Origin of the sequence: Cobetia sp. BMC6, assembly GCF_029991385.1 — a bacterium.
Taxonomy (GTDB): domain Bacteria; phylum Pseudomonadota; class Gammaproteobacteria; order Pseudomonadales; family Halomonadaceae; genus Cobetia.
Genome location: NZ_JAKUMF010000001.1, coordinates 57,672 through 172,139, shown reverse-complemented (window position 1 = coordinate 172,139; position 114,468 = coordinate 57,672). Strand labels below are relative to the sequence as shown.

At 61.5% G+C, this 114,468-nt stretch carries 113 protein-coding genes and 2 tRNA genes (2 of these 115 running past the window's edge); 47 read left to right on the top strand and 68 right to left on the bottom strand.

Annotated elements, in window-relative coordinates:
• Window positions 1-131: the start of a MoxR family ATPase gene (locus MKZ40_RS00815; protein ID WP_175089205.1), read on the bottom strand. The gene continues 799 nt to the left of window position 1, outside the view; the window shows 131 of its 930 coding nt (coding positions 1-131); the start codon lies at window positions 129-131; the stop codon falls past the left edge of the window.
• A 118-nt stretch (window positions 132-249) separates the two neighbouring features.
• Window positions 250-762 carry an NUDIX domain-containing protein gene (locus tag MKZ40_RS00810; protein ID WP_282627739.1) on the bottom strand — a complete coding sequence of 171 codons (513 nt, stop codon included), beginning with the start codon at window positions 760-762 and terminating at the stop codon, window positions 250-252.
• Between the two features lie 347 nt (window positions 763-1,109).
• Between MKZ40_RS00810 and MKZ40_RS00805 the strand changes: the two genes are divergently transcribed.
• Entirely contained in the window at window positions 1,110-1,661 is a 552-nt protein-coding gene (locus MKZ40_RS00805) for a copper chaperone PCu(A)C (protein ID WP_175089204.1), read from the top strand.
• 148 nt (window positions 1,662-1,809) lie between these two features.
• On the opposite strand, the gene MKZ40_RS00800 is transcribed toward MKZ40_RS00805, so the two are convergent.
• The 6 genes from MKZ40_RS00800 to MKZ40_RS00775 form a co-directional block, all read right to left on the bottom strand.
• Window positions 1,810-2,421, bottom strand: coding sequence for a LysE family translocator (locus MKZ40_RS00800; protein ID WP_175089309.1), 612 nt, complete (start codon window positions 2,419-2,421; stop codon window positions 1,810-1,812).
• A gap of 1,774 nt (window positions 2,422-4,195) precedes the next feature.
• On the bottom strand, window positions 4,196-4,921 hold the full coding sequence (locus MKZ40_RS00795) for a hypothetical protein (RefSeq protein WP_175089203.1): 726 nt from the start codon (window positions 4,919-4,921) through the stop codon (window positions 4,196-4,198).
• A gap of 674 nt (window positions 4,922-5,595) precedes the next feature.
• The gene (locus MKZ40_RS00790; RefSeq protein ID WP_175089202.1) at window positions 5,596-6,162 is read right to left on the bottom strand and encodes a helix-turn-helix domain-containing protein; all 567 of its coding nucleotides are present in this window, start codon (window positions 6,160-6,162) and stop codon (window positions 5,596-5,598) included.
• A 3-nt stretch (window positions 6,163-6,165) separates the two neighbouring features.
• The gene (locus tag MKZ40_RS00785; RefSeq protein WP_175089201.1) at window positions 6,166-6,546 is read right to left on the bottom strand and encodes a hypothetical protein; all 381 of its coding nucleotides are present in this window, start codon (window positions 6,544-6,546) and stop codon (window positions 6,166-6,168) included.
• An 88-nt stretch (window positions 6,547-6,634) separates the two neighbouring features.
• Window positions 6,635-7,249, bottom strand: a complete 615-nt coding sequence (locus MKZ40_RS00780; RefSeq protein WP_175089200.1) for a recombinase family protein — start codon at window positions 7,247-7,249, stop codon at window positions 6,635-6,637.
• 140 nt (window positions 7,250-7,389) lie between these two features.
• Window positions 7,390-8,628, bottom strand: a complete 1,239-nt coding sequence (locus MKZ40_RS00775; protein ID WP_175089199.1) for a DNA methyltransferase — start codon at window positions 8,626-8,628, stop codon at window positions 7,390-7,392.
• 160 nt (window positions 8,629-8,788) lie between these two features.
• Here MKZ40_RS00775 and MKZ40_RS00770 point away from each other — a divergent pair, with 160 nt between their 5' ends.
• Window positions 8,789-9,046 (top strand): helix-turn-helix transcriptional regulator, encoded by a 258-nt coding sequence (locus MKZ40_RS00770; protein ID WP_175089198.1) that lies wholly within the window; start codon window positions 8,789-8,791, stop codon window positions 9,044-9,046.
• Window positions 9,030-9,926: a hypothetical protein gene (locus MKZ40_RS00765; RefSeq protein WP_175089197.1), complete on the top strand. Its 897-nt coding sequence runs from the start codon at window positions 9,030-9,032 to the stop codon at window positions 9,924-9,926. The genes MKZ40_RS00770 and MKZ40_RS00765 overlap by 17 nt, the downstream gene beginning before the upstream one ends.
• Before the next feature lie 200 nt (window positions 9,927-10,126).
• On the opposite strand, the gene MKZ40_RS00760 is transcribed toward MKZ40_RS00765, so the two are convergent.
• The 38 genes from MKZ40_RS00760 to MKZ40_RS00575 form a co-directional block, all read right to left on the bottom strand.
• Entirely contained in the window at window positions 10,127-11,665 is a 1,539-nt protein-coding gene (locus MKZ40_RS00760) for a site-specific integrase (RefSeq protein WP_175089196.1), read from the bottom strand.
• 99 nt (window positions 11,666-11,764) lie between these two features.
• Window positions 11,765-11,850 (bottom strand) — tRNA-OTHER (locus MKZ40_RS00755).
• Between the two features lie 558 nt (window positions 11,851-12,408).
• Window positions 12,409-12,984 carry a hypothetical protein gene (locus MKZ40_RS00750; RefSeq protein ID WP_175089194.1) on the bottom strand — a complete coding sequence of 192 codons (576 nt, stop codon included), beginning with the start codon at window positions 12,982-12,984 and terminating at the stop codon, window positions 12,409-12,411.
• A gap of 117 nt (window positions 12,985-13,101) precedes the next feature.
• Window positions 13,102-13,323: a hypothetical protein gene (locus MKZ40_RS00745; protein WP_043336619.1), complete on the bottom strand. Its 222-nt coding sequence runs from the start codon at window positions 13,321-13,323 to the stop codon at window positions 13,102-13,104.
• A 42-nt stretch (window positions 13,324-13,365) separates the two neighbouring features.
• Window positions 13,366-15,450, bottom strand: a complete 2,085-nt coding sequence (locus MKZ40_RS00740; RefSeq protein ID WP_175089193.1) for a hypothetical protein — start codon at window positions 15,448-15,450, stop codon at window positions 13,366-13,368.
• Window positions 15,451-15,458: 8 nt separating this feature from the next.
• Window positions 15,459-15,860 carry a hypothetical protein gene (locus MKZ40_RS00735; RefSeq protein WP_175089192.1) on the bottom strand — a complete coding sequence of 134 codons (402 nt, stop codon included), beginning with the start codon at window positions 15,858-15,860 and terminating at the stop codon, window positions 15,459-15,461.
• Window positions 15,857-17,098, bottom strand: a complete 1,242-nt coding sequence (locus tag MKZ40_RS00730; protein ID WP_175089191.1) for a carboxypeptidase-like regulatory domain-containing protein — start codon at window positions 17,096-17,098, stop codon at window positions 15,857-15,859. Before MKZ40_RS00730 ends, MKZ40_RS00735 begins: the two co-directional genes overlap by 4 nt.
• A complete protein-coding gene (locus MKZ40_RS00725; protein ID WP_175089190.1) occupies window positions 17,095-18,279 on the bottom strand; it encodes a hypothetical protein in 1,185 nt (394 codons plus the stop codon). Before MKZ40_RS00725 ends, MKZ40_RS00730 begins: the two co-directional genes overlap by 4 nt.
• Before the next feature lie 86 nt (window positions 18,280-18,365).
• Complete coding sequence (locus MKZ40_RS00720) at window positions 18,366-21,743, bottom strand: hypothetical protein (protein ID WP_175089189.1); 3,378 nt, start codon at window positions 21,741-21,743, stop codon at window positions 18,366-18,368.
• A 29-nt stretch (window positions 21,744-21,772) separates the two neighbouring features.
• Entirely contained in the window at window positions 21,773-22,171 is a 399-nt protein-coding gene (locus MKZ40_RS00715; RefSeq protein ID WP_175089188.1) for a hypothetical protein, read from the bottom strand.
• 33 nt (window positions 22,172-22,204) lie between these two features.
• Window positions 22,205-25,687 (bottom strand): hypothetical protein, encoded by a 3,483-nt coding sequence (locus MKZ40_RS00710; RefSeq protein WP_175089187.1) that lies wholly within the window; start codon window positions 25,685-25,687, stop codon window positions 22,205-22,207.
• A 126-nt stretch (window positions 25,688-25,813) separates the two neighbouring features.
• A complete protein-coding gene (locus MKZ40_RS00705; RefSeq protein WP_175089186.1) occupies window positions 25,814-26,566 on the bottom strand; it encodes a hypothetical protein in 753 nt (250 codons plus the stop codon).
• A 52-nt stretch (window positions 26,567-26,618) separates the two neighbouring features.
• Entirely contained in the window at window positions 26,619-27,113 is a 495-nt protein-coding gene (locus MKZ40_RS00700) for a hypothetical protein (RefSeq protein ID WP_175089185.1), read from the bottom strand.
• A 26-nt stretch (window positions 27,114-27,139) separates the two neighbouring features.
• Window positions 27,140-27,748: a phage tail protein gene (locus MKZ40_RS00695; RefSeq protein ID WP_175089184.1), complete on the bottom strand. Its 609-nt coding sequence runs from the start codon at window positions 27,746-27,748 to the stop codon at window positions 27,140-27,142.
• Between the two features lie 2 nt (window positions 27,749-27,750).
• On the bottom strand, window positions 27,751-28,068 hold the full coding sequence (locus MKZ40_RS00690) for a hypothetical protein (RefSeq protein WP_175089183.1): 318 nt from the start codon (window positions 28,066-28,068) through the stop codon (window positions 27,751-27,753).
• Between the two features lie 4 nt (window positions 28,069-28,072).
• Complete coding sequence (locus tag MKZ40_RS00685; protein ID WP_175089182.1) at window positions 28,073-29,068, bottom strand: major capsid protein; 996 nt, start codon at window positions 29,066-29,068, stop codon at window positions 28,073-28,075.
• A gap of 109 nt (window positions 29,069-29,177) precedes the next feature.
• Window positions 29,178-29,588, bottom strand: coding sequence for a head decoration protein (locus tag MKZ40_RS00680; protein ID WP_175089181.1), 411 nt, complete (start codon window positions 29,586-29,588; stop codon window positions 29,178-29,180).
• Between the two features lie 21 nt (window positions 29,589-29,609).
• Window positions 29,610-30,674 (bottom strand): head maturation protease, ClpP-related, encoded by a 1,065-nt coding sequence (locus MKZ40_RS00675; RefSeq protein ID WP_175089180.1) that lies wholly within the window; start codon window positions 30,672-30,674, stop codon window positions 29,610-29,612.
• Between the two features lie 9 nt (window positions 30,675-30,683).
• On the bottom strand, window positions 30,684-32,180 hold the full coding sequence (locus MKZ40_RS00670) for a phage portal protein (RefSeq protein ID WP_175089179.1): 1,497 nt from the start codon (window positions 32,178-32,180) through the stop codon (window positions 30,684-30,686).
• A gap of 1 nt (window position 32,181) precedes the next feature.
• Window positions 32,182-32,421 carry a head-tail joining protein gene (locus MKZ40_RS00665; protein WP_043336586.1) on the bottom strand — a complete coding sequence of 80 codons (240 nt, stop codon included), beginning with the start codon at window positions 32,419-32,421 and terminating at the stop codon, window positions 32,182-32,184.
• 32 nt (window positions 32,422-32,453) lie between these two features.
• Window positions 32,454-34,517, bottom strand: coding sequence for a terminase gpA endonuclease subunit (locus MKZ40_RS00660; RefSeq protein WP_175089178.1), 2,064 nt, complete (start codon window positions 34,515-34,517; stop codon window positions 32,454-32,456).
• On the bottom strand, window positions 34,510-35,010 hold the full coding sequence (locus MKZ40_RS00655; protein WP_175089177.1) for a DUF1441 family protein: 501 nt from the start codon (window positions 35,008-35,010) through the stop codon (window positions 34,510-34,512). Before MKZ40_RS00655 ends, MKZ40_RS00660 begins: the two co-directional genes overlap by 8 nt.
• A gap of 308 nt (window positions 35,011-35,318) precedes the next feature.
• On the bottom strand, window positions 35,319-35,828 hold the full coding sequence (locus MKZ40_RS00650; protein ID WP_175089176.1) for a KilA-N domain-containing protein: 510 nt from the start codon (window positions 35,826-35,828) through the stop codon (window positions 35,319-35,321).
• 230 nt (window positions 35,829-36,058) lie between these two features.
• The gene (locus tag MKZ40_RS00645) at window positions 36,059-36,286 is read right to left on the bottom strand and encodes a hypothetical protein (RefSeq protein ID WP_175089175.1); all 228 of its coding nucleotides are present in this window, start codon (window positions 36,284-36,286) and stop codon (window positions 36,059-36,061) included.
• Window positions 36,270-36,695 (bottom strand): hypothetical protein, encoded by a 426-nt coding sequence (locus tag MKZ40_RS00640; protein ID WP_175089174.1) that lies wholly within the window; start codon window positions 36,693-36,695, stop codon window positions 36,270-36,272. Before MKZ40_RS00640 ends, MKZ40_RS00645 begins: the two co-directional genes overlap by 17 nt.
• Window positions 36,683-37,036, bottom strand: coding sequence for a phage holin, lambda family (locus MKZ40_RS00635; RefSeq protein WP_131431534.1), 354 nt, complete (start codon window positions 37,034-37,036; stop codon window positions 36,683-36,685). Before MKZ40_RS00635 ends, MKZ40_RS00640 begins: the two co-directional genes overlap by 13 nt.
• Window positions 37,037-37,080: 44 nt before the next feature.
• On the bottom strand, window positions 37,081-37,611 hold the full coding sequence (locus MKZ40_RS00630; protein WP_175089173.1) for a glycoside hydrolase family 104 protein: 531 nt from the start codon (window positions 37,609-37,611) through the stop codon (window positions 37,081-37,083).
• 66 nt (window positions 37,612-37,677) lie between these two features.
• Window positions 37,678-37,920, bottom strand: coding sequence for a hypothetical protein (locus MKZ40_RS00625; protein WP_175089172.1), 243 nt, complete (start codon window positions 37,918-37,920; stop codon window positions 37,678-37,680).
• A 141-nt stretch (window positions 37,921-38,061) separates the two neighbouring features.
• Window positions 38,062-38,619, bottom strand: coding sequence for a hypothetical protein (locus MKZ40_RS00620; protein WP_175089171.1), 558 nt, complete (start codon window positions 38,617-38,619; stop codon window positions 38,062-38,064).
• A gap of 35 nt (window positions 38,620-38,654) precedes the next feature.
• Window positions 38,655-39,191, bottom strand: coding sequence for a VRR-NUC domain-containing protein (locus MKZ40_RS00615; RefSeq protein WP_175089170.1), 537 nt, complete (start codon window positions 39,189-39,191; stop codon window positions 38,655-38,657).
• Entirely contained in the window at window positions 39,188-39,490 is a 303-nt protein-coding gene (locus MKZ40_RS00610) for a hypothetical protein (RefSeq protein ID WP_248380725.1), read from the bottom strand. Before MKZ40_RS00610 ends, MKZ40_RS00615 begins: the two co-directional genes overlap by 4 nt.
• A 178-nt stretch (window positions 39,491-39,668) precedes the next feature.
• Complete coding sequence (locus MKZ40_RS00605; RefSeq protein ID WP_175089169.1) at window positions 39,669-40,457, bottom strand: BRO family protein; 789 nt, start codon at window positions 40,455-40,457, stop codon at window positions 39,669-39,671.
• Between the two features lie 3 nt (window positions 40,458-40,460).
• The gene (locus MKZ40_RS00600; RefSeq protein WP_282627735.1) at window positions 40,461-41,213 is read right to left on the bottom strand and encodes a replication protein P; all 753 of its coding nucleotides are present in this window, start codon (window positions 41,211-41,213) and stop codon (window positions 40,461-40,463) included.
• Window positions 41,155-42,162 carry a DnaT-like ssDNA-binding domain-containing protein gene (locus MKZ40_RS00595; protein WP_175089168.1) on the bottom strand — a complete coding sequence of 336 codons (1,008 nt, stop codon included), beginning with the start codon at window positions 42,160-42,162 and terminating at the stop codon, window positions 41,155-41,157. Before MKZ40_RS00595 ends, MKZ40_RS00600 begins: the two co-directional genes overlap by 59 nt.
• 28 nt (window positions 42,163-42,190) lie before the next feature.
• Window positions 42,191-42,406: a hypothetical protein gene (locus MKZ40_RS00590; RefSeq protein WP_166019402.1), complete on the bottom strand. Its 216-nt coding sequence runs from the start codon at window positions 42,404-42,406 to the stop codon at window positions 42,191-42,193.
• A gap of 41 nt (window positions 42,407-42,447) precedes the next feature.
• The gene (locus MKZ40_RS00585; protein ID WP_175089167.1) at window positions 42,448-42,768 is read right to left on the bottom strand and encodes a hypothetical protein; all 321 of its coding nucleotides are present in this window, start codon (window positions 42,766-42,768) and stop codon (window positions 42,448-42,450) included.
• Between the two features lie 81 nt (window positions 42,769-42,849).
• Window positions 42,850-43,344 carry a phage regulatory CII family protein gene (locus MKZ40_RS00580; RefSeq protein ID WP_175089166.1) on the bottom strand — a complete coding sequence of 165 codons (495 nt, stop codon included), beginning with the start codon at window positions 43,342-43,344 and terminating at the stop codon, window positions 42,850-42,852.
• Window positions 43,345-43,406: 62 nt separating this feature from the next.
• Window positions 43,407-43,637, bottom strand: coding sequence for a Cro/CI family transcriptional regulator (locus MKZ40_RS00575; protein WP_175089165.1), 231 nt, complete (start codon window positions 43,635-43,637; stop codon window positions 43,407-43,409).
• Window positions 43,638-43,724: 87 nt separating this feature from the next.
• Here MKZ40_RS00575 and MKZ40_RS00570 point away from each other — a divergent pair, with 87 nt between their 5' ends.
• The 15 genes from MKZ40_RS00570 to MKZ40_RS00500 all read left to right on the top strand — a co-directional run bounded on the left by MKZ40_RS00570 (window position 43,725) and on the right by MKZ40_RS00500 (window position 53,981).
• The gene (locus MKZ40_RS00570) at window positions 43,725-44,435 is read left to right on the top strand and encodes a helix-turn-helix transcriptional regulator (RefSeq protein WP_175089164.1); all 711 of its coding nucleotides are present in this window, start codon (window positions 43,725-43,727) and stop codon (window positions 44,433-44,435) included.
• A gap of 551 nt (window positions 44,436-44,986) precedes the next feature.
• The gene (locus MKZ40_RS00565; RefSeq protein WP_175089163.1) at window positions 44,987-45,457 is read left to right on the top strand and encodes a helix-turn-helix transcriptional regulator; all 471 of its coding nucleotides are present in this window, start codon (window positions 44,987-44,989) and stop codon (window positions 45,455-45,457) included.
• A gap of 2 nt (window positions 45,458-45,459) precedes the next feature.
• Entirely contained in the window at window positions 45,460-45,882 is a 423-nt protein-coding gene (locus MKZ40_RS00560; protein ID WP_175089162.1) for a hypothetical protein, read from the top strand.
• 60 nt (window positions 45,883-45,942) lie between these two features.
• A complete protein-coding gene (locus MKZ40_RS00555; RefSeq protein ID WP_175089161.1) occupies window positions 45,943-46,422 on the top strand; it encodes a hypothetical protein in 480 nt (159 codons plus the stop codon).
• Between the two features lie 181 nt (window positions 46,423-46,603).
• Window positions 46,604-46,879: a hypothetical protein gene (locus MKZ40_RS00550; RefSeq protein ID WP_175089160.1), complete on the top strand. Its 276-nt coding sequence runs from the start codon at window positions 46,604-46,606 to the stop codon at window positions 46,877-46,879.
• 567 nt (window positions 46,880-47,446) lie between these two features.
• On the top strand, window positions 47,447-48,367 hold the full coding sequence (locus MKZ40_RS00545) for a recombination-associated protein RdgC (RefSeq protein ID WP_175089159.1): 921 nt from the start codon (window positions 47,447-47,449) through the stop codon (window positions 48,365-48,367).
• Window positions 48,368-48,385: 18 nt separating this feature from the next.
• The gene (gene ssb, locus MKZ40_RS00540) at window positions 48,386-48,931 is read left to right on the top strand and encodes a single-stranded DNA-binding protein (protein ID WP_175089158.1); all 546 of its coding nucleotides are present in this window, start codon (window positions 48,386-48,388) and stop codon (window positions 48,929-48,931) included.
• Between the two features lie 211 nt (window positions 48,932-49,142).
• Complete coding sequence (locus MKZ40_RS00535) at window positions 49,143-49,877, top strand: dATP/dGTP diphosphohydrolase domain-containing protein (protein ID WP_175089157.1); 735 nt, start codon at window positions 49,143-49,145, stop codon at window positions 49,875-49,877.
• Window positions 49,874-50,788, top strand: coding sequence for a DNA cytosine methyltransferase (locus tag MKZ40_RS00530; RefSeq protein ID WP_175089156.1), 915 nt, complete (start codon window positions 49,874-49,876; stop codon window positions 50,786-50,788). Before MKZ40_RS00535 ends, MKZ40_RS00530 begins: the two co-directional genes overlap by 4 nt.
• A gap of 19 nt (window positions 50,789-50,807) precedes the next feature.
• Window positions 50,808-50,981 (top strand): hypothetical protein, encoded by a 174-nt coding sequence (locus tag MKZ40_RS00525; RefSeq protein ID WP_175089155.1) that lies wholly within the window; start codon window positions 50,808-50,810, stop codon window positions 50,979-50,981.
• Window positions 50,978-51,697 (top strand): helix-hairpin-helix domain-containing protein, encoded by a 720-nt coding sequence (locus MKZ40_RS00520; protein WP_175089154.1) that lies wholly within the window; start codon window positions 50,978-50,980, stop codon window positions 51,695-51,697. The genes MKZ40_RS00525 and MKZ40_RS00520 overlap by 4 nt, the downstream gene beginning before the upstream one ends.
• Complete coding sequence (locus MKZ40_RS00515; RefSeq protein ID WP_175089153.1) at window positions 51,694-51,912, top strand: hypothetical protein; 219 nt, start codon at window positions 51,694-51,696, stop codon at window positions 51,910-51,912. Before MKZ40_RS00520 ends, MKZ40_RS00515 begins: the two co-directional genes overlap by 4 nt.
• A 14-nt stretch (window positions 51,913-51,926) precedes the next feature.
• Entirely contained in the window at window positions 51,927-52,289 is a 363-nt protein-coding gene (locus MKZ40_RS00510; protein WP_175089152.1) for a hypothetical protein, read from the top strand.
• 149 nt (window positions 52,290-52,438) lie between these two features.
• Window positions 52,439-52,771: a hypothetical protein gene (locus MKZ40_RS00505; protein WP_175089151.1), complete on the top strand. Its 333-nt coding sequence runs from the start codon at window positions 52,439-52,441 to the stop codon at window positions 52,769-52,771.
• A gap of 193 nt (window positions 52,772-52,964) precedes the next feature.
• Window positions 52,965-53,981, top strand: coding sequence for a site-specific integrase (locus tag MKZ40_RS00500; protein ID WP_175089150.1), 1,017 nt, complete (start codon window positions 52,965-52,967; stop codon window positions 53,979-53,981).
• A 53-nt stretch (window positions 53,982-54,034) separates the two neighbouring features.
• On the opposite strand, the gene MKZ40_RS00495 is transcribed toward MKZ40_RS00500, so the two are convergent.
• Window positions 54,035-54,120, bottom strand: a tRNA-Leu gene (locus MKZ40_RS00495).
• Window positions 54,121-54,528: 408 nt separating this feature from the next.
• Between MKZ40_RS00495 and queA the strand changes: the two genes are divergently transcribed.
• From queA to secF, 5 genes are all read left to right on the top strand, one after another.
• Complete coding sequence (gene queA, locus MKZ40_RS00490; RefSeq protein ID WP_107336757.1) at window positions 54,529-55,560, top strand: tRNA preQ1(34) S-adenosylmethionine ribosyltransferase-isomerase QueA; 1,032 nt, start codon at window positions 54,529-54,531, stop codon at window positions 55,558-55,560.
• Window positions 55,561-55,721: 161 nt separating this feature from the next.
• Window positions 55,722-56,858, top strand: a complete 1,137-nt coding sequence (gene tgt, locus MKZ40_RS00485) for a tRNA guanosine(34) transglycosylase Tgt (RefSeq protein WP_175089149.1) — start codon at window positions 55,722-55,724, stop codon at window positions 56,856-56,858.
• Window positions 56,859-56,988: 130 nt separating this feature from the next.
• Complete coding sequence (gene yajC, locus MKZ40_RS00480; RefSeq protein ID WP_153636512.1) at window positions 56,989-57,324, top strand: preprotein translocase subunit YajC; 336 nt, start codon at window positions 56,989-56,991, stop codon at window positions 57,322-57,324.
• 70 nt (window positions 57,325-57,394) lie between these two features.
• On the top strand, window positions 57,395-59,245 hold the full coding sequence (secD, locus tag MKZ40_RS00475) for a protein translocase subunit SecD (protein WP_175089148.1): 1,851 nt from the start codon (window positions 57,395-57,397) through the stop codon (window positions 59,243-59,245).
• Between the two features lie 12 nt (window positions 59,246-59,257).
• Window positions 59,258-60,163: a protein translocase subunit SecF gene (gene secF / locus MKZ40_RS00470; RefSeq protein ID WP_175089147.1), complete on the top strand. Its 906-nt coding sequence runs from the start codon at window positions 59,258-59,260 to the stop codon at window positions 60,161-60,163.
• A 138-nt stretch (window positions 60,164-60,301) separates the two neighbouring features.
• On the opposite strand, the gene MKZ40_RS00465 is transcribed toward secF, so the two are convergent.
• The gene (locus tag MKZ40_RS00465; protein ID WP_043333816.1) at window positions 60,302-61,096 is read right to left on the bottom strand and encodes an inositol monophosphatase family protein; all 795 of its coding nucleotides are present in this window, start codon (window positions 61,094-61,096) and stop codon (window positions 60,302-60,304) included.
• Between the two features lie 505 nt (window positions 61,097-61,601).
• Here MKZ40_RS00465 and MKZ40_RS00460 point away from each other — a divergent pair.
• The 14 genes from MKZ40_RS00460 (at window position 61,602) to der (ending at window position 76,405) form a co-directional block, all read left to right on the top strand.
• A complete protein-coding gene (locus MKZ40_RS00460) occupies window positions 61,602-62,399 on the top strand; it encodes an RNA methyltransferase (RefSeq protein WP_175089146.1) in 798 nt (265 codons plus the stop codon).
• A gap of 9 nt (window positions 62,400-62,408) precedes the next feature.
• Entirely contained in the window at window positions 62,409-63,368 is a 960-nt protein-coding gene (gene cysE / locus MKZ40_RS00455; protein WP_175089145.1) for a serine O-acetyltransferase, read from the top strand.
• Window positions 63,369-63,510: 142 nt separating this feature from the next.
• A complete protein-coding gene (gene iscR, locus MKZ40_RS00450; protein ID WP_175089144.1) occupies window positions 63,511-63,984 on the top strand; it encodes a Fe-S cluster assembly transcriptional regulator IscR in 474 nt (157 codons plus the stop codon).
• Between the two features lie 115 nt (window positions 63,985-64,099).
• Complete coding sequence (locus MKZ40_RS00445; protein ID WP_175089143.1) at window positions 64,100-65,248, top strand: aminotransferase class V-fold PLP-dependent enzyme; 1,149 nt, start codon at window positions 64,100-64,102, stop codon at window positions 65,246-65,248.
• Window positions 65,249-65,263: 15 nt separating this feature from the next.
• Window positions 65,264-65,590, top strand: coding sequence for an iron-sulfur cluster assembly accessory protein (locus MKZ40_RS00440; RefSeq protein ID WP_166020123.1), 327 nt, complete (start codon window positions 65,264-65,266; stop codon window positions 65,588-65,590).
• A gap of 241 nt (window positions 65,591-65,831) precedes the next feature.
• Window positions 65,832-66,257: a nucleoside-diphosphate kinase gene (gene ndk, locus MKZ40_RS00435; RefSeq protein WP_043333812.1), complete on the top strand. Its 426-nt coding sequence runs from the start codon at window positions 65,832-65,834 to the stop codon at window positions 66,255-66,257.
• Between the two features lie 354 nt (window positions 66,258-66,611).
• A complete protein-coding gene (gene rlmN, locus MKZ40_RS00430) occupies window positions 66,612-67,769 on the top strand; it encodes a 23S rRNA (adenine(2503)-C(2))-methyltransferase RlmN (RefSeq protein WP_175089142.1) in 1,158 nt (385 codons plus the stop codon).
• A 131-nt stretch (window positions 67,770-67,900) separates the two neighbouring features.
• Entirely contained in the window at window positions 67,901-68,809 is a 909-nt protein-coding gene (gene pilW, locus MKZ40_RS00425; protein ID WP_175089141.1) for a type IV pilus biogenesis/stability protein PilW, read from the top strand.
• A gap of 335 nt (window positions 68,810-69,144) precedes the next feature.
• Window positions 69,145-70,164: a RodZ domain-containing protein gene (locus MKZ40_RS00420; RefSeq protein ID WP_175089140.1), complete on the top strand. Its 1,020-nt coding sequence runs from the start codon at window positions 69,145-69,147 to the stop codon at window positions 70,162-70,164.
• An 11-nt stretch (window positions 70,165-70,175) separates the two neighbouring features.
• Window positions 70,176-71,291 (top strand): flavodoxin-dependent (E)-4-hydroxy-3-methylbut-2-enyl-diphosphate synthase, encoded by a 1,116-nt coding sequence (gene ispG / locus MKZ40_RS00415; RefSeq protein ID WP_043333809.1) that lies wholly within the window; start codon window positions 70,176-70,178, stop codon window positions 71,289-71,291.
• A gap of 112 nt (window positions 71,292-71,403) precedes the next feature.
• Window positions 71,404-72,687, top strand: a complete 1,284-nt coding sequence (gene hisS / locus MKZ40_RS00410) for a histidine--tRNA ligase (protein ID WP_175089139.1) — start codon at window positions 71,404-71,406, stop codon at window positions 72,685-72,687.
• Between the two features lie 87 nt (window positions 72,688-72,774).
• Window positions 72,775-73,431 (top strand): tetratricopeptide repeat protein, encoded by a 657-nt coding sequence (locus tag MKZ40_RS00405; RefSeq protein WP_233593351.1) that lies wholly within the window; start codon window positions 72,775-72,777, stop codon window positions 73,429-73,431.
• Complete coding sequence (bamB, locus tag MKZ40_RS00400; protein WP_175089137.1) at window positions 73,428-74,588, top strand: outer membrane protein assembly factor BamB; 1,161 nt, start codon at window positions 73,428-73,430, stop codon at window positions 74,586-74,588. The genes MKZ40_RS00405 and bamB overlap by 4 nt, the downstream gene beginning before the upstream one ends.
• Before the next feature lie 392 nt (window positions 74,589-74,980).
• Window positions 74,981-76,405, top strand: a complete 1,425-nt coding sequence (der, locus tag MKZ40_RS00395) for a ribosome biogenesis GTPase Der (RefSeq protein ID WP_043333806.1) — start codon at window positions 74,981-74,983, stop codon at window positions 76,403-76,405.
• Window positions 76,406-76,579: 174 nt separating this feature from the next.
• Here the strand turns inward: der and MKZ40_RS00390 are convergent, their stop codons facing one another.
• Window positions 76,580-77,443 (bottom strand): ATP-binding protein, encoded by an 864-nt coding sequence (locus MKZ40_RS00390; RefSeq protein ID WP_175089136.1) that lies wholly within the window; start codon window positions 77,441-77,443, stop codon window positions 76,580-76,582.
• A 237-nt stretch (window positions 77,444-77,680) separates the two neighbouring features.
• Between MKZ40_RS00390 and MKZ40_RS00385 the strand changes: the two genes are divergently transcribed.
• Entirely contained in the window at window positions 77,681-78,520 is an 840-nt protein-coding gene (locus MKZ40_RS00385; protein ID WP_175089135.1) for a M48 family metallopeptidase, read from the top strand.
• Window positions 78,521-78,909: 389 nt separating this feature from the next.
• Window positions 78,910-80,097, top strand: a complete 1,188-nt coding sequence (locus tag MKZ40_RS00380; RefSeq protein WP_175089134.1) for an EAL domain-containing response regulator — start codon at window positions 78,910-78,912, stop codon at window positions 80,095-80,097.
• A 204-nt stretch (window positions 80,098-80,301) separates the two neighbouring features.
• Here the strand turns inward: MKZ40_RS00380 and MKZ40_RS00375 are convergent, their stop codons facing one another.
• Both MKZ40_RS00375 and MKZ40_RS00370 read right to left on the bottom strand, forming a co-directional pair.
• A complete protein-coding gene (locus MKZ40_RS00375) occupies window positions 80,302-82,683 on the bottom strand; it encodes an ATP-binding protein (RefSeq protein ID WP_175089133.1) in 2,382 nt (793 codons plus the stop codon).
• Window positions 82,684-82,731: 48 nt separating this feature from the next.
• On the bottom strand, window positions 82,732-83,238 hold the full coding sequence (locus MKZ40_RS00370; protein ID WP_254627047.1) for a hypothetical protein: 507 nt from the start codon (window positions 83,236-83,238) through the stop codon (window positions 82,732-82,734).
• A gap of 261 nt (window positions 83,239-83,499) precedes the next feature.
• Here MKZ40_RS00370 and MKZ40_RS00365 point away from each other — a divergent pair, with 261 nt between their 5' ends.
• Window positions 83,500-84,216, top strand: a complete 717-nt coding sequence (locus MKZ40_RS00365; protein WP_175089132.1) for a response regulator transcription factor — start codon at window positions 83,500-83,502, stop codon at window positions 84,214-84,216.
• Window positions 84,217-84,372: 156 nt separating this feature from the next.
• On the opposite strand, the gene aroE is transcribed toward MKZ40_RS00365, so the two are convergent.
• The 3 genes from aroE to MKZ40_RS00350 form a co-directional block, all read right to left on the bottom strand.
• Entirely contained in the window at window positions 84,373-85,206 is an 834-nt protein-coding gene (gene aroE / locus MKZ40_RS00360) for a shikimate dehydrogenase (protein ID WP_175089301.1), read from the bottom strand.
• Window positions 85,207-85,249: 43 nt separating this feature from the next.
• Window positions 85,250-86,170 carry an oxygen-dependent coproporphyrinogen oxidase gene (gene hemF / locus MKZ40_RS00355; RefSeq protein WP_175089131.1) on the bottom strand — a complete coding sequence of 307 codons (921 nt, stop codon included), beginning with the start codon at window positions 86,168-86,170 and terminating at the stop codon, window positions 85,250-85,252.
• Between the two features lie 179 nt (window positions 86,171-86,349).
• Window positions 86,350-86,931: a Sua5/YciO/YrdC/YwlC family protein gene (locus tag MKZ40_RS00350; protein WP_175089130.1), complete on the bottom strand. Its 582-nt coding sequence runs from the start codon at window positions 86,929-86,931 to the stop codon at window positions 86,350-86,352.
• 304 nt (window positions 86,932-87,235) lie between these two features.
• On the opposite strand from MKZ40_RS00350, the gene MKZ40_RS00345 reads away from it, so the two are divergent.
• Window positions 87,236-88,120, top strand: coding sequence for a 5'-nucleotidase, lipoprotein e(P4) family (locus MKZ40_RS00345; protein ID WP_175089129.1), 885 nt, complete (start codon window positions 87,236-87,238; stop codon window positions 88,118-88,120).
• 87 nt (window positions 88,121-88,207) lie between these two features.
• Here the strand turns inward: MKZ40_RS00345 and dprA are convergent, their stop codons facing one another.
• Window positions 88,208-89,488, bottom strand: a complete 1,281-nt coding sequence (dprA, locus tag MKZ40_RS00340) for a DNA-processing protein DprA (protein WP_282627729.1) — start codon at window positions 89,486-89,488, stop codon at window positions 88,208-88,210.
• 101 nt (window positions 89,489-89,589) lie between these two features.
• Window positions 89,590-90,642 (bottom strand): LysM domain-containing protein, encoded by a 1,053-nt coding sequence (locus MKZ40_RS00335; RefSeq protein WP_175089128.1) that lies wholly within the window; start codon window positions 90,640-90,642, stop codon window positions 89,590-89,592.
• A 254-nt stretch (window positions 90,643-90,896) separates the two neighbouring features.
• Between MKZ40_RS00335 and def the strand changes: the two genes are divergently transcribed.
• The 5 genes from def (at window position 90,897) to MKZ40_RS00310 (ending at window position 97,115) form a co-directional block, all read left to right on the top strand.
• Complete coding sequence (def, locus tag MKZ40_RS00330) at window positions 90,897-91,406, top strand: peptide deformylase (RefSeq protein ID WP_043333797.1); 510 nt, start codon at window positions 90,897-90,899, stop codon at window positions 91,404-91,406.
• Window positions 91,407-91,591: 185 nt separating this feature from the next.
• On the top strand, window positions 91,592-92,596 hold the full coding sequence (gene fmt, locus MKZ40_RS00325; protein ID WP_175089127.1) for a methionyl-tRNA formyltransferase: 1,005 nt from the start codon (window positions 91,592-91,594) through the stop codon (window positions 92,594-92,596).
• Window positions 92,593-94,044 carry a 16S rRNA (cytosine(967)-C(5))-methyltransferase RsmB gene (gene rsmB / locus MKZ40_RS00320; RefSeq protein ID WP_175089126.1) on the top strand — a complete coding sequence of 484 codons (1,452 nt, stop codon included), beginning with the start codon at window positions 92,593-92,595 and terminating at the stop codon, window positions 94,042-94,044. The genes fmt and rsmB overlap by 4 nt, the downstream gene beginning before the upstream one ends.
• A gap of 160 nt (window positions 94,045-94,204) precedes the next feature.
• Window positions 94,205-95,578: a Trk system potassium transporter TrkA gene (gene trkA, locus MKZ40_RS00315; RefSeq protein ID WP_175089125.1), complete on the top strand. Its 1,374-nt coding sequence runs from the start codon at window positions 94,205-94,207 to the stop codon at window positions 95,576-95,578.
• An 88-nt stretch (window positions 95,579-95,666) separates the two neighbouring features.
• Window positions 95,667-97,115: a TrkH family potassium uptake protein gene (locus MKZ40_RS00310; protein WP_043333794.1), complete on the top strand. Its 1,449-nt coding sequence runs from the start codon at window positions 95,667-95,669 to the stop codon at window positions 97,113-97,115.
• Window positions 97,116-97,204: 89 nt separating this feature from the next.
• Here the strand turns inward: MKZ40_RS00310 and MKZ40_RS00305 are convergent, their stop codons facing one another.
• The 10 genes from MKZ40_RS00305 to MKZ40_RS00260 all read right to left on the bottom strand — a co-directional run bounded on the left by MKZ40_RS00305 (window position 97,205) and on the right by MKZ40_RS00260 (window position 108,889).
• Window positions 97,205-98,116, bottom strand: coding sequence for a DTW domain-containing protein (locus MKZ40_RS00305; RefSeq protein ID WP_175089124.1), 912 nt, complete (start codon window positions 98,114-98,116; stop codon window positions 97,205-97,207).
• 99 nt (window positions 98,117-98,215) lie between these two features.
• Window positions 98,216-99,160, bottom strand: a complete 945-nt coding sequence (locus MKZ40_RS00300; RefSeq protein WP_175089123.1) for a bile acid:sodium symporter family protein — start codon at window positions 99,158-99,160, stop codon at window positions 98,216-98,218.
• Window positions 99,161-99,242: 82 nt separating this feature from the next.
• Window positions 99,243-99,992, bottom strand: a complete 750-nt coding sequence (locus MKZ40_RS00295) for a Sir2 family NAD-dependent protein deacetylase (protein ID WP_175089122.1) — start codon at window positions 99,990-99,992, stop codon at window positions 99,243-99,245.
• A 54-nt stretch (window positions 99,993-100,046) separates the two neighbouring features.
• Window positions 100,047-101,825, bottom strand: a complete 1,779-nt coding sequence (gene aceK, locus MKZ40_RS00290; protein ID WP_175089121.1) for a bifunctional isocitrate dehydrogenase kinase/phosphatase — start codon at window positions 101,823-101,825, stop codon at window positions 100,047-100,049.
• Between the two features lie 218 nt (window positions 101,826-102,043).
• Window positions 102,044-103,009 (bottom strand): tRNA 2-thiocytidine(32) synthetase TtcA, encoded by a 966-nt coding sequence (ttcA, locus tag MKZ40_RS00285; RefSeq protein WP_175089120.1) that lies wholly within the window; start codon window positions 103,007-103,009, stop codon window positions 102,044-102,046.
• A 209-nt stretch (window positions 103,010-103,218) separates the two neighbouring features.
• The gene (locus MKZ40_RS00280; RefSeq protein WP_175089119.1) at window positions 103,219-103,440 is read right to left on the bottom strand and encodes a hypothetical protein; all 222 of its coding nucleotides are present in this window, start codon (window positions 103,438-103,440) and stop codon (window positions 103,219-103,221) included.
• Between the two features lie 508 nt (window positions 103,441-103,948).
• A complete protein-coding gene (locus MKZ40_RS00275) occupies window positions 103,949-104,593 on the bottom strand; it encodes a 3'-5' exonuclease (RefSeq protein WP_175089118.1) in 645 nt (214 codons plus the stop codon).
• 28 nt (window positions 104,594-104,621) lie between these two features.
• Window positions 104,622-106,586 (bottom strand): DUF294 nucleotidyltransferase-like domain-containing protein, encoded by a 1,965-nt coding sequence (locus MKZ40_RS00270; RefSeq protein WP_254627046.1) that lies wholly within the window; start codon window positions 106,584-106,586, stop codon window positions 104,622-104,624.
• A 152-nt stretch (window positions 106,587-106,738) separates the two neighbouring features.
• A complete protein-coding gene (locus MKZ40_RS00265; RefSeq protein ID WP_175089117.1) occupies window positions 106,739-108,541 on the bottom strand; it encodes a sodium:solute symporter family protein in 1,803 nt (600 codons plus the stop codon).
• 90 nt (window positions 108,542-108,631) lie between these two features.
• Window positions 108,632-108,889 carry a DUF4212 domain-containing protein gene (locus tag MKZ40_RS00260; RefSeq protein WP_043333789.1) on the bottom strand — a complete coding sequence of 86 codons (258 nt, stop codon included), beginning with the start codon at window positions 108,887-108,889 and terminating at the stop codon, window positions 108,632-108,634.
• Between the two features lie 553 nt (window positions 108,890-109,442).
• On the opposite strand from MKZ40_RS00260, the gene MKZ40_RS00255 reads away from it, so the two are divergent.
• Complete coding sequence (locus MKZ40_RS00255) at window positions 109,443-113,441, top strand: NahK/ErcS family hybrid sensor histidine kinase/response regulator (protein ID WP_175089116.1); 3,999 nt, start codon at window positions 109,443-109,445, stop codon at window positions 113,439-113,441.
• A gap of 133 nt (window positions 113,442-113,574) precedes the next feature.
• Here the strand turns inward: MKZ40_RS00255 and MKZ40_RS00250 are convergent, their stop codons facing one another.
• Together MKZ40_RS00250 and MKZ40_RS00245 are read right to left on the bottom strand one after the other, a co-directional pair.
• Window positions 113,575-114,237, bottom strand: coding sequence for a response regulator transcription factor (locus tag MKZ40_RS00250; protein ID WP_043333788.1), 663 nt, complete (start codon window positions 114,235-114,237; stop codon window positions 113,575-113,577).
• 228 nt (window positions 114,238-114,465) lie between these two features.
• A protein-coding gene (locus MKZ40_RS00245; RefSeq protein ID WP_254627045.1) for a DMT family transporter crosses the window boundary here: on the bottom strand, window positions 114,466-114,468 show its 3' portion. 954 nt of this gene lie beyond the right edge of the window; only the last 3 of its 957 coding nucleotides appear in the window; the start codon falls outside the window, past its right edge — the gene reads right to left on this strand; its stop codon occupies window positions 114,466-114,468.

Genomic DNA, 114,468 nt, shown 5'->3' with positions numbered 1-114,468 from the left:
TCGATCAGAACATGACCACGACACAGTAGACAACAGAGCGCCAGACGGATCTGGCGCGGCTTGCCCGCCAGCACCGTCGACAATGCGGCTTCCACCTCTTCCAGCTGCTGTGGCGATACCTTGGCATTCATGCAAAGACTCCAGAACAAAGTGGGGAGGAGGAGAGGCGGCCATCAAGATGGGCAGCACACGCCAGATGACGCAGGGGCAGCGGCGTTGCTGCACAGGCTCGACAGGGAAAAGCGGAGATCATCGGCTCAGGCTCTCACTCAGAAAGCCTTCATGAATCAGGCGCTCAAGGGCCATACGGCTATCAGGCGTTGAAGGATGCAACGCAAGCGCATCGGCAGGCGTGACCCAGAAGGCATCTGCCACTTCTTCCGCCTGCAGCGTCAACGGGCCATCGTAATGCACCAGATATGTACTGCCGAAGACATGGTTAGTCGCGTCGGTGTAGCAGAAGTCGAAACAATGCTTGAGCGGCGCACCGCGCACGCCTATCTCTTCCTCCAGCTCGCGACGGGCAGCCACCTGCACGGCTTCACCAGCCCCGACAACCCCTCCACTGGCGAGGTCGAAATAGCCAGGGAACACTTCCTTGCTCAGGGTACGCTTCTGGATGCACAGTTCACCGCGGCCATTGAGCACGAAGGCATAGGTCGCACGATGCCAATAGCGGTAGCGTCGCATCAAGCGACGCGGTGCCGTGCCACAAGGGCGATTCTGTGCATCGACCAGCTGAATGATTTCGTCCTGGATCACCGTTCCCTGTTCCTTGCCTGTCCTTGAGTCACTTCGATAGCCACCCGCGACGACCAACACCGCCAGATGGCATCGACCAATGCGTCCCACGGTAGCAGAATGCGACGAAGCTGCCTTCAACTGCGGCCCGGACACCTGCCTTCACACCCGGGCAACAGGTGACGCTCGCATTCGGGCAAACCACCTAAAACAGAACCCTCTGCACCAGCCTCTGCACCAGCCTCTGCGCCAGCCTCTGCACTAGCCTCTACACTAGAGGCCATCGACGTCAGAAAACACCACGCTGGCATCATGGACCGGCCCCAGGGTCATTCTCTTTACACGCCGAAACAGGAGATGCGCACGGCATGAGGCAACCTCATAAGGGACATGGCGCGCCGCGACGCGCCGGACAGATATCGGCTGGCCTGACCGCCCTTCGCACCATCGCCACTACCGCCAGCAGATGGCTGGCGACGCTGACCCTGCTCTCCTTTGCCACCGTTCACGCCTCAGCGCAGGAGACCCCGTCCGCCGCTCCCCATGTCGAGCAAGCCTTCGCGCTACCGACGCCACCGGGTGCCACGACCGGGGCCGTCTACCTGACACTCTCGATCACAAAGGGCGATACCGTGCTGACAGGCGCGAGCACGCCGATGGCCGCCACGGTCGAATTGCACAGCATGCAAGTCACGCAAGAGCGCATGCAGATGCACAGAATCGAGCAACTGGCGATTTCCTCTGACGCGCCGCTGACGATGGCTCCCGGCAGCGGCCCCCATCTGATGCTGATCGGGCTGACGCAACCACTCACTGCAGGCGACAAGCTGCCGCTGACGCTGCATTTCCTGGCGAGACCTGACACGAGCCTTGAGGTCTCGATCAAGGACTACGCCGAGATGATGTCGCTCAGTGAGTAACGCCATCGGTGCATACGCCTCTATCGACAAACCCCTCTATCTACAAGCGCCCCAACCCGCGAAACGCGCATGCAAAACGGCCCTGACACAAGGTGCCAGGGCCGTTTTCTCAAGAAGCGCCAGATCCTCACCGGGCTGACAGGCTGTCTCAAAGCCCCCAGACCACCCGCAACGCCAGCCCCAGCAACACCACGCCCGTCAGACGATTGATCCACACCGCGCGCGCCTGCAACCAGGGCAGCACCCGCGAGTGCGACAGCACCAGTGCCACCAGCACATACCAGAGCCCGTCGATGCCCATGGCCGTCACGACGACCAGCCACTTGCCCAACTCGCTCATCTCCGGCGTGATCAACTGACTGAGCAGCGCCACGAAGAACAGAATCAACTTGGGGTTGGCCAGCGCCACCATGAAACCATCGCGAATCGCCATGGAGCGGGACGTGGTGACGGCCTGCGCCTCCAGCGCTCCGCCTCGGCCCGCCCGCAGCGCCTTGATCCCCAACCAGGCCAGATAGGCTGCCCCCAGCAGCATGATCGCCTGGAAGACGCCCGGATAATGAACGATCAAGGCGCCGAGCCCCCAGGCAGTCAGCGCGGCGTACAACCCGACTCCCAGCGCATGACTGATACCGGCGGCAACCCCCGCACTCCTGCCGCCACCCAGGGTATGGCGCAGTACCATCGCCAGACTCGGCCCGGGCGACATCGCCCCCATCGCGCATAGCGCAACCAGTGACAACCACAGATTCAGCGGCATCCAATGCATGAAGGTCATTCCATGTTCCAGACAATTGATGAAAGCGACACAACGCCGACCACGGGCAAACACCTGAAGGTATCACCTGACAGTAACCTGGCGCTCGCGGTGTGGCCCGCTCTACCCATCCTGCGTTGCTGACGGGATACGAGCATCGGACGCATACAACTCCCACCAAGTCTTCGGGTAGACGCGGTCGAGTGTATCAAGCGCCATGATGATGGGGCAGCAGGCCGTATGAACGACCTGGACATGCCCCTCACGACGGGTGTCACACGAACTGGTCAGCCCGCCCTCGAAGGCGGCCGTCGTGCATGGATTTATATGAGAACATAATAAAGTACAGAATTTTACACATCTGAAAACTTGTGCAACAGATTGGGAGTTGTACAAGTTCATGATAAAAAGTAACGTTTGTACCGCTGCTCAGGAAGAGCGGCAGGTTCAGCGTAGTGACAGGCCCTGTCAAAGGATGACGCGCAAGCTTGGGACTTCGCTCCCGGCCAGGAAGATTCGTAAGCCTGAGCGGGTAGGTTTACGAATCTTCATGACTGGCAAGCCTGCGAGCTCAGGGAAAGAGAACACTACGCTGAATGACACCGAATTCAGTCAGTTTCTGAAGGTGTACAAGATTCTTGCGGGTCAGTAGCGCCCGATCGCTGCTCAGGAAGAGCGGCAGGTTCAGCGTAGTGACGGGCCAAGTGCACAGGAAGTGCAGCCAGGGACAGGCCCTGTCAGAGGATGACGCGCAAGCATGGGAAGCTTCACTCCCCGGCCAGCAAGATCCATGAGTCTGAGCGATTGATTCCCGGGCCTTGATGGCTGGCAGGTTTGCGAACTCAAGGAAAGAGACCACTACGCTGCACCTCACCAGATTCAGTCAATTGCTGAGAAGGAGAGGAGACATGGAAGGGAAAGCTCAAGCCGCACTGTGTTGCCCGGCATGATCCAGAACACCGCATCGCACTCCTCGATCCCTCTCTCGCCCGCAACAGCATCTATCGACGCGTAAAGAGCGCTCCACATCAGGCGTGAGCCGCCGTCTGGATACACGAGACACAGGAAAGCCCCGACATTCGTTCGGGGCTTTCCTGTGTCTCGTCCCCTGCCGTCACATACAGAGCAAATACAAGCAGCTGCCATCCCCAGCGCCATGACAGGCGAAGCGTGAAGAGATAAGCAAGGACGGGCATTCGGATCAGGGAGAGACAGACAGAGAGCGAAGAACCACAAGGAAGATGAATCGGTGGGAGCCAGAAACGCAAAAAAGCCGCTCGAAAGCGACTTTTTCAATTCTGGTGCCGGTGGTCGGACTCGAACCGACACGCCATAGCCATAGGATAAAAACCCTATACAACAATGACTTATCGATAACCAACCAGCATGCCGATGAGCAGAGTGTATCACCTTAAGTGTTGGTGAGTGACAGGCTGACGCCGCGCAGAGACGATACCTTACGGGGAAGGAAATAGAGCAGGCAAGAACTTCCGAGCGACTTGGCTTGCAACGGACCTACCAGCCCTCTCATGAGGAATTCGCCCTCATAGGTGTCGACAGGTCAAGATGGGGTCAAATCCAGCTCAGAAGGCCCGTGTGAGGCTCACAAACATTGCGATGGGGCGAGCGCCACAACGGCTAGATGAATACCTTGCATGGGCCGATTTTCAAATCGGCCCGAGGAGATTATCTAGTATACCTAGAAGAGGGTTATTTTTTCTAAGACTTTACTTTTTTGAGACAAAGCAACTACAAATCATATAGAAGCTTTTCGAGTCTATTGATTAGATTTTAGCTTCTCGTCCCATTGAGTGAGCCTATAGTAGGCAGTCAAAGCGCTCTGAAGCTTCAAGTATATTAATAAAGATGGCTGATCATTACGTGACCTCAGCTCGTCGACAACAAATTGCATTGTATCTGCGAAACTATCTTGATGTTCATCTGGGACTTTCACTCCAGATGCGTAATATGCATCAAGCATATTATCCATATGTTCCTGATGAACAAATTTAAGAATGAAACTTGACTGACTAGAAAGATCATTTAGCACACCCTCACTTTCCATAGAGGAGAGGAGATTATTCAACAAATTTACTTTATGTGTAGTCCCTAAGCTAATGGACTTCTTCATTTCTGAATTCACATCTAATTGAAGCAGGAGGTTGCGATAGGAGTTCATACGTGCAGATTTTATAGAGCCTAGCATCTCCGAGGCCTCTACTTTTAATTGATTAATCTCTTCCATGAGCTCCTGGACTTCATGAAATTCTATAACGTAGCTACCTATACTGATAGCTCGAATATAAGGAAAAACAAGATACAACACAGAGCAGAAAAATCCGACAATAACTAGTGTAACTGCTGCACCACCTTCAAACTCAACAGGCGTATATAGCAGAAAACCGCTCAAAAGCATAAAGGACACGCCCATAAGAGACGCAAAAAATTGCCTGCGAAATGGAATAGCGTTTTTATGCCCACCCTTAAGACTTTCGTTAGCCACCCCGACCACTCCTTATATTCTTATGTCCCTATACCCTAACGAAAAACAGCCTTTTTGGCGCAGGAAAGTTCTTCAGCTGGCGGACATTCCGCGAGCAAGCTCCCACCACTCCATGCTCTACCCTACCTTTCAGAATCAGAAAACCCCTTGATTACCTATAGAATAATCAAGGGGTTAGAATAGATATAAGAGATGTGTTTTTAAGACACATCCGGTGGGGAGGGTAGAAAACTCCTTACCAGAGCGACCGCTTTCGCGAAATCACTCCGGCAAGGTGTTTGACCACTCCAGCCACCCATTTGCTAGTAACGGCTTTTACGCCGCATCCGTATGGGGCCACTCTACTCACTGTGCTGAACACCGTTGCGATGGTAAGTGAGATCATGGGTCTCCCATCGCCCCGCCCGTGACGCCCCGTTCAGCAACCTATGACGGCCGTATCCATCATAGGAACCTCTCAGGCGCAGCCTTGTGTCACGAACCTCTTCTAAGCTGCCGTCACCCACTGCACACTGCTCTAGGTTTTCGATACCCTGGCCGGTGCCCAGCATGGTGACTTTCCACTGCGGTCGAACGTGAGTTTCCCCGATACCTCCGCAGGGTATGTGATACGACTGTATCCACATACAGTGATTATCACACTTTACTTTTTGCCATTCAAGCCCCTACTCCCTCTAACACAGCTCTACAACGTCATTATTATCGATGCTTCCTCCCTCCTCGTCATCTTCAAAAGCATGCCGAGAAGCAGATGCACGAATAGCTACGGCTTCGTCCTCAGTGAGTGGCCTTACAACCAGCTCCGGCAGGCTGGCGGAGTCATCTCTAGACTGGCTGAGCCCAATAGCCCGATGGAGGATGTCACTAGTGTTTTTAAGGGCTGTAGAGGCCGCTGTAAGCCCTCGTAGGTGCATACCCCATGCTTGGGTATTATCTGGGGGCTTTGCGGCCTCTAGAGCCTCTAGAACGCGCTCACGAAGCTCGTGCGCCAGAGCTAACTCATCTTCAATCAGCGAGGTCAACTGATGTTTGAGACCCTCCTCATCGAGCAAGGAAGCCAGCTCGGCTCTCTGTGCATTAACAAGAGCATCTGATGCTTTACCTGGCTTTACCCCCTTACGTTTTTTGATTCTTTTGACAGTTGATATAGACATTCCTAATCGTCTAGCTACAGATGGCATGGTATGTCCGGCTTCAAGCATAACGATAGCTTTCGCTTCCAACTCAGGACAGATGCTCACCATTTACTCCCCACTAACGGCCAAAGCCGCCTTGGCAATCTTATCTATGCAAAGAAGGTTTGCCGCCACCTCAGAAGTAGATAAATCCTTCTTAGATGGATACCGGCTACATTCAGGAGCCTGGACAGATTCCAAGTATTTAGCGAGAGCCTCGAAAATGATGCATTCGACAGGCTTTTTTATAAGCCCTCCTTCGCGATAAGAAACTATCTTATCTATGGTTTGTTCAGGTAGTAAAATTGTTACTGGAGCCATTCCGAACCTCTTGGCCGTCTCAATTCGAATCTTTTCTTTCCGCCGAGCACGGCGATGAGTTCGGTTAACAGAACTACCTTTAAAGCTGGCTCGTTTAGCCAAGTTATCATTACGCTTATACTTGCTCATACAAACCTCAGTTAGTGAAAACTAACTGAATTATATGAAATACAAATCAGCTGCACAGTCATTATGCATAACTTGCATACCAAATCTGCTACACACCATTTTTCTTGACATCTTGAACAGTGCTCGTCGAGCAACCCAAATAACCTGCAACTTTCCTTACGCTGTTGCCTGCGGCAAGTAATTCAGAAATTTTCGTTCGCTTCTCATTATCTTTAGGCCTTCCCTTATACACACCTAAGGATTTCGCTTTCATAATCCCCTGTGCCTGTCGACGTCGACGATCTTCATAATCTTTTCGAGCAATCGCAGCCATCATGTCCAACATCATTGAATTGATGGCATCGAGCATACGAGCTGTGAACTCATCCCCCTCCACCACTCTTAGGCTTTGATGGCTAGTAGGAAGGTCAACAGCCACTACTCGTAGCCCTTTCGCTTCGATTTCAGCTCTAAGACGACGCCAATCACCTCCTGGAAGCCTCGATAGTCGATCTATAGCTTCCACTAGCAGAACATCACCAGCCTGGGAGTCTTTTAACAAGCGCCGGAGCTCCTGACGCTCAGCATCTGCCCCAGATACATTCTCAGTGTAATAGCTAGCGACCTTGTGACCATGCTCTTCTGCAAAGGCATCGAGCTGGCTACGGGCCCGTCCAGCATCTTGATCCTCTGTGCTAGCTCGAAGGTAAGCTCGGATAAACATTTGAGATGCTCCTGTATCGTTTAGCATGTATCGGTAACAAGCGTAGCGGTTTGAGTCCGAAAACCAAAATAACGATACAGAATAACCACCTTTGGAGGCGTGTTGCTTTAGGTATACCCTATCCGCCTAGCATTCGAGTGCTAATCGAAGAGGGTGAATTCTCTGCTCGTGTGAGCCTTTTGCTCCTTCTCTTTTTTCTTAGCTACTGACTCAGCGGTCCATAGACCGCGCGCCTCCCTTTTAACTCTCACTGTAGGAGTGAACAAATGGTTTAGATTTGATCGAATATTCTTCAAGTTTTCTGCATCCTCATGCTGGTTGCGGAACCGCTCTACAATCTCCTCACAAGGACCAATCTCACAACCCGTCCATCTCCTTCCTTTTAATTCTGCAACTATAAATGTAGTTCCTGAACCTCCAAATGGGTCTAGAACAAGGTTACCTTCATCTGTTGACATTTCGATTATTCTATCCATTAGCTTCACTGATAGCTCATTCGCACCTGTCCTCTTTTTATATTTAGCATGCCTAACCGGAGGAATATCAGTCCAAACGTCAGTGAGACTAATGCCCTTTGGATTCATTTTATGCTTATAACCACCATAATCTTTTATATCCCCAAAGCAGCTAGGACAAGTAGGTGTAGGTAGTCTATCTGCACTCAGCTTATTAGGTTTTTCACCTTTAACAAAATACAACAAAGAATAATGAGAAGGATAGAGCCTACCTTTTATTGGAAGACTATATTTCATATCAACTGCAATCCAATGTTTAAAGTTAAGTCGACCGTTTAGAAAATTTGAAAACTTACCATTCCAGGCAGGCAGATTCCAAACAAAGAATGAGCCGCCATGCTTTAAAACTCTAATACATTCATTCATCCAACTTTCGGTCCACTTAAGATATTCCTCTTCTTTCAGATTATCATTCATATCTGAAGGATACATCTTGTCCAAGTTAAAAGGTGGATCAGCGAAAATTAAATCTACGCTATCACTATCAATAGATTTTAGGTAATCAAGACAATCCTCTCGATAAAGGCTCCCTAACTCTGTCTCAAATACTGGGTCGACACTTTTATTCTCCAGCTGATTTGTATCAATATCTCCAATAAGTTTTAGGATTGAATCGGAGTATTCCTGAATCATACCTATACACTTTTGATTAAGTCGCCCCATTTTCAATGACAGCTCAAGCTCAGAAATACCCAAAACCTCTTGGATTATTGAAAGATCCTTACCAGAAGGAAGGATATTCTTACTATTGTAGTAGCCAAGCCTACTCACAGATATGCCCGTCAATTTCGAAAGATCTTTAACTTCTTTCCTAGATTCGGAACTTACCCCAAGTGCTTTAAAAAACTGATTTGAATATTCCATTAAACGCCTGCTAGGTAGTCGTAAACTTTAAAAACTATTCGAATTTTATCACACACCAAAGCCGCTCTCTTAGAAGTTCTCTTCGAAAAGGGACCTATAGGTCCCTCGAGTATAGACCATCCGCTGCTAGCTTGTAACCAGCTATCAAGGAGTGCACTCGATGGAGAAGCACAAAGCAAAATTACTAGGCCAAGTTCTTGGCTCACAGCTGCGACAAGAGAGAAACCGTGCAGGACTTACTCAAGATGACATAGCTGTAGCTATCGGTGTTGACCGAAGACATTACGCGCGAATCGAGAGTGGTCAAAAGAGAATATCAATTATTCGCCTCATTGAGGTATGTGAAGCTTTAAACATTGCCCCATCCGATGTCATCTCAAATACAAAGAGAATTTTAGACCATGAAAATCGAAATTAAGCACGATGGTAGCTTTATTCCCCATCAAGTCAGAGACAATGCAATAGATATTGTCTCTAGTTGCTTGCAGAAGATAATTACATCCAACAATGAATTCGTAGTTAATGACACTATATATTTCCGTGCACAAAGAAATCAAAAGGTAACGACATGTGTCATGAATTCGGCCACCTACCTGTCAAATAGCTTTCAAAGTAACTTGAGCATGATTGATGGATGCTACGGAGAAACTAAACGGCATGGTCAAAATATAGATGGCTTGATAACAAGAAGAATACAAGGCACTGGTTATAAAATAAAAGACCCAAACAGACTACTTGAGGTGCTACACTCATATATAGAAAAAAACGACCTGCCGGAAAGTTCTATATACACTCTATTCCCGATGTTTTATGGCATGTATGTTCAAAGCAATTTTTATGACATCGCCAACTTACCGCCTGAAACCCAACACTTATTTAAAGAGGAATACTTTGACTCTGAATTTAGACTGGGAGTTGAATTTGAGACTGGAAACATAGCGAGTTCCTTTAGAGCCTTTAATAAACTCTTTATTCTATTCCAAGAAGGATATATAGATGCTGGCGTATTCATAACCAGCACAGACAAAGCAAATTCTGCAACAAGAATATGGCCTGTATCAAATAGAAACGGTTCATTCCAAGAGTTGGAGAAGAGGCACTATTTGAATCAAGTATCTCTACCTTTAATATGTATCGGATTCTCGCCTGATAGATTCGATAATAAAGCTTCTTTTCTTGGAAAAGGAATGAGCTTATATAACCCTACACCTACAGGCAAAAGGGATACAACAGGAGCCTATGATATATTTATAGGAGAGGATGGCGAGGAAATTTTGCGCCCGATTGGCATCTCTTAAAGATCTATAACTTTCCTGAACATAGTTCAAAAGAATATCAATTACAAACTCTAACCAATTGACTTGGTGTGTAACTTATAGATTTCCACATGAATAGCAAGAACTACCCCTTTTGAGTCTTCGATATTGGTATATTAAATTTCGCTAGATGCCCCATATAAACGCTGCCCCACTATAAGGTAGGGCAGCGTTAGAAGTTATCAAGTAGTTATAGTGAAAATGTGAGACCAATCTAGCCGCTCGACTGCTTTAGACAATAAGGGAAGACGGTAGCGCTTGTCAGCATCGCTACCGTAGTGATCTGTCATAGTTTTGCCGGAATGTCCCAGTAACCACGAAATGTGCTCAGTCTGCGTATTCTTGATCCTCAACGCCTCGGCCACAGTATGGCGATAGCCATGGAATGTCGGCTCGATTCCCAGCTTTTGTCGAATATAGCCAAACGCCTTCGATGCGCTCTTACCATACTCGCCATTATAGGGGACAAGGCTAAACAAACGCTCTTCTCCTTTTCGGCTAATGACGTAATCCAAAAAGCCAAGCTTGATCAGATGAGAGTGAAGGGGCACATACCGCCATGAACTGGCGTTTTTGACGCTCCGGTTATCTCGAGCATGAATTTCGAAGAAGTGTATCCCTCCATGTTCACTAATATCTTTAGGCGCCAGCGCCGCCAGCTCTTCCAGTCGAGCACCAGAGTATATGCCAAGCAAGGGGAGCCAATACTTCCATCGCTCTGATGTGCTGTTTTTGTGCTTCAGATACAGGTCAGATGAGAACCAAAGCGCCAGCTCATCCTCAGTCCAGGTCTTCCGTCTGGGGGGCTGCTTGACTTGTTGTTTTTTCCTCTGGGTGAACGGGTTGCTATCTAATTTTCCAATCTCCACAAGCCAACCAGCAAAGTTGTGCAGGTTATTAATGATATTGATCTGCGTTCGCGGGGATATTACTTTGTGATCTCCAGCCCTTATCTCATTCAACGTCAGACTTTTTCTCTTACCCTTGGTGCGCTGAGCTGGATAACTGGCCAACTCCTTTATAAACAGACGAACAACCTGCTTATCAAGTTTATTTGCTGGGAGATCACCAACAATCTCAATGAGCACGGATAAGGCTTGGCGAATGCTCTGCTGAGACTTCTGTTTGGCTTGCGTCATGCTTTCCTCAACAAACCCATCCCACATTTCACTCAGGGGCAATGCATCCGGTTGCGTTTGGGGTAGGACCGATGTTGCGAGCCCCTCCTGCCGCCCTTGCTGGCTCCAGATGTGTGGTGCCAGCTCTTTCATGAGCTTAATGTCGCCGTCAGTCGCATCTTTCACTGTAATCTCGCCAGTAACCGGATTAATAGTTACCAACTCGACCACCAGCGTTTCACCGGAACTGACGCGATGAGCCTTCAAGGGCTCGATGTGAGAAATAGTTAGTTTGGCGCCGAAATCTCGAGGTGTTGAAACCTTCAGGGGCTGGATTGCGGTCGTGAGATCCGCCAGCGCTCCCCAATCAGTAGGAAACACAGTAGTCACGGGTTGACCTTTCCTCAAAGCATCAAAAACATCCTGATAGGCAAGCCATACCAATAGGACGCGTCGCTTGGCAGTCTTTTTACAAGAGGTATTGAGAGTCTTACGAATCTCCCGACGTTGCCGGAAGTGCTCACGAACATCATGGGGAATGATGATACGGGCATACCATTGAGAGGCATGACGGGAGCGAATCAGATAGGTTCCGTAGGGCATTTTGACTTAGAAAGTGTATCACCCGAAGTGACCCACCTACCCTTTCGGAAATACATCCAAGCTTTCGCCCCTAGTAACCACGGGACTTACAGCTAAGGATGGTGCCGGTGGTCGGACTCGAACCGACACGCCTATTAAGCGGCGGATTTTGAATCCGTTTTTGATAGATCTCGGGTCACGCTGGCAGCGGGCCTTTCGAGGAAAATCAATAACTTGCGATATTCCATGATTCACACTGCCCCCGCCTTTTAGTCGCAGTCTGCGACCAAACTGCGACCAAACTTTCTTACTAGAGAGGTTTCGATACTCCGACCTAGGCCTAGTTTTCGTCTCGAAAATTTCTTGCCAGCCTGGCTAGCTCGAGAATGGTCCTTTCTTCTTGGGCTTTCTCATGCGCATTGGGATACAGCAAAGCCAAAATGCAGTACTTTTCCTCATACAGCTCGCCCTGTACGTAGACTAGGGCTGCATCTCGCTCAGGCTCACCAACCCTACACTTCCTATCTGCAACCGGAATCCTGTCCGGAAACCCTTCTCTTGGAGGCATGCATATGTGCATATGTAATAAAGAGGCGGAACGAACAGATGGTGGTTGATTGTAGTAGCTGACTTTACCAAAGCGTCTAGGCCAGTATTCCTCGCCAGATTCTACCCACGCACGAAAGTCGTCTACCAAGTTTTGTATCAAACCAGGAAAGGACGACTCAACTTCTTCAAACAATAATTGCGTCTCAGGGTGCAGCTCAACTTCTACTTGCTTCTTCACCATGTAAATGTGCACCAATCCCTGATGTCATATGATCAGCCAGAGCACTCAGTGCAGCACTATCCGACAACATATCAACCGATTGAGGAGTGATAGTTGTCTGCTTAGCAAGCAGCTCAGCAGTAGCTGCCTTAGAGCGTGCTCGAGCAACAGCTCTGCGCAGCTGAATTAATCCATACTGCTCTGCCGTAGATTTATCCAATCCTGCAATAGCTTCATCTAATTGTGCTTCTTTATCACGAAGTACATGAGCTATAGTAGCAAAATTTTGATGATCTGCTACACCACCAGCTGGAGCATTAGAAATTTTTACACAAGCACGCTCGAAAACATCTGCACACTGCTTGGCTTTATGCAGCGCTTGATCGATATGTTCACGAAGATGCTTCGCAACAGGAGCTTCTGCATAATGAGCCTTCTCAGGCTGCTCAACAGCAGCTTGGGCAACTGGAGCGAAGAACGCTAGAGCAGATGCTACTGCAGCCACTAAATTAAACGAAGCAAAATAAGGCCTCGCAAAATTAGATGTTTGCACAAAATTGCTGGTAGCCATGTCTTTCCCCTTGCATCAATGATGCGTGTTCTACCCCCATAGTCTTGGGGGACGGCAAGGATAAATGCAAGGGGTATCTGTTGCAATATTTACAACGGGAAGATTTGTAACAGCCTATCACACCTCGACCACCACCACCGGCAGGCTTGGAGCCACGCCAGTGATCTGGTCCCCCTCCACGTAGACCATGCCACCCACCTGGGCATCGCCCTGGCAGGTGCGCACCCCACCCCCTACCAGATCCACGCGAACGCGCGAGCCGCTGACGCTGATCACCTCGCCTACCTGACGCGGCGTGGTCGGCAGCAACGCCAGCAGGCGGCGATATGGATTGGCCATGCTATCCCCCTCCTTTGCTTGAACTGATACCACACGACGCCATCACAGATGGAATCTCTGCAGCTCGATAGACTGGCGCACGCTCAGGGCACGCCCCTGCAGGCTTGCGCTGACGCTCACGCCACGCGAGACACCACGCCAGCCATCGCACTCGATCATCATGCCAGGCAGCAGCAGGCCGCCCAGAGAGGCCGCCAGGGGCATCTGCAGGCTCTCGGTGCTCTGGCGTAGGGTAGCGGCCAGCTCAGCGATCCCGCGCGACTGGGCCGGTGCCTGATCGGTGATCAGGGCATCCACCACGGTGGGTGCGAGCTGATCACCTGCAGTGCCCTGCCGGATGATCTGGGCTTGGATGCCGCCGGTGTCGCCATGCAACCAAACGGCATTGCGTGCATCACCTGGCTGCTGATCGCTGCCCAGCTGGGTGATGATGTCGCGCGGCACCGCCAGATCGACCTCGCTCTCAGCCCAGCGCCAGGGCGCTGCCTCGAAGCGTGGCGCGACGATGATGGTCTGATCCTGCTGGTGGGCCTGCACATAGCCGCCGGCCGCCTGGGCGATCCGCGAGATGGCGTCGATGGGCGCGAGGCTGTCATAACTCCACGCACCGGCGGGCACCACCCAGTCAGTCATGCGCCAATCCAGTGACCAGCCCTCTGGCAGCTCAGCGCGGGCAAGCTGCGAGGCGGTGGCCTGGCTGTCCTCGGTGTAGCTGCGCGCGGTGGCGTAGGGCGCGCCCAGGTACGCCGCGAGCGAGCGCCCGCTGATGGTCACGCTATGGCTCTGCCAGCTCTCGGAGCGTCGCCAGCCGTCCACCAGGCACCGCCACTGCTCGCCATTGATCTCGGCCATCACCTCCACCGGCTGGCCATCGGTGCCGGTCACCAGCGCCTGGGCGTCACGCCCTGCCAGGCCGGCAGAGAATGACCATGCCCAGCTGTCAGCGTCGATGCTGAGCGTCATCTGGGTGGCCGGCAGCTCCAGGCCATCGGATAGGCGCACCAGGCGCGCGGAGTTTTGCACGATATAGAGCCTTTTGACGGGAATGGTCGGGGTGGGTATCTCACACGTCAGACCGAACTGCAGCACCCACGGGGCGCTCGGCATGGCGTGGCAGAATTGCAGGGTGGTGCCACCCTCCACCGGCTCGAGCACCGGCGGCTGAGGCGGATCTGGCGGCAAGTCGAGGCCAGGCGGTGGCCGGCGGGCCTGCTCCCAGGGCACGCGCCAATCGTCGCCAGCGGTGCGCCCTTGCTGATAGGGCACATCCATCGTCACCGGCTCGAGGGTGCGGGCCTCCTCATACATCGAGCGCCGGCGGGCATCATTGCGGGGTGGGTGCTGGTAGCCGCTCGAGCGAGCAGCCGCGATGCCCTGCCCCTGCTCCCATACCGGCCGCGAGGCGCGGCGGACGCGCGGCAGCTGCAGCCACTGGCTGCCACTGAGGGTGCCCAGGATGCGCTCGGCCTGCTCCCACCGCGAGCCACTGGTGGCATCGGTGCGGGGGCGGGCAGACCACTGGCCACCCTGGCTGGCCGCAAGCGTTGCGCCCTGCTCGAAGCCTGACGCGGTGGCACCATAGGGGCGAGCAGGCTGCTCCCAGCGGGTGCTGCCCTGGACCTCGAGCGGGACCGCGTTCTCGAAGCGGGCACCGGCACTATCTGATGGCCCTCGAAAGACGTTGATCTCGCGGGTCAGCGCGACATCGACCACCGCCGGCGCACCCAGCGTGGCCACCAGCGAAAGGCTGACGCCATGCTCGACGCGGATCTCTGCCGACACCGGCGGCGTGGTGGCCTCCAGACTGAGCGACTGGATCAGCTCGAGCTGCGCTCGCACAGTGGCGGCCGGCATCACCAGGCTGGCCGCGATCTCGATGGCTCCACCCTGGGCGAGTCGAGCATCGAGGGATGGCGGCGTCAGCTGAGCATCGAGCACCAGCTCGCGCGGCAGCTCCACCGCCTCAGTGGCACCGCCGAAGCCCAGCACCACATGCCCACCCGCCGGCGGCGTATAGTAACCGGCGAACAGCAGCAACAAACCAGGATCGCCCCCCAGGCGCAGCTCGAGCGCTCGCGCATTCCAGGGCGCAAGACCCTGGACAAACTGCAGCCTGATCTCTCTCACGGTGCCCCCTAGCCCTCAGCGAATACCATGCGGCTGATCCGCGTCAGTATCCCGCGATAAATCGTTGTCGAGCTGATGGTCACGTCAGCGCCTGATCCCTCGATGCCGACATCCAGATCCATCACCCAGGCACCCTCGCCATCGACCAGGCGCGCCCAGGTGGCCTCGCCATCAGCATCGGCCATCACCTCCTCGAAGCCCGCCCCCGTCAGGACGCCGCCAGAGAGATCGGCGGCGAATGGCTGGGGCACCTCCAGCGTGGCCAGCGCCACCTGATCGGTGACGGCAGCCCCAGGCGATGGGCGGGTGCCGGAGTACACAACGAATGACGCCGGCGAATCGCCGGCATCAATCGCACCGGCGATGGCCGCCAGGCGCGCATCTTTTACGCTTGTCGAGAAGCTGATCACGGTCTGTCCTCCACCTCAGAATGCACATTGTCGGAAACGACAGCGTTTTGCTGCAGGGTGTGATCGAAGGCCATCACGTAGAACGCGATGCGCGGGTCGAGGTCTGTAAAGCGGTATTTGCCATCGGCACCACTCCACGTCTCGCGCACGATGCGGCCAGTGGCGCGCTCATGCACCCGCACCCGCCTGCTGACGGGCTGGGCCTGGATGTCCAGCACGGTGCCGGCAATGACGCCCATGCGGGCCGGATCTGAGACGCCGCCAGTCGGCGTGCCATTGGCACCGCTACCGTCGATCTGATCAATATGGCCTATCTGGTTCGTCGCCCTTGCAACGCCTAAAACATTCGAGCGACCACTGTGCTTTATAGCCGTGGGATTAGGTAGACGGGGTGCCGGCTCAGGGTAGAAGCCCAGCGGGGGCAAGGTATCAAGCATTGACACAGTATAATAAGCGATTGGCGCAGCTCCTTCTGCACCCTTCACAAATATCACATTATCAATGCGTGAATAATCCGCATTCTTAGAATTTGAAACGTCTTTCTGATATGTAATAGTCAGCAAGCCATCATCATCAGGAATGACTTTTGGGTATATCCACCCTAAATTACCTGAAAACTCTTGGCTACTAGCCCCCACAATAAAAACCTTGTCGTATTCTTCTTCGGTAGAGACAAAGATTTCTAGGTGTATGGCCGTATAGTCGGATTCACCGTATGAGAAAAGGTCCAGCGTAACGGTGGTTGATTCACTATCCGTTATGTCTTTGCTGCGAATCGAGCCATCTGCAGCGTCTGCCACCCAGTCGCCAGATACCATCGCAATATTGGCGTGGTATGGGAACTCTGAATACGCTTCATATCTAATTTGCCCGACAAATCCTGCATCCTCCCCTGCGGAATTGCTCCTATCCTTAGCATAGTTGAGTGTGAACGTCTGCCCTCGGTAGAGAAGCGCAGAATGCTCAGCCCAGTCAGTCTCTCCTGTAATCTCGACATCTATATCTGGGCCGATAATTTTTAATTTATCGTAGCCGTCTTCCGATGATACGCGATAGGAAAAGAATACCTTGGCAATATTGTTTCCTTCCGGCAGTGCCCCGAAAAGATCGAAAATCGTTTCCGAATCCCTGTTGTCGGTTAGTGCGGGATTGCTGCGAATAGCATCACCGCTCACTACCCAGTCACCTGAGATAATGGTCGCCCCGTAATCTTCCACAGGTAGAGTGGCAATTGTCATTGGATGCTCTCCCCGCGCCAATTATCCAGACGCCATGCAAAAAGAACCTCGGGACTACTCGAATGCTGAGCGGAGCAAGACAACCAAAACAAGACGGGCACCCCCTCCAGACTGGGCAAGGTATCTATAATCGCTTTTGCGTAAACGGCTGAGGTCTGGAGAGGCTGCAGCAAGCCAGGCATAAATCCTCTCAGGCCGCCGGATTCTATTACCATCAGTCGCCCAGTGGAGACATAAAAGCCATTTGTTTGTGGGTTAGGGTAGTCAAGTAATCCCCCCATACCAGAAGATATGCCCGCCAACGTCCACTGCGCAGAGCCAGGCAATTGATAATATGATCGCGCGATGCCCTGATGGTTAGTATTACCCTCGAAGTCCGCCATGTTTGAATAATAACTTTCAGCGGTTGAATCCCACTCAGCTGTACTACCGCTTATAAGCCCATTAAGCACACAATGATAAGCATCACCAGGGCGAACACTGTCAATATCGCCCAGCATAACAGTGCCGCTTTTATTTTCTCGCCCATATTTTGGCGTCCAGAAAATCAGTCGTGCATCAGCTACCAGCATCCACGTCTGATCATTTGCATAGCGATGGCTAGCCGGCCAAAACTCCTCTAACGCCTGTTCGTATGTATCAAGGTCAGTAAATGCCTCGCAAACTCGAACGCGCGCCACCATCTCACCCCCTGACGGATAATCCCCCTCATTGCCGTTGTTCTCGATAATAAAGGTCATATCGGTGGCGGTAGGGTCTGTGCGCGTTAATGCAATACGATGATTCTCGGCATCCTCTGCCACCACCTGCCAGCCGCCCACCGGTGCCGCTTTGATCTCGATAGTGGTGCCGGTGGCTGGTGACACGCTGGGCGCAGCGTCGGGCGCATAGCGCACCCAGTCGCTGCCGATACTCGTCACGCGGTGCTGGCCGTTGTAGCTCTCCTGGTCTGCGCCACTGACCTCGATCACCTGCCAGGCTTTGAAGCCGTGCCCAGTGGTCAGCGTGACCAGCACCTCGCCGCTCTCGGCCTCATAGGTGGCGCTTGCCACCGGCGTCACATTGAAGCCCGTGATTAAGCACGCCTTGAGCAGCGCGATGAAATCACCGGCTGAGGTATCCCCCAGCACCGGCGCGCCACCCATGTCATTGCTGAACCACTTCACCGGATAATCGGCCATCTTGAACGTCTCCAGAAACAAGGCCGCCCAGCGAGTGGCTGGGCGGTTGAGGGATAGGGATAGAGGGTTGCGCCTGCCGTCTAGGGTCAGGCGTTGGCGTTGCCACGGATCTGCAGCCTAAAGCTGTCTTGCTGGCCGCTGGCCGGCCCCTGCAGGATCACGCGCGCCAGCCACATCGGGAAGCTCGCGCCGATGGTCGAGAATCTGATCACGTTGCCATTCACCCAGCCGGCCCCGAAGCCGCCCGCCTTGAGCGTCCAATAGGGTACGCCCTGGTTCGGGTTGGTAGGCGACGTGTCCTCATTGATATTGCCCACGCCGATCTCGCCCACGGTGCGGCCGACAATGCGGAACGTGCTCGAGCCAGTGAAGATCAGCGCCCAATCCTCAGTGATGGCCCCGCGATTGGTAATGATCGGCGGGTAGGTGGTCACGTTGTACTCGGCCAGGGTGCCATCTGCGCCATCGTTGTCGTCTTTGCTCCAGTCTCGATCCCAGCTCGAGAGATCGAAGAAATCAGCCACGCGCGCTTGCAGATCGCCGGCCACCATCGCGGCGCTGACCAGCGTATCGCCGGCGGGGTAGTCGTGGCTCAAATTGCCCTTGAGGGTCAGCGCCCCCGACAGATCCACATCACCCACCAGCAGCATATCCTCGACGCGGTGCAGGGCGTACCAGGGTTCGGGGTGGGTGGCAGTGTCAGGCGCGGCGAGCTGCACGGTGCCGGCGTCGAGGTCTGCACTGTACTGGGTGGCTGGCACCTCCTCGCCGGTGGCGTCCTCCACCACCAGACTGGCCAGCCGCGAGCGGCCGACATCCAGCGTGGTGCCGCCACCGATCCCCAGCGGGAACGGGGCGCGGCCGGTGTGATGCACCACCACCACGCCGCCGGCGCGATAGATGGGCACGCGGCCATCGCTGGGCAGGCGCACGGGGTCGATGCCGATCAGCTCAGCCTCGAGCGGCAGCGTGGTCAGAATGACGGCATTGAAACGCGCGGTGCTCGGGATCACCTCGGTGGGCCGCCAGATCATGCCGGCGTCATCCACGGCGGTGGCGTCGTACCAGGATTCGGCGCGCTCGGCAGCGCTCAGGCTGTCATTGCTGACCAGCTTGCCGAAGGTCACGCGCACCACCCCCGTCTCGAAGCTGGCAGAGCCTGCCATCTCGTCACCCTCGATCTCGCCAGAGAGTGCCGCCTGGCCGGTGATCGAGCGGCCGTCGAGCGTCGTGGCCTGGATCAGCAGACCGCCCACCTGCAGCGGCGAGCCTGGCGTGCGGAAATACGCCTCATCGAGCGTCCAGGTGCCGAAGGTGCTCACCAGCGTTTTGACGGTGATGGTGGCGCTGGTGCCGCTCGGCCAGTCGGTGATGCGGGCATCGCCGGTGCCATAGTCGATGGTCCCCGCGAGAACGCCGGCCCCGTTGCTGGTGACGCTGCGATAGAGACTGCCCTGGCGGTCGATGAACGTATCGCCTCGGAAGATGAAACTGAGGGTGCCTGGTACAACGCTATCTTGCAGCAGGGGCATCAGCTCGACATCGAGCGGGGCGAGATCCTGGGTGATGGTGTGGGTGGTCGGGGCGGCGCTGTCCAGCTGACTGGTCAGCCAGACGCTCGACCCATTCTCGAAAACGTCGCGCTTTTCTTTGCTGCCCCAGTCACGCCCCTGGGGGCGGTCATCATCCCATTCTTTGACCTCGCGGACCTTCTCGACCTCGAAGGTTACCGCGCCGGTAGCATAGTCAATGCTGCCCTCCCATCCACCATTGAAGCCGCCACGGCCATCGTCGGTGATGGTGTAGGTGACATCGGCCTCGCCCCCGTTCTGCTCCACCCATTCGACGGTGCCAGTGCGGGCGCTGGTCCGCGACTCGCTCTCGCTGCTCGACCAGGTGCGCACCACCGACCAGGTGATGGCCACGCTACCAGGACGCACCGGCGCATCACTGATGCTGAGGCTGACCAGGCCGGCCCCGTTGGCAGACGGCAGGAATTGCTCGGTTTTCGGTGCCCCGTAGTCATACTCGATCTCGACCTGGGTGCTGGCATCTGGGAAGGCGTCGCCATTGAACTCGACATAAGCCTCGCCAGGCTGGGGCGCGCCACTGCCGTCGGCATAGCCATAGACCACGCGGCCGGTGGCTGCGCCGCTGAGGCTCCCCAGGCCATCATCGGTGGCCGTCTTCTCGCTGCCGCCAGAGATCCAGCGCACGGTAACGCTGCCAGGCATCACGCCGGCGTGATCGAGCACGAACGTCATCCAGGGTTTGTCGATGGTGGCCTGGCCGGCGCGGTCCTCATAGTGGGCCGGCGTGCCCCAGCTGAACAGCACCGAACTGCCGACATCCGGCAGACCGCCCAGCGTCACGCTGACAGATCCGGTGGCGTAGTCCACGCGCCCCGCCCCGCTGCCGCTCAGATCGCCATTCGCGTCATCGTCGCGCAGCTCATACCACTTGCCCAGCGAGCGATAAGCGATCACCACGCTGCCAGGTGCCGGCAGCGGGTCCAGGCGGCTGACATAGGTGAAGCCACGATTATTCAGCTCGATAGCGATCTGGGTGGTGCTGGCGATCTGCGCCACCTCGAAGGTCGAGCCACCGCTGCTGACGCTGATGGTGGCCGTGCCGCCCACCTGTACATCGGTCACCGCCTGCTCGGTGGTGGTGGCCGGCACAAGCGGCGCATAGGTGCTGGCCACGGTGACGCTATTGGCCCCGAAGGTGGCCGGCTGGGTCAGGGTGCTGACGCCATAGTAACGGGCGGCATCGGTGCTCTGCCCCTCGCGGATCACGGTATCGGGGTTGAGGGTGCCAGGCTTGGGCTGCACGCCATAGACGCGCTGGCGCAGCGCAGTGGATAGCCCCAGCGTCAGCACGCGGCGCTCGAACGTCTGCACGTTGCTGCCGTTCTCATACTCAAATGTGCGGATCTCGTGGTCGATCTCAGAGATGCGCACATATTGGACCTCGCCGGCGGCATCGCCCTGCTCGGTCATCAACGCCAGCACATCACCCAGATCGGGCAGCGTGGCCTCTGGCATCTGAAACGTGATGATGCTGCGCTGGCCGGCCAGCTGATCGCCCAGCAGCGTCATGCGCGAGGTCGCGCCGGCGGTCACATAGCTCTCGACGTAATCGCGGGATTCGGCACGCTCGTCAGACGGCGAGCCGGTATCGAACATCACCACGCTGACATTGGGATCAGCCGGCACCTGGTCAATGATCGCGTGCGCGCCAAAATATTGGGCGGTGTTGTCGGTCAGTACGCCGGCCCCGACCTTGCGCAGCGAGGTGCGCCCCGCGGCGCGATCGAGGTCAGAGATGTCATCAAAGATGTCATTGCTCGCGCCATCGGTCACGGGGCGGCCAGTCAGCCGGCCACCGCCATCGGCGTTGTCGGTCATGCGCTCGGACTGCAGGATGCGGATGTCGCCGCTATGGATTGTTTCGTCGGCCATTGGGCTGGCTCCAGCAAGGTGATGGGGTGTCAGACGGTGATCAGGCGCAGGGTGATGGTGTAGGGGTGATCGGCATCCTGGCTGCCGGCCGCAAGGCGCAGCACCTCAGACGCTGACACTGCCTCGCCGGCGGCGTGATCGAACACGCAATCGAAGGTCCGGCCATCACCCCACACCAGCACCATCGGGGTGTCAGCAGGGCGCGGCGTGGCGGCCAGCTCGGATAGCGCCAGCACGGTGGAGCGCGTCACCCAGGCACCGCCACCGCTGGCCAGCGTGATGGATCTGCCGGCCGCCTGGGCGCTCTCCTCGACCACCAGCGCGCCGGTCAGTGTGGGCGTCTGCACTTGCCCCACCCCGTGGCTGACCATCTCATCAGTCCACTGAATATCATCAGGCAGGGCGATGCCCTCTAGTGTCACCGGCATGGGTGTCTCTCTCGGTTATGGGGTGATGCGGTATCAGCGGGCAGCGGTGCGCGAGGCGCGCGAGAGGGTGTCGAGCAGGGCGTCAGCCTCGCTCTCGTCCACCCCGTTGAGCGTCACCTGCTGATTGCCGATATTGAGATCCACCGCGACGCGGCGCTGGGCCTGCAGCGAGGTGGTCAGCTGGGTGGTGCGACCTTGGGCGGCCGCATTGTTCTCGCGCTGGGTGACCTCGCCGGCCTGCACCTGACGCTGCAGATCCGCCTCAGCCTGCAGCGCCTCCTGGCGTTCCTGCTCGCTCTGGGCCTGGATGTCCGCGAGGCGTAGGTCGTGGGCCTGCTCGGCCAGCCTCAGCGCCTCCTGGGCTTGGCTGATGGTCTGGGCATCGCCAAGGGCGCGGGCCTTGTCGAGCGTCTGCTGCAGCTCGAGCTGCTGCTCCTGGTAGCGCAGCGCCTCCACCTGGGCACTGTCACCCTGCAGGCTGGCCAGCTCAGAGCGCAGGCTCGACAGCGTGTCGCTCACGCTGTCAGAGAGTGAGTCCACCTGGCTGCGCACCGACTGAATGGCACCCTCGAGGCTCGATAGCGAGGCATCATCGAGCAGATCGAACTGGCGGCGCAGATCCTCGCTCGACATGCTCAGCAGATGGGTGGCGCTGACAGCCTGGCCGGAGTCGGCCGCCAGGTTGCGCAGGCCAGCACCTGGGTCGCTGCTGGATACCTTGCCCAACGCCTCGACCAGCTCAGTGGCCGCAAGCTGCTGCTTGCGGAACTCCAGCTCCACAGCGCCAGAATTGGCTGCCACCTTGGCCAGATACTTATTGACGCCCATCGGGTCCGCGCGGGTTTTCCATGCCACAAAGGCATTGCCCACGGATTCCTCGAGCTGAGCGATCTTGTCGCGCAGCAGATCCACGGTGCCGGTGACGCCGCTGCTGCCGGTCATGGCTGATTTAAAGGCGGTGCCGGCGCGAGCGCTCAGCGCCTGGGTGGCATTGGCCGCCTTGTTGTAGACGGCCGCCAGACCGCCCCCGATGGCACTGGCTCGCGCCTCCACATTGCTGATGGCTGACTGGGTGGCTGCCTCCTCCTCGGCCTGGGCCTCTCTGCGCGCATTCTGGATGATGCGCAGATTCTTGATCGCCTCGGCCTGGGTGGCAGCCTCCTGGGCGCGCTGCTCCTCGAGCGCGCTGGTGGTGTCGTCAATGCTGGCCTTGTACTCGGTCCAGACGCTGCGCAGCGCACCGGCCCCCGTCACGCCATCCGACACCAGGCCGGCCAGCTTCTCGCGGATCGCGTCGAGCGCTTCGTCACCCTCGAGCTGCGATAGCGCCTCACCGAACGCGGTGCGCAGCTGCTCGCCGGTCAGATTGCCCTGGCGCGCCAGCGTGTCGAACGCCTCGATCACGTCCGCCTCGGCCTTGCTGATGCCGGTGGTCAGATCCTGCAGCGACAGCCCCAGGGTGTCAGCGGCTGCCTTGCCGCTGGCCTTGAGATGCTTCTCGATCAGATCCGCCCCAGCGACACCGGACTCGACCAGCTCCTCGAGCAGCGCACGAAACGCGGCCAGCCCTTCATCTGAGCTGATCGCGCCCTGGGCCTTCTCGAATGCGGCTGCGACCTGCTCGGCACTGACCTGGCCGTTATTGGCGAGCTGGTCAAAGGCGTCTATTGCCTCAGCCTCGCCATCCGATATTCCACTGCTAAGCTCCTCCAGCGAGGTGCCCAGAGTCTCAGCGGCTGCCGCTGCTGCCTTGCCTTGGGCGCGAGTCGCATCAGCCTGCCGCTGCTGGGTTTCGGCCAATGACAGCATCTTGCCATCGACTACATCGGCACCATCAGCCAGCTTGTCGAGCTGATCAGCGGTAATGCCGGTCGCCTTGGCCTGCTCCTCCACCGCCTCGGTCGAATTGTCGAAGGCGTTTGCCGCAGCCTTGCCGGCCTCCATGGCCTGATCAAAGTAGCGCTCGGCATCCTTGTTGAGATCATAGAGCGTCTGCTCTGCCGCCTTGGCCTTGGCCTGGGCGTTGGCGACCTCCTTATCAGATGCAATGCCTACCTTATTCAGCAGCTCGAGCGACTTGGCGTTGAGCTGCAGGATGCCGGTGCTCAGCGACGCGACACCGGCGGTCACGCCGGCAGCGGCTGACTGCACCAGACGAAACGCCGCCACCAGGCCATTGCCCATCATCTGGCCGACATCGACCAGCGACTGCATCGAATCCGCGATCTGATCGCGGTTGTCGATAAAGCTGCGCACCCAGTCAGTGCCGATCTTGATCAGCCCACTGATCGCGGTGGCCAGCTCATCGACTAGCTTGGGGTTGTCTTTCAGCGCGTCATCGAAGGCATCGGCGGCACCTTCCACCGCCGGCGAGAGCTTGGAAAACAGTTGAGTGGCAATGCCCTGCAGGCGGGTCTGCACCCCGTTGATCGCCTCCTCAGTCTTGATCAGGTTGGCGATCTGCTCGGGCGACATGATCAGGCCCATCTCGCTGGCCTGATCACCCAGCTGGCGCAACAGTGCCGCGTTGTTTTCCAGCAGCGGCTGCAGCCGCGAGGCGTTGCTCGCCAGTCCCTCGAGGAAATTGATCTGGCTCGCCTGGGGTAGATCCTTCATGGCGTCGGCCAGGCGCAGGAACATCTGATCAGGGGCAAGATTGATCAGATCCTTTGCAGCGATGCCCAGTCCCTCGAGCGCATCCATGGCGTCGCCGCCGCCATTCTCGTATGCGTCCCCGATCTTGTCGGCCACATCCTGGAAGATGTCACCGGCCTCGTCGGCATCCAGCCCCGCGCGCTCGAAGGCGTAGCGGTACTTTTGCAGCGCGACGATACCCACGCCGGTGCGCTTGCTGACGTTATCCAGCTCGCGCGCCAGATCCGCCTGCTCTGAGGTCATGCGCGCCGCGAAGCCCGCGACCAATGCACCACCCGCGACAGCGGCACCGGCGGCCGCCTTGCTCCAATCGTTGAGCGCCTGGCGAGCACGCTGCAGCCCCGTGCTGCCCTCCTCGGCCTGGTCACCTGCTTGGGCGGCTGAGCTGCCCAGGCCGTTGAGTGCGTTCTGGGCCTCGCGGGCTTCGCGCGCCAGGCGCAGCTGCTCCTCGGAGAGATTGCCAGTATTGATGCCGGCGTCAGTCAGGCTCTGCCCCAGCTGGGCGGCTTGCGCTGCCTGCTGCTCATACGCTGCGCCGGCGCGAGCGGCAACGGCACGCGCTTCGTTGAGGCGGTTCTGCTGGGCGATGCTCGCCTGGCCGCTGGCCTCAATCTCCTGCTCGAGCGCACGCACCTTGTCGGTGGCCTTGTCCCACTCCTTTTGCGCTTTGCCGGTGGCAGTGGTGGCCTGCTGGAAGGCGCGCACCAGGGCGCGCTGATCCTCGAGCTGATCCAGGTTGCTGCGCAGCTCCTCGGCGTTGGCCGACAAGTCGCTGACACTATCGGCGGCCGCCTCAGTACTCGGAGAAATCAGGTTTTTGGCCTTGAGCACCAGCTCGACGGCGCGATCTGTCAGAGCCATGGCGGCATCTCCAGGCAGAAAAACACCCGCACGGGGGCGGGTGTGGATAACTCAGGGGCGGCCGGATCTCCAGCCGCCTGGAATAAGCCCCAGCAGCTCAGCCGCTAGGGTGGTAGTGCGTGGCGCTTAGCGCGCCATGGCGACCTTGAAGTAACGCGACACGCCGGCACCGACCTTGCTGGAATCGACCAGCAGGCTGCCATCGAGTGACAGCTCGCCAAAGTCGTCACCGATCAGCGCCAGACCAGTGGTCGGGCTGAACTTGACGCGGTGCGCGGTGACGGTCACGGGGCGGTCGCTCTCGGCTTCATTCAAGCCATCGAATACCAATTCGTATTCGTCGCCGCTGCCGGTCATGGCCTCGATCACGTCCGCCTCTGCGCTGGTGTAGTCGATGGCGACCACATCGCCCTCAGAGATAGCACCGCCCTCGGTCACGTAGACGCCAGCACCGGTGATCTCATAATCGACATCCTCGATGGCTGCATCACCCGCGCCATCGGGGTCGATGGTGACAGTGATGCTCTCGGTGCGGTCAGGCGTTTTGCTGAGCGCCAGCAGGGTGCCAGGATAGGCAGTGTGACGCTCGCCAGTGACGGGCGCGCTCTGCACCTCGGAGCGGGTGCCGCGCAGCGCCATCGCCACGTTATCGGGGCGCAGCTCCAGCATGGTGATGCTCGCGCCAACGCTGCTGACGCGCTGGATCTCGTTGGCGTTGCCGCCACCGGCTTGGGTGTAGTCGGATTGGGTCAGGGTGTCCGTCTCGACAGAGAACTCGAGCGCGCTGCAGTTGCCTACTTGCTTGAGGCCGCCGCCGCTTGAGCGGTTGCGCAGATACACCATGCCTTTGCCAAGGTAGCTATAGGTTTTCGTGGCCATGTTGTGGCTCTCCAGATATGCGGGGTGGTGGGTGTCGTGCAGTGATGCGCGGTCAGGTGTAGTGCTCGACGCACTCCATGGTCACTGGCATGGATGCCAGGGCGTAGCGGGAATCCTCGGCCAGCGCGTACTCGGCCGCGCCCAGGGTCATGCCGTTGTGCTTGAGCACGCGCGTCAGATCATCGCTCTGGTCCATCAGCAGGCACCGGCGCAGATCGGCCAGCCCTGCCTCGATTGCCGTCTCGCCGGCGGTCGCATCGTCCTCACTGCGCGGCAGTGCATCGACCACCAGCACCAGGCGCGCGTCAGTGCTGAGCTTGACGCGATTTTGCCGCGTTTCGGTGGGGCGCTCGGTGTCAGACTGCAGCGCCAGGATCGGCACATGCTGGCGAGCACCCAGCGCCAGAATCCAGAATCCCCGCCAGACGCTCAGGCCGAGATCGGTGTGATAGCCATTGGCTCGCGTGATGCTGGCCAGCCTGGCCTGCAGTGCGCGCATGGCTTGCGTGGTGATCGGCAGCTCAGGCGCTGCCAGTGAGTCGGGCATGGTGACCTCTCAGAGAATGGGCAGGATCAGCTCAGGCGGTCGAACTGCCGGATAAACTCGGTGGCAGCGTGCTGCATGGCCTGGGGCGCGACAGTGCCGCGCACGTCAGACCACACCTGGTAAACACTGGGGCCGTGCATCACGCGGTAGTCGCTGCGCCCATCGCCGGTGCGCTCTGCCGGTGCCCACTGGCCACTCCCAGCAAGTCGCACCCAGAATGCGCCCTCGATCCGCTTGGTGCCGCCGCCAGTCTTCACCCTGACGCCCTTCACGCCTGCCGCCTTGCGACCTGCTGCGATGCCCCGTGCTGGGTCACCCTTGAGGCCGCGCCGGCTGGTGGCCGCCACGGTGCGCATCTTGGCCCCGTAGCGCGTCAGCAGCACCGCGCGAGGATTGGCCGCAATCCGCGTCGAGAGATCCGTCGAGGTGGCGAAGGTGCGCACCTTGAGATTGTCATTCACATAGCCGGCAGAAAGTGCCACCTGCTGGCGTATCGCGGCGCTGCCCAAGGTACGGGCACGCCGCGCGGCAGAATTGAGCGCGAGCTGCGCCGCCTTGGCCGCCGCCTTGGGTGCCAGGCGGTAGGCGTCAGCGACGCCCTCGAGGTCGCGCAGATCCAGGCTCGTCGCTGCCATTGTCAGTACCTCGAGGCTGTCCAGCGCTGCTCGAATCCGTCGTCGCCAATTGGCTCGAGCAGCGTCCAGCGGTCATCGGGTTTGCCGGTGTCGATCAGCGTGCCCCGATCCACCCGCCCCACCTCCTCAGTGAGCACACCGATCTCACAGCGCGATTCCAGCACGATGCCGAAATCGTCAGTAATGGTGGCGTCACGGTCGATGATGATGCTGGTGGGAATGGGCGCGCCGCCACGCGGGGTAACGGTGGCGGGCACGCTGAGGCCGCCGACACCGAACAGCCGCCGGTTAGCGGCTGCCTCGATCTCGTCGATACTCATTGGCTTATGCCGTCTCGACCAAACGGATGCACGCGCCTGGGCGAGTGTTGAGAATGATCGGGTTAGATTGGGCCTCGATCTCTACACCCTTGCCGTGCTTGAGGCGCTCGGTGCTGGAGTAGAACGGCAGGCCAATCGTGTTGACGGCATCGGCATAGTCGGCCGGCGCGTAGTGCGCGAGGAAAATATCCGGCACGCCCATCGGGATCACGTTAGCTTCACCATCCATCACGAAAGGCTGGCCAGCAACGCGGCCGGTAGCACGCTCCCAGGTGATGCCACCGAACTCGAAGGAATCCCGCGCATCACCGCGCAGCTTCTCGCTCTGCTGGTTGAGATACGTCTCGCGCACGCTCGGATGATTGATCAGCTTGCGCCAGAAGCTGCGCCCGCAGAACGCATGCGCGCTGGTGAACGGCAGCATCTTGAGCGCATCCTCGATATTCTCGAGCACGTCCAATGCCTTGCCCTGCACGCTGGTGCTATCGGTATTGAGCGCCATCTTTACGGTGGTTTGCTGGATGCCAAAGGCGCTATAGAGATCCGTCAGCACGGTCTGGCCGTCAGCGTCCAGAATCTTGCCTTTCAGCGCGCCCATGCGCTGCCACTCGAGGGTGGCGTCGATACGGCGAGCCATCCGGCCCAGCTTCGTATCGACCACCTGCTGCACACCGACCAGCTGATCCTCGCTGCCGAAGGCGCGAACGTTCTGCACTTCATCCGCGCGGATGGTGTCAGTCACCGGCAAGTGAACGGCATTGAAGGTGACGCCGGTGCGCTTGTTGCGCTTGAGCGGGTCAGCCGGCGCGCCACGCTCGCCAGCCGGCACCAGCGCTAGGGTGTCGCCATCCTTCTCGACGGTGGCGGTGGTAGTGGCAATGCCGGTTTCTTCAAAGATGCCCAGCTGGCCCAGGCGGGACGGCACGTAATCGGCTTCATTGATCGAGGCCGTCAGGCTGCCGATAGAGAAGATGTCAGAGGAGAAAATATCAGCGGGCATGTCGCCCTCCTTGAGATGTCGGGAACGGTCGGGGTCGTGCGCTAGAAACGACAACGCCGCCCAGTGGGCGGCGCATCAGACGGTGTGAGAGATTGGGGCACGGTGCCTATCAGGCGGGGTCTTCAACGGCGAGCACGCCCACCGGCAGCTCGACGCCGCGCACGATGATGCCGGCATTGATCAGCCCCGCATTCATCGTGCCCAGCTGGCCATCGGTCATGCCGTCAGCCCAGGTGATGCCGGTGCCATTCACCTCGCAATCGCGCACATGCGCGACAGCCTGCACCGGCCCATCAGTGGCGTCTGCCGGTCCATAGAGGATGCCAGCAGCGATCTCGGTGCCGTCGCTGGCAGTCGGGTCATGCGCCACATAGGTGCCATCAGCGGTAATGGCCAGCACGGTGCCTGCCGCCAGTACGCCAGATGCGACCACAATCGACTCGCGTGAGCGATAGCCGGCAGCCTCGGACAGTACGTGCTCGCCGGTACGGGCCGGCTCGGTGTGTTGAATCGGGGTCATGATGCTCTCCAGGTGGTGCGGTTAGGATGCGCTGCGAGCGCGGCGGCGGGCATAGATGCCCTGGGTGTCGATGCCGGCACGCTGGCCACCCTCGGGCGAGTGGCTGGAATGCACGCCGGCGCTCGAGGCAGCGGCCACGTCGAAAACGTATTCGCGGGCGGTGTCGGTCTGCATGTCGCTGCTGACCAGCTTGGCGAGCAGCTGGTGCTGGCCGGTGGTGGTGCAGGTGTCGATGATGGCGACCACGCGCTCGCGCTCAGCCGCGACAGCCTCGCGCTGCAGGGCAGCGGCGTCAGGTGCCGGCGAGGTGGCCGGCTTGTCGCGCCAGGCGAGGATCTGATCGCCCAGCTCAGCGGCGCGGGCCTCGGCCTGGGCCGGCTCGATGTCGAAGGCCAGCGCCAGGGCATCGGCGGCGCTCATGGCGCTGGGTGCCGGTGCCGGCTGCGCCGGTGCGCGCTGCTGCTCGAGGTGATGCTGGGCAGATCGGCCGGCAGCGGCCAGGGCGCGGGAATAATCGCCAATCGAGGCGGCCGCCTTAATGTCAGCCTCCACGGCGTCGATCAGCCCCAGCGCCATGGCGTCTTCGCCAGTCATCCAGGTTTCTGCGCGCATCGCCTCCTGAATCTCGACGCGGCGCGCCTCGCCGGCACGCGCGACGAATAGCTCGACGATGCCATTGCGGATAGTGTCGAGATCATCCGCGAGCTTGCGCATCTCGGTGGCGTTGCCCATGGCGACGGTCCACGGGTCGTGGATCATCAGCAGCGAGCCGGTGGCCATCTCGCGGCGATCCCCGCCCATGGCGATGGTCGCGGCGATAGAGGCGGCGATGCCCTCCACGCGGGTGGTCACCTGGGCCTTATGGCCGCGTAGATAGTTGGCGATAGCGATGCCATCGGCCACGTCGCCGCCAGGCGAGTTGATATGCACGGTCAGTGCCTCGACATCGCCCAGCGACGCGATGGCGTTGATAAACGCGCTGGCCGTGGTGCCGTCACCGCTCCACCAGTCGATGCCGATCTGGTCATTGATCCACACGTCAGCGTGACGGCCATCGGCGGCCGCCTGAACTTCAAACCATTTCATGGTGATTCCTCATTGGTCGGGGTCGGCGTCAGGGTCTGGGTCGTTCGCCTGCGCGGTGCCGTTCTTGGCCACGCGGCGCGGGTCGGAATCGAGCACCAGCCCCTGGTCATCTGCGCTCACGTTGCCGCGCGCGATCTCTTTATCGAGCTGATCGAGCGACCAGCCGCGTTCTGCTGCCGCCTCGCCGCGAGGCTTGAAGCCGGCGCGCACCTCCATCAGATCGGCGGTGACCTCCTTCACGGGGTCCACCCACTGCCATTTGGGCGCGATCCAGTCGATGGCCAGCAGATCCGCGCGGCGGCGTGCGTAATCGGGAATGACCAGCGCCCCGCTGCTGACGGCGGTATCGAGCCACTTGGCCGCGATAGGCCGGCACCACTTGTGGATCACCAGATCGGCCTGCAGCATCTCAGCCCGCCGGCGGAACTCCAGCAGCCCCGCGCGGATCGAGGAATAATTGACGCCCTGCAGATCGCCGGTCAGCTGCTCATGCGTCAGGCCGGCACCGCGCGCCACCGCGTGCATCTCGGTGCGCAGCCAGTTGGTGTAGCTGCTGCCGATGTCGGGCGGGTCGGAGAATGTCACCTCCTCGCCATCCTCCAGGTAGTGGATGCCGCCAGGCTCGAAGGCGTCTATACCCTCGCCGCCCTCGCCATCCTCGACATGGCTGCCATGGGTGCCAAAGAATGGCCCTTCATCCTCGGGGTCGGCATCGGCCTTGCGCTTGACGAATGCCCCGAACAGCTGCGCCAGTTTCTGGCGCGCGAGGGTGGCATCCTGCATGGCGTCGATCTCATAGAGTCTGACGATCACGCTGGTCAGCTCAGGCACGCCGCGCAGCTGGCCAGGGCGGGTGCGCCGGAACAGGTGCAGCACCTGATCGGCCGGCACCGGAACGCGAGTATTGATCTGCGCGGTCAGCTTCTCGGCAGGGTGGTAGCGCCAGAGATGGTAGGCGCGGCGCTGGCCGATGCCGTCCATCTCGATGCCCATTTTGATCACGCGGCCGCTGAGGGTGGTGGAGTGGCTGGCGTCCAGATGGTCAGCCTCGATCACCTGGATCTGCAGCGGGACGCTCAGGCCGTCGCTGATGCGGCGATAGCGGAAACGACCCAGCACCTCGCCGGCCTCGAATTGGCTGCCAATCGCCAGCGCCTGCAGGCCATAGAAACTATCCAGGCCATCGGCGTCAGCCTCGCCGGCCCAGCGATCCCATAACGCCTGGATCTCAGGATCTGACCACTGGGGTCTGATGCCGGTGCCCACCAGGTTGGCCACGTAGCTCTCGCGCGCGCCGCTGGCGTAGGCGTTATTGCGCACCGCATGGCGCGAGCGCGACTTGAGCAGCGGCAGCGAGTGAGCAATGGCGGCATTGGGGCCGGTGGTGGTCACGCCCCGCCCCGCCATGCGTCGGCCCTGGCTTGCCCCTTCATAGGCGCTCGCCTTGATCCCCAGCCGCGAGGAGAGGCGGCGCATGCCCCGCGAGAGGGTGCTGATCACGCCCATATCACAGCCCCTTTGATGTCGTGGTGTAGCGGGTGCGGGATCTCAGCCGGCGGCCGATATGCGAGGCGCTGGCCACTTGTGCCGCGATGGTGCGCTCCAGCTCGCGCAGCTTGTCGATGTCGGCATCTGCATAGCTCAGCGTTTTGCCGTTGGCCGTGCGAAACGATGTCACCCGCTGGCCGGTGGCCAGATCGAGCACCGCCTGGCGAACGCGGGCGAGATCATCAGCGGTATATGCCATGGGGTAGGCTCCAAAGGTTGGCCGGCCACGCCCTATAGGCGCGACTTGACCACCCGCCGGCGCTTGCGCGCGGCCGGTGGCTTGGGTTGAGTGACGGCGGGGGTGGCGTCTGGCGACTGCGAGATCAGCGCGTTGTCATCCCAGGCGGCTGCCCAGGGCGGCGGCGCATTCCAGTCGATGCGCTCGCCTTTCATCAGGATGAACAGCGCCAGGTTGTACACGCACAGATCAAACGCCTCATTCGGGCGCTTGCCTGGCTTGCGCCATTTGCCGCTCGCGGGGTCGCGGATCTCATACGTCAATTCGTCATACCACCAGCGCCCCAGCCAGCTGGGTGTATGAAGGTAGCCCGCGCCGGCGTTGTCGCGGTCCATCATCGCGGCAACAGCGTCTTTCAGCAGATCGGTGCCCAGCAGGTAGAGCGGCACGTCACCGCGCGCAGTGGATTGGCGCGACTTGCGGCCGGTGTTGTCCGGCCACGTCTTGCGCACCCGCGAGCTGCCGCGCGTGCTCGAGCCTTTGACCAGGAAGGCGCGCGACTGCAGGCCATCGCGGCGCAGCCGGCGGTGCCAGTCATATGCCTGGCTGGTCACGCTCTCCTCGCCCTCGCCCTCGCCGCCGGTATCCACCGCGATGGATGCCACCGGCATGCGGCGGCCGCTGCCGTCCTCGAGCTTGTAGCTGCGCAGTAGCACGTCACGGGTCAACAGATCCCAGTCCTCTGGCTGGGTGGCCGGCGAGATGGGGCGCGGCTCCTGGTCATTGTCGGGGCCGCGATCCTCCTTGATGTTGAAACGGTCGATCACCCAGCACTCGCGGTGCGCGCCCCAGCCCTGGATCTGCACGACAAAGCGGCGATCCTTGCCGCCCTGTACATCCACGGCAGCGGTCAGGAAGCGCACGCCCTGGGGCACGGTGCGGCGCTGGTAATCCTCGGAGCGATCAGCCAGCCGCTCGCTCGAGCGTTGCGTGGCTGCGCGCCGGCGCAGATACGGCCGGCCCCAATCGGTGTTTATCACCGCCTTGAGCGTTTCCTGGCTGTCAGTCTGCTGGTAAGTCTCCTCGGCACGCCGGAGCTTTTCATTCAACGACGCCCAGGACTGGAAGGCAGCCGCCGGCCCCTCCATCCAGAATGAGGCGATCCGCGAGCGGCGCGGGGTGCCGATCATCTCGCCGGCCTCATCGAGCTGGGCACCCTCGGGCACCCAGCGGCCGGCCAGGTTTAACTGACGCTTGGCAGCGGGGTCGATCTCGGTGCCGCAATGCGGGCAGAACACGCACCCCGCCTGCCGCGAGAAATTGTCCATCACCGGCGGGAACCACTGCCGGCAGTGCGCCTCGGGGCACTGCCAGTACCAGAGCCGCCGGTCGCCGGCGTTGAACAGATCCAGAATGCCGGTGGTGGGCGGTGCCATATGCGGGGCATCGTCGGGTCGCCGCCAGTCGGGATCGGTGATCTCGCGCCCTGGCGAGGACTCGGCCAGCGTCATGCCGGTGGAGCCAAATGTCTGGGTACGCTTGCTGGCGAGCAGGAAGGCGCTACCCTCGCCATCCACGTCATCGGGTAGGCGGTCGAAGTCGGTGATCAGTACGAACTGATAATCGCTCGAGGCAAGGACGTTCTTTGACGGCCATTTGATGCCCAGGTAGTTGCCGGCGCGGAATGTCTTGTCATGCACGTTGTTGTCGTGGCCACGCGGACTCATGCGGCCGACCAGGCGAGGCGAGTTGACCAGCATGCGGTCAATGCGTTTCTTGCTGAACTCGCGCGCCTTCTCCTCACTGATCTGCACGATCAGGCCATCGCCTGGATCACACTCGATCTTGTAGGCGACATAACCATCCACCAGAGCATTGGTCTTGCCGGTACGCGCGGGGCCGACAAAGATCACGGCGTCATATAGCCGCGATCCCATGCAATCCAGCGGCTCGCGCATATATGGGGTGGTGTCTGCGCTCCAGTCGCGCACGGTGCCATCACCGCTGACCACCTTCATGACCTCGGCCGCTGACTCGCTGGGTTGGATGCGGCGCGGCGGCCGGATCAGCTCGGCCACGTCACGCCGGATAGAGGCGGCACTGGCGGTGCTAGTCATCGTCAGCCTCTCCATCATCCGCGATTATTGCCTGATACATCTGCTCGCGCAGCGCGTCGGTCACCTGCTCCACCAGTTGGATATTCTCGGGAGCCAGGCCGGCGTCGCGCTCCAGCATGTCGGCCAGCGAATCCAGGCTACTGGCCACCGCCTTGGCCAGTCGGCTCATCTCGCGGTGCGCCTCCTCCACCGGCACCAGCAGGCGCAGCTGCTGCTCGAGCTTCACGCGCTCGGTTTCGGACTGGTACCAGGCTTTGCGATCCTGGGGCGGCAGATCATCGGGGTCATTGCCGGCCGCCCCGATCATGTCGGAATAGAGCGCGGGGCCGACATCCGCCAGGGCGTAGACACTGGCCCCACCACGCTGGCCGGCCGGCACTACGCCAGCGGCGCGCAGCCGCTTGCGCACGGTGTCGCGGTGTAATCCGAAGGCGTCAGCAATGCGCGTGATATTCCAGTGGTACGCCTCTTTTAACGCGCTGATGTCTGCCATGCGCTGGCCACCTCTGCTGATCACGTCACTGCCGAAGCATCGGCACCATCGGCACCTCGAAAGTCAATAGCTATGCGGGATTGCACGCGGTGCTGCTGCCGACGCTAGAAACCCGAAAAAATGCCGAAGTCCGCGAGTCTGCGCCCCCGTGGTTGCTCCACCCTTAGCCAGAAGGACCCGCGATTTTTCTACAGGCCGCGTGGTTGCTGGGCTGCAGGCCGGTCACGGCCTGTCAGGCATTACCGCGATGTGAGTAATTTTTCATTTGATCTTCGCTCCACGAGCCGCGACCGGGGGAAGGAAAGTGATCATGAGTCGATGGGTAACGCCATCTGAAGCTCTTGTCGCCAGTAGTCAGCGCGAGACGCCAGTGCCGGCTTGATCCATCGATGGCTGGCCAGCTCGCGACCGGCAAGGCTCCCCTTGGCATTCTGGTCATCCAGTGCACGGCAGGCCTTTTCGAACTCTTGCATGGCGCTCTGTTCGCCGCGCATCAACGCATCGATGCGCAGGTCACACCATGCGGCAAAGTCATCATCCAGCCACCGCGCGAAGGCCACCGCTAGCTTGGGATGCAGCCATGTACCTTGTAGCAGGCCGCCTCTTCGGGTGATCACGAGACCGAAGTCCGATTTTCGGACATCGGTCCTCCCCATCGCTCTAGCCAAGGCAGCGATATAGCTTTGGGTTCGCGGAAGCTCCAGCCATTTGGCCGGCCTCTTGCCAAAGCGCTTGGCAATGTCAGTAGCATTGATCCAGCAATCTGTGTTGAAGCGGACCGACTGGCCTTCGTAGTCGAATGGAATAACGTTTGTCATCGGTAGAGCCTTTTAGAGATAGAGCCTGTCACCCAGGAGTCGCCAACCCAGAGAGGCCCGATGAAGCCATCGGCGCTCCTCAGGCTCTATCCTGAAAGGCTCTGGTAAGTACCGGGCGCGGGTGAAGCGCCCACAAAAAAGCCCCGCCGGGTGGCAGGGCTCTAGGAGGAGTGGTCTCTTTGGGGTAGCTATGCCGATCGGTCAATTTGACCGAGCAGCTCAGAGCGTCGTCACTCAGCAGTCGTCTGCTCGGCGCTATCAGGCCCATCGGCCAGGCGCTCGAGGATAGAGGCCGTCGCCGTGCGGTCAGCATTGAAGCGACGGCGCTGTGACTCATAGTCGGCCAGCAGGCTGAGCAGATCGCGGTTGGATGTCACTGGCCGATCAGGCGCAGGCAGTGGATTGAGCAGATAGCTCGGCACTTCGGGTGTGCACTGCCACTCAGTGGGCATCACCACTGGCTTGCTCTCGAAGGCGCTGCAGCCACTCAGCAGCAGCGTCAGGCACAGGCCGGTCAGCCCAATCCCCAGTCGGCGCATCGTCTCTCTCCATCCGGCGTGCAGCTGCCCGGGCAGCCATGATTGAACGGTCATCCAGAGCGCGGCTGGCCTCGCGTGCCTCCAATGCGACGGACAATCGCTTCATCTGATTGCCGTAGTGCAGCGCCATCATCTCGAGCCCGCGGTTGACCGCCTTCTCGGTGGATAGCTCAGCCTTGAGATCATTGGCATGCTGCTCGGCCTTGGTCGCCTCATAGGTCTTCATCGCACCCCAGCCCAGCACCACTGCCATCAGGATGACCTCGATCTTCACGCCTGATATCAGCTTGCGGCCCCATGCCCACGCGGTCGTGATCAGTGCAGCCATCGTCCCAGCACCTTATCGAAGATGGCGTCAGACTTGGCACGCAGCCACTCGACACCGAGGAAAGCGATCGCAGCCCCGATGGCCACGGCCATGTCCTGATCCAAGCCGCCCCAGTCCAGCAGCGGCTTGAGCGCCAATGTCAGGCCACCCACCAGGGTCGCCTCGAGCAATGACTTGTAGAAGCGGCCACCAGCATGCAGGCCGCGCAGCAGTGCGATCACGAATGACAGACCCGCTGCATAGAGGTTGGCTTGATACGGCTGTAGCCACTCCAGCAGCATCTGCCATGTCGATGGATCGCGGTGTGGCATATCGGCGGGCTCGTGGTCGTCATCATGCATATGGCCTCCTGAGTCGGTAGGCCCTGCGTAGTTCGTCGTTATCGTTATGCGATGTGGCCGCCAGCACGCACGTACACGCCCAGAAGCTCATCGGTATCAAGCTCACGCTGGCCATAACCTGCCCCTGGCAGGCTCGCCCAGATGCGCCGGCAAGCATGGATGGCCTCAGCGATGCGGCCGTCATACACCAGCCCCAATGCCCGGCACTGGCGGATCAACTGCTTGGCAGCCTCATCCTGCGAGGCTGGCGAGAAGTCCGGCAGGTGGAAGCGCTTGGCCAAGTCATCCCACGTCCCGACCAGGAACTGATACCGGCCCGCCGCCGTGCTGTGGATCTTGTATGACTTGAGCCACACCGATTGGCGGGGGTGATCATCGAATCCATCGAAGGTCTTACCACCCACCAGTACGTCATAGCCCTCAATCGAGCTGAAGCGCGGCGTTCCCTCGGCATAGGCAATGGTGTCCAGGAAGGCCGCCAGATTGCTGGCGTCATCAGCCGCCGGATCAACGGGCGCATCGAAGCCCACCAGCTCGACCTCATCGAGCCAGTGCGCGGGGGCATGTGCAGGCATGGGCATCACCGGTAGGCATATACGAAAAAGCCCCGCCAGATGGCAGGGCTTTCAAAAGCAATTCAATTAATGGGGTAAATCAATATTATGATGGCGCGCGGCATGAGCAATAAAAGCCTCGATGGCTTCAACAGTTATCCAGCTTTTGCCACATAGATGATCAACCCACGCTAGAACCCTATTGGCATCTGAGCACTCAGACAAAGGTATAGGATATTCATAACTTAAATTGATAATTATCTCATCGTCTCGAACGAAAACCTTGTCTTGCATTTTCGTTGATTCACGCTTGAATTCTTCAAAATCCATTTTGTAGTCCACCCGTGCGTAAATTTAACTTTCACTACGAAGATTAAATTAGCACAGATTTATAACAGTAGGCTTGAGACGCAAGAATCACACAATAGCTGGATCGTACCCTCAAACCCTCGCTTTTGCAACATATGGTAGTCAGGCAGCTATTTCGGCTTGAGAAAGTACCATATGCAGTAGTGACTCACGACCCCGAGATGCCGCACATTGCATCGACTTGGCCGACTTGAACGGCGCCACCTTCACCGCCCCAGGCACCCAGCCTAGCCGCGCCAGAATCGCCACCTGCGCCGCCACAGCCTGCGATTGGGTCATCATGCGCGGCGACTGGCAATGCTGCACCGGCGGGATCGCATAGGCCGCCAGCAGTACCGCCATGCGCTGTCGATCGCTCAAGCGTGACAGCAACGCTGCCGCCATCGTCCGCCACTGGCTTTCCTGCTGATAGCGCTCGGCGGCCTTGCCGACGTGATCCACCAGCCCCGTGCACTCGCCACGCCCTTCCCCCATGCCGCCCACCGATGACACCTGATGCCACCCGGCATTCTGATGGCGCAGCCCGGTGCGATACTCGATTTCCTCCTCGAGCAGCTCATCCAGAGCATGTGCCAACGCCTGCTGACGCCTCACGCCCTCCGGCAGCTTCTCGATCAGGCGGAAGGTCTCCGCCAGCCCCATATCCTCGATCCGCTGCATGTCCTGCCCTCCTGCTCTGGGTTACTACGTGAGCACTATGCCGTTGCCTTGCGCCACTCACTGCCATGCGGCATCACTTCTGGCTCACCGGCCACCACTGTCTCGGGCCAGCTCGCATAAGCCACCAGCACCGCCTTGGCTTCATCCACGCCCTTGGCCAGCACTGCCAGATAGCCATTGCCCTCCATCTTCTCAAGCCATTCGCGCTGAGACTTCGCCAGGGCGGCATCATGTGGCGGGGCTGCCTTGAACTCGATGTAGAGCCCGTGATACCCACCGCGGGCCGTGGCCACCACCAGATCGCTCACCCCAGCCCGCACGCCTTGCATCTTCAGGTCTGCCGCCGTCTTCTTGTTGCGCTGGCCGCCATTGGGGACGTGGTAGACCACACCGCCCAGCAACTGCCCCACCTGCATGCCATTCTGCTGCTGTGCGTACAGCCAGCGAATCAGCACCTTCTGCTCCAACCCTTCACGGTCGATGCGTGGCGCCGACTTGCGGGCTTGGCCGGCGGTACGGTTCGGCGACTTGCGGGCCGCCACCTTGGCGGAAGGATGTGCTGCCCAGCTCATGACGATGCCCTCACCTGATTGGATTGCCAGCGGCGATAGTTGGTGATGATCCGGCGCAGCATGTGCGCCGCCCTCGGCTCATGATCGATCTCGGCCCGACTCTTCACCCCGCAGGCCGTGCGAATGAAGTCCACCGCGTCTTCCTCCTTGTGCGTACCATCCGGCAGCACGTTGGTGTCGATGCCGTGTCGAGCCCGGCGCGCCTGATCCAGATAGCGATGGAACCCCTCGGCCTGGCATAGCATCGCGGCCTTGCGGGATAGTGGACCGCCAGCGGGCTTGGGTGTGGTCTCTGTCACGCTTGCCCCCTCAGTCGCTCACCATTGGCATTGAAGCGGGGAGCGCCCAAGGCAATGCAGCGCTTGCATGTCCCCAAGCAGGCCGCCATCTGATCGACTGCCACTCGCCTACGACAAGCAAAGCAGCGGCGCAGGGCTGAACGATTCGGCCGCCTATAGCTGCCAGCGGGGCGATAGCTCACGCCGCATCCTCCCGCAGCGCCTCGGCGATGCTTTCCGGCCACTTCAGTTGCTGCACCGGTGCCCCGTCGCTGTGGCGCTTGCCGGTATCCAGCATGCGGCCACCTGACTGGCGGCCTGCCTCAGTCATCACCCAGTACGCCTTGCCCTTGCCGTCACGCTCCTGACGCTGAAAGCCCTTGTCGCGCAGCAGGCGGTTGATGGCGATCGCGCTCATGTCCAACGGCATGCCCAGCTCGGTCGGGGTGAGGTAGCGCTCATTCATCGGGCTCAGCAGGTGGGCCGCCCCAAGCTCTTCCAGCAGGTTGATGCCGGTACGCTTCTGCACGGCCTGATTCACGGACAGCAAGCGCATGTTGTCGTCAAAGCCGAACGCCCGGGCAGCACCATCAAGCGCACTGGCAATGGCCGAGGCACGGGAGATGTCCGTGGTGGGGTCTACAGGTGCCGGCGCAGGCTGGGCCACCTGATAGCTGCCGGTCTTGCGGATGGTCGGCAGGACTTCATCGAACACCCATTCTTCAAACGATACGGCGCTGGGCAGCTTGCTCTTGACGATCAGGCGATAGAGATCCGACTCACGAATCATGCTGAATGACTGGATGCCAGAAGCCGTGGGGATGTCGCGTTTCACGACACCCTTGCAATGGCGACTGACGGCATCTCGAGGATTGGAGTACCCAAGCGCCAACGCCACATCAGAAGCCACGAACAGGGTCTCACCCCCATCGCCCTCCACCACACGCACCTGCTGGTCATCAAACTCGAACGGGATCACGTTGCTCATGGGTCAAGCTCCTTTCAGTGCGGCACGCAGGGAACGTATCCCCTGATCGGCATTCATGGCGTGAGGCAGACCAGAGGCCTCGGCTTGCTGCTGGGCGCGGGCCTGGCCTGCCATGGCGGCACGTTCTGCCGGTGACAGCTGACCGTCATGCCCAATCGCTGCTTGCGGCTTGAGGTCATCACCCCGGGCGTATCGCTCCACCACCTGCTGGTAGTACACGCGGAAGGCCCGTTCGTGCTTGTCCATGCGCTGATAGCTGGCCGAGGCCATGCCGTGAAGGTCCATGTGCTCGCCCGCGGCAGCGATGGCCTCATGCGGATACGGCTTGCCGGTGAAGGCGTGGTCCTGCAATGCCTGCCAGGCAGTATCGAAGTCCGGCAGGCCCAGCCCCTCGGGCGTCATCTGGCATAGCTCGGCGAACTGCATGGCGCTGTCCGGCGGGAAGGCGTTGCCACGCTGTTGGAGCGACTTGGCCGTGCGGGCCTTCTCGGCCTGCAAGCCACAGCGCAGGTGCTGGGCGCTCAGATGACTCAGGGCCGCCAGCCACTCACCTTCCACGTCACAGCTCACCCACTGGCCATTCTCTTCAGTGCCCCACCCCATCTCGCGGCAGCGGCGATGCCAGTGGGCGCCATGCAGCTGGGCCAAGCGATCGAACAGCGCATCCACTGCCTTCTGGCTCACCCGTGGCAGATCATCACAGCCACTCGCCATCGATGACGTCGCCGGACGGCGGCTGGCCTTCTGCTTGTTCACGGCGGCGGCGCTCAATGAGTGCACGCCCTTCAGCGGCTGAGAGCTTCGAGTTACGGATTGGACCAGTTGAGCGACGGCTTCCATGGGTGCCTCCAGCGTTGCGTGCAGTGTTGTTCGATGAAGTGTTGGCGTTCTGGCTCATGCGGGCCTGGCGGGCTGCCTCTCGCTTGCGGTTATCACTCACCCAGCGCACGAACTTGGCGCACCAGGCATGATGCGAGTACGTCCGACCGGGCTGATCCGCGAAGTGCGCGGTGAAGTCCGCCAGCTCGCCCTGATCCCATGTCAGGCTCGGGTCGCCACGGCGTAGTGTCTCTGCCTGCCAGTGAGTGGCATCCGGCTGCCAGTCCAACGTCATCGGCACCTGACGGGCACCGGCAGTCGCTTGCGGCTGGCCGTTGTCAGCCTGCTGGGCCGCTCGTTCGAAGATGCTCGGCTCGCCCGCGCCAGAGAGAGAGGGGTTAGGATCATTGGTACCCTGATTCGTCGGAGATTTTTCCGACCCTGGCACGGATATTTTTCCGACCCCTCTCGGAGATTTTTCCGAGGTCGGATTTTTTTCCGACCCTTGAGAATCAGGCGCCGAGGGACGGATCGGAGATTTTTCCGACCCTGTCGAGCGGCCCCAGGTCACACCCTTCTCGGTTAGGCGCATGTACGTCCGGTTGTCGCAACTGGTCATCACGATCAGGTCGAGCTTGGCCAGCTGCTTCATGAGTCGGTAGGCGGTGTCGTGCTTATCAGTCAGCAGTGGGAGCTCTTCGCAGATCTTCCCCTTGCCGATGTTGAAGTAGGTGTGGCCATCGATCTGACGCGCATTTGCCCAGGTAGGCACCTGATGCAGAAACGCAAACAGCATCGCCTGCTGAGCATTGAGCCCCCACTCGACGGCCTTGACTTGGTTGATAGCAACGAGGTACTGCATCAGCGATATCCCCGCATCGAGCATTGGCGACTCGTTTGTGATCGATGCAGACTCATGCCTCACCTCCCGCCAGTGTCAGATATTTGGCAGCGCGGGCCTGATGCCACTGCATGCTGCCCAGATCGCCGTCCTTGTCGCCGCGACGGGCCGCCAGCAACGCATTGCACTGGTGCCAGGCGGCATAGGCCGAGTGGTATTCGCCGGTGAGGCGCGGCTGGTCTGGCAGCAGCTCCTTCAGCTTGGCGATCTTGCGGCCAGCACGGGACATCTCTGTCTCAAGGCGTGCTGAACTCATTCGTGCCGTGATGCTCATGCCGGTACCTCATCGCCCTTGGCTGCCACGCCCAGTGACAGGCGCTCGAAACGTCCTGCCTCGCTCATGTGGTGGTCGATCGACAGAGTGCGGCGGGCAGCTGCCTGCGCCGTCTCACCCTGACCCTTGCCGCATTCCAGCAGGGCCACCACGGCCAGGTGGTGCTGCATGCTCATGCGCAGATCAATCACGCCGCCCACTCGCTCACGCTTCTCGATCATCACCGCCAGCCGATAGGTCTCGGCCTTGAGGGATTCACAGCTCCAACCCCGATAGCTGGTCAACATCTGCTTGGCTTCACTCGTCTTGATCGTCATGCCATACTCCCTTGGCATAGTGAGATGCTTCCCCCGGATTGGTTTCGACGCCTTCGGGGGATTTTCGTATCTGGTGCCCGGTTACCGGCTCACCACCTTCAGCGGTTTGCGCATCGCCTGCAGCTGGCCCATCAGAGTGCTCATCTGCTGCTCAATGGCCTTGTGCTGTGCCTCAAGCTGCGCCGCCTCTTCCTCGTCTACCTCGCCATCCGCAATCGCCGCCTGAATCAGCGCTGCCATCGCGCCCTGCCCCTGCTGGGCATCCAGCACTGACGCGAACACGTCACCACGGCTCACCTCGCCCTTCTCGCAGCGCGGCACCGCCACCATGCCCAGGTGATCGAGGAACGGGGCGATCAGGCGCAACTGGTGCTCGCGATCCACGTTCCAGAAGATCCCCACCACGTCGATCAGTCGCATCGGCATGGGGTCGTCCTCGGCCACCCGGCGGTAAAGCGACTTCACCGACATGCCGATATCGCTTGCCAGCACCTTGGGGCAGCACTCGAAAACCACGTCATGCACCGCATCCAGATAGGTATCCATGTCACGTTCGGGGGCTGTATGGCTGTCCATGGTGAATCTCTCCGTGTTCGTTCCGTTTAAGCCGATATGGGCGGCTGGCTATGCTGTGGGTGTCAGGCGGTGTTCTTGTTGGCGTTCCGCAATCCGTGGACCAGCGGCGGGCACAGCTTCTCAGCCTTGAACTTGCCCATCGTCAACCGCTCTGCACGGAGCGCCAGAACTGGAGACATCCCATGTTTTCCGCGAACCCATCCAGAAACTGTTCCTTGGTAGACCCCAAGCGCATCAGCTGCCTTGGCTTGGGTCCCAAAGTGATCAACCAAACGCTCGAATATGTTTTTCATCGTGCCGCTCCATACGGGAATACCCGTAATCATAAATACGGGACTACCCATTTGCAAGGATATGGGCGCGCCCATGATAATCACCCCATGGAATTCAAAGACCGCCTTAAAGCCGCCCGAAAACACGCCAAGCTCACCCAGGTGCAGCTTGCTGAGCGTGTGGGCATAGATCAGACCAGCGTTTCCGACCTAGAGCGGGGCAAGTCCCGCAAGACTGGGTACGCCGCTGAGATCGCTCATGCCCTTGGCGTGAGTGCGAGATGGCTCACCACTGGCAAAGGCGAGATGCTTGATTCAGAGACCGCTCCCCGAAGCGATGCCAGTGAGCTGGTGCTCCATGAAACGGAAATCGTGGACGGCGATGAGCCTCTCCGGGATGACGAGGTAGAGATTCCGTATTTTCGTGAGGTTGAGATGGCGGCTGGCGATGGCCGAACGCAAGTCATCGAGAACCATGGGGCGTACATGCGCTTCAGTCTGCCGCGCTTGATGAAGGCTGGTGTAGACCCATCACTTGCGGCATGCGCGACCGTTTCTGGCGACTCCATGGAGCCAGTGATCGTGGATGGCTCACCCATCGGCATCGACAAGGGCTGCCGACAGATTCTGGATGGCAAGGTCTACGCGCTGGATCATTGCGGCATGCTACGTGTGAAGCGCCTCTACCGCTTGCCGCCGGGGCGCATGCGGGTGGTCAGTGACAATCACATCGAGTATCCAGAAGAGATCTACACCCTGGGAGATCCGGATGCCCCGAAGATCATCGGTCGCGTCTTCTGGTGGGAAACCTTTGCCTGACGCCCCCACGCGCACGCGTAACCAGAGAGAGTGGTTCTAATAGGTAGGTTCTGGGGGTAGCACTGGCGCGACCCTCCCCGTAGCACTGGTGCGACCCTCCCTGTCAATGCGTCATGGGGCCTACGATGGCCTATCGGGGACTGTACGAATAAACACATTTGCGCAGGTCGTGACAGCGACTAAACTGGCATTCTATACCTAGGTAGATATAATGCTGCATCTACACATACACAAAGATGCTCAAAGAGACATTGATGCCCTTTGGGAAACAAATGAAGACGCAGCAGCAACAATCATCACAACTCTTGAAGAAATTCAAGCGAACCCAGACACTTTGGACATACTAACGATCCATAAATTCGGGAACGACCGAAATGTAGATGAAATTAGTATCAGCAAATGGCAACAACTATGGCGGCAAGGGAAAGACCTTTGGCGCTTAAAGATCTGGGAGCTTGAACATGGCCAAGACCGATGGCGAGTCATATACGCATACATAGTTCATGAACAAGCTTTTTATGTGCTAGGTGTTGTACCAAGGAGCTTTAACTATGACCCAGACCACATCTTATCTCAAAGAATCATTCGGGCATACAACGACCTCAGTTAACCATACCGAGGTTAGCACAACTAGCAAGCCAGCTAAGGTAATTAATATTGAAACGCGCCTGAAGGTAGAATCAGTTGCGCCAGAGAACTATATAACTCTATCTGAGCTAATTGCCAACTCCAATAAAGATCAAAAAAAGAAAGATGCTCTAGAGCGTGCAAGAGCTAGACTAGCCGGCTCCATTGAAAAATCAGAGGGGCCTACCTTAAGAGCTAAGAGACTTGAAATGGGATGGTCTCAAACTAAGCTGGCTGAATTGTTAGAAACCAGTCAATCCCATGTCGCTCGTATCGAGAAAGGCGATGAGAACCTTCAGCTTTCTACCTTAAGAAAGCTATGTAAGTGCTTTAAAATTGACATGAACTCTGTTGAGAAATTACTGAGCAATCAGAGTAAGAATCCGAGGAAGTAGCCATGATACTCAACACTTTTTCCATTTTTTGCGATGACATTAGGCAAGAGATTGGTGATAAAAACACCTTCGTAGGCTCTTATTCCGGAGAATTAATTGCTCAAAGACTCCCAATAGTATTACCCAAGCTTTGCGTGGTAGTCTTCTGCATATACGACACAAAGCAACAAGACACTGATGCCAGTATAACCATTGAGATACTACTCGGAAATGAAAAAATAGCATCTGCAGAATATCCACTAAAAGAGGTATACTCTGAGAACAGTGATAATGGAAGCAACGTTATCCAAGCTAATTTCATTTTCACTCCTGTAGAAATTAACAAGCCAAATATACTACGTGCCATTATAAGAGAAGGTGACAAGGTCCACGAAAATATGGGCTTGATTATACGATCTACCACTCCTCCAGCTGATTCCGAGTAACCTTGTCGGCATCTCATCTTAAAGCGCCCCACTCCACATGACTCGCAAGGAGGCGAACTCATGTCTGCTGCATTGATCGTATTCTTGACGCTATCTGTCTTTCTGTTGCCCTGGCTGGCCGTAATGCATGCCGCGTACTACAAGGGCGTGGATGTCCTGTCGGCCGGCGCGGTGGGATTCTTCGGCACGCCATTGATGGGCATGCTCTACGTCATCGCCATGCCGGGCGACCCGGTGAAACTCAAGCGCCGCCGACTGCGCGGCGCCAAGTCCACTGACAAGGAATGCCCGCACTGCCTCTCACTGATTCCCAAGCAGGCCACCATCTGTCATCACTGCGGTCGCAATAGCGCTCTGACCGCCAGCAAGCCCGCGCACGGGGCGAAATCCTCCACCCCACCGCCAGCCCCTCCCCAGCCACAAAAGACGCGGGAGCCAGCCCCCATTCCAGCCGGTAGCTTCGATTACGCGGAACACGGTGGCACAGACACTCAGGCCGCCGAGGCGTACAAGCGCCGCATCGAGAACGCAGACCGCTAAACCTCCCGCAGGCCATCTGACCCGCCCATCGTGGCGGGTTTTTTATTGCCTCCGACATGGGCAGGAATACTCCTCCCTGAAAAAATACGGGCAAACCCTTGACCATCAATACGGGTCTACCCATAATTACTCGCATCGACACGGCACATCGCCATCGTCACTGAGTGGATTGGAGCAGCCCATGACCGACACAGCCCGCAAGCATCGTTCAGCTATCACCCTCGCCGTCATCGTCGGCGGTCTGGTCACGCTCGCCAGCCTCACCCAGCAGACCGATGGCCCGCGCCAGCTGACCGCCAGCGAAGCCGAATACTGCGAGATGACCGCCATGTGGCAGGAAGACGCCAAGGCCGGTTTCGCCGAATCACAGCGCCGCGGCTGGCCGGACTTCCATCGCAATGCCGCCAGCCTCTGCACCCCTCAGATTACGCATGGTCAGCAGCTTGCCAGTCGCTGATCCCGCCTCGCCCCACGGCCAGCAGGTGGTGCCAGTGGGATTACGAGCATAACCACCCGCAGGTAAGGCGCCGGTTCCTCCCTTGCGCTAGCGGCCTTACCCCCGACACCTGGGCAAGTGGTGTGACAGCTGGAGAGACAGCGCTTATCAGAGGGCATCGGCACTGCCGGTATCGCCTGATGAGCCCCGAACCGCCGGGCAATGCGACTGCTCTTTAACAATCAGGCATGCCCAGCCCGCCCGTAGCGCTAGACACGCGAGAGGCCGCTGGGAGTACGCCGCCCAGGGCTGTCGAAATACTGGGAATGGTATGGGGCTTTGCCAATGGCAGAGCCCACCCGAGAGTGCATTGGCAAGCCATCACACAGCGCGACGGCTTACCGATACGCTTTCCCTGTAGTGCCTGTGCTTCCTCGCCATGCCCATGGCGGGGCCTTTTGGTACTCCCTTTTCATCGTGTCTCTCGGCGCATCTTGCCCACCCCAACCGGTGGGCCTTTTTGTGCTCACACGCCAGTCTCTTCTGGGGGCTGACCTGTGCGCTCAACCACCCACGAGGAGGCCCCATATGTGGTTCAAGAATCTACAGCTCTACCGTCTGCACGACAGCACGCCGCTTGACGATGGCCGCCTGGCTGAATGCCTGCCTGAGCATCGATTCCGTCCCGTGTCGGGAGTGGAAGCCAAGCGAATCGGGTGGGTGCCGCCAGCGGGGCGGGACAGCGATGTGCTGGTGCATGAAGTGTCCGGACACTTCCTGATCTCGGCGCTCTATCAGGATCGTATCCTGCCATCGAGCGTCATCAAGGATGAATTGGATGAGCGAGTCGCTGAGCGTGAGGCTACTGAAGGCCGACCGCTTCGCCGGCGGGAGAAGCTGACACTCAAGGAGCAGATATACGAGGAGCTTCTGCCCCGGGCTTTCACGCGCTCAAAGCGCACTGACCTGTGGTGGAGTCACCGCAGCGGGCTGATCGCGATCAATGCAAGCACGGCCAAGCGGGCCGAAGAGGTGCTGGACCTACTGCGACAGTCTCTCGGCAGCCTCAAGGTGACGCCGTTGGCAGTCGCTCAACCACCATCACAGGTCATGACGACTTGGCTCAAGGATGTGAGTTCACGTCCGGAAGGCCTCATCGTCGGCGATGCTGTCACGCTCACGGCGCCAGGTGGTGAGGATGGCGTGCTCCGCGCCCGCCTGTACGACCTTGATGGTGAAGAGATACAGACCGCTCTCAGCCTCGGGCGCATCGTCAGCCAGATGGCCGTTGAGCTGGATGGCAAGGTAGCAATGACGCTCTGCGATGACATGTCGCTCAAGCAGATGCACTTCGCAGACGCCATCATCGATGAGGCCAACGCCCAGGATGATGACGAAGACCCGGTGCTGCGCTTGGAAGCAGACTTCGCACTGATGGCTGGCCTGCTCGACCAGGTGGCATCAGACCTCATCTCATGGATGGGTGGCGAAGCTCAGCCCGCCACGTAACCACTCAAGGAGGCCAGCATGGCCCGCGGCATCAACAAGGCGATCCTGATCGGCCATCTCGGCCAAGACCCAGAGGTGCGCTTCACCCCCAGCGGCTCAGCCGTTGCCAACATCAGCATCGCGACCACCGACAAGTGGCGTGACAAACAGACCGGCAACGTCCAGGAGCGCACCGAATGGCACCGGGTGGTGCTGTTCAACAAGACCGCCGAGATCGCCCAGCAGTACCTCAAGAAAGGCGCGCAGGTGTATATCGAGGGCCGCCTGCAGACTCGCAAGTGGACGGATCAGCAGGGCATCGAGCGCTACAGCACCGAGATCGTCGCCAACGACATGCAGATGCTCGGCGGTTCCGGTGGCGGGCAGCCATCCCAGGCACAGCGGCCGCCAGCTCAGCAGGGCTATCAGCAGCCACCCCCGCAGCAAGGTGGCTACCAGCAACCGGCGCCCGCAAGCACACACCACGGCGTAGGTCAGCCACCAGCAGGCCAGCAGCAGCCGAACAACTTCGGGGCACCGCCAGCCGGCAGCTTCGATGACTTTGATGACGAGATCCCGTTCTAGGGAATGACCATGATTCACCCGCTACTCATCGCCGCCACCTGCCTGGCGGCTTTCTTTTACCTGCTCGCCGGTGGCTGGCTCGACACACTGCTCACCAAGGGAGAGTGACCATGATCTATCTGTTCCTCGGGGTTGGTGCGCTTCTGCTCATCGTCTTAGCGCTCTGGGGTGCAGGTGCCATGGACAGCATATTAAAAGAGGACAAGCGCCAATGACTCGCGATCAACTGATGGAAAGCCTGCTGCACCTCCCTCACCCGTGGCCGCGGCCCGAGACGGACTGCAACCTGCCGACCGACAACGGCCACGGCGACCTCGAGGGTTGGATCAAGGGCCCGACCAACAACGAATGGCACTACGCATGGATCGGCGCCCATGAGCGCCGCATCGTCATCACCCGGGAACAATGGGAAGAGGCGCTGCTGGCCCGTGTGAACGCCGAGGCTCAGAGCGCATGGCAGCACGGCAACCCGAACGCACATGAGTCGGTGCGCATCGTGATAACGGAATGCAGCGAGGCGAAAGACACCAACCCGAAGGATGCGATCGGGGCCAACAAGCTACCGCTGCACTTGTGGCCAGTGCCTGCCACTGCACTGGGCTCACTGGCGCTGCTGGATGGTGCCCTGAAGTATGGCCGCACCAACTGGCGGGCCGCTGGCGTGCGGGCATCTATCTACGTGGATGCCTGCCAGCGTCACCTCGGTGCATGGTTCGAGGGGGAAGACACTGACCCCGATAGCGGCATCCACCATCTGGGCCACGCCCTCGCCTGCCTCGCCATCCTCACCGATGCACAGCATGCCGGAAAGCTCACCGATGACAGGATGCTGCCCGGCAACCTCCGCCAGCTTATCGATCAACTGACGCCCGAGGTCGAGCGCCTCAAGGAAAAGCATTCAGACAAGCATCCGCATCACTACACCATCGAGGACGCTGACCAATGAACGTCATCGACCTCTTCGCCGGTGCCGGAGGATTCAGCACCGGTGCCACTATGGCCAGCTGCAACGTGGCCTGGGCTGCCAACCACTGGCCGGATGCTGTCGAGTGGCACAGCCGCAACCATCCGAACGCAGCACACATCTGCCAGGACCTGCATCAGGCGGATTGGAGTCAGGTGCCCGCGCATGACCTGATGCTGGCGTCGCCCTGCTGCCAGGGCCACAGCAAAGCGCGAGGCAAGGCCAGCGGGAACCCTCAACACGATGCCAGTCGCTCGACTGCCTGGGCAGTGGTATCAGCTGCCGAGTATCACCGGCCGCCAGCCATCCTCGTGGAGAACGTCCCCGAGTTCCTCGATTGGCAGCTCTACCGCCCCTGGGTGCTGGCCATGCAGGCGCTGGGCTATGCCGTAAGCCCGCATGTGGTAGATGCCGCGGATCTCGGCGCCCCGCAGAACCGCATCCGAATGTTCCTGGTACTCACCCAGTCCACCCAGCCGCTCAAGCTGAACCTGCCGACACTCGATCACCTACCGGCCGCCAGCTTCATCGACTTCGAGGCAGGCCGTTGGCAACCCATCGAGAAGCCCGGGCGAGCCGCCGCCACCCTGGAGCGAGTTCGCGCTGGCCGCGCCACCCACGGCGAGCGATTCCTGATCAGTTACTACGGGAACACCAAGACAGGGCGCTCGCTGGATCGCCCCATCGGCACCATCACCACGCGCGATCGCTGGGCCATCGTCGATGGCGACCGCATGCGCATGCTCAGCCGTTGGGAATGCCGATCGGCCATGAGCTTCCCCGACACCTACCAGCTACCGGACAACCACCGCCTCGCCGTGCACCTGCTCGGCAACGCGGTATGCCCTACCCCGGTCAGCCACATCATCAAGGCGCTGCAGCAAGCCGCTTGAGCGCCTCCGGAGACACCCCGTGAAGACATCCACCAAGCACTGCCCTCATTGCGGCAGCACGGCACTGGTGCTGTACAGCAGCACCAACGAGAAGCAGTGCAGCGACTGCCACCTGATATTCGAGTGGACGCTCGATGAAGGCCAGCCGCCCTTGGTGGGGCCGGCACGCAACGTACAAGGGAGCAAGGCATGAACACTCAACTGCAGCACGATGATCCCCTCGCCTTCGCCATTCAGCAGCAGCTCACCAATGCCGACCTACGCACCGAGCTGATGGCAGAGCGCCAGCGCAGCAAGGCGCTTGAAGGCAAGCTCAAGCAGGCCGAGAAGGCCGCCAAGGAAGCGCAGCAGTACAAGGACCGCGCCGACCGACTGCGCGCCAAGCTGGATGCCACCGAGAAGCAGGCCAAGCAGATCCGCCACGAGACGAAGCAGGCACTGGACAAGGCCCGCGCAGAAGCCCGGCGAGAGAAGCAACGTGACGCAGGCAACCACGCCACCATCAAGAGTGACGACGGCAAGTGCATCGTGCAGCTGGCCTATAACCAGGTGCACATCCATGAGCCGGATCGGTGGTACATGGTCAGCAGCCAGCCGCTCAACAAGGCCGAGAAAGCCCGCGTCGTCTTCTGTGGGCTGATCGACGGCATCCGCGCCGGCGACTACGCCGAATTCGTGGAAGGTGCCATCGGCACCCTGGCCGCCAAGTGGCGCGCCGACAACCACCGGCTGCGCGTCGAAGACCTCGACCTTCCCACCAAGGTGATGCGCCGCCTTGAAGATGCCGGCATCGAGACACTGGCAGAGCTGAAGGCCGAAGACATCGAGCAGAAGCTGACGGCCATCAAGGGCATTGGGCCGGCAACGATAAAGCAAGTCATGAAGGCGGCTGCCAAGGAGGCTGCATGAGCAAGCAGATAGAGATCCAGATGGGTGCGCTGGCGCCAAGCATCACGCAGCAGCTGGCTGATCAGGGTGTGGACATCGCCCCCAGCAGATCAGAAGCGTGGGACAACCAGGCCGACGCCATTACGCGATTGATGTTCGCTGACATTCTCACGCCGTCTCAGGTAGAGAAAGCCCGGCAGCGGCTGATGAAACACATTGGGGAGATGCTGCAATGACCACTCTACGCGACATGCCGATGGTCACCATTGAGCAGAAGAACCGTTTCCGTGAGGCCGCACTTGAGGTGGAGAAGGAGCGCGATGAATTGGCGGCTCAGTTCTCCGAGATGGCGTCACTGGCCGACAGCCTGACTTTCGCCTCGAGCGAAGATGAAGCAGACGAAATCGTGCAGAAGATAGCGGGATTGGTACATGACGAAGGCAGCGCCCTCGCCCGCCGTGATGCCCTCATTAAAGCTGAGGCGCTGGAGGAGGCGGCGGATATGGCTCGCGATGAAGTCTGGCAGCAAGAGTTCGCGAGCCTTGGTCAGCTCCAGCGAGATCTGGCGAGCAAGGCCGCCGAGTACCGCAAGCAGGTGGAGGGTGAGGCATGAAAGCATACACCGTAAGAGTCGACGACCTCCCCCTCCAGTACATGAAGACAAGCAATAATCCCTTGTAAATCAATGCATATTGAGAGTCGACGACCTCGAATATCACGGCCACCCACGAGGTGGTTTTTTTGTGCCCGCAGGGAGGCCAGATGCGTCAGGTATCGCAATCAACGTGGGAGCCGCCAGCACATGGCCCGTGCCCGCAGTGTGGTGGCAGCGGCACATTCCATGGCGTCTTCCATCGTTCGCCCTGTGCTCACTGCCATGGCACCGGGTACGCCGCTGACGATGGTGAGGCGCTGCCATTGGAAGACCTGATCGTGATGATCAGTCGGCGCCGCGATCACTGGCGACAAGCACATGCCCAGCTGATGAAGGTGCCCGGCGTGCGTCAGGCCGTGGAGCAATACCAGGCGGCGCGACAGGCAGAGCAAGAACGTGAGGCCATGGGCTATGGCTCGGGCCGGTATCAAGGTGACTGATGGAGGCGACGGCAGTGAATCTTCTCACCCCCGAGGCGGTAGCCCGCCAACTGAGCATGAGCCTGAGCTGGGTCTACACCCACAAGCACCAGATTGGCTACGTGAAATTTGGAAAGTCTATCCGCTTTGAGCCGGATGCGGTGGCGGCATATGCTAGTGCCTGCCAGCGTAGCCCAGAGCATGAGGGCAACCGATGGGAATCACAGTCAGATACCGCGAAGCACGCGGGAAATGGGTCGTTACCGAAACGCATCAGGGTCAGCGACATCAATCAACGTTTGACGGGACTCGAGAAGGCGAAAGGCAAGCGCGGGAGTATGCCGCTGCACGCGAAACAGCAGTAAACGAAGCGGCGTTTCAAGGTCAGCGGATGGGCCGCGAGCGGAGGCGCACGTTTCTCGAGGGAGTAAAGCGGTGGGTCGATGAGTACGACGTTGCCAGCCAGGCAAAGGCTATCCGGCCGGTTGCGGCCTACATGGGCGAGGACGTGCTGATCGGACAAGAGACAGTGGACAAGGCCAGAGAAATGGCCAGCCACTTGAGGAAGGCAGGACGCGCTCAGAGCACAATCAACAACCACCTGCAGGTGGTAAAGCGGGTGCTCAATCTGGCGTATATCGAGTGGGGTTGGATCAATCAGCCGCTGGGCGACAAGATCCGGAAGAAAACGCCGAAGAACGAACGGCATATCTATCTGAACGCGACAGAGCTGACGCTACTGATGGAAGCGATACCGGATGCACGCGCTGTGGATAAGAAGGTGATCGCCCTGGCAGCCTTGACGGGACTGCGCCAGGGCGAACTGCTCGCACTTGAGCCTTCGAACATCCACGGTGGTCGCATCCTGCTGCGACCAGATCAAACCAAGTCCGGCAAGGCCCGGGTGGTGCCTGTACCAGAAGATGCTCGGCCATGGTTGCATGACCTGCCCTTCGATACCACCTACGCGCGGCTGAGAAAGACGTGGGAAGACGCTCGCAAAGCACTGGGCAGACCAGACCTGCGCTTTCATGATCTGCGCCATAGCTATGCAAGCATGCTGGCTCAGGCTGGCGAGAGCATGACCACGGTGCGCGACCTGCTGGGGCATTCCAGCCTGATCGTCACCAGTCGTTATTCTCACATGTTCGAGCAGGGCATTGATGAGATCGGAGCGCGGCTGCCGCGGTTGAATGCGACCGGCTGCGACCAAACTGCGACCAAGCACTAAAAGGAGGGAGCCAGAAACGCAAACAGCCGCTCGTAAGCGACTGTTTTCAAAGCTGGTGCCGGTGGTCGGACTCGAACCGACACGCCTATTAAGCGGCGGATTTTGAATCCGCTGCGTCTACCAATTCCGCCACACCGGCAACGGAGCAAAATTATACGGGACATTGCGCCAAGGTCAACGAGTTTTGGCGTCAGATCAGACACATGGAGCGCTTCCTCACACCCCACGCCGCAGCGGGCTGAGACATGCCGCCCGCAAACGGGTCTTCGCGTGGACGATGGCATTGGGTATCATGAGCGGCCTTTTTCGTCTGCCCAGACAGCCAAGGCCTCGAGAGTGTCGCAACTGACTGCCCCACCCGCAGACAGGGAGTCATGCACTCGCGACGAAAGCGCCAGTGTCTCACGGGCGGCATCTCCCCATTGTGCATGTACGCATGCCACGGAGCGCACCACGCGCCTCGTGCTATCAGAGTGTCAGGTTGGCCATGTCACGTATCGATTCCGGTGATGCCTCGGGCGTTGCCACACCTAATGACGCGCGCCCGATGCAGCGCAGCGATTACGATTTCAGTCTGCCGGATGAGCTGATTGCCCGCTATCCGTCAGAGCAGCGCAGCGATTGCCGTCTGCTGCATCTGGATGGCAAGAGCGGCGAGATCGTGCACCGCCGCTTCCCGGATCTGCTCGAGCAGCTGGAACCCGGCGATGTCGTGGTCTTCAACGACACCCGCGTGATCCCCGCGCGCCTGCATGGTCAGAAAGCCTCCGGCGGCAAGATCGAGATGCTGCTGGAGCGCCCGCTGGACGCCCATCGTGGCCTGGCGCACATCCGCTCCAGCAAGTCGCCCAAACCGGGGACCGAGCTGATCTTCGAAGGCGGCATCACGGCCGTGGTCGAAGGCCGTCAGGAGGCACTGTTCGAGCTGCGCTTCCACGGCGAGACGCCGATGATCGAGCTGCTCAACCAGCACGGCCACATGCCGCTGCCGCCTTATATCACTCGGGATGACGAGCTGTCGGATCGCGAGCGCTATCAGACGGTCTATGCCAAGCGCGATGGCGCCGTGGCCGCCCCGACGGCTGGCCTGCACTTCGATGAGCCGATCATGGCCGCCATGGCCGAGAAAGGCATCGAGACCGCCTTCGTCACCCTGCATGTGGGCGCCGGCACCTTCCAGCCGGTACGCGTCGACAGCATTCTCGAGCACCACATGCACAGCGAGTGGATCGAGGTCGGTCAGGAAGCCTGCGACAAGATCGCCCGCGCCCGCGCTGCCGGCCGCCGCGTGGTCGCCGTCGGCACCACCAGCGTGCGCTGCCTCGAGAGCGCCGCCAAGGCCCACGCTGGTGAGCTGGCCCCCTACTCCGGCGACACCGACATCTTCATCTACCCGGGCTACGAGTGGCAGGTGGTGGATCTGTTGATCACCAACTTCCATCTGCCGGAATCGACCCTGCTGATGCTGGTTTCGGCCTTCGCCGGCTACGAGCACACCATGGCGGCCTATCAGGCGGCGGTGGAAGAGCGCTACCAGTTCTTCAGCTATGGCGATGCCATGCTGCTGGAACGCGCCTGAATCCCCTCTTCCGACATGGCCCCGGCATTCGCCGAGGGCCGTGTCATGCGCAGTTAACGCGCCCCGCGCTATGCTGCGGCATAGCGACTTAGTGGCTTGATGACATAGTGGCATCGACACACCAGCTGCGGCCTGTTTCGCCGCCAAGCAAAGAGAGCACCATGCGTAAAGAATGCTTCATGAGCTTTGAAAAGCTCGCGACCGATGGCCGTGCACGTCGTGGCCGCATGACCTTCCCGCGCGGCACCGTGGAGACCCCGGCCTTCATGCCGGTGGGCACCTACGGCACCGTCAAGGGCATGACGCCGGAGTCCATCAAGGACATCGGCGCCGAGATCATCCTCGGCAACACCTTCCACCTGTGGCTGCGCCCGGGAACGGAAGTCATCGAAGCGCATGGCGATCTGCATGACTTCGCGCAGTGGGACAAGCCGATCCTGACCGATTCCGGCGGCTTCCAGGTCTTCTCGCTGGGCAAGACGCGCAAGATCACCGAACAGGGCGTTCACTTCCGCTCACCGGTCGATGGCTCCAAGGTCTTCATGGGCCCGGAAGAATCGATGGCGGTGCAGCGCTCGCTGGGCTCCGACATCGTGATGATCTTCGATGAGTGCACGCCGTATCCGGCCACCCATGATGAAGCGCGCAAGTCGATGGAGATGTCCCTGCGCTGGGCACAGCGCTCCTACGACGCGCATGGCGACTCGCCGTCGGCGCTGTTCGGCATCATCCAGGGCGGCATGTATCCGGACCTGCGCGAGAAGTCCCTCGAGGGCCTCAAGAAGATCGACTTCGACGGCTACGCCATCGGCGGCCTTTCCGTGGGCGAGCCCAAGGACGAGATGATCAAGGTCCTCGACTACCTCCCCGAGTGGATGCCGGAGGACAAGCCGCGCTATCTGATGGGCGTCGGCAAGCCGGAAGACCTGGTCGAGGGCGTGCGGCGTGGCGTCGACATGTTCGATTGCGTGATGCCGACCCGCAACGCGCGCAACGGCCACCTGTTCACGCCGACGGGCACCGTCAAGATCCGCAACGCCGTCCACAAGCATGACACCTCACCGCTGGACCCGGAGTGCGATTGCTACACCTGCACCAATTTCTCGCGCGGTTATCTGCATCACCTTGATCGCTGTGGAGAAATGCTCGGCTCGATGCTCAACACCATCCACAATCTGCGCTACTACCAGACCGTGATGGCTGGTTTGCGCGGTGCAATTGAAGCGGGTACATTGCAGGACTTCGTGGAACAGTTCTATGCCGCGCGCGGCCTGCCGGTGCCGCCGCTGGCCGACTGATCGAGGCGAATGACGACCGGGGGCCAAATCCTCCGGTCGTCTTGATATTCGACTCGAGCCAGACGTGAAGAAGAGCCTGAATCACGCTCATTGCATAACAACAGTTCACTCGTAACCTCTGGAGATACACATGCTGGAATTCCTGATTCCTGCCGCACACGCGGAAGCCGAAGCGGCTGTCGCCGGCGGCGGCGCCATCGGCCAGATCGTCATGCTGGTCGGCTTCGTGGTCATTTTCTATTTCCTGCTCTGGCGTCCGCAGTCCAAGCGCGCCAAGGAACACAAGAATCTGATCAGCAATCTGGCCAAGGGTGACGAAGTCGTCATCGGTGGTGGCCTGGTTGGCCGCATCACCAAGGTCAGCGAGCAGTTCATCACCATGGAGCTGAACGAAGGCAACGAAGTCAACGTGCAGAAGTCTGCCGTGGCTGCAGTCCTGCCGAAGGGCACCATCAAGTCCATCTGATCCCTCCTGCTGCCGGCCCCTGTGCCGGCAGCATGCTTTTCTCTCCCGCTCCACCAAGGACAGGGCTGCCATGCTCAACCGCTATCCGCTTTGGAAGTACCTGGTGATCTGCCTGGTACTTGCCGTCGGCGTGATCTACGCATTGCCGAATCTCTACCCCGAAGACCCGGCCGTGCAGATCAGTGCCGCCAGCGGCGCCGAGGCCATCGACCAGCAAGACCTCGATCGCGCCACCAGTGCCCTCGAAAACGCCGGCATCACGCCCAAGTCCGGGGAACTCAACGGTTCCACCGGCCTGATTCGCCTTACCAGCAACGACCAGCAGCTGCGCGCCAAGGAACTGATCAGCGAGACACTCGGCGATGACGCCATCGTCGCGCTGAACCTGGCCGATGCCACGCCGTCGTGGCTGGCCAGCCTCGGTGCCTCACCGATGAAGCTGGGCCTTGACCTGCGTGGCGGTGTCCACTTCCAGCTGGAAGTCGACATGGACGCCGCGGTCAAGCAGCGCCTGGAAGTCAACGCCAGTGCCATCAAGGAAACCCTGCGCGAGGAGCGTATTCGCTACCGCGGCAGCGAAGTCGACGACGGCACCCTGAGCCTGACGTTCTCCGATGAGGAAGACCGTTCGAAGGCGCGCTCACTGATCTCGCGCGACTTCCAGAACTTCGAATACGACGAGCGCGATGTCGAGCGTGGGGCCGTACTGGATCTCACCCTGACCGCCGCCGCCGTCAAGGAGATTCAGGATTACGCGGTCAATCAGAACCTGACCACGATCCGCAATCGCGTCAACGAGCTGGGCGTGTCCGAGCCGCTGGTTCAGCGCCAGGGCCCGAACCGCATCGTGGTCGAGCTGCCGGGCGTGCAGGACACGGCCGCCGCCAAGCGCGTACTGGGTGCCACCGCCAACCTCGAATTCCGTCTCGAAGCGGCCAGCGACACGCCGGCCAGCGAGATGGAGAGCTTCGCGTTCCGCAACCAGCCGAGCCGCACCGCCAACATCATGAAGGACGTGATCATCAGCGGTGACAGCGTCTCCAGCGCCAGCACCAGCTTCGATGAAAGCGGCCGTCCGCAGGTCAATATCAACCTGGACGGCACCGGTGGCTCGATCATGAACCGCGTCACGCGTGCCGCGATCGGCCGCAACATGGCGGTACTGTTCATCGAGCACAAGACCCGCACGCGCACCGTGATGGAAAACGGCGAGAAGGTCGAGAAGCGCATTCCGTACACCGAGAAGGGGCTGATCAGTCTGGCAACCATCCAGAGTGCGCTGGGCAACAGCTTCCGCATCACCGGCCTCGACTCGCCGACGGAAGCCAAGGAGCTGTCGCTGCTGCTACGCTCCGGCTCATTGGCCGCGCCGATCTACTTCGTGCAGGAACGCACCATCGGCCCGAGCCTCGGTGCCGAGAACATCTCGCGCGGCATCCTGTCCGTCGAGCTGGGCCTGCTGCTGGTCGTGCTGTTCATGCTGGCGCGCTACAAGGCCTTCGGTGTCGTCGCCAACGTGGCCCTGACCGCCAACCTGGCGATCCTGATTGCCGCGATGTCGATGCTGGGCGCCACCCTGACCCTGCCGGGTATCGCCGGTATCGTGCTGACGCTGGGCATGGCGGTGGATGCCAACGTGCTGATCTTCGAGCGTATCCGCGAGGAAATGCGCTCCAGGATGCCGCTGCATCAAGCCGTGCATACCGGCTTCGAGCGCGCCTTCACCTCCATCGTCGATGCCAACATCACCACCCTGCTGGTCGCGGTGATCCTGTTCTCCATCGGCAGTGGCCCGGTCAAGGGCTTCGCGGTGACGCTGTCCATCGGCATCCTGACGTCGATGTTCACGGCGATCATGGTCTCGCGCGGCATCATCAATCTTGCCATTGGCGGCAAGACACTCAAGAAACTCTGGATCTGAGGGGCCATCGTGATGCGACAGTTTGACTTCATGAGCAAGCGGCGCGCGGCCTTCATCGTCTCCATCGTGCTGACGATCGTGGCCATTGGCGCCCTTGTGATTCATGGCCTGAACCTGGGCCTCGATTTTACCGGCGGCACCCTGGTGGAAGTGAAATACCAGACAGCGCCGGCACTGGAAAGCGTGCGCCAGACACTGGAAGCCGCCGGCTACAAGGATGTCTCGGTCCAGACCTTCGGTGCCAGCAACGAGATTCTGGTGCGTCTGCAGCAGAGCTTCGAAGCCGGCATCGGCAATGACATCGTGGCGCATCTGCAGGCCACCGGTGACAGCGTCAACCTGATCCGCGCCGAGTTCGTCGGTGCCCAGGTCGGTGATCAGCTGCGCGATCAGTCCGGTCTCGGCATGCTGCTCGCCCTGGCCGTGGTGATGGTCTATGTGGCCTTCCGCTTCCAGTACAAGTTCGCCCTCGGTGCACTCATCTCGCTGGGTCACGACGTCATCATCCTGCTGGGCATCTTCGCCCTGTTCGGACTCGACTTCGACCTGACGGTACTGGCCGCGGTGCTGGCCGTGATCGGCTACTCATTGAACGACACCATCATCGTCTACGACCGCATTCGCGAGAACATCCGCAAATCGCGTATCGATGACATGCCGTCGATCTTCAATGACGCCATCAACGCGACGCTGTCACGCACGCTGTCCACCTCCGGCACCACCTTGCTGGTGCTGCTGGCGCTGTATTTCCTCGGCGGTGACATGATCCACAACTTCGCCATCGCACTGATCATCGGTGTGGTCGCGGGGACCTTCTCGTCCATCTACGTGGCAGCGGCGCTGTTGCTGGTGGTCGGCCTGAAGCGTGTGGATCTGATCCCCCCGCCCAAGGAGCAGTTCGAGGACGGCGCGCCGTAAGCGTCTCGCTCCTCCATCAGAGACAGACCGCCAGGCACGGATCGCCAGGCACAAAAAAACCCCACCTCATGCGAGGTGGGGTTTTTTCGTTCTCCAGACGGCCCCGAAGGCTGTCAGGTCACGTCGTCTTGCAGGGGCTTACAGGTGCGGCTGCATGGTCTGCGCCAGCGCCTTGTACAGACGCGCGCCAGCGGCCATCAGGGTGCCTTCGGCAACCACGACCGGCGTGCCGTCGGCACTGCCTGCCAGTGCGCCACATTCCTTCAGGAACAGGCTGACGATCTCGCTGTCACCGGCATCCAGACCCAGCACATAGACGGCGTCGACACGGCCGGAGGCCAGCTCGAGCACGTCCAGTAGCGCACAACCGCTGGTGCGCAGCATCTCGACCTGCGGGCCGACCTGCTGAACGATGGAGAGGTAGGTCGGCAGGTGACGCGGACGCTGCCAGCTTTCCGGCAGGCCCATCGCCAGACGCGCACCTTCGATGGAGGTGGCGTTGGTCACGCGGATACGGTGACCGGAGTGCTGGGCACCACGACCGCGGCTGACGATATACTCTTCGTCAGTGAACGGTGCGATGACCACGGCGTGCTCGGCACGGCCCTTGAACAGGCAGACCACGGACAGCGCGAAGCCGGAGGCTGCGGATGCCAGGTTGGAGTAACCGTGCACCGGCTCGATGCGCCAGTGGTAGTCAGAGCCCTGACCTTCACCATCGCGATGGTCGGTATAACGGCCGGAGAGACCGTGTTGCGGATAACCGCGCTCCAGCTGACGCACGATGTGCGCTTCGGCGCGACGTGCAGTGTCTGCAATGAAGGTGTCGAGATCGTTGTCGCCACGGGCGACTTCGATACGTTCACGAGCACGGACGAACTGCTCTGCGGCACCGCGTGCAGCACGCAGCGCAAATTGGACCATCGGATGCATGATCAAGGCCTTGACGAGTCGGGAGCTGTTAAAGAACGGGTGCCACGGCGCGTGAGATATCAACGCGGCGCAACACGGATCGAGCGAAACTGGGTGCAATCGGATCAGGTGGTCATGTAGCCCGCACAGGAATCCTGATACGGCGCGGGGCGCGCTGCATAGTGCAATGTATGCAGGCTGCCAGCCGCCACAGCACGTGGCGCCAGCGAGGGCGAACACATGTTGCGACATGACGGGATGGCGTAGTCTACCAGAGCTCGGCTCGAGCTGCCATTGCCTGCGGCCACCCTCTGCCTGCACGTCGCCTCCCTGCGCCCTGCCCGCGCGCGCCTCCCTCGCGCCGCGCTTGCCCTCAACACCGGCGGGAAACTGCTCCCTGACGCGGCTTCATGCTAGGATACCGGGTCCTGACGCGCGATTTATCGCTGAGTCTGCGTATGCGGATCACACACTGCGCCAGCCGCGTCGACCGACCCGCCCTTCAATTGCTATCCTGGAAGTCCTCATGCTTGAACGTCTGCGCATTGTCCTGATTGGCACCAGCCACCCCGGCAACATTGGTGGTGCAGCCCGCGCCATGCTCAATATGGGCCTGGCCGATCTCGCACTGGTCGCGCCGCGATGTCAGGTGCAATGCCAGGAATCCGCCTCACGCGCCTCGGGTGCCGATGCACTCGTCGCCAGCGCCTCGGTGCACGAGACGCTGGAAGAGGCCGTGGCGGATTGCAGCCTGGTGGTCGGCTGCAGCGCACGTTCGCGCAACCTGCCGTGGCCGATGATCACGCCGCGCGCCTTCGCAGCCACCCTGGCAGATGAAACCCGCCTGCCGGATGCCCGCGTGGCCATCGTCTTCGGCCGCGAGGATTCCGGGCTCTCCAATGAAGAGCTGCAGCGCTGTCACCGTCACGTGCACATCCCGACCAATCCGGATTTCAGCTCGCTGAATCTGGCCGCGGCGGTGCAGGTGCTGGCCTATGAGTGCCGCCAGGCGTGGCTGGCCGACCAGGAAGCCGCCGGCGAGACGCCGCGTGCCGAGGATGACCAGCCGTTCGGTATCGACTGGGACAGCCCGCTGGCCAGCCATGCCGACCTCGAGCGCCTGTTCGAGCATCTCGAGAAGACACTTATCAGCGTCGACTTCCTCGATCCGGAACAGCCGCGCCAGTTGATGGCACGCCTGCGTCGCCTCTATCTGCGCGCACGTCCGGACAGCATGGAAATCAACATTCTGCGCGGCATTCTTTCCGCGGTGGACAAGCAGGTTCGCCTGGCACAAGCCGACACGGCCAACCGCACTTCCTGAGGACACGCCATGTTCACTCGACTGCGTGAAGACATCGATAGCGTGTTTGCCCGTGATCCGGCGGCGCGCAACTTCTTTGAAGTCCTGACCAACTATCCGGGCCTGCATGCACTGGTGGCCCATCGCATCAATCACTGGCTATGGTGCCACAACGCCAAATGGCTGGCGCGCACCGGCTCGACCCTGATGCGCTGGTTGACCGGCATCGAGATCCACCCGGGCGCCACCATCGGTCGCCGCTTCTTCATCGACCACGGCATGGGCGTCGTGATCGGCGAGACTGCCCTGATCGGCGATGACGTGACCCTCTATCACGGCGTCACTCTCGGCGGCACCACCTGGAACGCCGGCAAGCGCCACCCGACCCTCGGCGACGGTGTCATCGTCGGTGCCGGTGCCAAGATTCTCGGCCCGTTCACCGTCGGTGCCGGCGCCAAGGTCGGCTCCAATGCCGTGGTCACGCGTGAAGTGCCTGCCGGTGCCACCGTCGTCGGCATTCCCGGCAAGATCGTCAAGCGCGCCGAGCCGGATGTGGCGGAGGAGCCGTCGGTCGACCCGGAAAGCCGCGAGGCCATGAAGGAGAAGTTCGGCTTTGACGCCTATGGCATGGGCCAGGACATGCCCGACCCGGTCGCGCGCTCCATGCATGCGATGCTCGATCACATGCATGCCGTGGACAAGCGCATCGAACAGATGTGCGGCACGCTGCGCAAGCTGGATGCCAGCTATCGCGCCGGGCGCCTGCCCGAGCTCGACGATGCCGACTTCGCCCAGCTGATCGATGAACTAGGGCCCTGCGGTGGCGAGACGGCCGTCGCTGACGTGGCCGCGGCCCAGGGCAGCACCTCGCCCAAGGCTCGGGCAGCCTCCAGTTCCGAGCAGACCTCGACCCAAGGGTCATCGACTGGGCACTCGCCGACCGAGCAGGCAAGCGATACTCAGGAACCCGCCGAACGTCAGCATGGCTAAAGTTGACCAATTCAGTCGGGATTGACCCCGCCAGACCACCCCACCATAATGGGGCGCATTGAGACGCCGTCTCGCCAGAGGCGGCGACTATGCCCGGCCTCGTCCTCAACGTCGCAGGCTCCATCTGCTCACGGACTCTGTCATGCGCCTGACCACCAAGGGACGCTACGCCGTCACCGCGATGCTCGATCTGGCCCTGCATGCCAGCTGCGGCCCGACCTGTCTGGCCGATATTTCCGAACGCCAAGGCATCTCGCTGTCGTATCTGGAGCAACTGTTTGCGCGTCTGCGGCGTGCAGGTCTGGTCAAGAGCGTGCGTGGTCCCGGTGGCGGTTATCTACTGGATACCGAACTCGAGACCACCTCGGTGGCGTGCATCATCGACGCCGTCAACGAGTCAGTTGATGCCACACGCTGTCAGGGAATGTCGGACTGTCAGGCCGGTGACACCTGCCTGACGCACCACCTGTGGTGTGATCTGTCCGACGAGATCCACGGCTTCCTCGACGGCATCAGCCTGGCCGACCTGGTCGCGCGCGAAGAGATTCGCCAGATCGCCAGTCGCCAGCGCAAGGCATGCGAGCCGACACCGATCACCGTCATGCAAGGCAGCTGAGCCACGTTTGCCAGGCTGAGCAGGCCAGGCGATGCTCGCCGCGCCCCGCCGCCCTCGAGATCGCCTTCATCACGTTCACCGTCATCACTGTCTGTCGTGTCTTCAGGAAGTCACCATGTCCCAGCCGATCTACCTTGACTATGCCGCCACCACGCCCGTCGACCCGCGCGTCGCCGAGCTGATGATGCGTCACCTGACGCAGGACGGCACCTTCGCCAACCCGGCCTCGCGCAGTCACATGCCGGGCTGGCTGGCCGAGCAGGCCGTCGAGGGTGCGCGTCGTCAGGTCGCCGATCTGATCGGTGCCGACCCGCGCGAGATCGTCTGGACCAGCGGTGCCACCGAAGCCGACAACCTGGCGCTGACCGGCTACATGCGTGCCAATGCCGCGCGCGGCCGCCATCTGATCACCTCGACCATCGAGCACAAGGCGATTCTGGATACCGCCAGTGCACTGGAAGCGGAAGGCTTCGAGGTCACGCGCATCGCCCCGCAGCCTGACGGGCGCATCAGCCCGGACAGCCTGCGCGACGCCCTGCGCAGCGATACCATCCTGGTATCGCTGATGGCGGTGAACAACGAGCTGGGCAGCCTGAATGACCTGGAGGCGCTGGGCGACATCGCCCACTCGCATGGTGCGGCCTTCCATGTCGATGCCGCCCAGGCGCCCGGCAAGGTGCAGATCGATGTCAGCCGTCAGCCCATCGACCTGCTGTCGCTGTCCGCCCACAAGGCCTACGGCCCCAAGGGCATCGGTGCGCTGTACGTGCGTCGCCAGCCGCAGATCAAGGTCGATGCCCTGATCCACGGCGGTGGTCATGAGCGCGGCATGCGTTCCGGCACCCTGCCGACCCATCAGATCGTCGGCATGGGCGAGGCCTACCGTCTGAGCGCCGGGCAGTTCGACGCCGACCACCAGCACCTCGTCGCGCTGCGTGACCAGTTCGTCGCCGGGCTTGCCGGCCTTGAAGGCGTGCACTTCAATACCGATATAGAGGTCAGCGCGCCCAACATCGTCAATCTCGCCTTCGAGGGCGTGGATGGCGAGGCGATGCTGATGGCGCTGCGCGGCATCGCGATTTCCACCGGTTCGGCCTGCAATTCCGCCAGTGTCGAACCGTCGTTCGTCCTCACCGGCATCGGGGTGCCCCGTCCACTGGCGCTGGCGTCATTGCGCTTCAGCTTCGGACGTTTCACCACCGCCACCGACATTGAATCCGCGCTCGGCGAACTCAGGCATGCCCTGATCTCGCTGCGCGCCTGACCCGGGAGACTGCTCATGGCACACCTGTCGATTTCCCCCTCCGCCGCCGACCAGATCCGCGTCGTGCTGGCCGAGCGCGGCCACGGCCTTGGCCTGCGTGTCTCGGTCAAGCCCAGCGGCTGCTCCGGCTACAGCTACGTGCTCGACTTCGCCGACGAGGCCAACGAGGAAGACGCCGTCTTCGTCGATCACGGCGCCACCGTCTATGTCGACACCGAAGCCCTCACCGTGCTCGACGGCTCCGAAGTGGATTACGTCAAGGACGGCCTGAACCGCTACTTCCGCTTCAACAACCCCAACGTCAAGGACGAGTGTGGTTGTGGCGAGAGCTTCAGCGTGTAGACCAGGCTTCAGCGTCCAAGCCAGACCTCAACGTCTGAGCCGACCCTCAGCGCCTCGCCAGCCCATGCCGACGAGGCGCTTGCCATCTGCGCGTCATGCGACTCAGGCATGATGGATGCAGCCGGTGGCACTTGCCGCTATAATGCCGCCCACTTTTGTCGCGCGCATGCCGACAGAGCCCGTTTTCCGCCGTGCGGCATCTGCCGTGCGGCTCTTCAAAGCTTGTCTCAGGAGATTCACCATGACTCAGCGTACTCTGTCCATCATCAAGCCGGATGCCGTTGCCAAGAACGTGATCGGCGAAATCTACTCTCGCTTCGAGAAGGCCGGTCTGCAGATCGTCGCTTCCAAGATGGTTCACCTGTCCAAGGAACAGGCCGAAGGCTTCTACGCTGAGCACAGCGAACGTGGCTTCTTCGGTGAGCTGGTCGGCTTCATGACTTCCGGCCCGGTCATGATCCAGGTGCTGGAAGGCGAAGACGCCATCACCAAGAACCGCGACCTGATGGGCGCTACCAACCCGAAGGAAGCTGAAGCCGGCACCATCCGTGCAGACTTCGCCACTTCCATCGACGCCAACGCCGTTCACGGTTCTGACGCGCCGGAATCTGCCGCTCGCGAAATCGCCTACTTCTTCGGCGACAACGAAATCTGCCCGCGCGGTTGATTTCGCCTTGTACGACTGAGAAGCCCAGCCCTTCGGGGCACGCGTCTCTCTGCCGTGCATGACACGACGGCCCTGCCTGCGAGGCGGGGCCGTCGTGGTATCGGACGTGCTGAAGCGCCGCGCGACAGCATGCATCTCCTGAAGCAGATTCGACGCTTGAGCAGGTCCGATACGCTTTTCTGAAAGCCGCTGCAGCGCCCTCTCCCCACGCCATGTGACGCCCACGCGCACTGCGCTGATGACGAGAGCCTCTTGAGGTCTGCGAGCCATCGCCACCTCCGCTGACAGCGTCGCCCTGCAGACGTCTATCCTTTGTGAGACGCCTGCCCATCCCTGACACGACCGGCCCATACCATGACTGATACCACTGCAACTGCCACCGATGCCGCGGCGCCTGCCGCCGTCAAGCTCACCAACCTGCTGGGCCTGCCGCGCCCGGCGATGGAAGCCTTCTTCGAGAGCATCGGCGAGAAGAAATTCCGTGCCACCCAGGTGATGAAATGGATTCACCAGGAAGGCGTCGACAGCTTCGACGAGATGACCAACCTGGCAAAGCCGCTGCGCGAGCGCCTCAAGCAGGTCGCCGAGATCCGTGCGCCGGGCATCGTCTATGAAGGCGAGTCCAAGGACGGGACCCGCAAGTGGGTATTGGAAGTCAGCGATGGCAGCTACGTCGAGACCGTGCTGATCCCCTCCGAGAACGGCAACCGTCGCACCCTGTGCGTGTCTTCCCAGGTCGGTTGCTCGCTGGACTGCAGCTTCTGCTCCACCGGCAAGCAGGGCTTCGAGCGTGACCTGACCGCCGCCGAGATCATCGGCCAGGTATGGGTCGCCACCCGTGGCGCCGAAGACCGCAAGGACACCCGCAAGCGTCCGGTCACCAACGTGGTGATGATGGGCATGGGCGAGCCGCTGATGAACTACGACAACGTCGTGCCGGCGATGAAGCTGATGCTGGATGACAACGCCTATGGCCTGTCCAAGCGTCGCGTCACCCTCTCCACCTCCGGTGTGGTGCCCAAGCTGGACCAGCTCGGTGACGAGATGGATGTCAGCCTGGCGATCTCGCTGCACGCGGCCAACGATGAACTGCGCAACGTGCTGGTGCCGATCAACCGCAAGTGGAACATTCGCGCGCTGCTCGACTCCTGCCATCGCTACCTGGCCAAGTGTGACGACGCACGTATCGTCACCATCGAGTACACCCTGATCAAGGACGTCAACGACCAGATCAAGCACGCCGAGGAACTGGCCGCGCTGCTCGACGAGCTGCCGTGCAAGATCAACCTGATCCCGTTCAACCCGTTCCCGCATTCCGGTTACGAGAAGCCGTCACGCAACCAGGTGATGCGCTTCCAGCAGCGTCTCTATGAGCTGGGCTATACCGCACCGGTGCGCGCGACGCGTGGCGATGACATCGACGCCGCCTGTGGCCAGCTGGTCGGTCAGGTCAAGGATCGCACCCGTCGCGCCGAGCGTTACATCAACGCCATCCAGCTCGACGCCGACTGAGCGGCTGCCAGCCCTGATCTGACGCTATCGCCATGGCCATGCGCCGCCCTGCCACCTTGACTTGTGGCAGGTGCGGCGCTTTGATGGGGGCGCTTTTGTTGCCTGCCGCGACCCTCGCCCGCAGGCACATCATGAGCCTTCATTCACGCGAGGATTGCATGCCGAGTCGTCTGCCCCGTCATCGCACCAATGAGCATGACCCTGTCGCGCATGACACTGCCGCACAGGGCCCCTGTCAGCATGATTCCCACACCCGCTCCGCTGCTCGCGGCATCACTCGCCGCACCAGAGCCCTGCTGCTGTGCCTCGGGCTTGCCGGCCTGACCCTCGCAGGCTGCGCGACACGCGTGGAAACCAACGACCCCTACGCTCCGCCGGATGACAACAAGGCCTCGAATGCCTACGTGGAACTCGGAGAGGCCTATCTGGGTCGTAATCAGCTGCAACGCGCCGACAGCGCCTTCCAGAAGGCACTCAAGCTGCAGAGCAACAATGCCGAGGCCAAGGCCGGACTGGCGATGATCTACCAGCGCCAGGGTGAGAATGTGCTCGCCGATGACTATTTCAATCAGGCCATTTCCAGCGATCCGTCCTTTACCCGTGCGCGCAACAACTACGCGGCCTTTCTCTATTCTCGCGGTGAATACGTCGAGGCCTGTCGGCAGCTCGAGATCGCGGCAGAAGACCTGACCTACGACAACCGTGGCCAGCTCTATACCAATCTGGGGCGCTGTCAGTTGCAGCTGGGCAAGACCAGCGAGGCCGCGAAGAGTTTCGAACGCGCCGTCAAGATCAACCCGCGTGAGTCAGAGGCCTGGTTGGCGGTGGCACGCATGTCGCATGACGCCGGCGACAATGACGCGGCCCAGTCGGCGCTGAGCCGCTACTTCCGTCTGGCAGGTACCGATAGCGACAGTCTCGCTCTGGCCGTCGATGTGGCCACCGCACGCGGCGACAACCGTCTGGCAGATCTCTACAGCCGTCAGCTGGAGCAGGTCATGACACGGGAATCCGGTCGCGCGGTGATTCGCACTCCCTGAGCGAGGCGCAATGACGCCACTGATGGCGCCACCTCGTGGGCGGGGTCGCTGCAAGCAGGACCGAGAAGACCGAAATGCCGGTGAAAATCTCGGCGCGGGCTTGGTATAGTGCCGACGCGGACGAACATATGTTCGTGCGCGTCGATTGGCATGGGGGTCATCGCTTTTCACGCTGCTCACTCGCACGATGACCGACGAGTCGTGCAGCACCCGGCCAATCGCGCGATAGCATCAGTCAGCATGCTCCAGCGTCAGTATCAGGAGCAGTTCCCGCAGTACCGGAAGAGCGCCCGGATGTGCGTTCGGTAGTCAGTTTTTCCTTACAAGGATGCGCCATGAGCGAACATCAACCCGCCCCTGATCAGCACGCCAGTGATTCACTGCCTGGCACGCGCCTCAAGCTGGAGCGCGAGCATCAGGGGTTGTCGCGTGATGAGGTGGCGACACAGCTCAACCTGCGCCCCAGCCTGGTCGATGATCTGGAACGCGACCACTACGACCAGATTCCCATTGCCGCGTATCGTCGCGGCTATCTGCGTGCCTATGCCCGTCTGCTGGGCATGGACGAGAAAGCGATCGTCGGGCAGTACAATGCCCAGTTCGGCACTACCGAAGCCGAGCGCTACACTCCCAGCTCCACACCGTCGGTGCGCCCGCCGGGCAAGATGGGCAAGTACCTGTTCCGCCTCGTCAGCCTGCTGGTCATCGCTGGCCTGATCGGCCTCAGCTACGTGTGGTGGCAGAGTGGCGATTATGGCCGCACCTCGCCGGCCGAAACCTCCGCCCTCGAAGGTGGCAGCGATGCGGACAACGACGCACCGGTCGTGAACGCCGATGGCTCCATCGAGCTTTCGCTCTCGCAGTCCTCTGCCAGTGAAACGGCGCCGCCCTCCACTGCTACCGGTGATGCATCTTCCGTCGAGGCAGCAGCCTCGTCCGAGGCCACAGCGCAGAGTGCTGACGCGCTCGATACGAGCGCAACTGCCGCCGCGCCGGGCGCTGCAGAGGCTGGCACGTCAGCATCTGGCGCTGCCACCGATAGCACCGCTGACGCCGATGCCAGTGCCGCCTCCTCACAAGAGAGCGCAGCAGAGGACGCTGCACCGGCGGCAGACCCGCGCAAGCTCGAATTGACGTTCAACATCAATTCCTGGACCGACATCCGTGATGCCGATGGCAAGCGCCTGCTGCGCGGCAGCAACGAGGCCGGCACCAGCACGACGCTGGAGGGCAAGCCGCCCTTCACGCTGACCATCGGCAATGCCTCTGGCGTCGAATTGCGTTACATGAATGAAGCGGTCGACCTCACGCGCGTGACGCGCGGCAGTGTCGCCAAACTTACCCTCGGTGAATGATCCGGAATCCCATGCATAGTCACTCCCCCATCAAGCGCCGCGTCTCGCGCAAGATTCATGTCGGCAATGTGGCCGTCGGCGGCGATGCACCGATTTCCGTGCAGAGCATGACCAACACCGATACCAACGATGTCGCCGCCACCGTCGCGCAGATCAAGCGCCTCGAGGATGCCGGTGCCGATATCGTGCGTGTCAGCGTGCCGGACATGGATGCCGCCGAAGCCTTTGGTCGCATCAAGCAGCAGAGCAACATTCCGCTGGTGGCCGATATCCACTTCGATTACAAGATCGCCCTGCGTGTGGCGGAACTTGGCGTCGACTGCCTGCGCATCAACCCGGGCAACATCGGTCGTGAAGACCGCGTGCGTGCCGTGGTCAGCGCCGCACGCGACAACGGCATCCCGATCCGCATCGGCGTCAATGCAGGCTCCCTGGAAAAGGACCTGCAGAAGAAATACGGCGAACCGACACCGGCGGCGCTGGTCGAATCTGCCATGCGTCACATCGACCATCTGGACCGCCTCGACTTCCAGGACTTCAAGGTCAGCGTCAAGGCCAGCGACGTGTTCATGGCCGTCGCCGCCTATCGTGACCTGGCGGCGCGCATCGAACAGCCGCTGCACTTGGGCATCACCGAAGCCGGCGGCCTGCGCTCGGGCACCGTCAAATCTTCCATCGGCCTGGGTATGCTGCTGATGGATGGCATCGGTGACACCATCCGCGTGTCACTGGCAGCGGACCCGGTCGAGGAGATCAAGGTCGGCTTCGACATGCTCAAGAGCCTCAAGCTGCGCGCCAAGGGCATCAACTTCATTGCCTGTCCCAGCTGCTCGCGTCAGAATTTCGACGTCATCAAGACCATGAACGAACTGGAGACACGTCTTGAAGACGTGATGACGCCGCTGAACGTCTCGGTCATCGGCTGTGTCGTCAATGGCCCCGGCGAAGCCAAGGAGACCGATGTCGGCCTGACCGGCGGCAGCCCCGCCAACCTGGTCTACCTGGACGGCAAGCCGGCCAGCAAGTTGACCAATGACACCCTGGTTGACGATCTTGAGCGACTCATCCGTGACAAGGTCGCGGAAAAAGAGGCCCGTGAGGCCGACACCATCATTCGCCAGAGCTGAGCTTGTCTCGGCTGGCTTGCGCGTCGAGAGTGACGCGCCTTCGTCTCCCCACCCGCCTGCATGACGTCATGCGAGCGCCGTGGGGAGACGCGCAAGAATTCAGGAGAGAACGTTGAGTACCAAGATCCAGGCCATTCGTGGCATGAACGACCTGCTGCCGGACCAGTCACCGGTATGGCAATACTTCGAGCACCAGGTGGAAGCGCTGATGGGCCAATACGGCTATCGCGAGATCCGCACCCCCATCGTCGAGCAGACCGCGCTGTTCAAGCGCTCCATCGGCGAAGTCACCGACATCGTCGAGAAGGAGATGTATACCTTCGACGACCGTAACGGCGACAGCCTGACCCTGCGTCCGGAAGGCACCGCCAGCTGCGTGCGCATGGCGATGGAGAATGGCCTGGTCCACAACCAGATCCAGCGTCTGTGGTACACCGGCCCGATGTTCCGCCACGAGCGCCCGCAGAAGGGCCGTTATCGTCAGTTCCATCAGGTGGGCGTCGAAGCCTACGGCATGGAAGGTCCGGACATCGATGCCGAGATGATCCTGATCTCCGCGCGTCTGTGGCGTCAGCTGGGCCTGCTGGAGCACGTCACGCTCGAGCTCAACTCGCTGGGTAGCCTCGAGGCGCGTGCCGCCTACCGTGACCTGCTGGTCGAATACTTCGAACAGCACCTGGATGTCCTCGACGAAGACTCCAAGCGTCGTCTGCACAGCAACCCGCTGCGCATCCTCGACACCAAGAACCCGGACATGGCCGCCGTCGTCGACGCCGCACCGCGTCTGGGGGATCACCTGGATGAAGAATCCCGCGTGCACTTCGAGGGCCTCAAGGCACGTCTCGACGCCGCCGGCATCGAGTACGTCATCAACCCGCGCCTGGTGCGTGGCCTCGATTACTACTCGCGCAGTGTGTTCGAATGGACCACCACCGCGCTGGGCAGCCAGGGCACCGTGTGTGCCGGCGGCCGCTACGACAGCCTGTTCGAACAGCTGGGCGGCAAGCCGGTACCGGCGGTCGGCTTCGCGATGGGCGTCGAACGCCTCATCCTGTTGCTCGAGACGCTGGAACTGGTACCGCAGGACGTCCGCGAGACCGTCGATGTCTACCTGATGTCGATGGGCGAGCAGGCCGAAGGCGAAGCCATGCGTCTGGCCGAAGAGCTGCGCACCGCCCTGCCCAACCTGCGCCTGGTGCTGCATTGCGGTGGCGGCAGCTTCAAGAGTCAGATGAAGAAGGCCGACAAGAGCGGTGCACGCATCGCGCTGATTCTTGGTGAGAATGAAGTCATCGAAGGCACGGTGGCGCTCAAGTTCCTGCGCGAGGAACGCGACCAGGAAACGCTGAACCAGCGTGCGCTGGGCGAACGTCTCGACAGCGTCTTCGACGCCTGAGACTGCCAATGAATATCGGGCGGAGAGCCAGCTCTCCGCCTCTCGAATGCAAGTGCCGGCATGCCGGCCAGGTCAAGGAGACCGCCCGTGGCGGAAGAGCTCAGAAGCGAAGAAGAACAGCTTGAAGCCATCAAGCGTTGGTGGAGCGAGAACGGCAAGTCACTGATTGCCGGTGTCGTACTGGCCGGCGCCGGTGTCTTTGCCTTCAAGGCCTGGCAGAACTACGAAGCCAGCCAGTCCGAAGCGGCCTCCGTGCGTTACCAGCAACTGATCAGCCTCGTCAGCCAGCCCAAGCTGGAAGACGCCGGTGTCAAGCAGGCGCGTACGTTGATCGGCGAACTGGAAAGCGAGCACGGCGACAGCCTCTACACCCAGATGGCGCACCTGCTGGATGCCAGCATGTCGGTCAAGGCCAACGATCTCGATGCAGCCGCCACGGCGCTGCAGAGCGTGATCGACAACAGCGATGACAGCTATCTGCAGGGGCTGGCCAGCCTGCGTCTGGCGCGAATCAACGTCGAGCGCGGCGACAACGACGCGGCACTCGCCCTGCTAAAGAGCCCGCCGGCGCCGCTGGCAGCGCAGGCGGCTGCGGTGCGTGGCGATGCCCTGGCCGCACAGGACAAGCGTGATGAGGCCATCGCCGCTTATCAGCAGGCCAGCGCCTTGTCGCAGGAAAGTGGTCAGCCGGTCTACGGTCTCGACCTGAAACTCGCCGATCTGGCTGCGGAGTCTTCTTCATGAGCGTCACTCGTCGTCTGAGCGTACCGGCCTCGCTGCTGGCCGTGAGTCTGCTGGCCGGTTGCGCCAGCAGTGCCCAACCGGAATATGCGCCCAAGGAGCTGGTCGATTTCGATCGCCAGGTCGCGCTGGATTCCGTCTGGAGCGAATCGGTCGGCAATGGCCTTGGCCGTGCCCACTATCCGTTGTCCCCGATCTTCGCCAACGACAGGCTGTTCGTCGGTGCCGAAGGCGGTGAACTGGAAGCCCTCGCCGCCGACAGTGGCGACGACATCTGGCAGACACGGTTGCCGGCTGGCATCACCAGCGCACTGAATGCCGATGCCTCCCGCCTGTACGTCGGTACGCGCGATGGCAAGGTCAGCGCCGTCAGCCAGGAAGATGGCAGCATCGAGTGGAGCACGCGTGTCTCCAGTGAAGTGCTGGCCGCGCCGCAGTACAACGACGAGCTGGTCGTGGTGCAGAGCGTCGATGGCACCGTGACCGCGCTTGATCGCTTCACCGGCGAAGAGCAGTGGGCCTATTCGGCCACGATTCCGGCTCTGACGCTGCGTGGCACCGGCGCACCGCGCGTCATCCAGCCGGTCACCTTCGCGGGCTTCGCCAACGGCAAGCTGGTCACGCTCGACAATCGCTCAGGTCAGGAACTGTGGGACCTGCGCGTTGCCGTGCCGGCCGGGCGTACCGAGGTGGACCAGCTGGTCGATCTCGATGGCCAGCCGGTGCTAACCCAGGATGGCCGCCTGTTCGTCACCAGCTACAACGGTCGCCTGATCGCGCTGGACGCTCGCAACGGCGAGCCGCTGTGGGACAAGCCGTCCTCCAGCTATCTGACGCCCATCGTGGTCGGCGATTACCTGTTCAGCATCGACAACGCCAGCCATGTGCTGGCGATGGATGCCAACACGGGCAACGTGCTGTGGAAGTCCGAAGACCTGGAAGGCCGCTGGCTGACCTCTCCGGCCTTCGTCGATGGCAAGCTGGTGGTCGGTGACTACGAAGGCTATGTGCACCTGATCGACGCCCAGAGCGGCGAGATGGCCGGCCGCTATGACGTGGGGGGCGATGGCATCAGCATTACCCCGCTGACCGAAGGCAAGCGCATCTATGTCTACACCAACGATGGAGAGCTGACGGCGCTGGACCTCGAAGCCCCGTAAGCCACTGATCGAGCGCGCACGTCAGCCTGCCCCGCAATCTGACATGCGCCTCGTTCAGCCCTCGTCACGACAACGGCAGCCACCTGGCTGCCGTTGTCGTAATGCGCCATTGGTAGCAACTCCCTGTCAATGCTAGAATGCTGCCCCCGCTGATCAGGCCTGCCGCACCACGCAGCCAATGATTCAGCCACGAGATATTTCCGCCGACAGTGCTGACCCCCTGTCGGCGGACCATACTGGATGCATGCGACGCCTGCGTCGTCATCCAGTGCCCCAAGTCCGATATCATCGCTATCGCCCTGCCTGCACAAGGTGCTTTCCAGCCATCATGGTTCGAAGCAGACCGTACGGGGCCGGCATCGATGCTATCCCTGCGAATGCTGTGAGATTCCATGAACCCCGTGATCGCCCTGGTCGGCCGCCCGAATGTCGGCAAGTCGACGCTATTCAATCGCCTCACCAAGACCCGTGATGCTCTGGTCGCCGATTTCCCCGGCCTGACCCGTGACCGCAAGTACGGCACCGGCAAGGTCGGCGGCAAGCCCTACACCGTCATCGACACCGGCGGCATCAGCGGTGACGAGGAAGGCATCGATCTGATGATGGCCGGCCAGTCCCTGGCCGCCATCGACGAAGCCGACATCGTGCTGTTCATGGTCGATGCGCGCGCCGGTCTGAACATGGCGGATGAGGCCATCGCCAATCACCTGCGCGTCAACCAGAAGAAGACCTGGCTGGTGGTCAACAAGACCGACGGCATGGACGAGGAGATCGGCAAGTCCGACTTCTGGACCCTGGGTCTGGGTGACCCGCGCGCCATCGCCGCCGAGCATGGCCGCAACGTCACCACGCTGCTGGAAGAGGTGCTCTCGCCCTACCCCGAAGTCGAGGAAGGCGAAGACGAGGACCTGCACCCGGAACTGGATGATCGCGGCGTGCGCATCGGCATCATCGGTCGCCCGAACGTCGGCAAGTCGACGTTGGTCAATCGCCTGCTGGGCGAAGAGCGCGTGGTCGTCTATGACCAGGCCGGTACCACCACCGACGCGGTGGAGATTCCCTTCGAGCGTCGTGGCAAGCCTTACCTGCTGGTCGACACCGCCGGGATCCGTCGTCGCAAGAACGTGCGCGAAGTGGTGGAGAAGTTCTCCATCATCAAGACACTGGAAGCGATCAAGAAGTGCAACGTCGCCGTGATGGTGCTCGATGCCCGCCAGGGGCTGGTCGAGCAGGACCTGCACCTGCTGGACTTCGTGCTGACCAGCGGCCGCGCGCTGGTGCTGGTGGTCAACAAATGGGATGGCCTGGAAAGCGAAGCCAAGGAGAAGATGCGCTCCGAGATCAAGCGTCGTCTGGGCTTTGCCGACTACGCTGACCTGCACTTCATCTCCGCGCTGCACGGCACTGCAGTGGGTGACCTCTACCCGTCCATCGACCGCGCCTTCGAAAGCGCCGTGGCCCGCTGGTCGACCAAGCGTCTGACCACCCTGCTGCAGGACGCCACCCAGGCGCACCAGCCGCCGATGGTCAACGGCCGTCGCATCAAGCTGCGCATGGCTCACCAGGGTGGCGCCAATCCGCCGCTGATCGTGGTGCACGGCAACCAGACCAACCGTCTGCCGGAAGCCTACAAGCGCTACCTGACCAACACCTTCCGCAAGGTGCTCAAGGTCAAGGGCACGCCGATGCGCTTCGAGTTCCGCTCCGGCGACAACCCCTTCGATGGGGCCCAGGGTGCTGATGACCGCGAGCGCGCGAAGGAGCGTTCACTGGCGCGTACCAAGGAAGCTCGCAAGGAGCGCAAGCAGCGCCGTTGATGGCGTGAACTGCGCCTGTGGGTGATGGCAGGCCAGCGGATCCGATCCGCCAGCCTGCCCCATGAAAAAGCCGCCCCTGCAGTCATCTGCAGGGGCGGCTTTTTCATGTCGCGAGCACTGATGTTTCAAGCATCTCAAGCGCCGCAGTCATCTCACGGGCGTCAAGCACCAGGCTCACGCCTCCAGCGTCTTCTGCCCCGCCCACAGATTGGCGAACTGCCAGGCGGCGCGCCCGCTACGCACCCCGCGCTGGGTAGCGTAGCGCAGCGCCTCGCCACGCGCCGCCTCATCGAAGCTGCCAGCGCCCAGACGCCATTCCACCCAATGCTGACAGGTCTCCAGATAGGCATCCTGATTGAAGGGGTGGAAGGCCAGCCACAGGCCGAAGCGGTCCGACAGCGAGATCTTCTCTTCCACCGCATCGCCATGATGCAGCTCGCCATCGACGATGTGGGTGGCCTGGTTGTCGCTCATGTGCTCCGGCAGAAGATGACGACGGTTGGAGGTGGCATATAGCAGCACATTCTCCGGCGGGCCGGTCAGTGTGCCATCCAGTACACTCTTGAGCGCCTTGTAGGCGTCATCACTGCCCTCGAAGGACAGGTCATCACAGTAGACGATGAAGCGATGCGGCTGCTGAGCCAGCTCGGCGACCAGCGCCGGCAGTGCCGGCAGGTCGTGGCGATCGATCTGGATCAGACGCAGCCCCTCACGACCCAGGGTATTGAGCAGTGCGCGGACCAGCGATGACTTGCCGGTACCACGCGCACCCCACAGCAGCGCGTGGTTGGCCGGCTTGCCCGCAAGGAAGGCGCGAGTGTTGGCCAGCAGCTCACGCTTCTGGCGTGCGATGCCGAGCAGATCCTCAAGTGTCAGGGCGTCACGCGGCGCGATCGGCGTCAGGCGCCCTCCCAGCGAGTGGCGAGTCCACAAGGCGGCGACATCGCGTGTCCAGTCCACTTCGACAGCCGTCGGCGGCAGCATCGGTTCGAGTCGGTCCAGCAGATGCGAGAGGCGGCGTTCAAACTCTGGCGACATGATGATTCCCTGTCAGATACATGGGGTCCGGGCCGTGGCAGGCCCATCAGATCACGCCCAGTATCTCATGCCCGGCGGGCCCGTCTGGCCCGACGTTGCTGTGATCTCAGCAACGTATCATTTCGCTGACTGCACCATTGCGTCTATCCGGTTATGCTATCTGCACGTTTCTTGCACGTTCAGCGTCGCCCTGCCGTGCGCTTGAAGATTGTCACGTCATCTAGCCAGGAGGCCCCAATGCCAGGATTGCTCGATCTCTCATCTCCCCGCGCCCTGCGTCGTCTGCTCCCGTTGGCGGCCCTTGCGGCGTCCGTCGCCCTGAGTGCCTGCGCCAGCTCTCCGCTGGGCCGCAGCCAGCTGACCCTCTACTCGGATCAGGAACTGGAGAAGATGGGGGAAGCCAGCTTCAGCAAGTACCAGCAGGAGCTGCCGGTGGTGGAAGGTCGTCAGGATGCCTACGTCAGCTGCGTGGCGGATGCGGTGACCGCCAAGGTGCCTGCCAGCTATGGCATCAGCGGCTGGCAGGTCAAGGTATTCGAGGACGAGTCCGCCAATGCCTTCGCGCTGCCGGGCGGCTATATCGGCGTCAACACCGGGTTGCTTGAGGTCGCCGAGAATCAGGACCAGCTGGCGACCGTCATCGGCCACGAGATCGCCCACGTGCTGGCGCGCCACGCCAACGAGCGCGTCTCGACCCAATCGCTGACCTCCGCCGGGTTGTCACTGACCCAGGCACTGGCAGGCCTCGAAGGCACCGGTGGCGATCAGCTCATGGGCCTGCTGGGCATGGGCGCGGAATACGGCGTGCTCAAGCCGTTCTCACGCTCCCACGAGTCCGAAGCCGACCTGCTGGGACTCGACCTGATGGCCGAAGCCGGCTTCGACCCGCGCGCCAGTATCAAGCTGTGGGCCAACATGAACGCTGCCGGTGGTGCGCAACCCCCGGTGTGGATGTCGACGCACCCCAGTGATGAGCAGCGCATGGCGGCCCTCAACGAGCGCCTCGAGACCGCTCTGCCGACCTATCAGCAGGCCCGCGCCGCCGGCGAGAAACCCGACTGCAATCGACTGCGCTGAAGCCAACTGTATGGTGTGGCTTGATCAGTCTCAGGTGTCAGTCTGAGGTAACACCCACTCGCGCGGCCCTCTGGAGAACCCGGGGCTGCGCGAGCGGCGGCAGTTTCCATCCAGCTGCCCGCCCCTTGCTTGTTGGCTGATCTTCCCCGCCTCTCCTTGGCCAGCTGCCCCTGGCAGCCTCTCCCATGGCTGGCTCACGCTACCCGCTCTCTGAACTATCGACCTGACTTCCCGAATGTAAAAAGAAGCCGTCAAATGTGTCGATATCCGCGAATCATGTAACCGCATTGCTAATCTGGAATCACCTGCTCGCCTGCGCACTGCTCATGCAGACACTTCAAGCGCAACGGAGCGAGCGTATTCCCGACACTCGCTTGAGGATGCCTTACATGACTCGACACGCACTCATCATTGACGACGACCCAGATTTTCGTGAACTCATCAACGGGCTGCTTTCCGCCCATGGTTTCGACTGCACGCAAAGCGAAGGGCTGCAGGACATCGCCTGCAACCCCGCCTGTCTGGAGACGGACCTCATCCTGGTGGACTACGAACTGGGCGACTTCACCGGAGATGATGTGCTCGGCTATCTACGCGAACGCAATGTCGAGGCGGGCATCATTCTGATGAGCGCCTGTCACAACGACGACATGCAAGCGATGGTCGCCAGGGGCAAGCGCAGCGGTCTGGAGATGCTGGGCCAACTCGGCAAACCCTTCGACATCATGCATCTGGCCTCTCTGCTGGCAGAGCTAGACAAGCAACGCAATCCGCTGACACTTGATGAGCTGGATGATGCTCTGACCGAGCGCCAGCTTCACCTCGTCTACCAGCCCAAGATCGACCTCGCCAGCGGCCGGCTCAGCGGCGCGGAGGCTCTCGTGCGCTGGCAGCATCCTCTACGCGGCATGGTCATGCCTAACCAGTTCATTGCCCTGGCGGAGCGCAGCAACCGTATCGAGGCCCTCACCTGGCAGGTCATCGAGCATGGCTTCCGCCAGCAGGGCCAATGGCAGTCCCAGGGGCTTCACCTTGATCTCGCTCTCAACCTGTCACCGCAGCTGCTGCGCACCCGTGACATGCTGAAGACGCTGGACGCCCTGGCCAGTCAGCATCATGTCGATCCGCACTCCATCACGCTGGAACTCACGGAGAGCTGCGGGATCGACTGCCTCACCTATGCTCGTCACCTGCTGAATGCCATTCGCGAGCGCGGCTATCGCCTGGCGCTGGATGACTTCGGCACCGGTTTCTCCTCGATGATGCAGCTCTACAACCTGCCATTCGACGAGCTGAAGATCGACCAATGCTTCGTCGGGCGCAGCGACAGCCACCCGGAAGCGCGCGCCATCACCCGTACCATCGTCGAACTGGGTCAGCGCCTGAATCTCGCAGTGGTCGGTGAAGGCATCGAGACCGCGGAACAACGCGATTACCTCTGCGATACCCGCTGCAATATCGGCCAGGGTTATCTGTTCGCGCGCCCCATGCCCGTCACCGATTTCAATGCCTGGAGTCGCTGCCCGCCCAGCGCTGTCAATGCACTCAGCCAACGCCACGCCTCCGCCGTCCACTGAGGGAGCTGACATCCCCCGCAACACAAGACAGTCAGCGGAAATACCGCAACTCCTTCACTACACAGACGCCACCCATGTCACCATGGGTGGCGTCTGTGTAGTGAGGGCCAGGATGAAGAGAACGAGTGAAGGCGGGAACGGGAGAACAAGAGGGGCGGTAGTGAAGCTAACAGCGATCTATCACGCCATCACGTCCCAATACTCTCAGGAGAACAGATAGCCTTCTGCGAGGAGGCTGTCCCGCGTCGGTATACACAAGGAGCGCAACGTGGCGACATGCTGGTGTACCCGGGGCATGTCGTCGCTGCTCACGGCCTCCTCCAGCGCCTTGGCGCCACCGGCAATGCCGCTGCATCCCAGCGAGGCTGACGCCCCTTTCAGGGAGTGTGCCTCGCGCTTGAGCTCCGTAAGATCCCTCTGCTTCAGCAGAGTTACCATTAGATCAAGGCGTCCTTCGAGCCGCGTCAGATAATTGCTCAGCAGCCGTGAATAGGCCTCGCCACTCAGGGTCGCGAGCAGCTCCTGACAGGTTGCGTGTTGCAGCAATGACGGCGCGGCATCAGACAGAGCGCGCGCGACTGAGTCGTCAGTTGCCACATCGAGCGCCGGAGCAGCGTCGATCTGCGCGTCCTGATCTTCAGCCGCTGACGAGCTGACGCCATCATCGCCAGGTGCCTGCACGGCGGTTGTCCGCTCGCCAGCCGAAGCCTCTGGCTTGTCTGGCGCGAGCACCTTCTCCTGCGAATCAGAGCTCTGGACCAGATACTGTTGCAGTACCCGATGCAGATCATCACGCGTGAAAGGTTTGTGCAGCACCCCCTGCATGCCGGCATCGATACAGCGGCGTGCATCCTCCTGCATCACGTTGGCGGTCATCGCGATGATCGGCAGACGAGCGCTGGCGGGTTGCTCGGCCTCGTGATGACGCCAGCGACGCGTTGTCTCGACGCCATCCAGTACCGGCATCTGCATGTCCATGAACACCAGATCGACATCGTTGCCAGCCTGCGCCAGCCATTCGAGTGCCTGCTCACCGTCTTCCACCACCGTGACCTGCTGTCCCAGATACTCGAGCATGGCCCGCGCCAGTGACTGATTGACCTCGTTGTCTTCCACCACCAGCACGCTTGCGTGGGGCAAGGGCGCATCTCCCACCGCCTGCTGCGGACAAGCCTCGGCGGCGGTCAATACCGGCAATGGCACGCGGCACCAGAAGCGGCTGCCGAGCCCGAGATGGCTCTCGACGCCGATCTCGCCGCCCATCGCCTCCACCAGTCGCTTACAGATGGCAAGCCCGAGCCCGGTGCCTTCATGACGGCGCGCAATCGAGGTATCCACCTGGGTGAAGGGGGCAAACAACTGGCTCACCTGGTCGGCGGCGATCCCGCAACCGCTGTCGTGAACCTCGAAATGAAGCGTCTCGCCATCTTCCAATGATGCCCTCAGCCGGATGGTGCCCTGGGGACAGAACTTGAAGGCGTTGTTGAGCAGGTTGGTCAGTACCTGACGCAGGCGATTGACGTCCCCCTTGACCCAGATAGGCAGGTCATCGCCACGTTCTTCGAGGAAGATGCGCGAGCATCCCTTGCCGGCATTGCCTGTCTGGCGATGGTAGTGCGCGGCCAGGGAATCGAGGAATTCGGGCAGCGAGAAGCAGCGCTGATCCAGTTCCAGCTTGCCGGCTTCGATCTTGGAATAATCCAGCACATCATTGATGACGGCCTGCAGACTCTCGGCACTCTGGCGTAACATCGCCAGATATTGCTGGCCACGCCGGGTCGAGACTTCCTCGCCGATGAGGTCCGACACGCCGACCATGCCATTGAGCGGGGTGCGTATCTCATGGCTCATGATCGCCATGAATTCCGACTTGGCACGACTGGCCGCCTGAGCCAGCTGCACCATGCCATCCAGCTCCTGGGTGCGTTCCTCCAGCTTGCGGGTCTTTGAGGCCCGTCCGCGACTCTCGACGATCAGCGCGACCACCAGCACGATGCCGCTCAACGTCATCAGCAGCACCAGCGACAGTGCGAGGGCATACAGGTTCAGGAGCTCCGAGCGCTCCTTGGTGCGTTGGATAGCGGCCTCGGAATTGATGTTCAGCAGCAGCTCGCCGGTCTGCTCCTGAAGCGAGGCAAGCCGGCTGAGTATCTGAACATAGAGGGACGCATCACGCGCCTGACGACTCGCCAGGTCCATGATGGCGCTGTCCAGCACCTCGATTCTGGGCAACATGGCCATCAACTGGGAATGCAGATCGGGCATCCCCGCCAGCATGCTGCCCAATTGGCCGCTTTGCAGAAGCTGCACCCGGCTATAGAGGATGTCGAGCCGCAACAGCAGCTCGCTGTCATCCATCAAGGCGGGCGGCGTCGGGGTCTTCTGTTCCTCGGCCACCACCATGCGCAGCTCGCGAACTTCCCTGTCGAACTGATAGACCGCCCAGATCAGATTCTCACGCAGCTTGTGCTCGAGTGCCTGCTGACGCTGATAGACCAGAACGCCAGTCACCAATGCCGAGACGAAGAACAACGTCGCGGCAATGGCGATGGCGGTTCTGAAATGCAGGGAACGGAGTGGGTTCATGCACGGGCATCCTGCCAGAGCTCATGAAGTTGAGCGGTAAAAGCGGGGTCAGCGTTCAATTTCAATGCGCTTCACCTGCCAGACAGAGCGGGTCATGATTTCCTCGTTGAGGAGATCCGGCTGCTCACTGAAGGGGTAGATGATGAAGATGGGGCCATTGTCGCGCACACGCAGTCGCTTGCCATCGACTTCCATGGCCAGTATCACCGGATGATCGAAATAGTCCTGCACCGGCGCGGTGGCGGCGTAGTCGTTGAGCGCCACGATACGCATGGTGCCATCCTCGACGCCCACTGCCTCCATCAACGCTGAACCGAGCGGACCGCTGAAGCTCACTTCGCCGTCATGCCAGGGAGTCGTGGTCACGGTTTCCCGTTGCGTCAGCGCCATGAGCATGGCGCGATCGAAATGCGCCTCGCCTCCGGCGTTGGCATGGGTAACATCCCCGGTGACGCGCAGCACCACCGGCCCCTGCGGAGCCTCGAGGGCCATGGCGAAGGGGGAAAACGACAGTGTCAGCAGCACAAGCCAGTGGCGCATACGGGGTAACGCCATGGTGAGGCATCGCAGGAGAATGAGAAGCGGCATGGGAAGACTCCAGGGGTCATGGACAACCATGGACGACGGCCGGGGATTCGCCGTCGCGTATCATCCTCGCCATTCACGCGTCAGCAGCGGCACCGCGCCATAAAGCAGCGAGAGGGGATGAACTCGAGTATATGTCGTCATCGTCCTGCCAAACGTGAACCATTGTGACGCGGTCTCACGCAAGAGACGCGTAGACTGCTTGCGATACCCACGCAGGGAGGCAGCGACATGCAAATCGGCATTCTGGAAGATGATCATGATCAACGTGATTACCTGACCCTGTGTCTAGAGGCCCAGGGACATGAGCTGGCAGGCTTCGAGCGCGCCAGTCAGTTGTTGCGCGCACTGCGCGAGCACAGCTTCGACCTGCTGATCATCGACTGGCAACTGCCGGATGCCTGCGGCATGGAGCTGACACGCACGCTGCGCAGCGAGCACGGCTGGCGGGGGCTGATCCTGTTCATCACCGCAAGCCAGGGAGAGGAGGATGTCGTGCATGCGCTTCAGCACGGTGCCGATGACTTCCTGGCCAAGCCGATCCGCCCTGCCGAGCTCGCGGCGCGTGTGGAAGCGCTGGGCAGGCGTTTCGTCACCTCCGACACCAATTACCTGCAACCCAAGGTGGCCATCAGCGATCAATACCGGATCGAGCCGGATGAACATACCATCTGGTGCGGCGAGGAGCCGGTCGCCCTGACCCAGCGCGAGTATCAGCTGGCCTCCCTGCTGCTGCGCCATGTCGGAGAGCTTTACTCACGCGCCTACCTGCTGGAGATGATCTGGGGGGTCAACGGGGATATCTCGACCCGTACGGTCGACACCCACGTCAGCCGCTTGCGGCGCAAGTTAGGACTGAACGGCAGCCGTGGGCTCAGGCTGAAAAGCGTCTATCAGTACGGATATCGGCTCGAATCCTGTGCCACGGCCCCCGTCAAGAGCAGTTGAGCATCAACAGCGAGGCGTGAGCACGCTGGACCGTGGCCAACAAAAAAAGAGCGGGAGACTCGTTAGAGTCCCCCGCTCTTTTTCAACGTCTACCGCCTGGCTGTTCATCTGGCTGGCCGTCTGAAACGACGTGCACGCCTGGCAAGCCCACGCGGTTCACCCCTCCGCCAGCAACCTGCGCAACATGCCCGCCACCGGCCCCGTCTCCGGTCGCTTGTGACGCCACAGGAAGTAGGATTCGGCCGCCTGCTCCACCAGCATGCCGAGACCATCCTCGACCCGCGCACCGCGCTCGCTGGCCCAGCGCATGAAGACGGTCGGCTCGGCGGCATACATCATGTCGTAGGCGAGCGCCTGCGGAGAGAACAGCGAATCCGGCAACGGCGGCAGCTCGCCGCCCAGCGATGCGCTGGTGCCATTGATGACCAGATCGAACGGGCCCTCGATGGCCGCATAACTGCCGCCGGACAACTGGCAGCCTTCTCCCGCCAGGTCAGCGAAGTCCTCGGCCAGCGCACTGGCCTTGGCAGCGGTGCGATTGGCGATCACCAATGCCGCCGGCTGCTTGGCCAGCAGGGGCTCCAGCACACCACGCACGGCGCCCCCCGCGCCGAGAATCAGGATGCGCGCCCCCTTGAGCGGCGCCTCGAGACGCTCGAGATCACGGGTCAGGCCGACACCATCGGTGGTATCGCCGTACAGCTGCCCCGTCTTGCCGAGCATCAGCGTATTGACGGCGCCGGCGCGTCGGGCACGCGGACTCAGCACATCGACCAGCCGGAAGGCCTGCTCCTTGAAGGGCATGGTGACATTCGCCCCCTGGCCACCTTCGGCGACGAACTCGGCCCATCCGGCCGCGAAGTCATCGACCGGCGCCAATCGTGCCTCATAACTCAGGGAGTCCTTGAGCTGCTCAGCGAAGGAGCGATGGATCAACGGGGATTTCGAGTGGGCAATCGGGTTGCCGAATACAGCGTAACGGGACATCAGGACTCCGGGGCAATCACAGAAAAGCGTCAGGTCAATGTGGCGATCAGGCCTCTTCGCCCAGCCAGTCGCGGGCATGCAGGAAGTCGCGATACAACACCGCTTCGGTACTGCCTTCCTCGGGCTCGTAGCCGTACTCCCAGTGCACCACCGGCGGCATCGACATCAGGATCGACTCGGTACGTCCGCCGCTCTGCAGGCCAAACAGCGTGCCACGGTCCCAGACCAGGTTGAACTCCACGTAGCGCCCGCGGCGATAGAGCTGGAAGTTGCGTTCACGCTCACCATAGGCCGTCTCGCGGCGGCGCTCGACGATGGGCAGATACGCCTCAAGGAAGCTGTCGCCGACGGATTGCTGGAAGGCGAAACAGCGCTCGAAGCCCCACTCGTTGAGGTCATCGAAGAACAGGCCACCCACGCCCCGCGTCTCGTCGCGATGCTTGAGGTAGAAGTACTCGTCACACCAGGCCTTGTAGCGCGGATAGACATCACTGCCGAAGGCGATGCAGGCATCATAGGCCGTCTGGTGCCAGTGACGCGCGTCTTCTTCATGCGGGTAGAACGGCGTCAGATCGTAGCCGCCCCCGAACCACCATACCGGCGCTTCGCCCTCCTTCTCGGCGATGAAGAAGCGCACATTGCCATGGCTGGTCGGCACGTGCGGGTTGTGCGGATGCAACACCCAGCTGACCCCGACGGCGTGGAAGCTGCGACCGGCCAGCTCCGGACGCACCGCCGTCGCGGAAGCCGGCAATTCATGCCCGAAGACATGCGAGAAATTGACGCCACCCTTCTCGAAGACGCCGCCATTCTCGATGACTCGTGAGCGACCACCGCCGCCCTCGGCACGCTCCCAGCTGTCTTCACGGAAACTTGCCTGGCCATCGCAGGCTTGCAGTGCCTCGCACAGGCGGTCTTGCAGATCGAGCAGGTAGACCTTGACGTCTTCGAGATTGGCGTGGGCCACGATGCCTCCGGTAGAACGGGAATGAATGATGACGGGGCGACACCCGTCGTTGGCCGCTGCTGGCGGTGAACTACCAGCTTACCGCGACACGCTACGCTCGGCAGGCCGGAAGATACCCCTATTGGGCACCTGGATGACGCGGCACTGATCTGGATCAACCCGAGCGGCGATCCTGCTGCTCAGGCGCGTAGTACCTTGCCGGTCGCGAGATCACGAATGGTGCTGGGTCGCGGGTTGCCACCGAGCGGCCCCTCGAGGATCACGTCATTGACCAGCGCGTCGCCGAAGGCGTCACGCACCTCGTCTGCAGTCATGGCAGGCGACTCGCCGGCGCGGTTGGCCGAGGTCGACACCAGCGGGCCACCGAAGGCGGCGCACAATGCCCGGACCAGCGGATGATCGGTCACGCGCACGGCCAGGCTGACGTGCTCACCGCGCAGCAAGGGGTGCGCACGGCCATTGTCAGGCACCAACCAGGTATAGGGCCCGGGCCAGCTGGCCAGCAGCTGCTCACGCTGCTCGACGGTAACTCCCGCCAACCAAGGTTCCAGCTGAGCGATATCACCGGCGATCAGGATCAGGCCCTTGGCGGCGTCACGGGACTTGAGCTTGATCAACCGTGCCAAGGCCTCACCATCATCGGGATCACACCCCAGCCCCCAGACGGCCTCGGTGGGATAAGCAACGATGCCCCCATTGCGAAGACAGGCAGCGGCGCCGTCGAGGGCACGCTGATCCAGCGAAACATCACTGACATTCATGATCTGCTCGAACTCCTAGCTGCGGCAACACGATGGCGGCGATTCTAGCACGCTCACCGGCGCGAGACCGACGCTGCACATCGACGCAACACGGCGTCGCGCCGGGGTGGCATAGGCGCACCGCCCAGTTCACGGCATGATGAATGGGTCCATCGCCCTCAGGGTATTGCGAAACTGACGCAAAGGCTTGTTTCAAAAGACTATCGAGATCATTTGGACACTTTGCTGGACAGTCTTCAGCGCCGGGCCTGGTGGCGTTTCCCCCACTTTCCCTCCCTCTTTTCTTCAGACAAGGATGTGATCCATGCGTCGCGCTTTCTCACTGACCACCTCAGCCGCTCTACTGCTGGCATTGGCAGGCTGTGCCAGCTCTGGCACCCAGACACCGACAGCGCCGGCGCCACGCCCTGCCCCGCTGCAGGATGCCGCGGCGCAGGCGCCCTTGAGCGACCAGGCCATGCTGGCGACCCTGTGGATACAGCGCAGCGCGGAGTTTCATGCCCTGTCACTGCAGGCCTTCAACGTGGCCCACGACCGCCTGAATCTGGCGCTGGCGCGTCGCCAAGCACAGGACAAGCCGCTGGCCGTGGTGGTCGATGTCGACGATACCGTGCTCGACACCACCAGCTACGGTGGCTGGGCGCTGCGTGAAGGCCGCACCTATGACAGCCAGAGCTGGGCTGACTGGGTGGATGATGCCGTCTCCACGGCTTCACCGGGCGCCGTCGACTTCCTTAACTACGCTCACGAAAGCGGCGTCGATGTCTACTACATCACCAACCGCAAGGCGGCCGGAAAGCAGGCCACCATCGCCAATCTTGCCGCGCTCGGCTTCCCGCAGGCCAATGCCGAGCACGTGATGCCGCGCACCGACAGCTCCGACAAGACCGCGCGTCGCGCGCGGGTCACGGCCGAGCATGACATCGCGCTGCTGATGGGCGATAACCTCGGCGATTTCGATCAGGCCTTCCAGCAGTCCACCACCCGCGCACGTAATGCCGAGGTCGCCCGCCAGGCGGATCAGTTCGGCCGTCGCTTCGTACTGCTGCCGAATCCGACCTACGGCGAGTGGGAAGGCGTGCTCTACGATGGCAACTGGGGTGCCAGTGAGCACGAGAAGCGCGCCATGCGTGATGCGGCGCTCAATGCCTGGCAGCCCGAGAGCGGCATGGTCAGCCAGGGCAAATGAGTTCAGGGTGCCGGCCTCTCGGATCAACACTGCCAGGCCGGCAACCTCAGATCACCAATGTCAGGACGGCGACCTTGGCTAAGAACCTCAGAGCCGCTTCCAGCCACCCGGCGCCTGCATGACTCGCCCCTCGAGCTCCAGTTCCAGCAACTGCATGCTCAGCTCGCTGACCGAGGTGCCACTCAGCTCGACCAGCTTGTCCAGCGCCAGTGGCACCGCCCCCAGAAAGCATAGCGGCGCCGCCTCCTGACTCACAGGCGGCGTGGCTGCCTGCAAGACTGGCATCTCGAGCGATGGCAGGGGCAGTGACGATTCAGCGTCGCGGGTGGCTGAACGATTAGCTGAGCGAGGGGTTGAGAGTGAGCCCGTAAAGACGGCAGCGGACTGTGTGGATGACGCCACCCTGGCCTGCGCTGACGGCGGCTCGGTCGAGTGCGCCGGCAGCAGGTGCTCGAGCTCCGCCAGCATGTCATCGACGTCGCGTACCAGCGTCGCCCCCTGACGGATCAGCTCCAGACAACCGCTGGCGGTGATGTCATCGATGCGTCCCGGCAGCGCGAACACCTCGCGATTCTGCTCCATCGCCAGCCGGGCACTGACCAGTGAGCCACTGCGCAGCGTGGCTTCGACCACCAGCACGCCAAGTGACAGACCGGTGATCAGCCGATTGCGGCGTGGGAAATGACGCGCATGCGCGCCGGTGCCAGGCGGGTGCTCCGAGAGCAGCAGGCCGCCACCCTCCAGCAGCCGTTGGCGAAGGTGATGATGCTGGGCGGGATAGACCACATCGACCCCACAACCGAGCACCGCCAGCGTCGAGGGACTGGCCGCATAGTCGTGTGCGCCGAGGCGCGCTGACGCCGCAAGGGCCCCCTGATGCGCCGCGGCATCGACCCCGAGTGCCAGCCCACTGGCGACACTCCAGCCACGAGAGATCAGCTCAGCCGCGAAGTCATGCGCATGCCGCAGGCCTGCCTGGCTCGCCTTGCGCGCGCCGACGATAGCCAGCATGGGCAACTCAAGCAGCGACTGCCGCCCCAGCGCCCAGAGCGCCAACGGCGGGTCCGGCAGGGTATCAAGCATGGCTGGCCACTCGGGGTCAGCGGGGGTGAGCAGGTGATAGCCCTGCGCCGGCGCATGCCAGGCAAGGTCTGTCATCACCTGCTGATAGAGCGGCGAGGATTCGGGGCGCTCGCACCAAAGGCGCAGCGGTGCCGCCAGGCGTGGCGGCAGTACGGCCAGCCAGCCCTGCGGCCAGTCGGCCCGCTCACGCAGCTTGGCCGCGGTATGCGTGCCAAAGCCCGGCAGGCGCGCCAGAAAGACGAAATCCGCCCGCGAGGGGCCGCGTTGTTCGACATCGATCGACACGCCACACCTCCCGAGCGGATTATTGACTCTCTCTGGTTGTTCGCTTCAGCACCACAAGGCGTTTCACCACGCCGATGCTTGCGGGTGACAGAGGCTTTCGATCAGCCGTGGGGCTCCAGCAGCTTGTCACCGACGCTCAAGGGACGTGCTGCCTGCATCACCAGCGCGTAGCTGACCTTGTCGTAGATGCGAAATACCATCACCAGGCCACCTTCCTCACCGGGCAGGGTGATCGGCTCACCGGTCACGGGGTCGGTGATCGTCTCGCCACGGCGCTCGATACCGAAGACGTACCCCGGCTGGACGCCTTCACGGCTGCCGCGGTTGAGCGCCACGATGTCATTGCGACCGATGTTGCGCAGTCCATCGGGGGCCGCGAGAATGACGCCGCCCACATCTTCTTCGGGCGGCTGCGGCTGAAAGCTGGTGGTGATCGCACCACCGTCCGCCGGCAGCAACAGATCACCATTGAGAATCTCGCGATTGGCCGACAGCACGCGCAGCACGCCGATATCACCTTCGCGGCGCTCAAGCTTGATGTCGCCGATGCTGATCATCTCCAGCCCCAGAAACTCCTGGGTGTCCGGGTCCAGATAGCGCTGCCCCTTGCGGTAGACGCTGTAGGTGTCATTGGAGGACCAGTTGCCGCGGGCATAGATGGTATCGCCGGCGCCGCTGATCAGGCGGGTGTCATCCCCGGCCACGATATAGGGCGCATCGGTGAGCAGCGCCGGGTCAATCACGCGATGCTCTTTCAGGAAGGCCGAGATCTTCTCCAGCGGAATCGGCGGCACCGCCTCGCGCTTGGGAATCTTGCGAATCTGGGGAGACAGCTTGACGACACCACCCTGGCCGCGCTCCAGGCGCAGACGTGGCTCACCATTCTCGTAGTAGAGCGAGATGCGATCGCCCGGATAGATCAGGTGCGGATTCTTTATCTGCGGATTGGCGCGCCAGACTTCCGGCCACAGCCAGGGCTCACGCAGAAAGCGTCCGGAGATGTCCCAGAGCGTATCGCCACGCACCACCACATAGGTGGAAGGTACGTCATCACGCACGGTTGCTGCCTGTGCCAGCGACATCCCTGCACTTGCCCCCAGCGTCGCCATGCCGAGGAGTGCCGTTAAGACGGCATTGCCGACCAGTCGTTTCATGCCCATTCCTGCGTCCCTTGCGTTATTGCCACCCATCGCTCGGTGGTGATGGTCTTGTTCTGAACTCCGCACCGCGCAGACCCGCTCTGCCCCGCGCCTGGTGGCTGCTGCCCCTGCCCATCGCCATGTCATATCAATCCTGACTATTGCCGCGATAGTAGCAGCATTGACGGCATTCGGTTCCGTTCCTCGCTTGCGCACACTACAATATCAGGCAAATCCTTTCTGACAGCACAACGGTAATTACACCAGCCATGGCCAAACGCGAAATCCTTGAATTCCCTGATGAGCGTCTGCGCAACGTTGCCGCCCCGATCGACACGATCGACGCCGAGCTGCAGACCCTGATCGACGACATGATCGAGACCATGTATGACGCCCGTGGCATCGGCCTCGCCGCGTCACAGGTCGACGAGCATCGCCGTCTCATCGTCATTGACGTCAGCGAAGATCAGTCCCAGCCGCTGGTGCTGATCAACCCGGAATACACCCCGATCGGTGATGAACAGCAACCGATGCAGGAAGGCTGCCTGTCGATTCCTGAATATTATGCCGAAGTCCCGCGCTATCTGAAGGTACGGCTCAAGGCTCAGGACCGCAATGGCGATGCCTACGAACTGGAAGCCGATGGGCTGCTGGCACATTGCATCCAGCACGAGCACGACCACCTGCAAGGCAAGCTGTTCGTCGACTACCTCTCCCCGCTCAAGCGTGATCGGGTGATGAAGAAGATGCAGAAACGCCACAAGCTGCAAGAAGCCTGATCCCTCACGCTCGGCCACACGGCCGATATTGAGCGCATGGCGGCACCGCACGAAGGCCGAGGGGATGCCCTCGGCCTTCGTGCGGTTACGGGTCCATCAGCCGCGCCTGTCGCGCTGAGCGTCCTGCCGCAACCGTCAGCACCTTGAGCACCGCCGCCTCCGTGCTCCTACATGAGTCATAGCACATGTCGAAAGCCCTGCGCATCGCCTTTGCCGGCACCCCCGATTTCGCCGCCGAATGTCTGTCCGCCCTGCTGGGCAGTCGCCACGAGATCATCAGTGTCCACACCCAGCCTGATCGCCCCTCCGGCCGTGGTCGCAAGCTGACTCCGGGCCCCGTCAAGCAGCTGGCACTCCAGCATGATATCCCTGTCCATCAGCCGCTCAACTTCAAGGACGAGTCCGATCGCCAGATTCTGCGCGACCTCGAGGCCGACATCATGGTGGTGGTGGCCTACGGGCTGATCCTGCCGCAGGCGGTGCTCGATATCCCGCGTCTGGGCTGTCTGAACATCCACGCCTCTCTGCTGCCGCGCTGGCGCGGTGCCGCGCCGATCCAGCGTGCCATCGAAGCCGGTGACAGCGAATCCGGCGTCACCATCATGCAGATGGATGCCGGCCTGGACACCGGTGACATGCTGCTGATCCGCCGTACTCCGATCACTGCCAGCACCACCGGTGGCGAGCTGCACGATGCGCTGGCGGCCCAGGGTGGCGAGGCCATCGTCACGGCCCTCGACGCCATCGCCGCTGGCGAACTGCCCGCGACCCGCCAGCCGGAAGACGGCGTGACCTACGCCGCCAAGCTCTCCAAGGCCGAGGCCGAGCTCGATTTCACCCGCCCTGCCGCCGAGCTGGACGCGCGCATCCGCGCCTTCAATCCGTGGCCGGTAGCCTGGACACGCCTTGCGGGCGAACCGCTGCGCCTGTGGATTTCTCGCACCAGCGAGCAACGCCTCGCGGACAGCGTGACGCCCGGCACCCTGCTGGCGCCCGGCAAGGACTGCCTGCGCATCGCCTGCGGTGATGGCCATGAGGTGCTCGAGATCACCAGCGCCCAGCTGCCCGGCGCCAAGCCGCTGTCCGTCAAGGACCTGTTCAATTCCCGTGCTGCGCGCTTCCCCGAGGGCCTCGTCCTCGGCGCAGATCACGCCCCAGATACCGATTCCCAGACCGAGACTTCCGCATGAGCCAGTCAGACAACCCGTCCTCCAAGGGCAACGGCAAGAAGCGCAACTCCCTGCCGCCGGCCCGCAGCAAGGGCGGCGCTCAGAAGCATGGCGGCGCCCGTCGCAAGCCTGACAATGCACCGGCCTCGCCAGGCGCTGCGGTGCGTGTCGCGGCCGCGCGGACGCTGGCCCCGGTGCTGGCCGCGCGCACCTCGCTGAACCTGGACAGCCTGCCGTCTGGCGTCGCCGGGCGTGATCAGGGGCTCTACAAGGCACTGTGCTTCGGCGTCTGCCGTCAGCTGCCGCGTCTGGATGCCTTGGCGGGCAAGCTGCTGAAGTCCTCCTTCAAGTCACAGGATCAGGACATCCATGCCCTGCTGCTGCTCGGCCTCTATCAGCTTCTGTACATGCGCATCGCCCCGCACGCTGCCGTCGGTGAGACCGCAGGCGCCGCCCGTGGTCTGGGCAAGAGCTGGGCCACCGGCGTTCTCAACGCCTGCCTGCGTCGCTTCCAGCGCGAGCAGGAAGCGCTGGAAGCCGAGGTCGACAAGGACCCCGCCGTCGCCCTGTCCCACCCCCAGTGGTTGCTGGATACCTTCCAGCGCAACTGGCCGGACGACTGGCAGGCCATCGCCGAGGCCAACAACGCCCAGGCGCCGATGACACTGCGCGTCAATGTCTCCGCCATCAGCCGCGATGACTACCTCGCCCAGCTGGCGGAAGCCGAGATCGAGGGCGTGGCCTGCCCGTTCGCCGAGCACGGCATCACCCTGACCAGCGCCTGCGATGTCAGCGCCCTGCCAGGCTTCGAAGAAGGTCTGGTCAGCGTGCAGGATGAAGCGGCACAGCTGGCCGGTCAGCTGCTGGCACCGGCCGTCACGGCCATCAACGCCGAAGGGGAAGGCGTGCGCCTGCTGGATGCCTGCACCGCGCCGGGCGGCAAGCTGGCGGACATGCTGGAGCGTTTCCCGGGCCTGGACGCCACCGCCATCGACATAGACGGCGAGCGCCTCGAGCGCGTGGAAGAGACGCTGGAGCGTCTGGAGCTGGGTGCCGGCGTCGTGTGTGCCGATGCCAGCGAACGCGACTGGTGGGACGGCGAAGCCTTCGACGTCATCCTGCTCGACGCGCCCTGCTCCGGCAGTGGCGTCATCCGTCGTCACCCGGACATCAAGCTGCTGCGTCGCCCGAACGACATCGGCGATCTGGCGCGCCTGCAGGGCAAGCTGCTGGCCAATCTGTGGGGCATGCTCAAGCCCGGCGGCACCCTGGTCTACGGCACCTGCTCCATCATCACCCAGGAAAACGCCCGCGTGATGGACCGCTTCCTGGCCGCGACACCGGACGCCAAGGCCGAGACCATCAAGGCCGACTGGGGCCGTGTCTCCGGTGCTGGCCGTCAGATGCTGCCGCAGGTCAATGGCCACGACGGCTTCTACCTGGCCCACATCACCAAGGCCAGCGCCTGATCACAGCCAGGCGAGCCGTGTCGGCGCGACGTCCGTGATGACATGAGACGCCACGCCTGACATTCCCGGACAGCCGCGCCCCGACTCTCGGGGCGCGGCTGTCTTCCGTCCTGGCACTGGTTTATCCTGTGCCGACTGAGCAACAGCGGACGAGCCGGACATGAAAATCATCATTCTGGGTGCAGGTCAGGTCGGCGGAACGCTCGCCGAACATCTGGCCCATGAAGAAAATGACATCACGGTGGTGGATACCGACAGCGAACGGCTGCGCGAGCTGCACAACCGACTCGACATCCGCACGGTCACGGGGCCGGCGAGCTATCCGCAGATCCTGCGGCAGGCGGGTGGCGAGGATGCCGACATGCTGATCGCGGTGACCAACTCTGACGAGGTCAACATGATCGCCTGTCAGATCGCCCATAGCCTGTTCCACACGCCGACCAAGATCGCGCGTGTGCGCTCGACCGCCTATCTGACCCGCAAGGGCCTGTTCTCGCACGACGCCATCCCGGTCGACGTACTGATCAGCCCCGAGCAGGTGGTGACGGACCACATCCGCCGCCTGATCGAGTACCCCGGCGCCTTGCAGGTGCTCGACTTCGCCAATGGCGTCGCCCAGCTGGTCGCGGTAAAGGCCTATTACGGCGGGCCGCTGGTCGGTCAGGAGCTCGGTTTCCTGCGTCGTCACATGCCCAACGTGGATACCCGCGTCGCCGCCATCTATCGTCGCAACCGTCCGATCATCCCGCGCGGTGACACCGTGATCGAAGCCGATGATGAGGTGTTCTTCATCGCGGCACGCAAGGACATCCGTACCGTGATGGGCGAGCTGCGACGCGTCGATCGCAACTTCCGCCGTGTGGTGATCGCCGGTGGCGGCCATATCGGTGAGCGTCTGGCCGAGACGCTGGAGCACAGCCATCAGGTCAAGATCATCGAGCACTCGCTGGCGCGTTGCACCAACCTCTCCGAGCGCCTCGATCGCACCGTGGTCCTGCACGGCAGCGCCACCTCCAAGCGTCTGCTGCTGGAGGAGAACATCGAGGATTGCGACATCTTCTGCGCGCTGACCAACGACGACGAGGTCAACATCATGTCGTCGATGCTGGCCAAGCGACTCGGTGCCAAGAAGGTGCTGACGCTGATCAACAACGCGGCCTACGTGGACCTGGTGCAGGGCGGCGAGATCGACATCGCCATCTCACCCCAGCAGGCGACCATCGGCGGGCTGCTGACCCACGTGCGCAAGGGTGACATCGTCAATGTCCATTCGCTGCGCCGTGGTGCGGCGGAGGCCATCGAGGCCATCGCCCACGGCGATGAGCGTTCCTCCAAGGTGGTAGGTCGGCGCATAGAGAATATCAACCTGCCGGAGGGCACCACCATCGGTGCCGTGGTACGCGGCAAGGAAGTGCTGGTGGCGCATCATGACCTGGTGGTGGAGTCCAACGACCACGTCATCCTGTTCGTGGTCGACAAGCGTCGCATCCGCGAGGTGGAGCGTCTGTTCCAGGTCGGGTTGACCTTCTTCTGATGCCGGCCTCAATGACTACCGCCCCGCACCCGCACCGACTGTCACTCGGTGGCCTCGCCACGCTGCGCCTCTCTCAGGGAGGCGCCGCATGAGTCTACGCGTGATCTCTCGCATCCTCGGTATCCTGCTGATGCTGTTCAGCCTGACGCTGGTGCCGCCGATGCTGATCTCGAGGGTCTTCGAGGACGACACCCTGAGCGCCTTCGCCGTGGCAATGGGCATCACCCTGCTGACCGGTTTCGCGCTCTTCTACCCCAATCGGCATGCCCGCAAGGAATTGCGCAACCGCGATGGCTTCCTGATCACGGTGCTGTTCTGGACCGTGCTGGGAGCCTTCGGCTCGCTGCCCTTCCTGCTCGCCGAAGACCCGAACCTGACCATCATCGATGCCATGTTCGAGTCGTTCTCGGGACTCACCACCACCGGCGCCACGGTGATGACGGGACTCGATCTGCTGCCTCACTCCATCCTCTACTACCGCCAGCAGCTGCAATGGCTGGGCGGCATGGGGATCGTGGTGCTGGCGGTGGCGATCCTGCCGACACTCGGCATCGGCGGCATGCAGCTCTACCGCACCGAGATTCCCGGCCCGCTGAAGGACTCCAAATTGACGCCGCGCATCACCGAGACGGCCAAGGCGCTGTGGTACATCTACGCCGCGCTGACGCTGGTGTGCTTCGCCAGTTACTGGGCGGCCGGCATGAGCTGGTTCGATGCCCTGGGCCACAGCTTCTCGACCGTCGCGGTCGGCGGCTTCTCGACCCACGATGCCAGTATCGGCTACTTCGATTCCGCCAGCATCGAGATGATCTGCGTGTTCTTCATGGTGGTGTCCTCGATCAGCTTCGGCCTGCACTTCGCCGCCTGGCGCGAGGGTCGCATCAGTCATTATCTGCGCGACCCGGAGACGCGCTTCTTCCTGATCCTGCTGCTGATCCTGACCTGCGTCACCATCGCCGGCCTGCTGCTCACCGGCAGCTACGATGACAGCAAGGCGCTGCGCCACGGCCTGTTCGAGGCCGTCTCGGTCGCCACCACCACCGGCTTCGGTGTCGCCGATTTCACCGGCTGGCCGGGCGTCTTGCCGATGATGCTGTTCATCGCCGCCTTCATCGGCGCCTGTTCCGGGTCCGCCGGTGGCGGCATGAAGGTCATCCGCATCCTGCTGATCCTCAAGCAGGGCGTGCGCGAGATCCATCGTCTGATCCACCCCAATGCCATCCTGTCGGTCAAGGTCGGCAAGATGCGCATCTCCGAGGGTGTGGCTGAGGCGGTATGGGGCTTCTTCTCCGTGTACCTGATGCTGTTCGTGCTGATGATGCTGGGCATGCTGGCCACCGGGCTTGACCAGGTGACGGCGTGGTCTGCGGTCGGCTCGGCGCTCAACAACCTGGGGCCGGGACTGGGTGAGGTCGCGACCCACTACGGCGATATCCCGGGGGCCGCCAAGGGCATCCTGATCCTCGCCATGCTGCTGGGGCGTCTGGAGATCTTCACCATCCTGGTGCTGTTCACGCCGGCCTTCTGGCGGCGCTGACAGCCGCCAGAAGGCCGGGAGCGGCGCCCTGAATACAAACGCCCCCGTCGGAGCACTCCGACGGGGGCGTTTGTATTGCATTGCTTCGACTATGACTCGCCGGTAGTGGCGTCACGGCGCGCCAGCAGGCGGCGCATCGGCGCGGTCGGCTCCAGCACATAGTGGATACGACTGGCACGATAGCAGTCGTTGAAGGCATCGAAGTAATCATCCAGCACGCTGGCCGCCTCCTCCTCTCCGGCCTGACGCAACAGCTCCGCCGCCACCTCCGCCGTACACAGATGTGATTGGGACGCCGGTTTGCGCAGGTGATAGCGCGTCAGACGCGTGGTGTGCAATGGCAACACCGGCAAGCCGTCCAGATACGGACTCTTTCGGAAGATGCGCCGAGCCTGACGCCAGGTACCATCCAGCAGGATGAACACCGGAACGCGCGCCTCGCCGCTGGCAGTATGCGTCGCCACATCGGCGCCGACGCCGGCGATGGCATTCACGTCGACCACGCGGTCGGCGTAGTCGGGCTGGTCATCCGGGAAGATGATGAAGGGCTGATAGCGCTCATCTTCCAGCAGCGCCAGCAGGCGCGGGTCCGGCTCGACGCGATACCAGCTGAAGACCTCGGTGCCCGCCAGCACATCCGAGATCAGACGCCCGGTATTGGTCGGCTTGTAATGTTCCAGCGGATGGGTGATCAGCCAGAACTTGATCCGCGATTCGGCGGTGACCTGATACGGACACAGGCAATTGAGCCTGGGCAGACGGCACGCCTCACAGCGAATCACCTGACTGCCACGTGCCTTGAACTCGCGGCGTGGATGCCGCCCGTGCCACGCCTCAGGCTCGCCACTGGGCAGCGTGGTGATGCCACTGCCTTCGCCTGGCGCGACGGTATCGGTTGCCACAGCGTCGCCATCGACGCTGGAGACGACAGCGGAAACAGAGTGAGGCGCACAGGCGGCGATATCGTCGCCATCAGCCGGCGGGGGGCGGGAATCACACATGATGAGCAGTCAGAACCAAAGAAAAAGGGACGCGCATTCTAGCATGCGCGTCCCTTTCTCCCATTCTTCTGTCGCAACTCAGGCTGCCGATTCGCGGGATCAGACCTCGTAGCGGTGCTTGCTGCCGGTCACGAACCTGGGCGGACGACGCTTCCAGTAGCCTGCCAGCAGCGACCCCGAGACGTTGTGCCAGATTGAGAAGATCGCCCCCGGCAGCGCCGCCGTGGCGGAGAAGAACTGACTGGCCAGTGACGCCGCCAGGCCGGAGTTCTGCATACCGACCTCGATGGCGATGGTGCGCGAAGTGCGTTCATCCAGCCCGAACAGACGCGACAGGCCATAGCCTGCGCTCAGGCCGATGGCATTGTGTGCCACGACCGCCAGCGCGACCAGCGGGCCCAGCGTGGCGAGGCGCCCGACGTTGAGCGAGACCACGATGGCGATGATCAGCACGATGGCCAACATGGCCAGACTCGCCAGTGCCGACTCCCACTCGCGGATCAGATCTCGCGCGAAGTGGTGCACGACCACGCCGAGCACGATGGGGGCGACCACCAGCTTGGCGATGCTCAGCAGCATGCCGCTGACCGGCACGTTGATATCGGTGCCCAGCAGCCACCAGGTCAGCAGCGGCGTCATCACGATGGAGAGCAGCGTCGAGGCCATGGTCATCGAGACCGATAGCGCCACATGTCCGCCGGCCAGCCAGGTCATCACGTTGGAGGAGGTCCCCCCTGCCGTGGCGCCGACCAGCACCATGCCCACCGCCAGCGCCGGGTCCAGCCCCAGCAGGCGTGCGATCAGGAAGGCGGCCAGCGGCATCACGCTATATTGCAGCAGCAATCCGAGCGCGATCGGGCCGGGGCGACGTGCCACGCGTATGAAGTCGTCACGCGACAGGGTCAGGCCCATGGCGAACATGATCAGCGCCAGCAGAGGCTGAATGGTGCCCTTGAGCGCCACGAACGGCGTCGGAGCCACCACGGCGATGCCGGCAAATACCAGCGCCCACAAGGGGAAGAAACGATTCAGCGTCTCGAACATGCTTTTCACTTTTCGGTCGCCCGGGGCATCGATTTCCCGGAAATTGCTGGCCCGCCTCCCATGGCAGGCCTGAAGGCGCGCATCATAACGTATCAGGCAGCCCCAGGTGGCCCTGATACAACCAATGGCGCACAAGCCTCGGTACCGCCTGACCGGCACTTTCGGCCAGCGGCAGCACGCCGGGCTCGGCCAATTCATCGGCATTGGGGTCTACCAGCACGATGGGGGCGTCCAGCGGAGCTGCTGCATAGAGGTTGGACGCCGGCATGACCTTGAGCGAGGTGCCGACGATCAACAGCAGATCCGCCTCGGCGGCGATCTCCTCGGCGACCGTATAGAGCGGCACCGCCTCACCGAACCACACCACGTCAGGACGCAGCTGACTGCCCTTGTCACACAGGTCCCCGAGGCGAATGCCGCCACGCGGCAAGGGATAGCGCAGGCCGTGGTCGACGCTGGAGCGCGCCTTGAGAATCTCGCCATGCAGGTGCACGACCTCGCGCGAGCCTGCTCGCTCGTGGAGGTCGTCGATGTTCTGGGTGATGACCGAGACGCGAAAGCCGTGCTGCTCCAGCTCAGCCAGCGCCTTGTGGGCCGCGTTGGGCCTGGCGCGACGCACCTGGATGCGGCGATCATCGTAGAAGCGCAGCACCTGCTGGGGGTCACGTCGGAATGCCTGCGGCGTCGCGATATCTTCCAGACGATGCTCTTCCCACAGGCCATCCTCGGCGCGGAAGGTGCGCAGGCCGCTCTCGGCACTGATGCCGGCGCCACTCAACACGACCAGATGGCGTCCATGGCGTGCACCGGGGTCCTTGAAGCCTTCACTCATCTAGCACTCTCTCTGGCGTTGGACAGGTTCGAACAGCGGGCATGGCGACCACACTCAGTCATCGATGAAGTCCTGACTGCGATCGACTCCAAAGCGACGCTTGTTGCGATAGGGATAGACATCGATCACGCGCCCTTGCGCGATGGCGTCCTGCAGGCCACGCCACCAGCTGGCCTGGAAGATCTCGGGATGCAGCTCGTAGAACAGCTTGCGCAGCTGGAGGTCGGCAAACAGGAAGGGGCCGAACTCCTCGGGGAAGATGTCGTTGGGCCCCACCGAATACCAGGGCTCGCTGGCCAGTTCCTGCTCAGGGTAACGTGCCTCGGGAATCTCACGGAAGTTGCACTCGGTCAGGTAGCTGATCTCGTCGTAGTCATAGAAGACCACCCGCCCGTGGCGCGTGACGCCGAAGTTCTTGAGCAACATGTCGCCGGGGAAGATATCAGCGGCAGCCAGCTGCTTGATCGCATTGCCATAATCATTGAGCACCGCGCGGGTTTCCTCGGCGTCACACTCCTCGAGATACAGGTTGAGCGGCGTCATCATGCGCTCGGTATAGCAGTGTCGGATCAGCACCTTGTTGCCGCGCAGGCTGATCGAGGAACTGCACACCTCCAGCAGCTCTTCGAGACAGGCCGGGTCGAAGTGGTCCTTGCCGACGGTGAAGTTCGAGAATTCCTGCGTATCGGCCAGTCGCCCGACACGATCATGGCGTTTGACCAGACGGTACTTCTCGCGCACCTGATCACGACTCATGTCCTTGCCGGGGGCGAAGCGGTCCTTGATCAGCTTGAACACCAGCCGGTAACTGGGCAGCACGAAGACCGCCATCACCATGCCGCGCACGCCGGGCGCGATGATGAACCGATCGGAGCGACTCGCCACATGCTGGTTGAGGCCGCGGAACAGCTCGGTCTTGCCATGCTTGTAGAAGCCGATGGCGGCGTACAGCTCGCCGATGGGCTTCTCGGGCATCAGGGTCTGCAGGAACCCGACCACCTCGCTGGGCACTTCGATCTCGACCTGGAAGTAGGCCCGCGTGAAGGAGAAGATGATCGAGACCTCCTCCGGCTCGATGATCACGGTGTCCAGATAGACGCCATCGCGCTCGGTATGCAGCACCGGCAACACCAGCGGCAGGGTCTGGCCACCTCCCTCGATGCGCCCGACCAGATAGGCGCCCTTGTTGCGATAGAAGACGCTGCGCAGCATCTCGAAGGCAGCGTCCGGCGCATCGCGCACCGCCTCAGGCAGCGTCGCGAGCAACATCTCGGCGCCCAGCGTCACATCGCGCCCCTGGTGCTCGAAGGCGATCCCCAGCGGCGCCTCGTTGAGCACGGATTCGAGTGCACCGGCCCAGCCACCCTCGACCGGAACACGATGGCTGATGCTCAAGCCGGAATGGCGTGCCGGCCCCTGGCGGGATGGCGAGACGAACATCCAGTCATCGCGGATGTGGCGATGGGAAAACACGCTGCAGAAGATGGAGTTGTAGAAGGTCTCGGCCAGCTTGTAATCGAGGCGTTGATCGATCAGCGCCATGTACTGCCGCTTGGCCTCGCCCCACAGGGTGCACTCGCACAGGCGGTGGGGCTCGAAAGCACGTTCCAGCCGCTCCATGGTGGCAGCTACCTTCTCGTCATAGAGGTTGATGCGCGCGGCAGAGGCCTGCTGTGCCTCACGCCAGTCGGCCTCGATGAAGCGGCGCCGCGCATCACTGGAAATCTGCTTGAAGCGTGATCGATATTCATCAAACCCATGCAACACGGTCGCCGCCAGTCGCTGGCCCTGCTGGCCATTGCCGCGCTCGTCACTGTCCACATCATTGTCCATCGCCGCCTCCCTGCCCTTCAGTCACCTGACATGACCAAAGCATGCGGACTGTCGCGCCAGCAAGCGAGACGACAATGGTCGCGGGCCTTCAACCCTGACTCACGCCAGGTGTGCCAGCCATCAACGCCGAGAGGGAGAGTGACCGCCTGAAATGCAGAACGCCACCCCGCAAGCGAGGTGGCGTTCATGATGTCTGACGATGGCCAGTCGAGTGTGGCTTACAGCTCATGCCCCAGCGAGGCCGCCGAGCCGGCCAGCGGCTTGACGCGGCGCTCGGCCTCGAACAGATCATCGGCCATGCCGGCCTGCTCGGAACTCATGTCCAATGCATCGATGCGCGATGCCTGGAAGCGGTCACGCTGCTCATCCAGGCCGGCGAAATCGAACAGGTCGCGGTCTGCCAGATGTGAAGGCGCCACCGAGGTGACGGCATGGAACATCGTTTCCAGCCGCCCCGGATGCTTCTTCTCCCAGTCCTGCAGCATCTCCTTGACCACCTGACGCTGCAGATTCTCCTGCGAGCCGCACAGGTTGCAGGGGATGATAGGAAACTCGCGCGCGCTGGAATAGGCCTCGATATCGGACTCACGGCAGTAGGCCAGCGGGCGAATCACGATATGGCGCTGGTCATCGGAGAGCAGCTTGGGCGGCATCGTCTTGAGCTTGCCACCGAAGAACATGTTCAGGAACAGCGTCTCGAGGATGTCATCGCGGTGGTGGCCGAGGGCGATCTTGGTCGCGCCGATCTCGGTGGCGAAGCCATACAGCGAGCCGCGACGCAGACGCGAGCACAGCCCGCAGGTCGTCTTGCCCTCCGGCACCTTCTCCTTGACGATGGAATAGGTGTCGCGCTCAAGGATGTGATACTCGACGCCCACCGACTCGAGCCATGCCGGCAGCACATGTTCCGGGAAGCCGGGCTGTTTCTGATCGAGATTCACTGCCACCAGCGTGAACTGCACCGGCGCATTGCGCTGCAGGTTCATCAGGATATCCAGCATGGTGTAGGAATCCTTGCCCCCGGACAGACACACCATCACCTTGTCGCCATCACGGATCATGCCGTAATCGGTGATGGCGTTACCGACATTGCGCCGCAGGCGCTTCTGCAACTTGTTCAGTTCGCGCTTGGCAGTGGCCGCATCAGTGGGGCTGGACGAAAGCTCGCTATCGGGTGTGAACATGGGGCATCAGGCTGGCAGTTTGGAAGGGCGCACAGTCTAGCATTGGCTAGTAGACGGTCACAGAGGCAGCTTGCTTCAGGCGGGGTCTGCCCCTGTCAGACCAAGTGGCGTGGCGCCGACGCAAGATACGCCAACGCCCGCAGTCAGCGGGCGTTGGCGTGTGGCATGCGCCGTGGGGAGCAACGGCGCTTGCAGGAAGACCGCGCAGACTAGAACAGGCGCAGCACTTCCAGATAGCGGATCACCACCCCGCCCAGCATCACGAGGATACCGAAGCGTTGCAGTCTGAATTCAAGCGCAGTGAGCGCAAGCTTGCGTGACCAGAACATCAGCACACCGCGCATGTCCTGAGTCCGGCGGATATAGAGGCCGTAGGCAAGCAGCACGATGGCCAGGCCAAGAATCAACAGTGTATTGGTCGCGATCAGCATGTCGCACCTCGTGGGCAAGTACCCCTGAGTCATAAGGAAGGCAATCGCGGGCGGATGCCTTATCTGAAGCCGGGCCCCGAGCGGATGCCCGAGGCCCGACAGTCATCACCTGGCGCAGTGATGACGATCCTGAAGAGAATGATTCCGTCCTCAGGCCTGACAGAGGCTGGCTGACAGCAGGTCCGTATCACGCATGGCCTTTGCTCGCTGTCGCCGCTTCATTATGGTTATCTAAGCTGCTCGGTCTTGCATCCTGCATGGCTTGGCCGTACTGCTGGCCGGTAGTGCACTGGCGTGTAATCAGAGTCGACCTCTCGCCACAGCGGGCGTGTCGTATGGCTGCCAGTGTGGACAAAGGCAGTGAGCCGGGCCATTGGACATTCCGGCAACAGACCTTGGAATAATAGCCTTGAGGATGATGTCGGCTGACGAGACGTCTGATACCGGGCCTGACACTCATCCAGCGCCTGCCTAGGCCCCTGACATAAGTCCCTGGCATAAGCCCCGCTCAAGCCTGGCTGGCCAGCGAGGGCGACAGCGGGGCCTGCATCAGGCGCTGCGCCATCAGCGCGCTGGTCACGGCGTCCCCCAGCGCGCTGTGACGACCGATCACCGGCACGCCCAGGGCATCTGCCATCGCCTCGAAACGCAGGTCCGGGGCGGCATCCGGCTGCTCATGCTTGCAGCGCCGGGCGTAATCGCGCGCCAGATCATGACGCTGGTTGGGCAGATCAAAGCCGAAGCGTGGCCGCAGATGGCGATTGATCACCGCGACATCGAAGTCGATGCACCAGCCCACCAGCGGACGATTGCCGATGAACTCCAGCAGCTGTCGCAGTGCATCCCCCAGCGCTTCTCCGCCATGCAGATCGATACCGCGCAGGCGATGGATGCGGATCGAGTCGCCCTGCAGCCCTTGCGGACATTGCAGGTAGAGCGACAAGGCGCTGGAGGCATGGATATGGCGCGCATCGAAACGTACCGCCGCCAGCGAGACCAGCTCGGCGTGGCCGACATCGAGACTGGTGGTCTCGCAATCCAGCGCCACACGCTCTCCGCCCCGTTCGGCGGCATGCCAGGGACGAAAGAGCTCGGCGAACTCTCCCTGCGCATGACGACGACGATCACTGGCGCGCCTCAGTTGTTCGAACATGCCACCTCCCCTCGGCCTTGAGGCCGGCTCAGTATTCCAAGTGATAACGATGTGACAGTCGCTGCTTGAAGTCCTTGACCCGGCTCAGGGCATCGCGCAATAGATCACGCTCCAACGAGGACAGTGACTGGGTGATGATCAGGTTGCGACTCCCCGCCTCACGCGCCGCCGCGGTCGTGTCCTGGCCATCATTGCGCGAGTCGCGAGTCCCGCCCGTGCCGTGTTCAGCCTCATCCAGATGGCGCAGCTGCTGGCGCAGACGCAACTCGGCAAACAGCGACAGCGCCTCGGCAAGGTCGGCGCTGTCGCTGGCCTCGATACGCCCATCACTGACCAGCGCCTCAAGCCGCGCGAAGGTACCGGTGGCCATCACTCCACGTTCCAGCGCCATGGTGCGAACGCCATGCACGATGGGGAAGATGCCGCCCTTCTTGATATCGATACCGTGTCGCGGCGAACGCAAGGAGCCGAACAGCGTCAGTGGAGTCGAGAAATGCAGCGCCGGGCGCGCGAAGTGCGACAGCAGCAGTTCATCACGCGTGGCGTGGCGCACAAGGTGTCCGCGCAAGCTGTCGACCAGTGCTTCATTGCCGCCGCTGGCGCGCGCATCGAAGACGATGGCCAGATTCATCAACGCCTCTCCATCGCGCCCGGCGCACCAGCGCGCGATCTTGCCGCGCCAGCGCGACTCGGTGGCGACCCACTCCGGATTGGAGACCATGATATTTCCCGGGCATGGCGGGTAGCCGAGGCCCGCCAGGGCGTCACTGAAGTGCTGCAGGGTGTCCTCGTTATCGGGCCACTGGTGGCCATCGGCGATGATCAGTCCATTGTCCTGATCGGTCTTGAGGATCTGCTCTCCGCGCCCTTCGCTGCCCATCAGCATCAGACAACTCGAGGCGCGGTGTTCCTCCTCCACCAGCATGGCGAAGGTGCGCTCGATCAGGCGCCCGTTGAGCGCACTCAACAGCCCCATCGCATGGCGCATGTGGACTCCCTGCATTGCCAGCGTTCTGACCATTTCCGGCAGACGCGCACTGGCCTGCTCAAGCGCCGCCATGTCAGAGGCGCGCTCGATCTCGAGACTCACCAGCTGACTGCGATTGGAGAAGAACCCCAGCACGTCGGTCAGCTCGATGACACCGACGACCGCCGCGGCAGGCAGAAGGCGCTCCTTGACCACGACTCGCGCGACCCGGTGTCGAGTCATCTGCACCAGCGCCTGGAACAGATATTCCTCCGCCGTGACCGCCACCAGCGCGAAACTGCCCAGCGAGGCGAGCGGATGGCTGGGTGCCAAGCCCTGAATCACCAGCGCATTGAGCAGGTCCGTACGTGTCACCACACCCTGACGCCCCTCGACAGTGATGATCAGGCTGTCCGCCCCCGCCGCCTGCATGGCCTTGACCCCCTGCTCGATACTGGCGCTGGCCGCCAGCTTGAGCGGAGGACGCATGCAGTCCATTACCCGCGCCAGCATGAAACCCGCCTGGTCGCGACTCGCGCCCTGACGGGTGTCACGCTGAGCCGCCAGCAGTCGCGCCTTGTCACTCAGGCTGTGCTGGAAGTACTCGCCGAAGGCAGGACACTCGTCGCACAGCGAGAAGAACAGCTGTGCGGGCAGCTGGTAGCACAGCGTCTCCTGCTCGCAGACGAAGCGGGTACGGCAATGGCTGTTGAGCAGCGTCAGCGCCCCGAACAGGTCCCCCGCGGTGTAATGACCAATGCGCAGACTGACCCAGGCATCCAGCCCCTCGCGCTGCGCCTTGTCGAGCGTAGCGGCGTCCGGCAGTGCCGAATCGGCGGCCAGTTCCGCCACCTCGCCCTTGTGAATGATGTAGACCGCCTCACCGACGGCCCCCGGCACCAGCGGCTGCGCCAGTGCCTCGAAATAGTGAAGATCCACCCCTTCGGCCAGTCGTTGCCGAAGTCGCTCACCCAGCAGACTGAACGGCGGCTCCTCGAAATCGATATCCACCAGCGACGCTTGCATGACAGCGACTCCCTTCTGCGCGTGCACCGCTGATCGATGCACGAGCCCTCAAACCACGAGGCCCCGCCTGCAGGTGCAAGACGGGGCTTCGGGAAACGGGGGCCTGTTCGCGCCGATGCTGCGTGCTGCGCGAACAGGCCCTGCTGCCTGAATCAGTGATCCACTGCTGTTCCAGCCCCGCGCGGAACACGGATGTCCTCGACGATATGCTGGATGTGCTCGGGCGGCGGCGGGGTCATCTTGCAGACGATGACCGCGACGACGAAGTTGAGCACCATGCCCAGCGAGCCGATCCCCTCCGGCGACACGCCCAGCAACCAGTTCTCGGCACTGTTGAGTTCCGGCGAGATGAACTTGAAGTAGACGATGTAGCTGAAGGTGAAGACCAGGCCGACCAGCATGCCCGCGATGGCACCTTCCTTGTTCATGCGCTTGGAGAAGATCCCCAGCAGGATGACCGGGAAGAAGCTCGATGCCGCAAGCCCGAAGGCAAAGGCCACTACCTGCGCCACGAAGCCTGGCGGATTGATGCCGAAGTAACCGGCGATCACGATGGCCACGGCCGCCGCCATGCGCGCCGCGATCAGCTCCTGCTTCTCGCTGATGTCTGGCTTGAAGGTCTTCTTGAGCAAGTCATGCGAGATGGCCGATGAGATGACCAGCAACAGACCGGCCGCCGTCGAGAGTGCTGCCGCCACGCCACCCGCCGCCACCAGTGCGATGACCCAGGCCGGCAGGTTGCCGATCTCAGGGTTGGCCAGCACGATGATGTCGCGGTCGATGTAGACCTCGCTCTCATTGTCGGTGGGCGTGTTGCTCACCAGGCGCTGCCCGTGCTCACCGCGTGCCGCCTGACTGTCGGCACTGCCTTCGTAGCTCGGCTTGCCCGCGAAGGGGTCACCGCCACGCATCTGGATGATGCCGTCGCCATTCTTGTCGACCCAGCCGATCAGCCCGGTGTTCTCCCAGTTGTAGAACCAGCCCGGCAGCTCCTCATAGGCCGTCTCGTTGACGGTCTCGACCAGATTGACCCGTGCAAAGGCCCCCACGGCCGGCGCAGTGGTGTAGAGCAAGGCGATGAAGAACAGCGCCCAGCCGGCGGAGATACGCGCATCCTTGACCGTCGGCACCGTGAAGAAGCGCACGATGACGTGGGGAAGGCCCGCCGTACCGCACATCAGCGCGGCCGTGATGAAGAACACATCAATAGTGGACTTGGAACCCTCGGTGTATTCGCGGAAGCCGAGATCCGTCACGACCTGATCCAGTTTCTGGAGCAGATAGACGCCGGTATCGTTGCCTTGTGCGTCCACCAGGGTGCCGCCGAAACCGGTCTGCGGCAGCACATGGCCCGTCATCATGATCGACAGGAAGACGGCCGGTACCAGGAAAGCGAAGATCAACACGCAGTACTGCGCCACCTGGGTGTAGGTGATGCCCTTCATGCCCCCCAGAACGGCATAGAAGAAGACGATTGCCATGCCGATGACGACACCGACATTCACGTCCACCTCGAGGAAACGCGCGAAGACGATACCGGTACCACGCATCTGGCCCGCGACATAGGTGAAGGAAATGAAGATGACGCAGATCACCGCCACGGTGCGTGCGACACTGGAGTAGTAACGGTCACCGACGAAGTCCGGCACCGTGAACTTGCCGAACTTGCGCAGATACGGCGCCAGCAGCATGGCCAGCAACACGTAGCCGCCGGTCCAGCCCATCAGATAGACGGAGGCGTCATAGCCCACGTAGGCGATGATACCCGCCATCGAGATGAACGAGGCCGCCGACATCCAGTCAGCGGCGGTCGCTGCCCCGTTGGCGATGGGGTGAACGCCACCCCCGGCGACATAGAATTCCTTGGTGGAACCGGCTCGCGACCACACCGCGATCCCGATATAGAGCGCAAATGATGCGCCAACGAAGAGATAGGTCAGCAGTTGAACATCCATTGGCAGTGTCCTTGGCGATGTCGATCATATTGTTCTTATTCACACTACGGTGCGTCACGACGAGCGGCCTGTGCCCGGCGTGTCACTGACTCATTGCTCGTGAACATCGAAGCGCTCATCGAGCTTGTTCATCGAACGGGCATACAGAATGATCAGCGCGAGGAAGAAGTAGATCGCCCCCTGTTGCGCAAACCAGAAGCCCAGTTTGAAACCGAAGAACTGGATGTTGTTCAGCACGTCCACCAGCAATATCCCGCATCCATAGGACACCACGAACCAGACCACGAGATAGCCCATGATCAGTTTGATATTGGCGGACCAATACGCCTTGGCATTCGCTTCCTTCATGATGGTGTTCTCGCATTGTTATTGTGATTGGCGAAGTGGAGTGGTTGGTGATCCAGAGATCGATGACCACCCATCAGCGGATGATCCTTTCTCAGCGGTTGATGGGTATTTCCTGCGCTTTTCAGAGCATGACAGGAAACTTGGCGACTCGAATCTGACAGTAGACAAGGCCCTGCAACGTTGCAGGCTGACTTTAGTCGAGAATGTCAGCCACCCCTGATGGAGCAAGGTTGAGAACGATGCAATTCATTTAAAATCAACAAGTTGATTCATATCCTAAAGATGCAATCCCTTGGTCTATTGGCCAAATGGGCGAAGGATGATTGACGAAATCTTCCGCGCGTTGCGCGCATGACATTGGCCGATACCGAAAAATAAGCCCGTTGTGCAGACGCCAATTACGGCTTCTTGACGCCGATCATCGAGGCGTCTGCGTATCAATGGATGACGGAGCATCTCCCTCACGACTCTCATGACGCCGAGTCTGTCATGCACAGTGCTTGGGACTCGTGGCGGGGCTGCGTAGAATGGCGCTTCCAGAGAGGAGAGCGACATGTTCCAGGGTTGGTGGCTGATCGCAGTGGCACTCGCATATATCGCGGTGCTGTTCACGATTGCATGGCGGGGTGATCGCAACGCCAAGAAACACGGGTCGCCGAATCGGCGCCCAGCGGTCTACAGTCTGGGGCTTGCGGTCTACTGCACCAGCTGGACCTTCTACGGCAGCGTCGGGCAGGCCGCGACCAGCGGCTGGAGTTATCTGAGCATCTTCATCGGGCCGATTCTGGCCTGCCTGCTATTCTGGCCGATCCTGCTCAAGATGATTCGGGTCGCCAAGCGCCAGAACATCACCTCGATCGCCGACTTCATCGCCTCGCGCTACGGCAAGACACAGTCGCTGGCGGTGTTCGCCTCGCTGGTGGCCCTGGTCGGCACCCTGCCCTACATCGCCCTGCAGTTGAAGGCCGTCTCGAGTGCCTATCAGGTACTTACCGACACCAGCGATGTCACGCGAACCGCCTGGCTGGGCGATACCGCCTTCTATGTGGCGGCGATCATGGCGCTGTTCGCCATCCTGTTCGGCACCCGCCACACCGACGCCACCGAGCACCATGTCGGCCTGTTGCAGGCGATCGCCTTCGAATCGCTGGTCAAGCTGGTCGCCTTCCTGACCCTGGGCGTCTATGTCACCTGGGGCATGTTCAATGGCCTGGGCGATCTGTTCACCAAGGCCGACACCTATCTGGAGCTGCAACAGCAGCTGGAGACTCAGACCTTCGGCACCGGCTTCTGGGCCCAGACTCTGCTGGCGATGCTGGCGATCTTCTGCCTGCCGCGTCAGTTCCACGTCGCGGTAGTCGAGAACACCCACCACGATGACGCCCGGCGTGCGCGCTGGATGTTCCCGATCTACTTGATCGCCATCTCCTTCTTCGTACTGCCGATCGCCGCCGCCGGTCTGACCATGTTCCCCGATGGTTCGGTATCACCGGACAGCTTCGTGCTGGCGCTGCCGATGGCGGCAGACCAGACCTGGCTGACCCTGTTGACCTTCATCGGCGGCTTCTCCGCCGCCACCGGCATGGTGATCGTCGCCGCCGTCGCGGTCTCGATCATGATCTCCAACGAGATCGTGATTCCGCTGTTGTTCCGCCTGCGCTGGTTCGATACCGAGGCACGCGACTACAGCCATATCGTGTTGCTGGCGCGCCGTCTGACCATCGTGATGATCCTGGCGCTGGCCTACGGCTTCTATCTGCTGATCGCCGAATACAGCACCCTTTCGGCCATCGGCTTGCTGTCGTTTGCCGCCGTCGCCCAGTTCGCGCCCTCACTGATGGGTGGCCTCTACTGGAAGCGCGGCAACCGCCTCGGCGTCATCGTCGGCCTGAATGTCGGCTTCGCGGTCTGGGCCTGGTCCCTGCTCGTGCCGGCACTGGCACAGGCGGGTCTGATGCCGGCCGAGATCGTCAACCAGGGGCCGCTGGGTATCGACTGGCTGTCGCCGCATGGTCTCTTCGGCTTCCGCTTCAATGACCCGCTGACCCACGGCGTGATGCTGTCACTCGGCCTGAACCTGTTCTGCTACATCTTCGTCTCGCAGATGACACCGCAGCGCGTGGTCGAGCGCATCCAGGCCTCGCTGTTCGTCGACAGCGTCGAGACCCGCCAGACCAGCGTCTCGCGCCCCTGGACCGGCTCCACCTCCGTCTCGGACCTGCGCGTCCTATGCGAACGATTCCTGAGCCATGAGCAGGTCGAGCGCGCCTTCGAGGACTACGCGCGCCGTAGCGGCCAGCCGCTGGAGCTGCATGCACGCGCCTCCATCGACCTGATCCAGTTCACCGAACGCTTCCTGGCCTCGGTGCTCGGTGCCTCCTCGGCACGCATCGTCGTCAACTCGGCGCTGCAGGGTCGCGGCATCGGCATCTCGGATGTCATCTCCATCGTCGATGAAGCCTCACAGGTGCTCGAATTCAACCGCGCCCTGCTGCAGGCGACCATCGAGAACATTCACCAGGGAATCAGCGTGGTCGACCAGCACATGCGCCTGGTGGTGTGGAACCAGCGCTACCTGGACATGTTCCGCTTCCCCGACAACCTGATTCGGGTCGGTGCGCCCATCGATCGCATCTTCCGCTACAACGCCCACAACGGCGAATACGGCCCGGGCGACCCCGAAGAGCACGTCGACCAGCTGCTGGATGCCATCCGCAACGGCGAGCCGCACCGCTACGTGCGCTATCGCCAGGATGACAGCGTGATGGAGATCCAGGGTAATCCGATGCCCGGTGGCGGCTTCGTCTACACCTATCAGGACATCACCCAGCAGAAGCGCACCGAAGAGGCGTTGATCCGCTCGGAAAACAACATCCGCATCTATACCGACAACGTGCCGGCGCTGATCGCCTATTTCGACAAGGAGTGTCGCTACCTCTTCACCAACCGTGCCTATGAAGCGGTGATGGGCATCGACCGTACCGCCGTGATCGGCGAGCCCGCCGAAGAGGCGATGCCGGAAGACATCTATCGCCAACGCGCGCCGTGGATGACGCGCGCGCTGTCCGGTGAGCGCGTCTCCTTCGAGATCTCGCTGGAGGCCCCGGAAGGCGGCGTGCGTTACATGCTGGTCACCTATACGCCGCACTTAAGCACCAAGGGCAACATCCTCGGCTTCTTCGCGCTCTATCAGGACATCACCGAGCGACGTCTGGCGGAGATCGCCCTCAAGGAGACCAACGAGAACCTGGAAGAGCGCGTGCGCGTGCGTACCCAGGAGCTGTCACAGGTCAACGAGGCCCTGCGCACCGAGAACCGCGTGCGCGCCGAGGCCGAGCAGGCACTGCGTCAGGCCAAGCAGCTGGCCGAGGATGCCAATGCCTCCAAGACACGCTTTCTGGCCGCGGCCAGCCACGACCTGCTGCAGCCACTGAATGCGGCGCGTCTGTTCACCTCCGCCCTCGCCCAGCAGGTCGAAGGCGAGATGAAGACCACCACCAATCACATCGACAACTCATTGCAGGCCGCCGAGGAACTGCTCAGCACCCTGCTCGACATCTCCAAGCTGGATGCCGGGGCACTGGCGCCACGCCGCAGCGTGTTCCGCCTCTCCGATATCCTCAAGCCGCTCAAGGCCGAGTTCGAGGTGATGGCGGAAGATCGCGGATTGGACCTGAAAGTGGTGATGACGCAGCTGGCGGTGGATTCCGATGGCCAGATGCTCAGACGCATCGTGCAGAACTTCCTCTCCAACGCGGTGCGCTATACCCGCCAGGGCCATGTGCTGCTGGGATGCCGCCGTCTGGGCGATCGCATTCGCATCGAGGTCTGGGACACCGGCCCCGGCATTCCCGAGTCGAAGCTGACCGAGATCTTCCAGGAGTTCCGGCGCCTCGATCAGACCGAGCGCCACAAGGAGAGCGAGAAGGGCCTCGGCCTGGGGCTGTCGATCGCCGAACGCATGAGCCGGGTGCTAGACCACCCGATCACGGTGCGCAGCTGGGTCGGCATCGGCACCGTCTTCGCCGTCAGCGTGCCGATCAGCAAGGAGCTGCCGGCAGCCGAGCTGCCCGATGCCGTCCCAGCTCGCAAGCGCGCCGGCAACAAGCTGACCGGCACTCGCGTCCTGTGCATCGACAACGAGAGCCTGATTCTCGAGGGCATGAAGGCGATGCTGTCCGGCTGGGGTTGCGAGGTGTTCACGGCGACCTCGATCGGCGGCGCCAAGTCGGTGATCCGCAACCTGGATGGTGATCCGGATGCCATCCTCGCCGACTACCACCTCGACAATGAGGTAACTGGCCTGATGGCGCTGGATGCGCTGGATGAACGCCTGGCGGGCTCGGTACCGGGCATCGTGATCACCGCTGACCGCACCGATGAGGTCGCCGAGGAAGTGCGCCGTGCGGGCTATCACCTGCTGCTCAAGCCGGTGCGACCCGCCGCGCTGCGTGCGCTGCTGACGCGCAGCCTGCAGGCCAATCGCGCCGAGAAGCACACCAGTGGCGCGAGCGATGCTCCCGATGCCGCGACGGATGACCCAGCCCCCTGAACAGGTGGGCTGGCCTGTCGCTCTTTAGACCTAGTAGAAGCAAAAAGCCCGCCCTGTCAGCGACAGGGCGGGCTTTTTGTGGCTTGAAGGCGCGACTCTCGAGGAGAGCCTCAGCTCAAGCGCTGACGCAGGATCAGGAGCGGACTTTCGGCGGCTCGACTTCCAGACGCTGGGCCGCGATGACGGCCTGGGTGCGCGAATGCACGCCCAGCTTGCGCAGAATCGCGGTCACGTGGGCCTTGATGGTGGCCTCGGACACATTCAGCTCATAGGCGATCTGCTTGTTGAGCAGACCTTCCGTCAGCATGTTGAGCACGCGGAACTGCTGCGGCGTCAGTGACGCGATCGCCTCGGCGAAGCGCGATTCATCCTCGGAAGACTCGCCCATGGCCTCGGCGATGTCCGTCGGCAGCCAGACCTCGCCTTCGAGGATCTCGCCGATGGCTTCGGCGATGACGTCGAGGCTGGCGGACTTGGGAATGAAGCCGGAGGCGCCATAATCGATGGCGCGGCGCACCACGTAGGGCTCCTCGCTACCGGACACGACCGCCACCGGGATGTCCGGTGTCTGGCCACGCAACTGGATCAGACCGGAGAAGCCGTGGGCTCCCGGCATGTGCAGGTCCAACAGGATCAGGTCGGCATCGGGATGGCGGGCAACGACTTCGTTGGTCGCTTCCATGCTGTCAGCCTCGACGATCTCTGCCTGAGAGGCGACTTGTCTAAGCGCCTGGGTCAGTGCGGCACGAAAGAGCGGGTGATCGTCTGCAACGATGAACTTCTGGGCAAAGGCCATTGAGTCTCCTCCAAAACCCCGATGGTGATCATCACCGACCTTCCTGGCCGGTCAACAATCGCCGTTATTTTCTGGCATGTTACCCCATAAAACGCGCGTTTAACAAAGCAGCCCACCATCGGAAGATGCACTGATGTTTCGCTCGGGGAACACGAGTATCGCACGGATTGATGCCCGGCGAGCGAACAATCCGTGCGCTGATTCTGACAGCATCCTGGGGATGGTGAGTCA

Coding starts and splice junctions, on each gene's coding strand:
- MKZ40_RS00805 (WP_175089204.1), top strand. CDS start 1,110: ATGAGGCAACCTCATAAGGGACATGGCGCGCCGCGACGCGCCGGACAG.
- MKZ40_RS00800 (WP_175089309.1), bottom strand. CDS start 2,421: ATGCCGCTGAATCTGTGGTTGTCACTGGTTGCGCTATGCGCGATGGGG.
- MKZ40_RS00785 (WP_175089201.1), bottom strand. CDS start 6,546: ATGAGCAAGTATAAGCGTAATGATAACTTGGCTAAACGAGCCAGCTTT.
- MKZ40_RS00780 (WP_175089200.1), bottom strand. CDS start 7,249: ATGTTTATCCGAGCTTACCTTCGAGCTAGCACAGAGGATCAAGATGCT.
- MKZ40_RS00775 (WP_175089199.1), bottom strand. CDS start 8,628: ATGGAATATTCAAATCAGTTTTTTAAAGCACTTGGGGTAAGTTCCGAA.
- MKZ40_RS00770 (WP_175089198.1), top strand. CDS start 8,789: ATGGAGAAGCACAAAGCAAAATTACTAGGCCAAGTTCTTGGCTCACAG.
- MKZ40_RS00765 (WP_175089197.1), top strand. CDS start 9,030: ATGAAAATCGAAATTAAGCACGATGGTAGCTTTATTCCCCATCAAGTC.
- MKZ40_RS00760 (WP_175089196.1), bottom strand. CDS start 11,665: ATGCCCTACGGAACCTATCTGATTCGCTCCCGTCATGCCTCTCAATGG.
- MKZ40_RS00750 (WP_175089194.1), bottom strand. CDS start 12,984: ATGGCTACCAGCAATTTTGTGCAAACATCTAATTTTGCGAGGCCTTAT.
- MKZ40_RS00745 (WP_043336619.1), bottom strand. CDS start 13,323: ATGGCCAATCCATATCGCCGCCTGCTGGCGTTGCTGCCGACCACGCCG.
- MKZ40_RS00730 (WP_175089191.1), bottom strand. CDS start 17,098: ATGACAATTGCCACTCTACCTGTGGAAGATTACGGGGCGACCATTATC.
- MKZ40_RS00725 (WP_175089190.1), bottom strand. CDS start 18,279: ATGGCCGATTATCCGGTGAAGTGGTTCAGCAATGACATGGGTGGCGCG.
- MKZ40_RS00720 (WP_175089189.1), bottom strand. CDS start 21,743: ATGGCCGACGAAACAATCCATAGCGGCGACATCCGCATCCTGCAGTCC.
- MKZ40_RS00715 (WP_175089188.1), bottom strand. CDS start 22,171: ATGCCGGTGACACTAGAGGGCATCGCCCTGCCTGATGATATTCAGTGG.
- MKZ40_RS00710 (WP_175089187.1), bottom strand. CDS start 25,687: ATGGCTCTGACAGATCGCGCCGTCGAGCTGGTGCTCAAGGCCAAAAAC.
- MKZ40_RS00705 (WP_175089186.1), bottom strand. CDS start 26,566: ATGGCCACGAAAACCTATAGCTACCTTGGCAAAGGCATGGTGTATCTG.
- MKZ40_RS00700 (WP_175089185.1), bottom strand. CDS start 27,113: ATGCCCGACTCACTGGCAGCGCCTGAGCTGCCGATCACCACGCAAGCC.
- MKZ40_RS00695 (WP_175089184.1), bottom strand. CDS start 27,748: ATGGCAGCGACGAGCCTGGATCTGCGCGACCTCGAGGGCGTCGCTGAC.
- MKZ40_RS00690 (WP_175089183.1), bottom strand. CDS start 28,068: ATGAGTATCGACGAGATCGAGGCAGCCGCTAACCGGCGGCTGTTCGGT.
- MKZ40_RS00685 (WP_175089182.1), bottom strand. CDS start 29,068: ATGCCCGCTGATATTTTCTCCTCTGACATCTTCTCTATCGGCAGCCTG.
- MKZ40_RS00680 (WP_175089181.1), bottom strand. CDS start 29,588: ATGACCCCGATTCAACACACCGAGCCGGCCCGTACCGGCGAGCACGTA.
- MKZ40_RS00675 (WP_175089180.1), bottom strand. CDS start 30,674: ATGAAATGGTTTGAAGTTCAGGCGGCCGCCGATGGCCGTCACGCTGAC.
- MKZ40_RS00670 (WP_175089179.1), bottom strand. CDS start 32,180: ATGGGCGTGATCAGCACCCTCTCGCGGGGCATGCGCCGCCTCTCCTCG.
- MKZ40_RS00665 (WP_043336586.1), bottom strand. CDS start 32,421: ATGGCATATACCGCTGATGATCTCGCCCGCGTTCGCCAGGCGGTGCTC.
- MKZ40_RS00660 (WP_175089178.1), bottom strand. CDS start 34,517: ATGACTAGCACCGCCAGTGCCGCCTCTATCCGGCGTGACGTGGCCGAG.
- MKZ40_RS00655 (WP_175089177.1), bottom strand. CDS start 35,010: ATGGCAGACATCAGCGCGTTAAAAGAGGCGTACCACTGGAATATCACG.
- MKZ40_RS00650 (WP_175089176.1), bottom strand. CDS start 35,828: ATGACAAACGTTATTCCATTCGACTACGAAGGCCAGTCGGTCCGCTTC.
- MKZ40_RS00640 (WP_175089174.1), bottom strand. CDS start 36,695: ATGGCTGCACTGATCACGACCGCGTGGGCATGGGGCCGCAAGCTGATA.
- MKZ40_RS00635 (WP_131431534.1), bottom strand. CDS start 37,036: ATGCATGATGACGACCACGAGCCCGCCGATATGCCACACCGCGATCCA.
- MKZ40_RS00630 (WP_175089173.1), bottom strand. CDS start 37,611: ATGCCTGCACATGCCCCCGCGCACTGGCTCGATGAGGTCGAGCTGGTG.
- MKZ40_RS00625 (WP_175089172.1), bottom strand. CDS start 37,920: ATGGATTTTGAAGAATTCAAGCGTGAATCAACGAAAATGCAAGACAAG.
- MKZ40_RS00620 (WP_175089171.1), bottom strand. CDS start 38,619: ATGCAGCGGATCGAGGATATGGGGCTGGCGGAGACCTTCCGCCTGATC.
- MKZ40_RS00615 (WP_175089170.1), bottom strand. CDS start 39,191: ATGAGCTGGGCAGCACATCCTTCCGCCAAGGTGGCGGCCCGCAAGTCG.
- MKZ40_RS00605 (WP_175089169.1), bottom strand. CDS start 40,457: ATGAGCAACGTGATCCCGTTCGAGTTTGATGACCAGCAGGTGCGTGTG.
- MKZ40_RS00595 (WP_175089168.1), bottom strand. CDS start 42,162: ATGCTCGATGCGGGGATATCGCTGATGCAGTACCTCGTTGCTATCAAC.
- MKZ40_RS00590 (WP_166019402.1), bottom strand. CDS start 42,406: ATGTCCCGTGCTGGCCGCAAGATCGCCAAGCTGAAGGAGCTGCTGCCA.
- MKZ40_RS00585 (WP_175089167.1), bottom strand. CDS start 42,768: ATGACGATCAAGACGAGTGAAGCCAAGCAGATGTTGACCAGCTATCGG.
- MKZ40_RS00580 (WP_175089166.1), bottom strand. CDS start 43,344: ATGGACAGCCATACAGCCCCCGAACGTGACATGGATACCTATCTGGAT.
- MKZ40_RS00575 (WP_175089165.1), bottom strand. CDS start 43,637: ATGAAAAACATATTCGAGCGTTTGGTTGATCACTTTGGGACCCAAGCC.
- MKZ40_RS00570 (WP_175089164.1), top strand. CDS start 43,725: ATGGAATTCAAAGACCGCCTTAAAGCCGCCCGAAAACACGCCAAGCTC.
- MKZ40_RS00565 (WP_175089163.1), top strand. CDS start 44,987: ATGACCCAGACCACATCTTATCTCAAAGAATCATTCGGGCATACAACG.
- MKZ40_RS00560 (WP_175089162.1), top strand. CDS start 45,460: ATGATACTCAACACTTTTTCCATTTTTTGCGATGACATTAGGCAAGAG.
- MKZ40_RS00555 (WP_175089161.1), top strand. CDS start 45,943: ATGTCTGCTGCATTGATCGTATTCTTGACGCTATCTGTCTTTCTGTTG.
- MKZ40_RS00550 (WP_175089160.1), top strand. CDS start 46,604: ATGACCGACACAGCCCGCAAGCATCGTTCAGCTATCACCCTCGCCGTC.
- MKZ40_RS00545 (WP_175089159.1), top strand. CDS start 47,447: ATGTGGTTCAAGAATCTACAGCTCTACCGTCTGCACGACAGCACGCCG.
- ssb (WP_175089158.1), top strand. CDS start 48,386: ATGGCCCGCGGCATCAACAAGGCGATCCTGATCGGCCATCTCGGCCAA.
- MKZ40_RS00535 (WP_175089157.1), top strand. CDS start 49,143: ATGACTCGCGATCAACTGATGGAAAGCCTGCTGCACCTCCCTCACCCG.
- MKZ40_RS00530 (WP_175089156.1), top strand. CDS start 49,874: ATGAACGTCATCGACCTCTTCGCCGGTGCCGGAGGATTCAGCACCGGT.
- MKZ40_RS00520 (WP_175089154.1), top strand. CDS start 50,978: ATGAACACTCAACTGCAGCACGATGATCCCCTCGCCTTCGCCATTCAG.
- MKZ40_RS00515 (WP_175089153.1), top strand. CDS start 51,694: ATGAGCAAGCAGATAGAGATCCAGATGGGTGCGCTGGCGCCAAGCATC.
- MKZ40_RS00510 (WP_175089152.1), top strand. CDS start 51,927: ATGCCGATGGTCACCATTGAGCAGAAGAACCGTTTCCGTGAGGCCGCA.
- MKZ40_RS00505 (WP_175089151.1), top strand. CDS start 52,439: ATGCGTCAGGTATCGCAATCAACGTGGGAGCCGCCAGCACATGGCCCG.
- MKZ40_RS00500 (WP_175089150.1), top strand. CDS start 52,965: ATGGGAATCACAGTCAGATACCGCGAAGCACGCGGGAAATGGGTCGTT.
- queA (WP_107336757.1), top strand. CDS start 54,529: ATGCAGCGCAGCGATTACGATTTCAGTCTGCCGGATGAGCTGATTGCC.
- tgt (WP_175089149.1), top strand. CDS start 55,722: ATGCGTAAAGAATGCTTCATGAGCTTTGAAAAGCTCGCGACCGATGGC.
- yajC (WP_153636512.1), top strand. CDS start 56,989: ATGCTGGAATTCCTGATTCCTGCCGCACACGCGGAAGCCGAAGCGGCT.
- secD (WP_175089148.1), top strand. CDS start 57,395: ATGCTCAACCGCTATCCGCTTTGGAAGTACCTGGTGATCTGCCTGGTA.
- secF (WP_175089147.1), top strand. CDS start 59,258: ATGCGACAGTTTGACTTCATGAGCAAGCGGCGCGCGGCCTTCATCGTC.
- MKZ40_RS00465 (WP_043333816.1), bottom strand. CDS start 61,096: ATGCATCCGATGGTCCAATTTGCGCTGCGTGCTGCACGCGGTGCCGCA.
- MKZ40_RS00460 (WP_175089146.1), top strand. CDS start 61,602: ATGCTTGAACGTCTGCGCATTGTCCTGATTGGCACCAGCCACCCCGGC.
- cysE (WP_175089145.1), top strand. CDS start 62,409: ATGTTCACTCGACTGCGTGAAGACATCGATAGCGTGTTTGCCCGTGAT.
- iscR (WP_175089144.1), top strand. CDS start 63,511: ATGCGCCTGACCACCAAGGGACGCTACGCCGTCACCGCGATGCTCGAT.
- MKZ40_RS00445 (WP_175089143.1), top strand. CDS start 64,100: ATGTCCCAGCCGATCTACCTTGACTATGCCGCCACCACGCCCGTCGAC.
- MKZ40_RS00440 (WP_166020123.1), top strand. CDS start 65,264: ATGGCACACCTGTCGATTTCCCCCTCCGCCGCCGACCAGATCCGCGTC.
- ndk (WP_043333812.1), top strand. CDS start 65,832: ATGACTCAGCGTACTCTGTCCATCATCAAGCCGGATGCCGTTGCCAAG.
- rlmN (WP_175089142.1), top strand. CDS start 66,612: ATGACTGATACCACTGCAACTGCCACCGATGCCGCGGCGCCTGCCGCC.
- pilW (WP_175089141.1), top strand. CDS start 67,901: ATGAGCCTTCATTCACGCGAGGATTGCATGCCGAGTCGTCTGCCCCGT.
- MKZ40_RS00420 (WP_175089140.1), top strand. CDS start 69,145: ATGAGCGAACATCAACCCGCCCCTGATCAGCACGCCAGTGATTCACTG.
- ispG (WP_043333809.1), top strand. CDS start 70,176: ATGCATAGTCACTCCCCCATCAAGCGCCGCGTCTCGCGCAAGATTCAT.
- bamB (WP_175089137.1), top strand. CDS start 73,428: ATGAGCGTCACTCGTCGTCTGAGCGTACCGGCCTCGCTGCTGGCCGTG.
- der (WP_043333806.1), top strand. CDS start 74,981: ATGAACCCCGTGATCGCCCTGGTCGGCCGCCCGAATGTCGGCAAGTCG.
- MKZ40_RS00390 (WP_175089136.1), bottom strand. CDS start 77,443: ATGTCGCCAGAGTTTGAACGCCGCCTCTCGCATCTGCTGGACCGACTC.
- MKZ40_RS00385 (WP_175089135.1), top strand. CDS start 77,681: ATGCCAGGATTGCTCGATCTCTCATCTCCCCGCGCCCTGCGTCGTCTG.
- MKZ40_RS00380 (WP_175089134.1), top strand. CDS start 78,910: ATGACTCGACACGCACTCATCATTGACGACGACCCAGATTTTCGTGAA.
- MKZ40_RS00375 (WP_175089133.1), bottom strand. CDS start 82,683: ATGAACCCACTCCGTTCCCTGCATTTCAGAACCGCCATCGCCATTGCC.
- MKZ40_RS00370 (WP_254627047.1), bottom strand. CDS start 83,238: ATGGCGTTACCCCGTATGCGCCACTGGCTTGTGCTGCTGACACTGTCG.
- MKZ40_RS00365 (WP_175089132.1), top strand. CDS start 83,500: ATGCAAATCGGCATTCTGGAAGATGATCATGATCAACGTGATTACCTG.
- MKZ40_RS00350 (WP_175089130.1), bottom strand. CDS start 86,931: ATGAATGTCAGTGATGTTTCGCTGGATCAGCGTGCCCTCGACGGCGCC.
- MKZ40_RS00345 (WP_175089129.1), top strand. CDS start 87,236: ATGCGTCGCGCTTTCTCACTGACCACCTCAGCCGCTCTACTGCTGGCA.
- MKZ40_RS00335 (WP_175089128.1), bottom strand. CDS start 90,642: ATGAAACGACTGGTCGGCAATGCCGTCTTAACGGCACTCCTCGGCATG.
- def (WP_043333797.1), top strand. CDS start 90,897: ATGGCCAAACGCGAAATCCTTGAATTCCCTGATGAGCGTCTGCGCAAC.
- fmt (WP_175089127.1), top strand. CDS start 91,592: ATGTCGAAAGCCCTGCGCATCGCCTTTGCCGGCACCCCCGATTTCGCC.
- rsmB (WP_175089126.1), top strand. CDS start 92,593: ATGAGCCAGTCAGACAACCCGTCCTCCAAGGGCAACGGCAAGAAGCGC.
- trkA (WP_175089125.1), top strand. CDS start 94,205: ATGAAAATCATCATTCTGGGTGCAGGTCAGGTCGGCGGAACGCTCGCC.
- MKZ40_RS00310 (WP_043333794.1), top strand. CDS start 95,667: ATGAGTCTACGCGTGATCTCTCGCATCCTCGGTATCCTGCTGATGCTG.
- MKZ40_RS00305 (WP_175089124.1), bottom strand. CDS start 98,116: ATGTGTGATTCCCGCCCCCCGCCGGCTGATGGCGACGATATCGCCGCC.
- MKZ40_RS00300 (WP_175089123.1), bottom strand. CDS start 99,160: ATGTTCGAGACGCTGAATCGTTTCTTCCCCTTGTGGGCGCTGGTATTT.
- MKZ40_RS00295 (WP_175089122.1), bottom strand. CDS start 99,992: ATGAGTGAAGGCTTCAAGGACCCCGGTGCACGCCATGGACGCCATCTG.
- aceK (WP_175089121.1), bottom strand. CDS start 101,825: ATGGACAATGATGTGGACAGTGACGAGCGCGGCAATGGCCAGCAGGGC.
- ttcA (WP_175089120.1), bottom strand. CDS start 103,009: ATGTTCACACCCGATAGCGAGCTTTCGTCCAGCCCCACTGATGCGGCC.
- MKZ40_RS00280 (WP_175089119.1), bottom strand. CDS start 103,440: ATGCTGATCGCGACCAATACACTGTTGATTCTTGGCCTGGCCATCGTG.
- MKZ40_RS00275 (WP_175089118.1), bottom strand. CDS start 104,593: ATGTTCGAACAACTGAGGCGCGCCAGTGATCGTCGTCGTCATGCGCAG.
- MKZ40_RS00270 (WP_254627046.1), bottom strand. CDS start 106,586: ATGCAAGCGTCGCTGGTGGATATCGATTTCGAGGAGCCGCCGTTCAGT.
- MKZ40_RS00265 (WP_175089117.1), bottom strand. CDS start 108,541: ATGGATGTTCAACTGCTGACCTATCTCTTCGTTGGCGCATCATTTGCG.
- MKZ40_RS00260 (WP_043333789.1), bottom strand. CDS start 108,889: ATGAAGGAAGCGAATGCCAAGGCGTATTGGTCCGCCAATATCAAACTG.
- MKZ40_RS00255 (WP_175089116.1), top strand. CDS start 109,443: ATGTTCCAGGGTTGGTGGCTGATCGCAGTGGCACTCGCATATATCGCG.
- MKZ40_RS00250 (WP_043333788.1), bottom strand. CDS start 114,237: ATGGCCTTTGCCCAGAAGTTCATCGTTGCAGACGATCACCCGCTCTTT.